This window comes from Nocardia colli (assembly GCF_008704205.1).
GTDB classification, from domain to species: domain Bacteria; phylum Actinomycetota; class Actinomycetes; order Mycobacteriales; family Mycobacteriaceae; genus Nocardia; species Nocardia colli.
This window is the reverse complement of record NZ_VXLC01000004.1, coordinates 1-115,343: the sequence shown is the minus strand read 5'-3', so window position 1 is coordinate 115,343 and position 115,343 is coordinate 1. Positions and strand designations below refer to the sequence as shown.

General features: G+C 68.0%; 106 protein-coding genes and 1 tRNA gene (1 of these 107 running past the window's edge). 54 read left to right on the top strand and 53 right to left on the bottom strand.

All coding sequences use genetic code 11. From position 1 onward, the window contains the following. Window positions 1–221, top strand: partial view of a CGNR zinc finger domain-containing protein gene (locus tag F3087_RS12375; RefSeq protein WP_150402063.1) — the 3' portion only. 385 nt of this gene lie to the left of the window's left edge; 221 of the gene's 606 nt are visible here — the last part of the coding sequence; its start codon lies off the left edge, out of view; the stop codon is at window positions 219–221. Between the two features lie 197 nt (window positions 222–418). Here F3087_RS12375 and F3087_RS12370 read toward each other — a convergent pair whose 3' ends face one another. Next, the gene (locus tag F3087_RS12370; RefSeq protein ID WP_150402062.1) at window positions 419–994 is read right to left on the bottom strand and encodes a dihydrofolate reductase family protein; all 576 of its coding nucleotides are present in this window, start codon (window positions 992–994) and stop codon (window positions 419–421) included. Window positions 995–1,063: 69 nt separating this feature from the next. Beyond that, on the bottom strand, window positions 1,064–1,906 hold the full coding sequence (locus F3087_RS12365) for a helix-turn-helix domain-containing protein (protein ID WP_150402061.1): 843 nt from the start codon (window positions 1,904–1,906) through the stop codon (window positions 1,064–1,066). A 153-nt stretch (window positions 1,907–2,059) separates the two neighbouring features. On the opposite strand from F3087_RS12365, the gene F3087_RS12360 reads away from it, so the two are divergent. The 4 genes from F3087_RS12360 to F3087_RS12345 all read left to right on the top strand — a co-directional run bounded on the left by F3087_RS12360 (window position 2,060) and on the right by F3087_RS12345 (window position 6,026). Continuing rightward, on the top strand, window positions 2,060–2,695 hold the full coding sequence (locus F3087_RS12360; RefSeq protein WP_150402060.1) for a TetR/AcrR family transcriptional regulator: 636 nt from the start codon (window positions 2,060–2,062) through the stop codon (window positions 2,693–2,695). A gap of 88 nt (window positions 2,696–2,783) precedes the next feature. Further along, complete coding sequence (locus F3087_RS12355; RefSeq protein ID WP_223885035.1) at window positions 2,784–3,911, top strand: phosphotransferase family protein; 1,128 nt, start codon at window positions 2,784–2,786, stop codon at window positions 3,909–3,911. Between the two features lie 40 nt (window positions 3,912–3,951). Next, window positions 3,952–5,037 carry a TIGR03857 family LLM class F420-dependent oxidoreductase gene (locus tag F3087_RS12350; protein ID WP_150402817.1) on the top strand — a complete coding sequence of 362 codons (1,086 nt, stop codon included), beginning with the start codon at window positions 3,952–3,954 and terminating at the stop codon, window positions 5,035–5,037. 146 nt (window positions 5,038–5,183) lie between these two features. After that, window positions 5,184–6,026, top strand: coding sequence for an acyl-CoA thioesterase (locus tag F3087_RS12345; RefSeq protein ID WP_150402059.1), 843 nt, complete (start codon window positions 5,184–5,186; stop codon window positions 6,024–6,026). On the opposite strand, the gene F3087_RS12340 is transcribed toward F3087_RS12345, so the two are convergent. Further along, window positions 6,003–6,983, bottom strand: a complete 981-nt coding sequence (locus tag F3087_RS12340) for a helix-turn-helix domain-containing protein (RefSeq protein WP_150402816.1) — start codon at window positions 6,981–6,983, stop codon at window positions 6,003–6,005. The two genes, F3087_RS12345 and F3087_RS12340, sit on opposite strands and share 24 nt — an antisense overlap. Before the next feature lie 254 nt (window positions 6,984–7,237). On the opposite strand from F3087_RS12340, the gene F3087_RS12335 reads away from it, so the two are divergent. Further along, on the top strand, window positions 7,238–8,461 hold the full coding sequence (locus tag F3087_RS12335; RefSeq protein WP_150402058.1) for a cytochrome P450 family protein: 1,224 nt from the start codon (window positions 7,238–7,240) through the stop codon (window positions 8,459–8,461). Here the strand turns inward: F3087_RS12335 and F3087_RS12330 are convergent. After that, complete coding sequence (locus F3087_RS12330) at window positions 8,458–9,804, bottom strand: cytochrome P450 (RefSeq protein ID WP_223885034.1); 1,347 nt, start codon at window positions 9,802–9,804, stop codon at window positions 8,458–8,460. The genes F3087_RS12335 and F3087_RS12330 overlap by 4 nt on opposite strands. A 22-nt stretch (window positions 9,805–9,826) precedes the next feature. Further along, window positions 9,827–10,471 carry a dihydrofolate reductase family protein gene (locus tag F3087_RS12325; protein WP_150402057.1) on the bottom strand — a complete coding sequence of 215 codons (645 nt, stop codon included), beginning with the start codon at window positions 10,469–10,471 and terminating at the stop codon, window positions 9,827–9,829. A 197-nt stretch (window positions 10,472–10,668) separates the two neighbouring features. Here F3087_RS12325 and F3087_RS12320 point away from each other — a divergent pair, with 197 nt between their 5' ends. The 4 genes from F3087_RS12320 (at window position 10,669) to F3087_RS12305 (ending at window position 13,484) form a co-directional block, all read left to right on the top strand. Further along, complete coding sequence (locus F3087_RS12320; protein ID WP_150402056.1) at window positions 10,669–11,145, top strand: hypothetical protein; 477 nt, start codon at window positions 10,669–10,671, stop codon at window positions 11,143–11,145. Continuing rightward, on the top strand, window positions 11,133–11,432 hold the full coding sequence (locus F3087_RS12315) for a transcriptional regulator (protein ID WP_150402055.1): 300 nt from the start codon (window positions 11,133–11,135) through the stop codon (window positions 11,430–11,432). Before F3087_RS12320 ends, F3087_RS12315 begins: the two co-directional genes overlap by 13 nt. A 146-nt stretch (window positions 11,433–11,578) precedes the next feature. Beyond that, window positions 11,579–12,382, top strand: a complete 804-nt coding sequence (locus F3087_RS12310) for a hypothetical protein (protein ID WP_150402054.1) — start codon at window positions 11,579–11,581, stop codon at window positions 12,380–12,382. 136 nt (window positions 12,383–12,518) lie between these two features. Further along, window positions 12,519–13,484, top strand: coding sequence for a CorA family divalent cation transporter (locus tag F3087_RS12305; RefSeq protein WP_191093932.1), 966 nt, complete (start codon window positions 12,519–12,521; stop codon window positions 13,482–13,484). 94 nt (window positions 13,485–13,578) lie between these two features. Here F3087_RS12305 and F3087_RS12300 read toward each other — a convergent pair. From F3087_RS12300 to F3087_RS12280, 5 genes are all read right to left on the bottom strand, one after another. Beyond that, a tRNA-Ala gene (locus F3087_RS12300) sits at window positions 13,579–13,654 on the bottom strand. A 102-nt stretch (window positions 13,655–13,756) separates the two neighbouring features. After that, on the bottom strand, window positions 13,757–14,884 hold the full coding sequence (gene sepX / locus F3087_RS12295; RefSeq protein ID WP_150402052.1) for a divisome protein SepX/GlpR: 1,128 nt from the start codon (window positions 14,882–14,884) through the stop codon (window positions 13,757–13,759). A 281-nt stretch (window positions 14,885–15,165) separates the two neighbouring features. After that, window positions 15,166–15,819, bottom strand: a complete 654-nt coding sequence (locus F3087_RS12290; protein WP_150402051.1) for a GNAT family N-acetyltransferase — start codon at window positions 15,817–15,819, stop codon at window positions 15,166–15,168. Window positions 15,820–15,831: 12 nt separating this feature from the next. Continuing rightward, a complete protein-coding gene (gene glp / locus F3087_RS12285; RefSeq protein ID WP_150402050.1) occupies window positions 15,832–17,091 on the bottom strand; it encodes a molybdotransferase-like divisome protein Glp in 1,260 nt (419 codons plus the stop codon). Window positions 17,092–17,223: 132 nt separating this feature from the next. Beyond that, window positions 17,224–18,180: a UTP--glucose-1-phosphate uridylyltransferase gene (locus F3087_RS12280; RefSeq protein WP_150402049.1), complete on the bottom strand. Its 957-nt coding sequence runs from the start codon at window positions 18,178–18,180 to the stop codon at window positions 17,224–17,226. A 79-nt stretch (window positions 18,181–18,259) separates the two neighbouring features. Here F3087_RS12280 and F3087_RS12275 point away from each other — a divergent pair, with 79 nt between their 5' ends. From F3087_RS12275 to mscL, 4 genes are all read left to right on the top strand, one after another. Continuing rightward, on the top strand, window positions 18,260–18,856 hold the full coding sequence (locus F3087_RS12275) for a 5-formyltetrahydrofolate cyclo-ligase (protein WP_223885033.1): 597 nt from the start codon (window positions 18,260–18,262) through the stop codon (window positions 18,854–18,856). A gap of 67 nt (window positions 18,857–18,923) precedes the next feature. Continuing rightward, complete coding sequence (locus tag F3087_RS12270) at window positions 18,924–19,238, top strand: FmdB family zinc ribbon protein (protein ID WP_150402047.1); 315 nt, start codon at window positions 18,924–18,926, stop codon at window positions 19,236–19,238. An 88-nt stretch (window positions 19,239–19,326) separates the two neighbouring features. Further along, window positions 19,327–19,974: an SAF domain-containing protein gene (locus tag F3087_RS12265; protein WP_150402046.1), complete on the top strand. Its 648-nt coding sequence runs from the start codon at window positions 19,327–19,329 to the stop codon at window positions 19,972–19,974. A 105-nt stretch (window positions 19,975–20,079) separates the two neighbouring features. Next, a complete protein-coding gene (mscL, locus tag F3087_RS12260) occupies window positions 20,080–20,484 on the top strand; it encodes a large conductance mechanosensitive channel protein MscL (RefSeq protein ID WP_150402045.1) in 405 nt (134 codons plus the stop codon). A gap of 80 nt (window positions 20,485–20,564) precedes the next feature. Here the strand turns inward: mscL and F3087_RS12255 are convergent, their stop codons facing one another. The 8 genes from F3087_RS12255 to F3087_RS12220 all read right to left on the bottom strand — a co-directional run bounded on the left by F3087_RS12255 (window position 20,565) and on the right by F3087_RS12220 (window position 28,770). Continuing rightward, the gene (locus F3087_RS12255) at window positions 20,565–21,227 is read right to left on the bottom strand and encodes an MspA family porin (RefSeq protein WP_150402044.1); all 663 of its coding nucleotides are present in this window, start codon (window positions 21,225–21,227) and stop codon (window positions 20,565–20,567) included. Between the two features lie 64 nt (window positions 21,228–21,291). Beyond that, window positions 21,292–21,966, bottom strand: a complete 675-nt coding sequence (locus F3087_RS12250) for an MspA family porin (protein WP_150402043.1) — start codon at window positions 21,964–21,966, stop codon at window positions 21,292–21,294. A gap of 308 nt (window positions 21,967–22,274) precedes the next feature. Further along, entirely contained in the window at window positions 22,275–22,946 is a 672-nt protein-coding gene (locus tag F3087_RS12245) for an MspA family porin (protein WP_150402042.1), read from the bottom strand. A 65-nt stretch (window positions 22,947–23,011) separates the two neighbouring features. Further along, on the bottom strand, window positions 23,012–23,686 hold the full coding sequence (locus tag F3087_RS12240) for an MspA family porin (RefSeq protein WP_150402041.1): 675 nt from the start codon (window positions 23,684–23,686) through the stop codon (window positions 23,012–23,014). 696 nt (window positions 23,687–24,382) lie between these two features. Further along, a complete protein-coding gene (locus F3087_RS12235) occupies window positions 24,383–24,877 on the bottom strand; it encodes a MogA/MoaB family molybdenum cofactor biosynthesis protein (RefSeq protein WP_223885114.1) in 495 nt (164 codons plus the stop codon). 80 nt (window positions 24,878–24,957) lie between these two features. Further along, window positions 24,958–26,418, bottom strand: a complete 1,461-nt coding sequence (locus tag F3087_RS12230) for a S1C family serine protease (RefSeq protein WP_150402040.1) — start codon at window positions 26,416–26,418, stop codon at window positions 24,958–24,960. Between the two features lie 189 nt (window positions 26,419–26,607). After that, window positions 26,608–28,074, bottom strand: a complete 1,467-nt coding sequence (locus tag F3087_RS12225; RefSeq protein WP_150402039.1) for a HAMP domain-containing sensor histidine kinase — start codon at window positions 28,072–28,074, stop codon at window positions 26,608–26,610. A 9-nt stretch (window positions 28,075–28,083) separates the two neighbouring features. After that, window positions 28,084–28,770: a response regulator transcription factor gene (locus F3087_RS12220; RefSeq protein WP_150402038.1), complete on the bottom strand. Its 687-nt coding sequence runs from the start codon at window positions 28,768–28,770 to the stop codon at window positions 28,084–28,086. A 362-nt stretch (window positions 28,771–29,132) separates the two neighbouring features. On the opposite strand from F3087_RS12220, the gene F3087_RS12215 reads away from it, so the two are divergent. The 7 genes from F3087_RS12215 (at window position 29,133) to F3087_RS12185 (ending at window position 35,795) form a co-directional block, all read left to right on the top strand. Further along, the gene (locus F3087_RS12215) at window positions 29,133–31,901 is read left to right on the top strand and encodes a HAMP domain-containing sensor histidine kinase (RefSeq protein ID WP_150402037.1); all 2,769 of its coding nucleotides are present in this window, start codon (window positions 29,133–29,135) and stop codon (window positions 31,899–31,901) included. After that, entirely contained in the window at window positions 31,898–32,305 is a 408-nt protein-coding gene (locus F3087_RS12210) for a roadblock/LC7 domain-containing protein (RefSeq protein WP_150402036.1), read from the top strand. The genes F3087_RS12215 and F3087_RS12210 overlap by 4 nt, the downstream gene beginning before the upstream one ends. A 7-nt stretch (window positions 32,306–32,312) precedes the next feature. Continuing rightward, on the top strand, window positions 32,313–32,684 hold the full coding sequence (locus F3087_RS12205; protein WP_107659355.1) for a DUF742 domain-containing protein: 372 nt from the start codon (window positions 32,313–32,315) through the stop codon (window positions 32,682–32,684). Then, window positions 32,674–33,300, top strand: coding sequence for a GTP-binding protein (locus F3087_RS12200; protein ID WP_373283749.1), 627 nt, complete (start codon window positions 32,674–32,676; stop codon window positions 33,298–33,300). The genes F3087_RS12205 and F3087_RS12200 overlap by 11 nt, the downstream gene beginning before the upstream one ends. Then, window positions 33,297–34,055, top strand: coding sequence for an MHYT domain-containing protein (locus tag F3087_RS12195; protein ID WP_150402035.1), 759 nt, complete (start codon window positions 33,297–33,299; stop codon window positions 34,053–34,055). The genes F3087_RS12200 and F3087_RS12195 overlap by 4 nt, the downstream gene beginning before the upstream one ends. 55 nt (window positions 34,056–34,110) lie before the next feature. Further along, complete coding sequence (locus tag F3087_RS12190) at window positions 34,111–35,130, top strand: DUF1906 domain-containing protein (RefSeq protein ID WP_150402034.1); 1,020 nt, start codon at window positions 34,111–34,113, stop codon at window positions 35,128–35,130. Between the two features lie 440 nt (window positions 35,131–35,570). Then, window positions 35,571–35,795 (top strand): hypothetical protein, encoded by a 225-nt coding sequence (locus F3087_RS12185; protein ID WP_150402033.1) that lies wholly within the window; start codon window positions 35,571–35,573, stop codon window positions 35,793–35,795. Between the two features lie 67 nt (window positions 35,796–35,862). On the opposite strand, the gene rpmF is transcribed toward F3087_RS12185, so the two are convergent. The 3 genes from rpmF to mrf are packed head-to-tail and all read right to left on the bottom strand — an operon-like array spanning window position 35,863 to window position 37,620. Beyond that, window positions 35,863–36,036, bottom strand: coding sequence for a 50S ribosomal protein L32 (rpmF, locus tag F3087_RS12180; protein ID WP_150402032.1), 174 nt, complete (start codon window positions 36,034–36,036; stop codon window positions 35,863–35,865). Between the two features lies 1 nt (window position 36,037). Continuing rightward, window positions 36,038–36,301 carry a type B 50S ribosomal protein L31 gene (locus F3087_RS12175; RefSeq protein ID WP_150402031.1) on the bottom strand — a complete coding sequence of 88 codons (264 nt, stop codon included), beginning with the start codon at window positions 36,299–36,301 and terminating at the stop codon, window positions 36,038–36,040. Further along, a complete protein-coding gene (mrf, locus tag F3087_RS12170; RefSeq protein WP_150402030.1) occupies window positions 36,298–37,620 on the bottom strand; it encodes a ribosome hibernation factor-recruiting GTPase MRF in 1,323 nt (440 codons plus the stop codon). Before mrf ends, F3087_RS12175 begins: the two co-directional genes overlap by 4 nt. A gap of 95 nt (window positions 37,621–37,715) precedes the next feature. Here mrf and rpmB point away from each other — a divergent pair, with 95 nt between their 5' ends. From rpmB to rpsR, 4 genes are read left to right on the top strand one after another with little or no spacing between them, the layout of a single operon-like run. Beyond that, window positions 37,716–37,952 carry a 50S ribosomal protein L28 gene (rpmB, locus tag F3087_RS12165; RefSeq protein WP_150402029.1) on the top strand — a complete coding sequence of 79 codons (237 nt, stop codon included), beginning with the start codon at window positions 37,716–37,718 and terminating at the stop codon, window positions 37,950–37,952. 13 nt (window positions 37,953–37,965) lie between these two features. Then, a complete protein-coding gene (gene rpmG / locus F3087_RS12160) occupies window positions 37,966–38,136 on the top strand; it encodes a 50S ribosomal protein L33 (RefSeq protein WP_150402028.1) in 171 nt (56 codons plus the stop codon). Between the two features lies 1 nt (window position 38,137). Further along, on the top strand, window positions 38,138–38,443 hold the full coding sequence (rpsN, locus tag F3087_RS12155) for a 30S ribosomal protein S14 (RefSeq protein ID WP_150402027.1): 306 nt from the start codon (window positions 38,138–38,140) through the stop codon (window positions 38,441–38,443). 32 nt (window positions 38,444–38,475) lie between these two features. Next, window positions 38,476–38,730 carry a 30S ribosomal protein S18 gene (gene rpsR, locus F3087_RS12150; RefSeq protein ID WP_040738992.1) on the top strand — a complete coding sequence of 85 codons (255 nt, stop codon included), beginning with the start codon at window positions 38,476–38,478 and terminating at the stop codon, window positions 38,728–38,730. A gap of 78 nt (window positions 38,731–38,808) precedes the next feature. Here rpsR and F3087_RS12145 read toward each other — a convergent pair whose 3' ends face one another. Next, complete coding sequence (locus F3087_RS12145; RefSeq protein ID WP_150402026.1) at window positions 38,809–39,372, bottom strand: LysM peptidoglycan-binding domain-containing protein; 564 nt, start codon at window positions 39,370–39,372, stop codon at window positions 38,809–38,811. A gap of 212 nt (window positions 39,373–39,584) precedes the next feature. Between F3087_RS12145 and F3087_RS12140 the strand changes: the two genes are divergently transcribed. Further along, window positions 39,585–40,046, top strand: coding sequence for a hypothetical protein (locus tag F3087_RS12140; protein WP_317983919.1), 462 nt, complete (start codon window positions 39,585–39,587; stop codon window positions 40,044–40,046). A gap of 12 nt (window positions 40,047–40,058) precedes the next feature. Here the strand turns inward: F3087_RS12140 and F3087_RS12135 are convergent, their stop codons facing one another. From F3087_RS12135 to F3087_RS12085, 11 genes are all read right to left on the bottom strand, one after another. Then, window positions 40,059–41,621 carry a beta-N-acetylhexosaminidase gene (locus F3087_RS12135; protein ID WP_191093930.1) on the bottom strand — a complete coding sequence of 521 codons (1,563 nt, stop codon included), beginning with the start codon at window positions 41,619–41,621 and terminating at the stop codon, window positions 40,059–40,061. Window positions 41,622–41,800: 179 nt separating this feature from the next. Beyond that, window positions 41,801–43,378 (bottom strand): bifunctional phosphoribosylaminoimidazolecarboxamide formyltransferase/IMP cyclohydrolase, encoded by a 1,578-nt coding sequence (gene purH, locus F3087_RS12130; RefSeq protein ID WP_150402024.1) that lies wholly within the window; start codon window positions 43,376–43,378, stop codon window positions 41,801–41,803. Next, window positions 43,375–44,073: a phosphoribosylglycinamide formyltransferase gene (gene purN, locus F3087_RS12125; RefSeq protein WP_396897559.1), complete on the bottom strand. Its 699-nt coding sequence runs from the start codon at window positions 44,071–44,073 to the stop codon at window positions 43,375–43,377. Before purN ends, purH begins: the two co-directional genes overlap by 4 nt. 58 nt (window positions 44,074–44,131) lie before the next feature. Further along, entirely contained in the window at window positions 44,132–45,586 is a 1,455-nt protein-coding gene (locus F3087_RS12120; RefSeq protein WP_150402022.1) for a cell division protein PerM, read from the bottom strand. A 208-nt stretch (window positions 45,587–45,794) separates the two neighbouring features. Further along, the gene (locus F3087_RS12115) at window positions 45,795–46,865 is read right to left on the bottom strand and encodes a DUF5336 domain-containing protein (protein ID WP_150402021.1); all 1,071 of its coding nucleotides are present in this window, start codon (window positions 46,863–46,865) and stop codon (window positions 45,795–45,797) included. A 242-nt stretch (window positions 46,866–47,107) separates the two neighbouring features. Further along, window positions 47,108–47,338: a hypothetical protein gene (locus F3087_RS12110; RefSeq protein WP_150402020.1), complete on the bottom strand. Its 231-nt coding sequence runs from the start codon at window positions 47,336–47,338 to the stop codon at window positions 47,108–47,110. Window positions 47,339–47,365: 27 nt separating this feature from the next. Next, window positions 47,366–47,629 carry a hypothetical protein gene (locus tag F3087_RS12105; protein WP_150402019.1) on the bottom strand — a complete coding sequence of 88 codons (264 nt, stop codon included), beginning with the start codon at window positions 47,627–47,629 and terminating at the stop codon, window positions 47,366–47,368. An 82-nt stretch (window positions 47,630–47,711) separates the two neighbouring features. Continuing rightward, a complete protein-coding gene (locus tag F3087_RS12100; protein ID WP_150402018.1) occupies window positions 47,712–50,669 on the bottom strand; it encodes an AfsR/SARP family transcriptional regulator in 2,958 nt (985 codons plus the stop codon). Window positions 50,670–51,020: 351 nt separating this feature from the next. Continuing rightward, entirely contained in the window at window positions 51,021–51,935 is a 915-nt protein-coding gene (gene sucD, locus F3087_RS12095) for a succinate--CoA ligase subunit alpha (protein WP_014988330.1), read from the bottom strand. An 11-nt stretch (window positions 51,936–51,946) separates the two neighbouring features. Next, complete coding sequence (gene sucC, locus F3087_RS12090) at window positions 51,947–53,113, bottom strand: ADP-forming succinate--CoA ligase subunit beta (RefSeq protein ID WP_150402017.1); 1,167 nt, start codon at window positions 53,111–53,113, stop codon at window positions 51,947–51,949. A gap of 393 nt (window positions 53,114–53,506) precedes the next feature. Continuing rightward, a complete protein-coding gene (locus F3087_RS12085) occupies window positions 53,507–53,755 on the bottom strand; it encodes a hypothetical protein (protein ID WP_150402016.1) in 249 nt (82 codons plus the stop codon). On the opposite strand from F3087_RS12085, the gene F3087_RS45910 reads away from it, so the two are divergent. Together F3087_RS45910 and F3087_RS12075 are read left to right on the top strand one after the other, a co-directional pair. Beyond that, window positions 53,660–54,853, top strand: a complete 1,194-nt coding sequence (locus F3087_RS45910; protein WP_191093928.1) for a peptidoglycan DD-metalloendopeptidase family protein — start codon at window positions 53,660–53,662, stop codon at window positions 54,851–54,853. The genes F3087_RS12085 and F3087_RS45910 overlap by 96 nt on opposite strands. 227 nt (window positions 54,854–55,080) lie before the next feature. Beyond that, window positions 55,081–56,460, top strand: coding sequence for a DUF1731 domain-containing protein (locus tag F3087_RS12075; RefSeq protein WP_150402015.1), 1,380 nt, complete (start codon window positions 55,081–55,083; stop codon window positions 56,458–56,460). 9 nt (window positions 56,461–56,469) lie between these two features. On the opposite strand, the gene F3087_RS12070 is transcribed toward F3087_RS12075, so the two are convergent. Next, complete coding sequence (locus tag F3087_RS12070) at window positions 56,470–56,895, bottom strand: hypothetical protein (protein ID WP_150402014.1); 426 nt, start codon at window positions 56,893–56,895, stop codon at window positions 56,470–56,472. A gap of 26 nt (window positions 56,896–56,921) precedes the next feature. After that, complete coding sequence (gene pcrA, locus F3087_RS12065; RefSeq protein WP_150402013.1) at window positions 56,922–59,543, bottom strand: DNA helicase PcrA; 2,622 nt, start codon at window positions 59,541–59,543, stop codon at window positions 56,922–56,924. A gap of 384 nt (window positions 59,544–59,927) precedes the next feature. On the opposite strand from pcrA, the gene F3087_RS12060 reads away from it, so the two are divergent. Next, on the top strand, window positions 59,928–60,221 hold the full coding sequence (locus F3087_RS12060) for a chorismate mutase (RefSeq protein ID WP_014988338.1): 294 nt from the start codon (window positions 59,928–59,930) through the stop codon (window positions 60,219–60,221). A 128-nt stretch (window positions 60,222–60,349) separates the two neighbouring features. Here F3087_RS12060 and F3087_RS12055 read toward each other — a convergent pair whose 3' ends face one another. Next, complete coding sequence (locus tag F3087_RS12055) at window positions 60,350–61,804, bottom strand: NAD-dependent succinate-semialdehyde dehydrogenase (protein ID WP_191093927.1); 1,455 nt, start codon at window positions 61,802–61,804, stop codon at window positions 60,350–60,352. Window positions 61,805–61,899: 95 nt separating this feature from the next. Here F3087_RS12055 and pgi point away from each other — a divergent pair, with 95 nt between their 5' ends. Further along, window positions 61,900–63,537, top strand: coding sequence for a glucose-6-phosphate isomerase (gene pgi / locus F3087_RS12050; RefSeq protein WP_150402012.1), 1,638 nt, complete (start codon window positions 61,900–61,902; stop codon window positions 63,535–63,537). A gap of 4 nt (window positions 63,538–63,541) precedes the next feature. On the opposite strand, the gene F3087_RS12045 is transcribed toward pgi, so the two are convergent. Next, window positions 63,542–64,222, bottom strand: a complete 681-nt coding sequence (locus F3087_RS12045) for a nucleoside/nucleotide kinase family protein (protein WP_223885032.1) — start codon at window positions 64,220–64,222, stop codon at window positions 63,542–63,544. Window positions 64,223–64,346: 124 nt separating this feature from the next. Between F3087_RS12045 and F3087_RS45905 the strand changes: the two genes are divergently transcribed. Beyond that, complete coding sequence (locus tag F3087_RS45905) at window positions 64,347–64,751, top strand: nuclear transport factor 2 family protein (protein WP_191093926.1); 405 nt, start codon at window positions 64,347–64,349, stop codon at window positions 64,749–64,751. 73 nt (window positions 64,752–64,824) lie between these two features. On the opposite strand, the gene F3087_RS12035 is transcribed toward F3087_RS45905, so the two are convergent. The 3 genes from F3087_RS12035 to F3087_RS12025 form a co-directional block, all read right to left on the bottom strand. Beyond that, a complete protein-coding gene (locus tag F3087_RS12035; RefSeq protein WP_191093925.1) occupies window positions 64,825–66,363 on the bottom strand; it encodes a M4 family metallopeptidase in 1,539 nt (512 codons plus the stop codon). 496 nt (window positions 66,364–66,859) lie between these two features. Continuing rightward, window positions 66,860–68,479, bottom strand: coding sequence for an acyl-CoA dehydrogenase family protein (locus tag F3087_RS12030; protein ID WP_150402010.1), 1,620 nt, complete (start codon window positions 68,477–68,479; stop codon window positions 66,860–66,862). Beyond that, window positions 68,466–69,113: a TetR/AcrR family transcriptional regulator gene (locus F3087_RS12025; RefSeq protein WP_150402009.1), complete on the bottom strand. Its 648-nt coding sequence runs from the start codon at window positions 69,111–69,113 to the stop codon at window positions 68,466–68,468. The genes F3087_RS12030 and F3087_RS12025 overlap by 14 nt, the downstream gene beginning before the upstream one ends. A gap of 93 nt (window positions 69,114–69,206) precedes the next feature. Between F3087_RS12025 and F3087_RS12020 the strand changes: the two genes are divergently transcribed. Next, on the top strand, window positions 69,207–69,968 hold the full coding sequence (locus F3087_RS12020; RefSeq protein WP_150402008.1) for a crotonase/enoyl-CoA hydratase family protein: 762 nt from the start codon (window positions 69,207–69,209) through the stop codon (window positions 69,966–69,968). A 73-nt stretch (window positions 69,969–70,041) separates the two neighbouring features. Then, window positions 70,042–71,292: a hypothetical protein gene (locus tag F3087_RS12015; RefSeq protein ID WP_191093985.1), complete on the top strand. Its 1,251-nt coding sequence runs from the start codon at window positions 70,042–70,044 to the stop codon at window positions 71,290–71,292. Between the two features lie 7 nt (window positions 71,293–71,299). On the opposite strand, the gene F3087_RS12010 is transcribed toward F3087_RS12015, so the two are convergent. Beyond that, window positions 71,300–72,499: a PucR family transcriptional regulator gene (locus tag F3087_RS12010; RefSeq protein WP_150402006.1), complete on the bottom strand. Its 1,200-nt coding sequence runs from the start codon at window positions 72,497–72,499 to the stop codon at window positions 71,300–71,302. A gap of 197 nt (window positions 72,500–72,696) precedes the next feature. On the opposite strand from F3087_RS12010, the gene F3087_RS12005 reads away from it, so the two are divergent. Further along, a complete protein-coding gene (locus F3087_RS12005) occupies window positions 72,697–74,091 on the top strand; it encodes a lipase family protein (RefSeq protein ID WP_150402005.1) in 1,395 nt (464 codons plus the stop codon). Here the strand turns inward: F3087_RS12005 and F3087_RS12000 are convergent. Then, the gene (locus tag F3087_RS12000; protein WP_191093924.1) at window positions 74,088–74,978 is read right to left on the bottom strand and encodes a DUF4436 domain-containing protein; all 891 of its coding nucleotides are present in this window, start codon (window positions 74,976–74,978) and stop codon (window positions 74,088–74,090) included. The genes F3087_RS12005 and F3087_RS12000 overlap by 4 nt on opposite strands. Before the next feature lie 74 nt (window positions 74,979–75,052). Then, the gene (locus tag F3087_RS11995) at window positions 75,053–75,745 is read right to left on the bottom strand and encodes a pyridoxamine 5'-phosphate oxidase family protein (protein ID WP_150402003.1); all 693 of its coding nucleotides are present in this window, start codon (window positions 75,743–75,745) and stop codon (window positions 75,053–75,055) included. An 80-nt stretch (window positions 75,746–75,825) separates the two neighbouring features. Between F3087_RS11995 and pdxR the strand changes: the two genes are divergently transcribed. The 4 genes from pdxR to F3087_RS11975 are packed head-to-tail and all read left to right on the top strand — an operon-like array spanning window position 75,826 to window position 80,413. Beyond that, window positions 75,826–77,196: a MocR-like pyridoxine biosynthesis transcription factor PdxR gene (gene pdxR, locus F3087_RS11990; protein WP_150402002.1), complete on the top strand. Its 1,371-nt coding sequence runs from the start codon at window positions 75,826–75,828 to the stop codon at window positions 77,194–77,196. A 10-nt stretch (window positions 77,197–77,206) separates the two neighbouring features. Continuing rightward, the gene (locus F3087_RS11985) at window positions 77,207–77,452 is read left to right on the top strand and encodes a DUF2630 family protein (protein ID WP_150402001.1); all 246 of its coding nucleotides are present in this window, start codon (window positions 77,207–77,209) and stop codon (window positions 77,450–77,452) included. Window positions 77,453–77,457: 5 nt separating this feature from the next. Next, window positions 77,458–78,894 carry a dihydrolipoyl dehydrogenase family protein gene (locus tag F3087_RS11980; RefSeq protein ID WP_150402000.1) on the top strand — a complete coding sequence of 479 codons (1,437 nt, stop codon included), beginning with the start codon at window positions 77,458–77,460 and terminating at the stop codon, window positions 78,892–78,894. A 13-nt stretch (window positions 78,895–78,907) separates the two neighbouring features. Continuing rightward, window positions 78,908–80,413: a carboxylesterase/lipase family protein gene (locus F3087_RS11975; RefSeq protein WP_150401999.1), complete on the top strand. Its 1,506-nt coding sequence runs from the start codon at window positions 78,908–78,910 to the stop codon at window positions 80,411–80,413. A gap of 3 nt (window positions 80,414–80,416) precedes the next feature. Here the strand turns inward: F3087_RS11975 and F3087_RS11970 are convergent, their stop codons facing one another. Next, a complete protein-coding gene (locus F3087_RS11970; protein ID WP_150401998.1) occupies window positions 80,417–81,286 on the bottom strand; it encodes an Fpg/Nei family DNA glycosylase in 870 nt (289 codons plus the stop codon). A gap of 40 nt (window positions 81,287–81,326) precedes the next feature. Then, window positions 81,327–82,064 (bottom strand): precorrin-6A synthase (deacetylating), encoded by a 738-nt coding sequence (gene cobF / locus F3087_RS11965; RefSeq protein ID WP_150401997.1) that lies wholly within the window; start codon window positions 82,062–82,064, stop codon window positions 81,327–81,329. An 85-nt stretch (window positions 82,065–82,149) separates the two neighbouring features. Between cobF and F3087_RS11960 the strand changes: the two genes are divergently transcribed. The 7 genes from F3087_RS11960 (at window position 82,150) to F3087_RS11930 (ending at window position 87,925) form a co-directional block, all read left to right on the top strand. After that, the gene (locus F3087_RS11960; protein ID WP_223885031.1) at window positions 82,150–82,950 is read left to right on the top strand and encodes a thymidylate synthase; all 801 of its coding nucleotides are present in this window, start codon (window positions 82,150–82,152) and stop codon (window positions 82,948–82,950) included. Beyond that, complete coding sequence (locus F3087_RS11955; RefSeq protein ID WP_223885030.1) at window positions 82,947–83,450, top strand: dihydrofolate reductase; 504 nt, start codon at window positions 82,947–82,949, stop codon at window positions 83,448–83,450. The genes F3087_RS11960 and F3087_RS11955 overlap by 4 nt, the downstream gene beginning before the upstream one ends. 201 nt (window positions 83,451–83,651) lie before the next feature. Then, complete coding sequence (locus F3087_RS11950) at window positions 83,652–83,978, top strand: cupin domain-containing protein (protein WP_150401995.1); 327 nt, start codon at window positions 83,652–83,654, stop codon at window positions 83,976–83,978. Window positions 83,979–84,038: 60 nt separating this feature from the next. After that, window positions 84,039–85,058, top strand: a complete 1,020-nt coding sequence (locus F3087_RS11945; protein WP_150401994.1) for a Dyp-type peroxidase — start codon at window positions 84,039–84,041, stop codon at window positions 85,056–85,058. Beyond that, window positions 85,055–85,855 (top strand): family 1 encapsulin nanocompartment shell protein, encoded by an 801-nt coding sequence (locus tag F3087_RS11940; RefSeq protein WP_150401993.1) that lies wholly within the window; start codon window positions 85,055–85,057, stop codon window positions 85,853–85,855. The genes F3087_RS11945 and F3087_RS11940 overlap by 4 nt, the downstream gene beginning before the upstream one ends. Window positions 85,856–85,958: 103 nt before the next feature. After that, a complete protein-coding gene (locus F3087_RS11935) occupies window positions 85,959–86,489 on the top strand; it encodes a hypothetical protein (RefSeq protein WP_150401992.1) in 531 nt (176 codons plus the stop codon). A gap of 47 nt (window positions 86,490–86,536) precedes the next feature. Continuing rightward, window positions 86,537–87,925 carry a TerD family protein gene (locus F3087_RS11930; protein WP_150402807.1) on the top strand — a complete coding sequence of 463 codons (1,389 nt, stop codon included), beginning with the start codon at window positions 86,537–86,539 and terminating at the stop codon, window positions 87,923–87,925. Window positions 87,926–87,928: 3 nt separating this feature from the next. On the opposite strand, the gene F3087_RS11925 is transcribed toward F3087_RS11930, so the two are convergent. Further along, entirely contained in the window at window positions 87,929–88,597 is a 669-nt protein-coding gene (locus F3087_RS11925) for a TetR/AcrR family transcriptional regulator (protein ID WP_150401991.1), read from the bottom strand. 207 nt (window positions 88,598–88,804) lie between these two features. Between F3087_RS11925 and F3087_RS11920 the strand changes: the two genes are divergently transcribed. The 4 genes from F3087_RS11920 (at window position 88,805) to F3087_RS11905 (ending at window position 93,873) form a co-directional block, all read left to right on the top strand. After that, entirely contained in the window at window positions 88,805–90,337 is a 1,533-nt protein-coding gene (locus tag F3087_RS11920; RefSeq protein WP_150401990.1) for an amino acid permease, read from the top strand. A 106-nt stretch (window positions 90,338–90,443) separates the two neighbouring features. Beyond that, window positions 90,444–91,199, top strand: a complete 756-nt coding sequence (locus F3087_RS11915) for a DUF1989 domain-containing protein (protein WP_150401989.1) — start codon at window positions 90,444–90,446, stop codon at window positions 91,197–91,199. Then, window positions 91,196–91,813: an urea amidolyase associated protein UAAP2 gene (locus F3087_RS11910; protein WP_150401988.1), complete on the top strand. Its 618-nt coding sequence runs from the start codon at window positions 91,196–91,198 to the stop codon at window positions 91,811–91,813. The genes F3087_RS11915 and F3087_RS11910 overlap by 4 nt, the downstream gene beginning before the upstream one ends. 86 nt (window positions 91,814–91,899) lie before the next feature. Beyond that, the gene (locus F3087_RS11905) at window positions 91,900–93,873 is read left to right on the top strand and encodes a 5-oxoprolinase/urea amidolyase family protein (RefSeq protein ID WP_396897558.1); all 1,974 of its coding nucleotides are present in this window, start codon (window positions 91,900–91,902) and stop codon (window positions 93,871–93,873) included. 6 nt (window positions 93,874–93,879) lie between these two features. Here the strand turns inward: F3087_RS11905 and F3087_RS11900 are convergent, their stop codons facing one another. The 3 genes from F3087_RS11900 to F3087_RS11895 form a co-directional block, all read right to left on the bottom strand. After that, entirely contained in the window at window positions 93,880–94,104 is a 225-nt protein-coding gene (locus F3087_RS11900) for a hypothetical protein (RefSeq protein WP_150401986.1), read from the bottom strand. A 57-nt stretch (window positions 94,105–94,161) separates the two neighbouring features. Further along, entirely contained in the window at window positions 94,162–94,314 is a 153-nt protein-coding gene (locus F3087_RS45900; RefSeq protein ID WP_191093923.1) for a hypothetical protein, read from the bottom strand. Between the two features lie 87 nt (window positions 94,315–94,401). Next, window positions 94,402–95,556: an epoxide hydrolase family protein gene (locus F3087_RS11895; RefSeq protein WP_150401985.1), complete on the bottom strand. Its 1,155-nt coding sequence runs from the start codon at window positions 95,554–95,556 to the stop codon at window positions 94,402–94,404. Between the two features lie 63 nt (window positions 95,557–95,619). Between F3087_RS11895 and F3087_RS11890 the strand changes: the two genes are divergently transcribed. Continuing rightward, window positions 95,620–96,570, top strand: a complete 951-nt coding sequence (locus F3087_RS11890) for a helix-turn-helix transcriptional regulator (protein WP_150401984.1) — start codon at window positions 95,620–95,622, stop codon at window positions 96,568–96,570. 1 nt (window position 96,571) lies between these two features. On the opposite strand, the gene F3087_RS11885 is transcribed toward F3087_RS11890, so the two are convergent. Then, complete coding sequence (locus tag F3087_RS11885; RefSeq protein WP_150401983.1) at window positions 96,572–97,588, bottom strand: NAD(P)-dependent alcohol dehydrogenase; 1,017 nt, start codon at window positions 97,586–97,588, stop codon at window positions 96,572–96,574. Window positions 97,589–97,680: 92 nt separating this feature from the next. Between F3087_RS11885 and F3087_RS11880 the strand changes: the two genes are divergently transcribed. Beyond that, window positions 97,681–98,418: a TetR/AcrR family transcriptional regulator C-terminal domain-containing protein gene (locus tag F3087_RS11880; RefSeq protein ID WP_150401982.1), complete on the top strand. Its 738-nt coding sequence runs from the start codon at window positions 97,681–97,683 to the stop codon at window positions 98,416–98,418. Here F3087_RS11880 and F3087_RS11875 read toward each other — a convergent pair. Then, entirely contained in the window at window positions 98,350–98,838 is a 489-nt protein-coding gene (locus tag F3087_RS11875; protein ID WP_150401981.1) for a MarR family winged helix-turn-helix transcriptional regulator, read from the bottom strand. The genes F3087_RS11880 and F3087_RS11875 overlap by 69 nt on opposite strands. 109 nt (window positions 98,839–98,947) lie before the next feature. Between F3087_RS11875 and F3087_RS11870 the strand changes: the two genes are divergently transcribed. Continuing rightward, the gene (locus F3087_RS11870) at window positions 98,948–100,087 is read left to right on the top strand and encodes a GDSL-type esterase/lipase family protein (RefSeq protein ID WP_150401980.1); all 1,140 of its coding nucleotides are present in this window, start codon (window positions 98,948–98,950) and stop codon (window positions 100,085–100,087) included. 59 nt (window positions 100,088–100,146) lie between these two features. Here the strand turns inward: F3087_RS11870 and F3087_RS11865 are convergent, their stop codons facing one another. Continuing rightward, window positions 100,147–100,758: a TetR/AcrR family transcriptional regulator gene (locus tag F3087_RS11865; RefSeq protein WP_150401979.1), complete on the bottom strand. Its 612-nt coding sequence runs from the start codon at window positions 100,756–100,758 to the stop codon at window positions 100,147–100,149. 72 nt (window positions 100,759–100,830) lie between these two features. Here F3087_RS11865 and F3087_RS11860 point away from each other — a divergent pair, with 72 nt between their 5' ends. Next, entirely contained in the window at window positions 100,831–101,391 is a 561-nt protein-coding gene (locus tag F3087_RS11860) for a peroxiredoxin-like family protein (RefSeq protein WP_150401978.1), read from the top strand. Beyond that, window positions 101,388–101,870, top strand: coding sequence for a DUF1772 domain-containing protein (locus F3087_RS11855; protein ID WP_223885029.1), 483 nt, complete (start codon window positions 101,388–101,390; stop codon window positions 101,868–101,870). Before F3087_RS11860 ends, F3087_RS11855 begins: the two co-directional genes overlap by 4 nt. Window positions 101,871–101,947: 77 nt before the next feature. Here the strand turns inward: F3087_RS11855 and F3087_RS11850 are convergent. After that, the coding region (locus F3087_RS11850; protein WP_150401976.1) for a non-ribosomal peptide synthetase at window positions 101,948–115,343 on the bottom strand (13,396 nt) is incomplete at its 5' end.

Genomic DNA, 115,343 nt, shown 5'->3' with positions numbered 1-115,343 from the left:
CGATCGGCATCATCTCGGGCGAACGAGACGGAAAGTTGGCCCTGTGCGCATCACCGACCTGCCGAGCGGCCTTCTTCGACACCAGCCAAAGCCGCACCCGCAGATGGTGTGACATGAACACCTGCGGGAATCGCCAGAAGAAGGCGCGCTTCAATGCGAATCAGCGCAAGAACCCCGAAGCGCTACCAGCCATAGACGGAAGACACGGTTCCGTCGACTAGGTGGCCGATTGCGGCACGGCAGTAGGCGATCATATGATCGGGCAGGTTGTCGAGTGAAAACCATTCCAGGTCACTGCATTTCGCCGGCTCCGTCTTTGAGCAGCAGAAGATGCACATCGCCAGTTACCTTGTGCCGCATCGAGTCTACGGTTGGCGAGGTACTCATGGGTTGAGTATTGCTCCGCCTGGCCGGTGGCCTAGCGGCGGACCTTGAACCTCAGGTGCAGTACGCCTTCACCCTGGATGACCACGTGCGGATCCTCCAGGAGGTGCTGTTCATCGATGCCGCCGAAAAACCTTTTCCCCGAACCGAATACGACGGGCACGAGGTCCATCGCCACCTCGTCCACGAGGCCTGCCGCGAGGATCTGGCCGCCGACCTCGCCGGCGTTCACGGCAACGGTTCGATCTCCGGCGAGTTCCTGCGCCTTCGCGACCGCGGCCGTGACGTCGTCGACGAAATGGTAGGACGCCTCGGGGTGCCAGCCTTCAGGCTTGGGGCGATGGGACACCACGACGACGTGGTCGCCGGCCGGCGGGCGACCTTCCCATCCGTTCACGATGTCGAAGAGGGTGCGGCCCATGATGATTGTGCCGATGCTCGCCCACACCCCGCCGACGTACTCGGCCGATACGCGCGAGACCTTCATACTGCCGTCGCCGAGCGGGGTGTCGCCGTTGAAGTACCAATCGTGGAGTGGCCCGACGTCGTCGTTCTTGTCGGCGATGAAGCCGTCCACCGACGCCACATTGTGCATGATCACTGTTCCCACGGGTTCTCCTCGGGTCTCGGGTATTGGTTTCGATCTTGTCGCCCCTCGCACGGGTCGTCTTGTAAAAAATCAATCGGCGGGCATCGGACCGCTGTCCGGCGGGAACCCCGCTTCGGCGGGGAATCGACGCCGTAGGGCCAGGTAGTCCGTCGGGGTGTAGCCGGTGAAGTCCTTGAACTCCCGGCTGAAATGAGCCTGGTCGAAGTAGCCGGCAGTGTGGGCGAGCGCCGACCAGTCGACCGGACGCCGGGCGTCCACGGACAGGATCAGCTGCGCGAACCGGTAGATCCGCGCCACCTGCTTCGGGGTAACTCCGACATGCGATTTGAATTGCGTGGCAAGGTGATTGCCACTCACCCCGGCGGCATCGGACAGTGCACCGACCGAGATTCCGCCGTACGAACTCGCCAAGCGACCGCCGGCCTGCTGGACCAATTCGAGACCACGCAACGGCTCCTCGGCAAGCCGCGCTCGAAGTTCCGCTTCTACCGCCCGCAGCGTCTCCGTGGCCGAGGCGAGATCGCCGATCTGGTTTCGAATCCGGTCCACCGAGCGTTGCCAGACGCCGTCGACCGGCACCCAACGATCCCGCAATTCACTCGCCGGCAGGTCGACGAACGGCGAAATCCCCCACGGCTTGAAATGCACCCCGACGAGCCGCACCCGCTCCGGGTATTCGAAGAGGAACCGCCGGGTCCACACACCCATGAACCATCCATCCGCGAAAACCGCGGGCGGCACCGACGCATCGGAATCCCACAGCCGGGCGGGGTCGCCCAGATTGATGAACAGATGCGCGGACGGCATCGGCGGGACGATCATCCGGCGATGCTTCGGCGCCCCGGTCAGGCAGTAGATATCGTCGATGAATCGGTCGAGCGGCGGGCCGGGCACCATGCCGACGTAATGCATGGACTCAGTCTGCCGCCGAATTCGATCCGCGACATCGGTAGACGCGGAACCTGCCATAGGTATGTCGCGCACACCGACGATCGATTGCCCGGCGTCGGCAGAACGCACAGTGTGAAAGGCTTCCGATGGCTGTTCGGCGAAAGGGAGGTACCGATGACCGGAGCGGGGCCGACAATGCAGTCCGCGGCCGGAACTCGGCTCAATAAAAAGGGCAGGGAAACCCGGCAGCGGCTGCTCGACGTCGCCATCACCTGCCTCGCGGAAGGGTCCGGCGAACCGCTGTCGGCGAATCGGGTGGCGCGTGCGGCGGGCGTCAGTTGGGGGACGCTGAAACATCAATTCGGTGACCTGGACGGATTGTGGGCGGCGGTGCTGATCGAGCTGACGGATCGCAGCGGCGCGAACAGTCCGGAGACCTGGCCGCGGTTCACCGGCTCGATCCAGGAGCGGGTGGGCGAAATGGTGAATGCCATCTGGACCATCCTGGGTGCGCCCGAGGGACGCGCGGTGGAGACATTGCGCGCCGGGCTGCCCACCGACCAGGCGGAACGACTTGCGCACTTTCCGCAGACCTCGGCGGCCATGGCCGGGTACGAGGACGCGTGGCTCAGAGCCTTCGAGCACTCACTGGCCGGCCTGCCGCTCGATCCGGACCACGTGCATCGAGTCCGGTGCCTGATCCCGCCGGCGATTCGCGGCATCAATAACGAGCGTCGGCTGACGTCGGCGGCCGACGTGGCGAGTGCACTGCGCGGGCTGGTCGAGGCAACCACCGCCTACCTGGAGTAACTCCCATTCATTGAGAACCCTTGTTGACAATTGTGCGGCGGCGACCGATGGTTGACCGCAGTTTTCGCACAGCTGTCAGGAGTGATCGATGTCTCAACCTCGGGCCGAAAAGGGCATGCGGCTGCAACGCAGTAGCCGCGACACCAGCACGCTGATCCCGCACCTCACCGAATGGCTGAGCACGCAACTCCCGCCGGGCGCCGAACCTGACGTCACCTTGCGATCCGGCATCGACAGCAACGGCATGTCGGCGGAAACCATGGTGCTGCACGCGAACTGGACCGAAGCCGGGGGTGCGCAGTCCGCCGAACTGATCGCCCGCATGGTGCCGGCGCCCGGCGACTTCCCGATCCTGGCGAGCTACAGCCTGCCGGATCAGTTCGATGCCATGCGCATCGTGGCCGAATCGAGCGAGGTTCCCGTCCCGCGGGTGCGGTTCATCGAGCCGACCGGTGACGTGCTGGGCACTCCGTTTCTCCTGATGGACCGCGTCGACGGGCTGGTGCCGCCCGACGTCATGCCCTACACCTTCGGCGACAACTGGCTCTTCGACGCGCGCCCCGAACAGCAAATCCGCCTGCAGCACAGCACAATCGGGGCCATCGCCAAGCTGCACGCCATTCCGGACGCGGCCGCTACCTTCGCCTTCCTCGATCCGCGGCAGCCGGGTTCGAGCCCGCTCGAACGAACCCTCAACCGCGCCGAGGAGTGGTACGAATTCGCTGCCCGCGACAGTGGAACGTCGCCGCTGGTAGAGCGAATCCTGGTGTGGCTCAAGGCGAATCTGCCCGACACCGGCGAGACCGTGCTGTCCTGGGGTGACGCCCGCATCGGCAACTGCATGTACCGGGACTTCACGCCGGTCGCGGTGCTCGACTGGGAACTGGCCACGATCGGTCCCCGCGAACTCGACCTGGCCTGGTTGATCTTCGCGCACCGCGTTTTCCAGACCATCGCGAATACGTATGGGCTGCCCGGGATGCCGGACTTCCTGCGCGCGGAGGACGTGACGGCGACCTATCGCGAGTACTCGGGCGTGCAGATCGGCGACCTCACCTGGTACACGCTGTATGCCGCGCTCAACTACTGCGTCGTCTTCATGCGCTCCGGCGGACGGCAGGTTCATTTCGGCGAGATGGAACGTCCCGACGACATCGAGGTTCTTTTCCATCACAAGTCGCTCGTCGAAGAACTGCTCGCCGAACTCGGCGCCTGATATCCGTCCCGGAAACTACTTGGGGAGAACCACTCTCGTGATTGAACAGCTCAACGAACTGGCCTACTACTGCGTCACCCGGCACCCCGCCGATGCCCGCGTTCTCTTTCCGGAAGCGCGCACCGCGGAGGAGATCGGCCTCGGATCGTGCATGATCGGTGAACGGATGACCGTGAAGGATTCCGCGGTGCTGTCCGGTGGAATTGCCGGGTGCACCACTGATTTGGGTGTCGCGGCCGCTGCGACGAATCACCACACCCGGCACCCGATGGTCACGGCGACCATGGGTTCGACGATGCAGGCGCTGACCGAAGGGCGATATGCGATGGCGTTCGGCCGCGGTATGGCGGCGAACTGGAAGGCGATCGGGCTCCCGGCTGTCACCGAAGCCCAACTGCGGGACTTCGTCGATATTCTGCGCCGGCTTTGGGCCGGCGAAACCCTGATCGATCGCAAAGGTCCGGCGGGTTCATGGCCAGTCCTGTACCACCAGAACGGGTTAACCGACTCGCCGCCGATCGGCTTCGTCGCGGTCGGCCCGAAAACCCTCGAACTCGCCGGTGAGATAGGTGATTTCGTCATCCTGCACACCTTCTTCTCCGAGGAGGCGACCACGAATTCCGTTGCGGCGGTGCGCCGTGGCGCCGAACGGGCCGGTAAGGATCCGGACAGCGTCCGAATCTGGTCGTGCCTGGCGACCGCGAGTGACGCACTCTCCGAAGAGGATCGGCTGCGCCGCCGGACCGGCCGCCTGGTCACCTACCTACAGGCCTACGCCGACGTCCTCATCAGCGCCAACGGCTGGGACCCCCAGGTCTGGGAGCGAATCCGCACCACCCAGCTCTTCCTCGACGCTGCCGCGGCCGGACCCATCGATGCGTCCGCGTCCGTCGATGTCCTGGAGCAGTTCGACGCCCTCATCCCCGACGAGTGGCTCAGCGCCGCCGCGTACGGCACACCCGAACAGTGCGTGCGGAAGATCTCCCGCGAGTACGACCTCGGCTGCCACTCCGTGATCATGCACGGGGCCAGTCCGCACGAACTGACATCGGTGGTCGAGGCGTATCGCGCGAATCGCCCGGTACTGCACCGAAAGGTGGCGGCGAACCCAGGGAAGTTCTTGTGATGCATTGCAATTAGTCGCTATGAGCCGGGGCATCGTTCTACCTACGCGCTGATTGAGAAACCACCCCGCACAATTGGCGCGGATGTTCCATCCGGTTGGCGCGGTTGTTCAAGTGCGGGCCGGGACTACTTTCCTATGGTCATTTCATGAACACCATCAGTAACCCCGTGTTTCCGGTCCAGAGCGACATTCGGGTGCGGCAGGGCGATCTCGGGCGGAACGGGGCCGTGAGCACGGTCGGGATGGCTCGCTGGCTGGAGGACGCTCGGATACGGGTGCGGATGTCCCGGTTCGAGCGGCTCGTCGACGCCGGTGAATTCGGGCCCCATCAGATCATTTTCGTCAGTCAGAAGGTGGAGCAACTGGCGCCCGTTTACGGTACTCAGGCTGAGGTGAAGGTGCACACCGGTATTCGTCGTATCGGACGGTCGTCGTTCACTTATGAGCAGGCGGTGTTCTCCAGGGGCGAGCAGGTGGGTCGCGGCGGGTCCACGGTGCTGAATCTCGGTCCGGCGGGGCCGCTCGCGCTGCCGGATGAGTTGATCGCGGATCTCACCGATCTGTCCATTCCGGATTCGAGTGCGACGACGGAGAATCGTCCCGGCACGGAGCGTCAAAAGCGGGATCATTACGCGTTTTTCGCTCCGCTGCGCGCACGGATCGGTGACGTCGATATCAATCAGCACGTCAATTACCTCGCACTCACCACCTGGTACGACGAGGCTGTCGCGACGTTCACCGCCGCGGCGCTCGACGAGGACGGGCTGGTGCCGGATCTGGCGCCGTCGTCGTATCGGATCGACTACATCGGCGAGGTGACCTACCCCGGCGACTACGAGATCGGCGTTCTCGTCAGCTCTTTCGATGCCGATGCCGTGCATTATGAACTCGGGATCTTCTCCGGCAGTGCGTGTTTGGGCATCGGAGACGCCACAGGCGCACGAGGGATGTTGTCCGCCAGGGCTTTAGGACCCGGCGGTCCTCGTTGAACGGGCGTACTCGACGGGCGTCTGACCGTAGCGTTTCTTGAAGGCGCGGATGAAGTGGCTGCTGTCGGAGAATTGCCAGTGCGCGGCCAGTTCGGTGACGCTCGGCGGACGGGCCTGGGCGAGGGCGAACCGGGCCTCTTCCAGCCTGCGGTGGCGGATGTAGCCGGTGACCGACTCACCCGCCGTGGTGAACGCCCGTTGCAGGGTGCGCACGGAGACGTTGAGTTCCCGGGCCAGCAGCACCGGGGACAGCTCGGGATCGGCGAGCCGGCGGTCCGCCGCTTCCTTCGCCGCTTGGATGAGCGCAGGTCTGAGCTCGGGTTCGGCGTCGTCGAAGCGGCCGGCCACCACGGCCTTGGCCAGTTCGAGCAGGGCGCCGTGCGCGGCGTGCACACCGGCGGAACCGAGGTCGGTCACCGCCGCGTGGACCATGTTCGTGTGGGCCAGCAGCAGGCGCATCTCGGCGGAGTCCGCAGACTCGATGACGCTGCGGTTCCGGAGCCGCGCCTCGAAGGCGGCGGACGGCAGCGTGAGGATCTGCACGGTCGTGTGCGGCACCGCCCCGAAGTGCAGCGGCTGCCCGTGCCGCAGGATGAACTGCCCGGCCGGCACCGTGTGTTCGGCGTGTCCGGGCACCCCGCCCAACGACCAGATGCCGCGCCGCACGACATACATCCGCACCTGGTCCGCGTAGCCGTACGGGGTGCCCGCGGTCCGGATGGCGGACGCGCTGTCGAGATCGGTGATCGCCACGTCGCGCAGCTTGGCGACCCGGCTGCGAACCCGGAAATCGCCGGTCGTGGTCTGGCTGAAGGTCGGCAGCGGGAAGGCGTCACCGACCTGCGTCTGCCATCCGTGGCGGAAGATGTCGAACCCGCGCGAAACGGCGCCCGCGACGGTGGAGTCCAGGGAGAACCCTCCGTGCGAGCCGGCGATTCCTGCCTCGGTGCTGCCCATCACCTGCCATTCCGTGTTCCCTGTTCGGAGCCTATTTTCACGCGCGCTCCAGTTCAACCTCGGCCGTTTACGACACACCTTGCGATTTGTCCGCCGCGGCGGCGGTCATGGCGCGCATGTTCCATTCGGATGGCGCAGCGGTCCAAGCGTGCGCGGTGCCGGCCTGCATAAGCTTCGAAGGTGTCCGATCAGGTCGGCAGGATAGCGAGATGGCTTGTGATTCACCGTAATTCGGGCGATTAAGGAGTCAGTACATGGAACACGAACCAATCGTTCTGGACACCGCCGGTGACGATATCCAAGGTGAGTCGGCCCGGATCCGCCGACGCGGCCCGATCACCCGGGTCGTGCTGCCCGGCGATGTTCCGGCATGGTCGGTGACCGATGCCGCTGTACTCCGCCGATTGCTGACCGATTCGCGGGTGTCCAAGGACGCGCGGCAGCACTGGACGGCGTTCAACACGGGAGAGATCCCGGCGGATTGGCCGTTGCGCTCGTGGGTCGGTGTCGACAACATGTTCACCGCCTACGGGGCCGAGCATCGGCGACTGCGGAAACTCATCGCCCCGGCCTTCACGCACCGCCGGACGATGGCGATGCGTCCGCGGATCGAAGCGATCACCGTCGACCTGCTGGACCAGCTGTCCGCGATCCTGCCCGGCGCGGTGGTCGACCTGCGGCAGCAATTCGCCTACCCGGTGCCGATCCGGGTGATCAGCGAATTGATCGGCCTCCCAGAGCATTTGGCCGCACCACTGCACTTCTGCGTGGACAGATTCTTCGACACCTCGGACACCGAGAAGGATCCGCCGGCCAATTATCTCGAAATGTACGGGCTGATAGGCGAACTCGTCGTCTACCGCAGAGCCGAGCCTGGCGACGACATCACCAGTCTGCTGACCTCTACCTACGACGAAGACGGCGGCCAGCTGACCGAGAAGGAACTCGTCGACACCCTGATGCTGATCATCAGCGCCGGGCACGAGACCACCGTAAACCTGCTCGACCAAGCGATTTTCGCGCTGCTGACCCATCCGGGGCAGCGGGCCGATGTGCTCGAGGGAAGGTCGAGTTGGGCCGACGTGGTGGAGGAGGCGTTGCGGTACCAAGCGCCGCTCGCGCACCTGCCGCTTCGGTATGCGGTCGAGGATCTCGACATCGATGGCTTTCGTATTCCGCAGGGCGATGCGATCCTCGCGTCCTACGCCGCGGCTGGTCGCGACGCTCGTGTACATGGGCCCACCGCCGATGATTTCGACGTGCATCGGGGCACCAAAGGCCAGCACCTCGCGTTCGGGCACGGGGTTCACCATTGTCTCGGTGCGCCGCTGGCCCGGCTAGAGGCGCAGGTCGCGCTGCCCGCGTTGTTCGCTCGGTTTCCGGAGCTCGGTTTGGCCGGCGACCCGACCGAGTTGCGGGCGGTGAGCAGTTTTATCTCCAACGGGCATTCCCGGCTACCGGTCTACCTGCACCGCTAGTTTCGTGGCGTGAGGTTCATCAGGATGTCATCGGCCGCCCATAGGACGAAGCGTTCGATGGGGATTACCTCATGGTCGGCGTCGACTTCGAAGCGGAAGCGCCGCAACAGGACTGCGAGCATCAGTTCGGCTTCGACCATGGCCAGCGAGGTGCCTTCGCAGCTTCGTGGGCCGAGGCCGAAGGGGATGTAGGCGAGTCTGGGACGTTTGCCCGTCTCTGTCGAGGCGAACCTTTCCGGGTTGAAAGCCTTTGGCTCCGGCCAATATTCGGCGTTCATGTGGACCGCCCAGATCGGGTAGAAGATCGTGGTGCCGGTGGAGACCTCGTGGTCGCCGATGCGGAGGTCTTCGGTGGCTTCGCGGGCTCCGTAGGGGCCCGGCGGGTAGAGCCGCATTGATTCCTCGAGCACCATGGTCAGGTAGGTCAGGTTTTTCAGATCCGCGTAATCGGGGACGTCGCGGTCGCCGAGGACGCGGTCGAGTTCTTCGGCGACTCGGTCGGCCGCGTCCGGGTGCTGTGCGAGTAGGTACAGGGTCCAGGAGACGGCGACGCCCGTGGTGTGGTGGGCGGCCAGCATGGTCATCAGGACGGTGTCGCGGATCCGTGCTGCGGGTTGGCCTGCGGCGGCCAGCGCGGCGATCAGGTCGCTGCCGTCGCCTTGCTGCTGGTCGGCGTGTGCGGCCAGCACGTTGTCCACAGTCGTCCGCAGATAGGTCAGGGCCTGTTGCGCGCTATCCCTGCGCTCCTCGTCGGTGCCCGGCATTTCGATCTGATACAGCCGGGCCAGTTGCTCGGGCAGTACGTCCTCGAACGCCGATACGATCTGTCCGGCCTGTTCGGGGGAGTCAGCTCCACTACCGAGGGCATAAGCGCAGATCATGCGCAGTGATAGTGCACTGAGGTTCTGCTGCAAGGCAATTGGACCTTGTGCTGCCGCCCACTGATCGGCCAGTTCGCGGACCAGGGTCACGAACCGTCCGAAATGTGCCTCGTGCGACGGACGTCCGGCCAGGACCGACAGCAGTACTCGCCGCCAAGGCGTATGTTCGGCGGCGGGGATGGTCTGGAGATTGCCCGATTCCTGTAGTGGTGCAAGGAATTCGAACAGCTTCTCCGGATGCTTGTCGATCGTGGCGGTGGATTCCAGCAGCACCGGGTCGGCGACCGACACCGCGGTCTCCGCGCCCGGAAGCCGGAATTGGACCACCGGGCCGTACTCGTCGTGCAGGTTCAGCTGGTAGTTGTGCAGGCCACCCGCGGCCATGATCTCGGCGAGGCCGTCACCCGCGCACAGAGGTCCGGGGATCGGCGTGGAACTGCCAGTGAACCATTTGTGGAACAACAGATTTCGTTATGTCGGCTGGTCAGCGCCGCCAGAACAGATGGTGCGTCACACCGCTCGGGCTCGGGACCTTCTCCAGATGGAAACGGTCCGTGAGTTCATCCGGGCTGGTCCACAGCCTCTCTCCGCTTCCGAGTTCAACCGGGGCGACGGCAACGTGCAGCTGATCGATCAGATTCGCGTCGAGGAACGCGCGGACGGTGGCAACTCCGCCGCCGAGGCGTACGTCCTTGCCGTCGGCGGCCTCGAATGCCCGCTCCAACGCCTCCTTCGGGGACGCGTCGAGGAAATGAAAAGTGGTTTCGCCCAAGGTGATCGAGGGACGCAGGTGGTGCGTGAGCACGAACACCGGTGTGCGGAACGGCGGTTCGTCACCCCACCAGCCCTGCCAATCGTGGTTCTCCCACGGTCCGCGCTGCGGTCCGAACTTGTTGCGCCCCATGATTTCCGCGCCGATGTTGTTCCGGTAGTCGCGGGTGAAGTAGTCGTCGAGGCCGTAACTCCCGCCTGGGTCGGTCCGGTTGGGCCAGTGCGCGGTGGGGCCGCACCAGGCGAACAGCGCGCTCGCATCCGCGTCCCCGAACGGGCGCTCCATGGTCTGCCCGATACCGGCGCCGTACCCGTCGATGGAGATGTTGAAGTTCTGAACCCGAACCAACTGTGACATCGAGACCCTTCCGGTTGCACTCTGCAATCGGCTGGAGGTTAGCCCACACCGATCTTGCCTTGCAACCAGTTTCCTTCAGCCGGAATCCTGAGTGGTCAGGGTGCTCGACCGAGTCTGGGCCGATCACCCTGCGCGACATCGCATTCGGCTGCCGGAAACCGGTTTCCAATTGGAAACTCCTAAGGTACGGTCGGCTTATGCAAGAGGCACAGACCCCACAGCAGGCGCTGGACATCGCGGCCGCCACCACTCGGCAGGCGCATGAAGCCGCCGCTCTGCCCACCTGGGGACCCGTCGCGACCGGCGTGTTCGCCGGACTGTTCGTCACGCTGCTCGGCGTGGCGAGCGTACGCGAATTCGACGATCCGATCGCATGGACCCTCACCGTCGCCGCACTCGCCTCGATGGCGGTCTCCTTCACAATTGGGCGGCGGATGCGCCGGCTCCGGCGAGCGCGCGGTCTCGTTCCGCGCCCGCTGGCGGAGTGGAAGTTCATCGTCGTGCTGCTCGCGGTGCTCATCGTTCCGGGTATCAGCCTCGGAAATCCCACCCTCACCGTGGGCCTGCAAATATTGTGCGGACTGATCATGGGCGGGTGGATCTGGTACGACGGGGCACGTCCACAGACCGCATCGTGGAAATTCCGGCGGTGGATCGCACGATGGGGGAATTGAACGAGCTGTTCGGCTCGCTGCCGCGGCTGAAACTCGTCGCGTTCCTCGACGGCTGTAGCGAGGCCGAATTCCTGGTCGTCGCCGAGCTGTGCGAGCTGAACAAATCCGCTCTCTCCAAAGCGACGACCGTCCTGGAAGCTGCCGGATATCTCCTCGTCACCAAGGGATACGTGGGCCGCAAACCGAAAACCTGGCTCGCGCTCACCTTCAAAGGCCGCACCGCCTACCACGCCCACCTGGATGCCCTCACCGCCCTGACCCGCAAAGGCAGCGAGTCCGAGTCCTGACCGGCCTTTGTGCCGGAAGGTGTTGGTGCACAGCGCCGTACAGATAGCGACGGCGCGCAGTCGGAACAATATCTGCGCGAGCCGGAACTCACCGCGGTGGCGAATATGGATCGCTGCGGACACAGTCCGCCACTTACGATGGCGAAATGGGGTTGGACGCTTTCGTACGCTGTCGATGCTGGCAGGACGGCCGCACCACGACTGCGCCGGTCCCGGCAGACCAGATCGTCGAGGACGGCGAGGGCTACCTGATGTTCTCGATGCCGTACGAAGGACACGAAGAACAGCATCACCGTGTCGACAGCTGGATCCGTAACGGCGCGTGTCCGCACAAACACATGGACCTCGTATCCGAACGGATCGCGAACTGGTCCGGTTACAGGCTCTTCCAGTCAGCCTTGGCGGCGGCGGGGACAGCCGACTTCCCGACCCTTTCCACGGAACTTCCCAACAACAACGGCGACATGCTGTCACCCTCGTCAGCCGCGGCCGCGCTCGTCGAAATCGACCTGTTGCGAACGCAATCCGATGTCGGCACCGAAACCAACCTCGTCGACGCCTCGACCGGTGAAACGCTGATGACCGGCGTACCGTCCTATAGCGGCGTTTTCATCTGGGACGGGCGCACGAAGCACAACTATGCCCTCGATGCCGACGCCGGCTTCACCATCACCGCCACGGACCCCGAATCGGAGATCTTCCGGGCGCGCAACTTCACCCAGAAACAATCGTGGCGAGGCGGAACCTCGTTCACCAACCTCGACACCGGACAGCGAACACGAGTTCCGGTGCGTGAGCCGATCAACCCGAAGGAATCCGCGAACTATCCGCGCCGGCTGCGCGTGCAGAATTCGCCGGTCGACCCCGATCATTTCGACTACATCCTCAACCCGTTGACCCGGGTACTCCAAGCCGCCGTCGACACCGGCAACCCAGTCGTGTGGTGCTGACCGAAATTCCGCGGCGAGGTTTCGGGTAGACAACTCGGGACGGGTCGGAGCGCACACGCTGCTCGGTTCTACGGTCGCCGTCGAGCTGCGGGACCTGCGGCGCATGCTGATCCTGATGCCCAGGCACAATGCCGACATGATCACGGACGATGCCGTTTACCTCGACGGACAGCTGCGCCCCGACCTCCGGGCAACGGGCTCGGATAGCAGCCATAAAACGCCGGGAGCATTCGCGTGGATCGGTGTGCGGGATCTCGACGACGATGATCTCGCCCAACTGCGCCAGGCGGTGGGCCTGGATCCGGTCTTGCTGTCCAAGGCTCATCGAAACCTGCAACGTCCAGGTTTGGAAGTCCAAGGCGAGACCGTTGTCGTCGCAATGCCCACGGGCCATTTCGACCCCGAAGGCATTTCCCTCGACGTAGGCGATGTATTGCTCGCCGTAGGAAGGGATTTCATCGTCACCGTCGGCGCCGAGATCACTCCCCCAACCACCCATTCCGATCTCGCCGGCGGCCCACTCGCCGCCTTCCGCGTCGTCCTCGACTTCATCATCGACGGCTACCTCGACCTGCTCGACCACCTCGACCGTGAGATCAAACAGGTCGAAAGCGAAGTCTTCTCCACCGACAGCGCAAATCCGGTCGAGCAGATCTACCGACTACGCCGCCTACTGATGGAATTCGAGCAAACCACCGCCCCACTCGTCGACGAACCCTTAGAACGCTTGGTCCGCCGCCGCCTCCCCACCTGGATCGCCGACGACCCCTACAGCACCAACATCGGCGAACAAGCCCTGCACGAAATCGACCGCCACTTCCGCCACATCGACAACCGAGTCCGCGCCCGCCGCGAACTCCTGGACGGAGTCCTCAACGCCAACCTCACCCAGGTCGGCATCCGCCAAAACGAAGACATGCGCAAAATCTCCGCCTGGGTAGCCACCGCCGCCGCCCCCACCCTCGTCGCCGGAATCTACGGCATGAATTTCGAAGGCATGCCCGAACTCTCCTGGACCTACGGCTACCCCGCCGCCCTAACCCTGATGATCACCCTCGCCACCCTGGTCCACATCCTCTTCCGGCGTAAGGGATGGCTCTGAAACCACCTGACCCGGGTTAGTTGGGACCTAGTTGGAAAATTAGCCGACACGAAAGAGGTCCGGAAACCAAAAATCCCAGCCGAAGCTGGGATTTTGGTGGAGCTAAGGGGAATCGAACCCCTGACCTTCTCGATGCGAACGAGACGCGCTACCAACTGCGCTATAGCCCCGTGCGGCTCCGGGGAACCGCGCTGTGTCACTGTAGCAAAGGTTGCTGCGAGACTCCGAATCGGGTGGTCTACCTGGGGTTATTCGGAGTTACGCGGGTGGGGTTATTCGCCTGCGGCGCGGCGCATGTCGCCGCCGCCGGTGCGGTCGCGGAGGGCGCGGGCGGTGGCGGGGTCGAAGGGGTCCAGGTGGTCGAACATGGGGTCTTCGTCGTCGGTTTCCAGGAGGGCGGAGCGGCGGCGTAAGGCGCGGGCGGTGTCGCGGTCCATGGCGGCGCGGGCGGCGTGGGATTGCCGGGGGCCGGGGTGTTCGCCGAGTTGTTCGGCGCGGCTGAGGCGGGCGGCTCGGCGGCGGCGGATGTCCTCTTCTATGCGTACCTGCTTGCGCAGGTAGGTGAGGTAGCCGATGAGGACGACGGCGGCGAGGGCGCAGCCCCACCAGAAGTGCGGCGACAGGGCGACGGCGAGGCCGCCGCACAGCAGGCCGGCCAGCACGAGGCCGAGGACGGCGCGCTGGCGGAAGGTGTAGCGGGCGGCGCGGGCGATGGCGTCGGCCTCGGGGTCGTAGCCGCCGCGGCCGCGGCGGGTGGGGACATAGTCGAGGTCGTCGGGGTCGTAGTCGTCGCGGGCGCGGCGGGCGTCGTGCTCGTCGTCGAAGTAGTCGTCGTCGTGCTCGACGCGCGCGGGAGCGGTGGAGGGTGCGGGGGGTATCCGGGCCGCGACCGGTTCGGTGCGCTCTTCGCCCACCTCGTCATCATCGACCGTATCGTCGTCGCGCGCAGCGAGTTCGTCGTCGGAATCGGCTTCCGCGCTTACGGTTTCGTCGTCGGACGGCTCGGCGGCCGGGTCGGCCGGCTCGGCTTCGGCGAGTTCGGTGTGGTCGAGCTCGGCGTCAGCGATGTCCGGATCGGGGTGGGATGCCGCGGATTCGGCGATCGCCGGTAGGTCACCTTCGGTGACTGGTTCGTCGGCCGGTGTTGTCATCCGGTCCTCCGCATCATCGCTGTGGGCATGCTTTCTCTGTGCGCGGCGAGGCCGCCAGTTGGGGTCGGTTTCGTGGCCTGCGGCCGGTCCACTCTTGGTGCGCCGCTTGGAATCTCCGCGGACGAGCACGCGGGTGGCGAGGGCGGCGTCGGTGGTCCGCCGGATCCTCGGATGCCGGTCGGCAAGAATGGGGAACAGGACGAAGACCCAGAGCACGACCAGTCCGATCCACAAGATCGAGTTCGGCATCTCGGTCAGCACCTCCGTCCCGGCCTGGTTTGGTCCGTTCGGCCGGCGAGCGGTGCGCAGCACGCCCCGCGTCCGCCCGGCTTCCGTCCGTCGCTGCGGCATGGACGCCGGTCGCCTCGCAGGCTCCCTGCCGAGGGTGCAGGACGCACCTCCGACGTCCGTAGGTTAATTCCGGGACGCGTCGAGATACGGCAGGCGCGCCGTGCACACCCGCCACACCTGTCACAAAGCCACCAATTCCTCCGCGCGTCGAATGCGCCGGGCGTGTCCGTATTGCACGTTTATCCGGGTAGGACGGCCCGGCCCTCCCGCACCAGCCGGTCGACGACGGTGCCCATGAGCTCCTCGACCGTGATGCCGACCAGCAGGTGATCGCGCCAGGCGCCGTCCACGTCGAGGTAGCGGCGCAGCAGTCCTTCCTCGCGAAAACCGACATTGCGCAGGACCGCTTGGCTGGCCAGGTTTTCCGGCCGCACGGTCGCCTCGACCCGGTGCAGCCCGATCGGGCCGAAGCAATGGTCGAGGCCGAGCGCCAGCGCGGCGGTCGCGACCCCTTGACCGCTGAGCTCCTTGGCGACCCAGTAACCGATCCAGCCCGAACGCAGTGCGCCGCGAACGATATTGCCGACGGTCAGCTGCCCGCTGAACGCGCCGTCCACCTCGATCACCAGCGGAATCATCGCGCCCCGCCGCGCCTCGGCCTTCAGGCTCGACCACAGCGACGGCCAGTTGGACGCGTGGTTGCGCGCCTCCCACGCGCCGCGACCGGTCGGCTCCCACGGCTCCAGATGCGCCCTGTCCTGCAACCGGATTCGGCTCCACGCGGCGGCGTCGCGCAACCGCACCGGACGCAACGTCACCTCCCCCGCGCCGACCCGGATCGGGCCCAGGCGCGCGGGCCAGCCGGGATGCTGGGTGACCCGGAACACGTTCATCGCCTCCACGCCTCAGCCGCGCTGTGCGAGGAAAGCGACCCGGACCTCGTCACCGGTGCGGATCTCGGTGTCGTCGGGATCTATCACGATCAAGCTGTTCGCCTCGGCCAGGGTGGCCAGTAGGTGCGACGAGGCGCCCGCGCCGCCGCCGAGTGGTTGTACGAGGTAGTCGCCGGTGGCCTCGTCGCGCATCAGCTGCGCGCGCAGGTACCCCTTGCGCCCGGCCATCGAACTGATCGGCGTGATGGTCCTGGCCATGATGATCCGGCGCATGGGATGCCTGCGCCCCAACGCGATTCGGATCAGCGGACGCACCATCACCTCGAACACGACCAGCGCGCCGACCGGGTTGGACGGCAGCAGGAAGGTGGGCACCTCGTCGCGCCCGAGCCGGCCGAAGCCCTGCACCGAGCCGGGATGCATGGCGACGCGGGCGATTTCGAGTTCGCCGAGCCCCACGAGCGCTTCACGCACCTGATCGGAGGCCCAGCCGCCCACGGCGCCGGCGATGACGACGACCTCGGAGCGCACCAGCTGCCCCTCGACCACGTCGCGCAGCCGGCGCGGATCGGCGCTCACGATGCCGACCCGGTTGACGTCCGCGCCCGCGTCCCTGGCCGCGGCGGCGAGCGCGTAGGAGTTCACGTCGTAGACCTGGCCGGGGCCGGGCGTCCGATCGATATCGATGAGTTCGCCACCCACCGAGATCACCGACAGCCGCGGCCGCGGATGCACGAGCACCTTGTCCTGCCCGACCGCCGCTAGTAGTCCCACCTGGGCCGCGCCGATGATGGTGCCCGCGCGCACGGCGACGTCGCCGGGCTGTACATCGTCGCCGATGCGCCGCACGTAGTCGCCGGACCGGACCGGCTCGTAGATCTTGATCTTGGCCCGGCCGCCGTCGGTGAAGTCCAAGGGCAGCACGGCATCCGCGAGCGTCGGCAGCGGCGCACCGGTGTCGACCCGGACGGTCTGGCGCGGCTGCAACCGGATCGGCTGGCGGGATCCGGCGATCACCTCGCCGACCACCGGCAGGGTCAGGTCGACGAGTTCGTCGTCCTCGTTGCGTATGTCGGTGCCCGCGGCGGCCACGTCGACGCTGCGCACCGCGTAGCCGTCGATCGCCGCCTGATCGAATCCGGGCAGCGGTCGTTCGGTGACGACGTCCTCGGCACACAGCAGGCCCTGGGCCTCGGAAATCGCGACCCGGACCGGCCGAGGGGCGACCGCCGCGGCGGTCACCTTGATCTGCTGATCCTCAACCGAGCGCATCCAGCCCTTCCTGATCTCTCCGCACACCTGTGATTCCACCGCGCGATTTCGCTTCGGCACAACCTTTTCGGCGCGCGTGATGGTGAACCATCATTGGTACCCGACGGCCCACTATCGAGGAAACCCGACGCCTCAGTCGTAGGTCGTCAGCTGCGGATCCCAGTCGGGACCGAGCCGATGCTCCAACCACTCCCGGAGGGCGGGGCCGTATTCGTCGCGTTCCAAAGCGAAATCGACCGCAGCACGAAGATAGCCGCCCGGGTTGCCCAAATCGTGGCGCGACCCACGGTGTACGACCACATGAACAGGATGCCCCTCGGCGATGAGCAGCGCGACGGCGTCGGTGAGTTGCAATTCCCCGCCCGCGCCGGGCTCGATTCGGCGCAGCGCGTCGAAAATGGCGCGGTCCAACAGGTATCGGCCGGCCGCGGCGAAGGTGGACGGCGCATCGGCGAGCGCGGGCTTCTCCACCATGCCCTTGACCCGCAGCACATTCGGATTCACCGCGTCCGGCACGGTCTCCACGTCGAACACGCCGTAGGCGCTGACCTCATCCTTGGGCACGTCGATCGCGCACAGCACGGTGCCGCCGCGTTTGCGCCGAACCCGGCACATCACGTCCAGCACGCCCGCGGGCAGCACCAGGTCGTCGGGCAGTAGCACGGCGATGGCGTCCTCGTCGTCGTCGAGCACCGCCTCGGCCTGCGCGACCGCGTGGCCGAGGCCGAGCGGTTCCTCCTGCACCACCGAGGTCACGTCGAGCAGACCCGGCGCCTTGCGCACCTTCTCCAGCAGCTGGAACTTGCCGCGTTCGGCGAGGGTGCCCTCCAGCACGAGGTCCTCGACGAAGTGCGCGACGACGCCGTCCTTGCCCGGCGAGGTGACGATCACCAGCCGCTGGGCGCCGGACTCGGCCGCCTCGGCGGCGACCAGTTCGATGCCGGGGGTGTCGACCACCGGGAGGAGTTCCTTGGGCACCGTCTTGGTCGCGGGCAAGAATCGCGTTCCGAGCCCGGCGGCGGGCACCACGGCCGTGCGGAAGCACGACTCCAGCGGTGCATCGCCGGGTTGTCCGGCCTTTGCTGTCATGCGCATACCCTATCCATCGTCGCAGCCCCTGACTCGGCGTCGAGCCGACCGGTAGTCCGGTCAGCCTATGGTGATCGCCATGGAGATGCCCGGCGAGCGCGATAAACATGCATGGCGCACCGAAATTATTGCTCGACGGGCGGCGATGACCGCCGAAGAGCAGGCGATGAACAGCCTCGCGCTGGTTGCGGCCGTCGGGCGGCTCGAGGTGCCGGAGTGGGTTTGCGCGTATGTTCCGGTGCGCGGCGAACCGGGGTCGACGCAGCTGCTGGATGCCTTGCGGACGGCCGGCGCGCGGGTGCTGGTTCCGGTGACCGGGCCGCCGGGACCGCTTGATTGGGCCGAGTACACCGGGCGGGACAGCTTGCGCCGAGCCAGGTTCGGTCTGCTCGAACCGGTCGGCGAATCACTGCCCAGTACCGCGATCGCCTGGGCCGAGCTGATCTTGGTGCCGGCGCTCGCGGTGGATCGGCGCGGGGTTCGACTCGGACGCGGGGCGGGCTATTACGACCGGACGTTATCCGCGGCACGCCCGGACGCACGCCTGGTCGCGGTGGTCGGCGACGCGGAACTCGTGGACCGGTTGCCCGAGGAACCGCACGACGCGCGCATGGGCTGGGCCCTCACCCCGGGCGGCGGCTTGCAGCGGCTCGGCGAAGATCACGCCCCGGAATGAAAGGTAGATTGGCAACGTTGGCACTGTCGGCTGTAGAGTGCCAGAGGACTAACTTGCGGAGGATGCTGTGCCAACTTACTCGTATGCGTGCACCCAGTGTGACAACCGCTTCGACATCGTCCAGTCCTTTTCCGACGATGCGCTGACGGTATGCCCGGAGTGCTCCGGGAAGCTGCGCAAGCTGTTCAATTCGGTCGGCATCGTGTTCAAGGGCAGCGGTTTCTACCGCACCGACAGCCGCGGCGGCGCGTCCACCGCGAGCGAGCCGGCGAAGTCCGACAACGGGTCGAAGGAGTCGAGCTCGTCGTCTGCGTCGTCCAGCTCGGATTCCGGCTCGTCCAACGGCAGCAGCACCTCGGCCAGCACGGCCGTGGCCAGCTGATTCTCCGAGTTATCCACAGCCCCTCAGTTATCCACAGCTAGCCCGTTTCCCGGGCCGACGGGTGTGGCCGCGGTCATAGGATCCGGCCATGACTCGATCACTCGGCGATCTCGGTACCCGCTTCGCGGTGTGGCATCGACCACACTGGGCGGACAGTCTGCTGCTCCGGCGACTCCTCGCCGTCGGCCTGGTTTTCCTGGCGGCGGCCTTGTTCCTGCGTGGCGATCCGGCCGCGGAACGGTCTTCGGTCGTGGTCGCCGGGCACGATCTCGCGCCGGGCCACGTACTCGCGGCAAGTGACCTTCGATCGGCTCCCCGCGAATCCACCGCATTGCCCGACGGCGTCGTGCGGGACTCGGCCGAGGTAATCGGCGCCACCCTGACCGGGGCGATGCGAACCGGCGAGGTATTCACCGATATCCGAGTCGTCGGACCGCGCCTGGCCGCCGTCGCAACCGGTGCGCGTGACGCGCGGATCGTGCCGATTCGTCCCGCCGACACCGCCGTCGCCGAAATCCTGCGCGCCGGTGACCGAGTCGACGTGGTCGGCGGCGAAGAGCAAGGCTCGCGACCCGCCCGCACGCTGGCCACCGACGCCGCGGTCGTCCTGGTGTCCGGCCCGGGTGACGGACGCGCCACGAAAGAGCGCGTGGTCTTGGTCGCAATGGACGCCGAACATGCCACAGTTGTCGCAGCGGCATCGCTGCATACCGCGCTCACCGTCGTCTTCCATTGAGTTGTCCGCACATTTGCCATCAAGGTCAACTAGCATCGGCGATACCGAAGGCGTCGACCGCCGAGCACGACTTGTCAGCTCCCACACACAGAGGAGATATCGGCAATGCTCAAGGGTTTCAAGGATTTTCTATTCCGCGGAAACGTTGTCGACCTGGCGGTGGCGGTGGTCATCGGCACCGCGTTCGTCGCGATCGTCACCGCGTTCACCAATGGCATCGTCAACCCGATCCTGGCCGTATTCGGCGGCAGCAATGAACTCGGTCTCGGTTTCCAGCTCGTTGCCGACAAACCTGCGACCTTCGTTCAGGTCGGTCCGATCATCACCGCCGCGATCAATTTCGTGATCATCGCCGCGGTGCTGTACCTCGTGCTCGTGCTGCCCGCACTGCACGTGAAGAAGCGGTTCAGCAAGGAGGCGGTCGAGCTCAGCGACACCGAACTGCTCATTCAGATCCGCGACCTGCTCGCCGAGGGGCAACGCAGCGCGGGCGGCAAGCACGAGTCCTGAAACTGCTTGCGCGGGAACGGAAAACGGGCCCGCCGCGGTAGCGACGGGCCCGTTCACCTTGGGCTGGTGGGTATTCGAGATCAGCCGAGGCTGAACGGCTGGCCCCACAAGACAATCCAGGTGATGACGTTGTCGGTCTCCACCTCGACCTTGACGAACGAACGAGCCTGCGCGTAACCACCGCAGCCGGACAGGCCGATGGTCTCGTCGGCCCAGGTGGTCGAAGCGCTCTCGCCCTTGAAAGCCCAGCTCTTCTTGTGCACCTCGTTACCGAAGTCGTCGGCCTTCTCCCGGTCGATGACGTAGAACGAGGTCGCCTGGCCGGGGCCGAGCGACAGGTTGGCCCCGGTGGTGGCACCGATCTTCGGGCTCTTGCCCTCCCAGTCGGTACCGCCGGTCACGCCGCCCTCGGCGCCGCCGCCGGCGATGTTCACCTGGCAGCCGACGACGTAACCCGGGATGATCGCGCCGCCCTTCGCGCCCTGGATGTTCACCGACGCGGACCCGGAGACCCACGCGTTGCGGTGCACCGGGGTCGAGCCCATGGACGGGCTGATGTTGGCCGACTCGTTGGTCAGCCGGACCGTCACCACGGTGCCGTCGGACAGCGTCTTGACGAGCTCGCCGCCTGGCAGCGGAATGAAGGTATCGGCGTTGGCCGCGCCGGTGGAGAACAGCCCGACCGCCATCGTGGCGGCGGCGCAGAGCCCGGCCGCCCGCGCGAGTTTTTTACGGTTGATCATTTTATATGTGTCCTAAGGGATCGAATTCGCTTCAGCGAGAACAGAGATGACAGATCCGGCGCGCTCAGCCGATGCTGAACGGCGCACCGTAGAGGGTGGTCTTGGAGTAGTTGTCGCCGATGATCTCGACGACGGTGTAAGACCTGGCCTGGGCGTACCCGGCACAGCCCTGGATCTCGATCTCGGCGTCTTGGTACTCGACCGAGTAGACGCCCGGCTTGGTGATGTCCTTGCTGTCGATACCGACGAACTTGACTTGCCCCGGGCCCAGTTTCAGGCCGATGGAGCCGCCCGCGGTGGCGCCGCTGAGATTGATGCCACCGGAGATGCCTGCGGAAATCGCGCTGTCGGAGATGCTCACCTGGCAACCGACGATGTAGCCGGTGTTCAGCTGCGACGTTCCGTGCGTCGACGAATTGTTGGTACCCGGGGCGCCGGTGGCGCCGTTGTTGGGTCCGGCCTTGCCTTCTGGCGTCACGCTGATATCGGCGACGGCGTTACCCGACACCCACACCACGCGACCCGCGCCGTTCGCCGACAGCGACGGCGAGATCAAGGCGTGCTCGCTGTTGCGCGAGATGGTGACGCCGGGTCCGATCTTCTGGCCGTCCGGCAACGGCACAAAGGTATCGGCGTTTGCGGCGCCGGTCGAAAGCAGGCCCATGGCCACGGCAGCCGCAGCGCCGGCGCCCGCGATGCGGACCCCTCGATGCAGACCCCTGGTGCGGATCTTGCTCATACTTCCCCTCATCAGGTTCTAGCGGTCGACCCCGGGTTGTCGAGGCCGAGTTAACCCCTTTCAGGCCGGTCACACCTGGTGGAATGTTCTGTCCATCAAGTGATTTACCGTCCATCCCGTCATAGGACGATCTCGGGTGGAGCTTATGTTATTGGTTTCCGCCGGAGTTCTCAGAGATTTCGAGTATGTTACTGCGAATATGTTCGCCAAAATTGTTGGGGGACAAGACGTTTGCACACGAAACTAGCCCGTCGCATAGGGCGCGACGGGCTGGTTTCGTGAACCTGCGAAGTGCGTTACTCCACTGATCAGCCGAGGCTGAACGGAGCTCCCCAAAGCGTCACCCAGGTGACGACACTGTCGGTTTCGACCTCGACATTGATGAAGGCACGAGCCTGGGCGTAACCGGCGCAACCGGTCAGGCCGATGGTCTCGTCGGCCCAAGTCACCGAACCGCTGGTGCCCTTGAACTTGTTGCGCTTCTTGTGCGCCTCGTTGCCGAAGTCGTCGGCCTGCTCGAGATCGAGCACGTAGAACGACTTGGACTGGCCGGGGCCGAGCGACAGGTTGCCGCCGCTGTTGGCGCCGACGCCGCCGGTGACGTTCTGGCCGTCACTCCAGTCGACATTGCCCTCGACGCCGCCGGTGGCGCCGCCGCCCGCGATGTTGACCTGGCAGCCCACGGTGTAGCCCGGGAAGATCGCGCCGCCGGCCGCACCGGACAGCTCGACCTGCGCGCTGCCGGAGACCCACGCGTTGCGGTGCACCGGGGTGGAACCCATGGACGGGTTGATGTTGGCGGATTCGCCGACCAGCTTGATCGTCACCACGGTGCCGTCGGACAGCGTCTTGGTGATTTCACCACCCGGCAGCGGGACGAAGGTATCGGCGTTCGCGGCGCCGGTGGAGAACAGGCCCAAGGCCATGGTGGCAGCGGCGCCGACACCGGCCATCCGTGCCAAGTTCTTACGGTTGATCATTTGTACTGCCCCTCGAGGGATTGAGTTCGCTTCAGCGAGAAGATTGTTCGTGGATTCGACGGACGTCAGCCGATGCTGAACGGCATCCCGTACAGGGTGGTCTTCGAGTAGTCGTCGCCGATGATCTCGACGACGGTGTAGGAGCGCGCCTGGGCGTAGCCCGCGCAACCCTGGATCTCGATTTCGGCATCCTGGTACTCGACCGAGTACGTACCGGGCTTGGTGATGTCCTTGTAGTCGATCTGCACGAACTTGACCTGACCGGGGCCGAGGTTGAGGCCGATGGATCCACCCGCGTTGGCGCCGCTGAGGTTGATGCCACCGGAGACGCCCGCCGAGATCGCGTCATCGGCGATGCTCACCTGGCAGCCGACGATGTAGCCGGTGTTCAGCTGCGACGTTCCGTGCGTCGAGGAGTTGTTGGTACCGGGGCCGCCGGCGGGGCCGTTGGTCGGACCGGCCTTTCCTTCCGGGGTGACGGAGACATCGGCGATCGCGTTGCCCGAAACCCAGACAACCCGGCCTGCGCCGTTGGCGGACAGCGACGGCGAAATCAGTGCGCGCTCTCCGGTACGACTGACGGTCACGCCCGGGCCGACCTTCTGACCGTCCGGCAACGGCACGAAGGTGTCCGCGTTGGCAGCACCGGTCGAAAGCAGTCCCATGGCCACGGCAGCGGCAGCGCCGACGCCCGCGACGCGGACACCGCGGCGCAGACCGTTGGTGCGGTTCTCGCTCATACTTCCCCTCATCAGGTTCAAACAGTCAACCTCGACCTTCGAGGTGGACAATGGTCCTCTCAGGCCCAGCTCAGTGTGTCGTTACTTTGTTGCCGATGTGTAACCGGCTGTAAGTTCGGCGCAACGGGTAGCTGGCAACGGAACCGAGCCAGGTTCCGCCGGGTGACCACGTACGTGCCGACCCGGGCCTGCGGGGTCCAGTTGTGGGTTGGCTCGTGGCGAACATTAAACGCTAGGTAACGGCGCTGCAACGTAAGCTTTCGTAAAGATCAATGTGATGTAGATCACATTCGTTAACGCGCGCATTACCCTTGACGTGCGGAAATAGGTGACGGAGACAGTCGGACCGACCGGCCGGTGCTGACGAAGTCGCTAAAGCGTCAACCGCTGAATACGGGCCAGGGCAGTACATATCTCGACGGCATAACTCGGATCTGAAACAATCACAAGTAAATTACGGTTAGCCAAACTTATCAATACGTAGCTACTACGTAGATTTGGGCATTCAACCGTGATGCGGCGGCTTCTGCGCGCGCAGCCATTCATCGGCGGAGGACTCGTTTCCGGAGTCATATCCGCGTTCGTCGCTCGTGGTGTCTGGGAGGGCGTCGCCGAAAATCTCGGCGAGACGCGCCGCATCCCTCGCCCGGCGAGCGGCCGGACGAGGGATGTCGTCGGAGGAATCGGAACCGGTGATCAGTCGACCAATCCGGAAAGCTCGCCGATGACCTTGCTGGCGAGCGGGCCGAGGGTGGCCATGCCGTCGCGCACCGCGGCCCGGGTGCCGGGCAGGTTGACCACCAGCGTGCTGCCGGAGATGCCGGCCACGCCGCGGGACAGGCCCGCGTCCAGCGAACCGGCCACCCGGCCGGAGGAACGCAGTGCCTCGCTGATGCCGGTCAGCTCACGATCGAGCACCTGGGAGGTGGCCTCTGGGGTCACGTCGCGCGGCGACATGCCGGTGCCGCCGACCGAGATGACCAGGTCGACACCGCCGATCACCGCGGTGTTCAGCGCGTTGCGGATCTCGACCTCGTCGGCCTGCACCGACACCGACGCGTCGACGAGAAAGCCTGCCTCGGTGAGCAGCTCGGTGACCAGCGGGCCGAGCGAGTCAACACCTCCATGCGCCGTTCGATCATCGACGACCACCACCAGAGCACGCCCCGCCACCGGAGCATCGATTTCCATGGTGCTAACCGTAGCGTCTATGCCGAGCACCTCTGCGGCGGTGTCGAGCAGCGGCGTGCGGCCGCCTTGCAGCACGCGCATCATCTGCCACCGTCCGCGGGCGCACCGGTGAGGGTCACCTCGGCGGTCTTGGAATTGTTGCCTCGTTCATCGGTATAGGTGACTTTCACCTTGTCTCCTGGTTGGTGCGAACGGACCGCGGCGACGAGCGCGTCGCCGGAGGGGATGCTGCGGTCATCGAGCTTGGTGATGACGACGCCGGAGGGGATGCCCGCCTTCGCGGCCGGACCGTCGGCGGTGGACTCCATCACCCTGGCGCCGTTGATCGAATCCTGGGCCTGCGCCTGGATCTTGACCCCGATCTGCGCGTAGGTGGCGTGCCCGGTCTTGATCAGCTCGTCGGCCACCCGGCGGGCCTGGTCGATCGGGATGGCGAAGCCGAGGCCGATCGAGCCGCTCTGCTGGCCCGCGCCCGGCTCACCGGCGCCGAGGCTGGCGATCGCGGTGTTGATGCCGATGAGCTTGCCGTTGCCGTCGACCAGCGCGCCACCGGAGTTGCCCGGGTTGATCGCGGCGTCGGTCTGGATCGCGTCGATCACCGGGTTCACCCCCGCGGCGCTCTGCTGGCCCTCGCCCTGGGTCGACACCGGGCGGTTCAGCGAGGACACGATGCCGGTGGTCACGGTGCCGGCCAGGCCGAGCGGCGAGCCGATCGCGACGACCGGCTGGCCGACCTGGAGATTGGCCGAGGTGCCGAGCTCGATGGGGGTCAGGCCGGTCTTGCCGGCGACCTTGATCACGGCGAGATCGGAGACCGGGTCGGCGCCGACGATCGTCGCGGGCGCGGAACTGCCGTCGGAGAACAGGACATCCATCTTCGCGCCCGGGCCACCGCCCGCCGCGACGTGGTTGTTGGTCAGGATGAGTCCGTCGGAGGACAGCACCACCCCGGAACCCTCACCCTCGGCGCGGCTGCTGGCCACCTTGATCATGACCACGCTGGGCAGCACCTTCTGCGCGACCGCCTGGGTCGAGCCGGCCGGTGCGTTGGAGACGTTGTTGACGTTGGGCTTCGGCTGATCGAGCGCGTTGGTGATGGTCGAGCGGCCGTTGTCCGAGTGCGTGGCCAGCGCGCCGACCGCACCGCCGACGCCGCCGCTGACCAGGGCCAGCGCGACCGCGCCGATCACCAGACCGGTGCGGACCGGACGCTTGGCGGGCTGCTGCACGCCGAGCGGAGCGCCTTGCTGCGGTTCGAAGGGCAGCTGCCCGTGCTCGAATGGCGTGCCGTAGTCCGGGCCGGGGAACGGCTGGGTGTGCTGATGCGGCGGATACTGCCCGAACGGCGGCTGCGCCCCATACGGCTGATTCGGGGCCTCGTACGGCCCGTAGCCGGACCCCTGCGGTGCGTAACCCGCTCCATACGGCGCGCCGGCGGGCCCCGTCGGTGCGGCCGGGATCTGATCGGTCGGGTTGGGCTGATCCGGTGCGGCGTTCGCCGTCTCCGGCTCGTCCCGCCGGTCCTTCGAATCCTCGGTCATGGACTCCTCGTTTCTCCTCAGCATCTCCTCGCCTAGCTTGACGATGACTACTGAGAGCGGACTGAGACCGTGCTATCAATTGCCCGAGACCTGTCGCCCACCGCTCGCGGTCTCGCCGAGGCCGCGCACACCCCGACCCTGCAGCTTTCCAGGCAACAGGGTACGCAACCGGGCCGCCGCGCGCCTGCCTCAGGCTTGCACCGGACGCCCGGCCTCGCCCGGCAGGACGATCCGGATCCGCGCGCCGCCGCGCCCGGACGCCTCGATGGTGATCGTGCCGCCGTGTTTCGTCACGACCTGCTTGACGATCGCCAAACCGAGCCCCGAACCGGGCATCGATCGCGACGCGGTGGTCCGGTAGAACCGCTCGAACACCAACTCCCGCTCCCCCGGCGGGATGCCTGGCCCGGCGTCGTCGACGGTCAGCTCGAGCAGACCCCGTCCGGTCTCGCGCATCTCGACATAGACCTGCGCACCGGCCGGGCTCCACTTCGCGGCATTGTCGAGCACATTGAGAATCGCCCGCTCCAGACCTGCCTCGTGCCCGTAGACGAACCACGGCCGGATCGCCGAAACGAACTCCACCGATCCGCGCCGCCGCCGGGCCCGTTCCAGCGCCCGCTCGGCCACGTCGCCGAGATCGACTCGCTCGTACACGGTTTCGGGGGCGTCCTCGCGCGCCAGGTCGACCAGATCGCCGACCAGGTTGGACAACTCCTCGATCTGCGCCATCACATCCGAGCGCAGCTCGGCCATGTCCTCGTCCGGAATGCGCGGCGCGCCCGGCCGGCTCGACGCCATCAGCAGTTCGGTGTTGGTCCGCAGCGACGTCAGCGGCGTCCGCAGTTCGTGCCCGGCGTCGGCGACCAATCTGCGTTGCCGGTCCCGTGATTCGGCCAGCGCGCGCAGCATCGTGTTGAAACTCTCGGTGAGCCGGGCCAACTCGTCGTCGCCGGTCACCGGGATCGGGGTCAGGTCATCGGTACGCGCGATCCGTTCGGTGGCGGCGGTCAACCGCCCGATCGGCCGCAATCCGGTGCGCCCGACCGCGGTACCCGCCGCGGCGGCCAGCACCACGCCGCAACCACCGACGACGAACAACAGCCAGGCCAGTCGATCCAGCACGTTCCGGGTCGGCTCCAGCCGCTGCGAGATCACCAACGTCGCACCCTGATTCGTGCGCAACGCGAGCACGCGCTGATTGGCGACCGTGCGCAACGACGAATTCAGCTCACCGTGGAAGACCGCCATCTCCTGACTGCCGACCGGCGGCTCGGTCGCCTGCGGCGGCGAGTACGGGCCGATGTCCGGAAAGATCAGGGCGATGCCGGTGTCGGGATAGAACGCGGTCGCCAGCACCAGGTTCTGCAAATTGAACCCATAGGGATTACTGGCGATCACCGCGCTGGCGCGGCTGCGCAGTTCGGTATCGACGTTCGCGTACAACGCCCGCGCGACCAGCGCGTAGGCCGCGATCGAGGTCACGGCCACGGCGATCGCCACCACGGACGCAGCCAGCAGCGTCACCCGCCAGCGCAACGACACCGAACGGGTGAGGGGAATCGGGGGCCGCATCTCGGTCGGGTCGGGCGGCCGCTGCGGCGGCCGTTGCCCGAGCCCGGCGACCACGGGCCGCTTGGGGACTGTTCGCGCCATGGTCTTCCCCTACGGGGGCGTCTCCCGCAGCACGTAACCGACGCCGCGAACCGTGTGGATGAGCCGGGATTCGCCCTCGGCCTCGGTTTTGCGGCGCAAATAGCCGATGTACACCTCGAGCGCGTTGCCGGAGGTCGGGAAGTCGTATCCCCAGACCTCTTCCAGGATGCGGCTGCGGGTGAGCACTCGGCGCGGATTCGCCATCAGCATTTCCAGCAGCGAGAACTCGGTGCGGGTGAGACTGATCCCGCGCTCGCCCCGGGAAACCTCGCGGGTCACCGGATCCAGCGACAAATCGGCGAACGTCATTGCCTCGGAAACCTCGCCGGGATCGGCGGTCGTGCGTCGCAGTAGCGCACGCAAACGTGCGAGCAATTCTTCCAACGCGAAGGGTTTCGGCAAATAATCGTCGGCGCCCGCATCGAGTCCGGCAACCCGCTCGGACACCGAATCCCGTGCCGTCAAAACCAAAATCGGAAGATCGTCACCGGTGCTGCGCAGGCGCCGGCAGACCTCGAGACCGTCCATCCGCGGCATCATCACGTCGAGCACCAAGGCGTCCGGCCGCTGACTCGTCGCCTTGTCGAGCGCGTCGACGCCGTCCACCGCGAGGTCGACGGAGTACCCGTTGAAGGTCAGTGACCGGCGCAGAGACTCGCGGACGGCGCGATCGTCGTCGACTACCAGAATGCGCATGCGACCAGTTTGACCGTATCGACTGAGAGGCGACTGAGAGGGGACGCTCGACACGCCGCGTCCGCGTCCGCCCGGCCCGCCGGAGCCAGCACCCGATCAGCTATCCGCGATCTTCCGCCGTATAGATCAGTCGTCCAGGAACTATGTAGACTCAGAAACTCTTACAACGCGAAACCTGTTCCGCGTAGCCATATTCGGTCACGAGCAGACCTGGTGCCTCGGATTGCCGACGGCCAGTCAGCACGGTATGTTCCGTGCGGTAAAAAGAAGACCTTGAGTTGGTTCTCGGCGGGTTGATCCAGACAGCTCCTAGACAGCCACCATTCGGGGACCATGCGCGAAGTGGAGGCGACGGAAGCGGAATGGAAGCTGCACCGCGTTCCTGGCAATTCAGCCTGTCCAACATGTCGGTCACGCGCAAGGTCGGCATCGTGCTGTTGCTGCCGGTGCTGCTCGCCTCGGCCTTCGCCGGACTGCGGATCAAGGACGAGCTCGGGGTGATCTCGAAGCTCGACGCGGCTACCGAGCAGGCCCGCATCCTGCGCCCGATCCTCGAATTCAGCCAGGCCACCGAACAACTCGCGATCGCGGCGGTCAACGCCCGGCCGGAGGACCCGATCGATACGGTGGCGGCCAAGTTCGACCAGTCGGCCATCGATCTGGAAACCGCGCTGCGGACGAAGAAGGTCGACGACAGCACCACCAAGGAACTGCCCGCCGCCATCGCGGTCGCCCGGACCATGCGCAACGGGTTGCGCACCTCCTCCCCCGCGACCATCGGTGGCCAGGTCGACGAGGTCGGCACCCGCATCATCACCGCGATCTCGGTCTCCTCCTCGATCGAAGAGATCGTCATCCAGCGCTACTTCCTGCAGCTCGGCCTGATGACCAACGCCTCGCGCCTGCTCACCCAGGAGCAGATCATGTCCGCGACGGCCAGCGGCGGCAACAACCCGGCCGCGCTGGCCGGCATGCTGACCACGCTCGGCGCGGAAATGATGCTCACCTACTCCTATCCGCAGATGAGCCCGTCCTCGGCGACCAACGCGCAGGTCCTGATCGATCAGGTGCAGACGCGCATCGGCGCGCTGAGCCAGAGCCCGAACAGCCTGGGCAGCAACGGCGTTATCACCGATTCGCTGAAAACCAGTTCCGAGGCCTACCGCCAGGCGACCACGGTGCTGCTGAACACGATCGACGACAAGCTGGCCGACCGGACCATCGAACTGCGCAGCGCCGTGCTGCGCGACGTCGCGATCGTGATCACCACGCTGCTTGCCGGCCTGGCCCTCGCGCTCGGCGTCGCCCGCTCGCTGGTGGTGCCGATTCGCCGCCTGCGCCACGACGCGCTGCAGGTCGCGCACGTCGATCTGCCGAACGAGATCGAGGTGGTGCGCACCGGCGGTGCGACACCGAAGATCACCCCGGTCGACATCCGCACCACCGAGGAGATCGGCCAGCTGGCCCGCGCGGTGGACGACATCCACCAGGCCTCGCTGCACCTGGCCGCCGAGCAGGCCCGGTTGCGGGTGCAGATCGGCAGCATGTTCGAGACGCTCTCGCGGCGCAGCCAATCGCTGGTCGAGCAGCAGCTGGCGCTGATCGAGGACCTCGAGCACGACGAGGACAACACCGAACGCCTGCAGAGCCTGTTCCGGCTCGACCACCTGGCCACCCGCATGCGCCGCAACGGCGACAACCTGCTGGTGCTGGCCGGTACCGCGCTGCGCCGCGGCCAGCTGCACCCGGTCCAGCTCTCCGACATGCTCTGGAGCGCGGTCTCGCAGGTCGAGGACTACCAGCGGGTCGAGATCGGCGCGGTCCCGGACGGCATCGTGGCCGGCGAGCCCGCCATCGACATCGAGCATCTGCTCGCCGAGCTGATCGACAACGCGCTGCGCTACTCGCCGCCGACCACGCCGGTCACGCTGTCGGTGGCGCGCGCGGTCGACGGCGGCTACCTGATCGAGATCATCGACCGCGGCCTCGGCATGTCGACCGAGGACCTGCGCGCGATCAACGACCGGCTGAGTTCCGGTGGCGAGGTCACCGTCGAAACCGCGCGCCGGATGGGTCTTTTCGTGGTCGGCCGGCTGGCGAAACGGCACACCATCACCGCCAACCTGCGCCGCACCTCCACCACCGCGCAGCAGCCCGGCGTCACCGCGAGCGTGCATCTGCCCGGCGCGCTGGTCGCCCCGCCGCTGGACGCCACCGACCCGACCGGCAAGCCGCTGGAACTGACCGGCGACTACGAACTGCCCGCACAGCCGCGCACGCTGGTGCCGGTACCGAGCCTGCCGCAGCACAATTCGCCGCGGTTCGAGGTGTCCAGCACCGGCCTGCCGCAGCGCAGGCCCGCGATCCGGGTGGCCGAGCCGCCCGGGCAGCCCGCCGTCTCGGTGCCCACCCGGACCAACACCCCGGACACCGATTCCGACACGCAGCCGCCGACCGAGCCGTGGTCGATCAACACCCCGACCGACGACCGCTCCCCCTTCGGCCCGCCCACCGCCGGCGTGACCGGCAGCGGCCCGAGCCGCCCGGCCGACGAGGAACGGCCGACCGACTTCTGGGCCGAGTCCGACGCGAAAGACGCCGGGCAGGAACTGACCATCCCCCAGCAGCGGGTGCCGCGCGAGGCCGAACAGCCGAACGTCGCGCGCGAACCGTCGCGCACCACGTCGCGCTCCGGCCTGCCCATCCGGCGACCGGCCGCGGTGCCGGAACCCGAACCCGCCCCGCCGCGGGCGGTCGAGCCGGCGATGGTGACCTCCTCGCGGCTGCAGCCGGTGGCCGGCGCCTCGCCGACCCCGATCTATCAGCGCATGGTGTCGGAATGGCTGGTCGAGCCCGCGACGTCGCAGACCGCGGAGACCACCTGGACCTCGCCCGCCGACGTGGGCTGGTCGGCCGCCGAAGAGGCGACGCATCCGACCCCGACCGGCCGCACCAGCGGTGGACTTCCTATCCGAACGCCGGGCGCGCAACTGGTCCCCGGCGGCTTGGCGCAGGCAGACGAATCGGGAGCCCGTGATCCCGAGGAGATTCGGAACAACCTGACCAGGCATCTCAGTGGGGTCCGCAGTGGGCGGGCCAATGCGCAGTACGACGACGGAGGGCTTGCATGACAGACGCGAACAGCACCACTGATGAGAACCTGAACTGGCTGGTCGCCAGATTCACCCGGGACGTGCCCGGCGTGTCCCACGCGGTGCTGGTCTCGGCCGACGGCCTGCTGCAGGCGACCAGCCCGCACCTGCCGTCCGATCGGGCCGAGCAGCTCGCGGCCGTCACCGCCGGCCTGGCCAGCCTGTCGATGGGCGCGGCGTCGCTGTTCGACGGCGGCAAGGTGATGCAGTCGATCGTCGAGATGCAGCGTGGCTATTTGCTGGTTATGAGTGTGGGCAACGGATCTCACCTGGCCGTGCTCGCCAACAAGTCGCACGACATCGGCCGGATCGGCTACGAGATGGCGCTGTTGGTCGACCGGGTCGGCACGGTGGTCACCGCCACCGCGCGTACCGCGGTTTGAGCGGGAGATGTCCAATCCCTACGGACCTGGACCACGACCGACCACGCGCGTCCGACCGTATGCCCTGACCTCGGGGCGCACCGAGCCGGCGGTCGACCTGCCGCTGGAAGCGGTCATCGAGACCCTGTCCTACACTGCGCATCTCGACTGGCCAACCGGTGATGTCCGCACGGATATCCTTAGGCTCGGCACACATCGGCTTTCTGTTGCCGAGATCGCCGCTCACTTGGATCGTCCGCTCGGCATGATCCGGGTAATGATCGGTGACCTCGTGGTCGACGGCATTGTGCGTCTGCATTCGACACTGACTGACGAGGCGAGTTTCGACGAGCGCCGTTCTTTGATGGAGAGGACTTTGCGTGGACTCCGTGCCCTATAAGAAAATCGGGCCCGACACCAACCCCGGCCAGGCCGACGGGGACAACCGGACCGCGTCCACGAAGATCGTGGTCGCCGGTGGTTTCGGGGTAGGCAAGACAACATTTGTCGGCGCGGTGTCCGAGATCGTTCCCCTGCGGACCGAGGCCATGGTGACCCGGTTCTCCGACGGCATCGACGATCTCGCGGAAACGCCGGAGAAGGAAACCACCACGGTCGCCATGGATTTCGGCCGGATCATCCTGCCGGGCAACCTGGCGCTGTATCTGTTCGGCACCCCGGGGCAGCGGCGCTTCTGGTTCATGTGGGACGACCTGATCCGCGGCGCGATCGGCGCGGTGGTGCTCATCGACACCCGCCGACTGGAGGACAGCTTCGCGGCGGTCGACTTCTTCGAAGCGCGGCAGCTGCCGTTCCTGGTGGCGGTCAACCGCTTCCCGAACGCGCCCCGCTTCCCGATCGCCGAACTGCGGGAGGCGCTCGCGGTGCGCGAGAGCGTGCCGATCGTCGACATCGACGCGCGCAACGCCAACGAGGTACGCCAGTCGCTGGCCGCGGTGACCGAGTACGCCATCCAGCGCCTCGCCGCGCAGGAACGAGAACAGGCTGTTCTTTGACTTACTTCAGCATGGGCTACTGGATCATCGGGTTGTCGATCGCGGTCTCGCTGGTCGGCGCGCTGGTCGGGTTCAGTTGCATCCGGCAGTCGACGAAATCGGTGACGCCGAAGTTCCGGGTGGTGTGGCAGGCGTCGGCGGCGGTCTCGATCGGCGGGATCGGGGTCTGGCTGCCGGTGTTCGTCTCGATGCTCGGGGTCACGGTGCCGGGCAGCCTGGTTCGCTACGACGTGTGGAGTGTCGCTGCCGCGGCGGTGATCTCGATCCTCGCGGTGTGGGCGGCGCTGGTGCTGATGGGTCGCACGCTGCACATCGCGCGGCTGATCGGCGCGGGCGTGGTGATGGGCGGCGGGTTCGGCCTGATGCACTATCTGGCCTTGGACGCCATGCACATTCAGGGTTCCATCTCGATCCAGCCATGGCTGTTCACCGGCGCGGTGGCGATCGCGATCGTGCTCTCGCTGGCCACCCTGTGGTTCACCCAGCCGCGGCGGCCGTTGCCGCTGCTGGCCGGTGCGGCGCTGGTGTTCGCCGCCGGGATCGCCGGCATGCACTACACGGATCTGGTCGGCGTGGAAATCCATCTCGCCACAGCCAATTCGACGCCGCCGGGTGAGGACCTGTTCGGCTTCTTCGTGCCCGCGTTCGTGCTCGGCATGCTGTCGCTGGCCGTCCCGATCAGCGCGATCCTGATCGCGCCGGATCGGCGCACCTCGGCGCCGGTGCGGGTGCCCGCGACCAACTCCGCGTTCTGAGCCACGGCGCCGGTTCGGCCCTGCCGCGGTAATCCCTCGATTTACAGTGAGAGACATGCGTTTCGGTCTGGACTACGCCGCGGCACGTCCGGGCGGCGCGGCCATCCGCGCGGCGGGTTTCGACTTCGTCGTCCGGTATCTGTCCGACGGTGGCGTCACCTTGCCCGGCAAGTTGCTCACCCCGGCCGAGGCCGATGATCTACGCGCGCACGGGGTGTCGATCGCGGCGAACTGGGAAACCACCGCGACGCGCATGCTGGACGGCTACGGTGCCGGTGTGGTGGACGCGCGCGCGGGCCTGGCCCAGGTGCTGCGCTGTGGCGGCCGGTCGGATCGGCCGATCTATTTTTCCGCCGATTTCGATGTGACGCCGCAGGATCAGCAGCGGATCAACGCCTATCTCGACGGTGCGGCGACGGTGCTCGGCCGCGCGAATGTCGGTATCTACGGCGGGTATTGGTCGGTGAGCCGGGCGCTGGACGCGGGCAGCGCGAGCTGGGCGTGGCAGACCGATGCCTGGTCGGGCGGCAAGGTCGAGGCGCGGCGCAATCTCCATCAGACGTTGCGTCAGCAGGTCGTCGGTGGTGTGGTCTGCGATGTGAACGAGGCCGGGACGCCCGATTTCGGTCAATGGGATTTCTTTGCACAGGAGGACGCCGACGTGACGCCGGAGCAAGAGGCAGTGCTGCGCGATATCCAGATCCAGCTGCGCGGGCCGGGCCTGGCCGGCTGGCCGCAGCTGGGTGACGCGGGCGGGCCGGGTCGCACGCTGGTGGACGGTGTGGCGGCCGCGCTGGCCCGGATCGGCGAGCTGGAGGGCGAGGTCGGTGAGTTGCGCACCGAGATCAGCGAATTGGAGGCGACGACGGCCGATCTGGCGGCGCAGGTGCAGCGGCTGAGTGGCCGGCATTGGCCGTGGCCGTTGTCGTTGATCGAGGGACCGGCGGCGCTGGTGGGCGAGCAGTTGGCGCGACTGGAGGCGATTCTGCCCGACTTGCCCGGTTTGCCGGGTCCGGGTGCGAGCACGCAGCACACATCCAGTAGCGATGGCGTGGATTCGCGTTCTGCGCGGTGAGGTCGGCGGGTGCGGTGAGTGGTTTCGCACGGGCGGCGAAGAGGTGCCGCGACCGGGATTTTGGCGATGAGCGGGTTCTCCCGGGAACCGGAAGAACCCGCCCTCTCGCACGAGGATACTGACGTCCGGACACGTTCGCATCACTTCGCGGAGACTTTTCCGACTACCAAAAACCAACCAACAGTAGGTATTTCGCCCGGTAGTTATCGGGGCGCTATCGCATCGTGCACGAGGTCGCAACGTCGCTCCTACCAGGGCAGTTGCTATCCGATTGCCACACGTTTCATTGTCGCGGGAAAGTTGGTCATCAACCCGCCAGGACGGACCGATTCGGTCGACCGGCGCGTTCGCCACCCACGACAGCACCGTCCGAGTTATCGTCGGCTGGCACATGGCGCTCGCTGGGCGCCGCACATCCAGGTTCGTTCGAAGGAGTTCGCATGGCCGTCAACGTGGTGCTCGACAAGGCTCTCGACAAGGCGTACGAGAACAAGTCGCTGAACGAAATCCTCTCCGCTCCGCCCTCGGCCCTCGCCGGTCTCACCGAAGCGCACGACAAGCAGCTGCTGGACGCGCTCAAGATCAAGACGATCGCCGATCTGGCCAGCAACAAGTACTTCCGGCTCGCCGCGACGCTCGCGGACCTCGCCGCCAAGGAAGGCTGAGCGAGCCGAAACCGATGAACAGCGGGCCCCGGGAATCATCCGCGGGCCCGCTGTCGTTTCTGGTCGGTCAGAGCCGATCGAGGTCGATCAGTCCCCGCTTGACCGCCGCGACCAGTCGGCGCGGCACCTTGTGCACCACGCCGGCGACGGTCACCGGCACCAGATCCGGCGGCGTCGCCTTCCACTGCGCGCGCCGGCTGCGGGTGTTCGACCGCGACATCTTCCGCTTCGGGACGGCCATCTCAGCCCTCCCCGCGGCGCGGGCGCTTGCCGTACTTGCGCTCGAACTTCTCCACCCGGCCCTGGCTGTCCAGCACGCGGTGCGCGCCGGTCCAGAACGGGTGCGAGTCCGACGTCACGTCGACGGTCACCAGCGGGTAGGTGTTGCCGTCGGACCACTGCACGGTGCGCGCGCTGGTCACGGTCGACCGGGTGAGGAACTGCTTGCCGGTGCCGGCGTCCTCGAACACCACCGGGTGGTAGTCCGGATGGATTCCTGTCTTCATTTCGCTTCTCCTCTCGGGCTTTTCACGTCTTCGACGGGTAACGCGGCGTCGGCGCTGTCGCAGGGGTCGGCGTGCCAGGCGCCGAACGGGTCCTCCCACTGGGCAACTCGCTCGGGCGCGCGTTCGACCAGGCGCAGCTCGTCGTCCTCGACCAGCGCCCAGTGCAGCGCCTCGCGGATCTCGTTGGGATCGGCGTCGTGCACCAGGATCACCAGGGAGATGTCCCGGTCGCCGAACTGGTCGTCCCAGCGCAGCGCGGCCATCGCCCGCCGATCCGGATCCGCCTGTGCCAGTTCGGGTTCCGACATCGCCGCCAGCCAGCGACCCGCGCTGCCGACGCGCAGGCCACCGCCCGCGGACTCCAGCCAGGCCACCTCGTCGGGCTGGGTGGCGAGCCACATTCGGCCGCGCGCGGTGACCACGCCGTCGAAGAGCACATCGAGCGCCTCGTGCAGCCGGGCGGGATGGAACGGCCGGCTCGCGGCGAATTCCAGCAGCGCGACGCCGTAGTCGCTGCTGAGCGGCGGCTGTCCGCGCAGCAGCGGCGCGTGCGCGTCGAATACCTTGCCGCGGCGGGAGTTTGCCGGGATTCGGGTCAGCAGGGCTTCGATGCGCGCGGCAGTGAGCAGGTGCGGTGCGTCCACCCAGTCCACCGGCGCGTCGGGAACGAGCCGGGCCAGCACCGCCCCCAGCCTGCCGCGATCGACGTCGCCGCCGGGCACTACTGCGCCCAAAGCGATTACCGCATCAGCGAATTCGACCTGCCCCACGGCCACCTGCGCGACCGTGTGCTCGTCGTCGGCCTTGGCGAGACCACGCTCGGCGAGCGTCTCCGCACCGGTCGCGTCGGCGAGCCACGCGTCGGCGTCGAGGAAGGTCAGCACCGCCTCGATGCGCACATCACGGCCGGCCGGCCCGTCGACCCGGCCCAGAATCCCTTCCACCACAACATGTTCGATCGCATGGCAGACCGCCTCGGCCTCGAACGCCGGATCCAGCGCGAGCACGATGCGCTCGACCGAATCCCGCGCGGCGAGCGTGCGCAGCAGGGGCAGCAGGTCGATCCGCAGCGTGCAGGAGACGCAGCCGTGCGCGAGCTCGAGCACGTCCGAGGTCTCGTAGGTCGCGCTGCGCACCGTGCGGTGCACGATGCCCTCGCGCAGCTGGCCGAGATCGTGATGGACGACGACGGTGCCGGGCGCGTCATTGCACAGCGCGGTAGCCGCGTGGTCGGCGCCCGCCGCGGCCGGTCCGGCGAATCCGGCGAGCACCACGACCGGTGTGCGCCGGTCGGTCTCAGGTGCGAGCACTGACAGCACTCCTTTCGATAACGATTTTCATTTGCGTCAACGCAACGGTACATTGTCGATCAGCCGTTGTCGAAAATGATTGTCATCTACCGGAGGGAGTCCGCATGTCGGCCCACTGCCAGGTCACCGGGCGCAAGCCCGGGTTCGGCAAGTCCGTCTCGCACTCACACAAGCGCACGAATCGGCGCTGGGACCCCAATATCCAGCGCAAGACCTACTTCCTGCCCAGCGAAGGCCGGCGGATCACGCTGACCGTCTCGGCCAAGGGCATCAAGACCATCGACCGGGACGGGATCGAGGCCGTGGTGGCCCGGATCCGGGCCCGGGGCGACAAGATCTGACCAGGAGAAAACCATGGCATCGAAGTCGACCGAGCTCCGGCCGATCGTCAAACTCAAGTCCACCGCAGGCACCGGGTACACGTACGTGACCAGGAAGAACCGCCGCAACGATCCGGACCGGATGGTGCTGCGCAAGTTCGACCCGGTGGTGCGCAAGCACGTCGATTTCCGCGAGGAGCGCTGAGGTGGCGAAGAAGTCGAAGATCGCCCGCAACGCCCAGCGCGCGGCGGTCGTCGCGCGCTACGCCGAGCGCCGGGCCGAGCTGAAAGAGCTCATCCGCAAGCCCGGCACACCGGACGCCGTGCGCGCCGACGCGGCCGCTGAGCTGCGACGACAGCCGCGGGACGCCAGTCCGGTACGATTGCGCAATCGGGACGCCGCTGACGGACGACCGCGCGGTCACCTCCGGAAGTTCGGATTGTCCCGTGTGCGTGTGCGCGAGATGGCGCACCGGGGCGAGTTGCCCGGTGTGCGCAAATCGAGCTGGTAGACAACCACCGTTCTCGTACGAAGGATCCGTATATGGCAGTCAAGCGAGCACCGTCGAAGAAGGTTCGCGCCGAACAGGCCCGCCGTCCGAAGAAGAACCCGCTCATTGCCGCAGGCATCGAGAAGGTCGACTACAAGGACGTCAATCTGCTGCGCACGTTCATCTCCGATCGCGGCAAGATTCGCAGCCGCCGGGTCACCGGGCTCACGCCGCAGCAGCAGCGCCAGGTCGCCGTCGCGGTGAAGAACGCCCGCGAGATGGCGCTGCTCCCCTTCACCAGCCGGTAGCCGCACTTCCTCCGAAACCCGAACGTGGGACCCCCGCATGTTGCCGGGGTCCCACGTTTTGTCTTGCGCCGCAATAAATTACGGGATGGTCAGCACCTGGCCGGGGTTGATCAGGTCCGGGTTGTCGATGCCGCTCGCGTTGGCGATCTCCTGGTAGCGGTTGCCGTCACCGTAGAAGCGCTCGGCGATCGCCCACAGGGTGTCGCCCGGCTCGACCGTGTAGGTACGCACCTCGGGGGCCGGCGGCGGAACCTCTTCGGCGGCAGGCGCCTCGGCGACCGGCTCCGGCTCGGGAGCCGAGAGCGGGTTGTCCGACTTGGTGTTCGAGGCCCACAGCGGGCTGCCGTCCTTGCCGTACAGCACCACGTTGCGGTCGGCCTGCACGACCAGCCGGTCCGCGTCCTTGCCATTGGTCTCGGTGGACCAGGCCGACGCGTCACCCTTGTACACCACGAAGTTGCCGTCGTCCTGCAGCACCGCGCGGTCGACACTCTGACCGTGAGTCAGGGTGGACCACACCACATTTCCGTCCGGCTCGGACAACACCAGGTTGCCGTCGTCCTGCAAAGTAAGGGTGTAAGCACCACCCTGCAGGGACTGACCCAGTCCGAGTTCTTCACCAACGCGCAGTGTGTCGCCCACGGTTCTTCCTTTCGAAGGTTCTGAAGAGCATCCGACAATCGACACGCACCGAAGACACAGGCGCGCATCTAGGCCCCGAAGATACTGGTCTGGAGGGGGTTACGGAGGGATTACGCGCATGGTTCGCCGAAAGTTCACTGTGGGGTGTGTCCTATTGCCGTGTCATGTTCTATGTGAGATAGCCCCTGGCATTGCCCACTAGGGTGGTCGGCATGAGTCGGATGTCGGGCGGCCGTACCGCCGCAGCTGTTGCCATTGCGCTCGGGTGCCTCGCCGCTACGGCGTGTAGCGGATCGGATGATGCTGCGCCGCAACCGAAAACCAGCACGAGCACCAGTGCCGCGCCGAGCACGCCGACCGAGGACACCGGCGGTAATCGCGGGCGGGAGTTCACCGCCGACCCGACCATCGTGAGCCCGCGCCCGATGGCGTTCAGCTCGTGGACGCGGCTGGCAGACGACCGGATCGCGGTCAACTTCCAGACCGGCACGCCCGAATGCTACGGCGTGGACGCGACTGTGCGCGAGACGGATTCGACCGTCACCGTCGAGCTGCGGGCCGGCACCCGGGCCGACGCGGTGGGCCGGATGTGCACCATGAACGCGGTGTTCGGCTCGCTCGAACTGCCGCTGAAGTCACCTTTGGGCAACCGGCCGGTGCTCAGCGCGGTGTAGGCCGCGGGCGCGCTACGCCGGAGGTTCGCCGACGGCGTCGGCCCGTGCCGCGAATTCGAGGTAGCTACCGGCTTGCGGTGGACCCCAGGTCTGCTGTGCGGTGACCTTCAGCGGCATGGCGATGGCGGCGGCGATCCGGTCCGGGGTCTGCACCGTCGGGTCGTCGCACCAGACGAACAGACCCGAGCCGAGGTTGTGCGTGTTCTGGTCCGGCGTCAGGCGGGTGCCGTCGACGAACAGCGCCGGATCCCAGATCTGATAGGCGACCGGCGGCGGCACGTTGCCTGCCGCGGTCGGGCCGCCCGCCACGTAGTAGGTCGGCGTAAAGGACGCGTTGCGGAGTTCGTGGCCCGAGGCGATGAGATCGGCTGGGCTGCGTGCGTTTCCGAAGAACGGCAGGGGCAGTTGTGGGATGCCCGCGCGGCTCCAGTAGTCGATGACGATGTCCCGGCCGATGGCGAGAGTGCCTGCGCCGGTGTGCAATCCGTCGTTCCAGATGCGCGGGCGTTTGCCGTGCGCGCGGACGATGTCGGCGCCCCAGTTGATCAGGCCGAGGAAGGCGTCGACGGGCTGGGCCTGCGGCCCGTAGGTGGCGCGGGCGTACTCGCCGATCTGCGGGTACTCGTCGAAGCTCGCGACGCGGGCGCCGTCCAGCAGGAACTCATCTGCGCCGAGGTGCCAGTAGGGGCCGGGGAACAGCGGCAGGAACTCGTCGAGGATGTCGCGCATCAGGTCGTAGGCGCGCGGGTTCGCGATATCGATGGCCGCGTCGGAGACCCGGCCGTCCGCGCTGCGCAGCTTCAGGTCGGGGTGGGCGGCCAAGATGCCGTTCATGTGACCGGGGAAGTCCACCTCGGGCATGATCTCGACCTGATACCTGGCCGCGTACTCGACCAGGTCGCGAATGTCCTGCTTCGAATAGTGCTGTGCGGCGGTTATTTCCGGGTGTCGTTCGCTTTCGAGGCGGAAGCCGAAGGTGTCCGAGAGGTGCAGGTGCAGCAGGTTCAGCTTGAGGTAGCCCATGCGGCGGATCTGCGCGCGCAGCAGATCGACCGGCATGAATTCGCGGCCGACGTCGAGCATGAGGCTGCGTTCGCGATACTGCGGCCAATCCGTCGCGGTGCCACCGGGAATCGCGTCCCGTTGCCGTAGGAGCTGCAGTGCCGAGCGGGTGGCGTAGAACGCGCCCGCGATGTCATTGCCGCGCAGGTCCAGGGTTCCGCCGATCGAAATCTGGTATGCCTCAGGCATTTCCGGAGCTCCGGGCACGGTGCCGGTGCTGAGCACGATGTCACCGGGACCGCCGGACGAACCCGCCTGCGCGACAACGTCATTTCCGGTCACCGCACGCAGCGCCGAAGCGAAATCTGTAGCGGTGTCGCGTAATCCGTCCCCGTACAGGACCCGCGCATGCGCACCGAGCGAGAATTCGCCCCCACCTGGATTCCACGCCTTCAACGAAGGAACAGTCTGCGGCACCCCCGGCTCCGCCTGAGCCGCTTGCTGCCCACCGACCGACACCGCCACAGCAGCGACCAGCACAACCACACCGACACCCACCGCACGAATCGACATGCGGCCACTGTACGAAACCACCACGCGCATTCGCGCCCGCCCGCCCCACCGCAGCCGCACCACTTCTGATTTCCCGCACCGAAATTTGCATGCGATTTTCGGTGCGGGAAGTCAGAAGTGGTGCGGGAATGCCGAACGCCACGCCGGCGGACCGGGCGTGGCGTTCGAGGTGGGGTAGGTCAGTGGGCGAAGTGGCGGGAGCCGGTGAGGTAGAGGGTTACGCCGGCTTCGCGGGCCAGGTCGATGGTTTCCTGGTCGCGGACGGAGCCGCCGGGCTGGACGATCGCGCGGACGCCTGCCTGGATGAGCTGCTGCGGGCCGTCGGGGAACGGGAAGAACGCGTCCGAGGCCGCGACCGAGCCCTTGGCCCGATCACCGGCGCGCTGCACGGCGAGCTGCACCGCGTCCACCCGGTTGACCTGGCCCATGCCTACGCCGACCGAGGCGCCGTCGTGCGCGAGCAGGATCGCGTTGGACTTCACCGCACGGCAAGCGCGCCAGGCGAATTCGAGCTCGGCGAGGGTCTCGGCGTCGGCCGCGGTGCCGGTGGCCAGCGTCCAGTTGGCCGGATCGTCGCCCGCGGCGTCGAGGATGTCACGCTGCTGCAGCAGCGCGCCGCCGCTGATCGGGCGCAGCTCGGCGCCCGCGCGCCGCGGCGGCTCGGCGATCAGGATGCGCACGTTCTTCTTGCGCTGCAACACTTCCACCGCACCGTCGGCGTACGCCGGAGCCACGATCACCTCGGTGAAGATCTCCGCGACCTGCTCGGCCAGCTCCACGGTGACCTCACGATTGGCCGCGATCACGCCGCCGAACGCGCTCACCGGATCGCAGGCGTGCGCCTTGCGGTGCGCCTCGGCGATGTCGGCGCCGATCGCGATGCCACAGGGGTTGGCGTGCTTGATGATCGCGACGGTCGGCGCGGTGTGGTCGTAGGCGGCTCGCCACGCGGCGTCGGCATCGGTGTAGTTGTTGTACGACATCTCCTTGCCGTGCAACTGCCGAGCCTGCGCGAGACCGAGACTGCCGTCGTTGCTGGTGTAGAGCGCGGCCGCCTGATGCGGGTTCTCGCCGTAGCGCAGCACCGCGGAACGCTCCCAGGTGCCGCCGAGCCAGGCCGGGAACTGCACGCCGCTGTCCTCGGCCTGCGCCGCGACGCCCGGCGCGAGCACCGAGGTCATCCAGCTCGCGACCGCGACGTCATAACTTGCGGTGTGCTGGAAAGCCTTGGCCGCCAACGCAGTCCGCTCGGCGAGGGTGAACCCGCCGGACTTCACCGCACCGAGTACCTCGTCGTAGTCGCCGCTGTCGACGACCACGGCCACCGACGGATGGTTCTTCGCCGCGGCCCGCACCATGGACGGCCCGCCGATGTCGATCTGCTCGACGCACTCGTCCGGGCTCGCGCCGCTGGCCACGGTCTCGGTGAACGGGTACAGGTTCACCACGACCAGCTGGAACGCCTCGACGCCCAGCTCGACCAGCTGATCGAGGTGCTGCTGTTTGCGCGTGTCGGCGAGGATGCCCGCGTGCACCCGCGGGTGCAGCGTCTTCACCCGCCCCTCGAGCGTCTCCGGGAAGCCGGTGAGGTCCTCGACCTTGGTCACCGGGATGCCCGCGTCGGCGATCTTGCCCGCGGTCGAACCGGTCGAGACCAGCTCGATGCCCGCGGCGTGCAGACCGGTCGCGAGCTCGATCAGCCCCGTCTTGTCGTACACGCTCACCAGCGCGCGCTTGATTTCCTTGCGGTCACTCACCGGATAACTCGCTCATCTGGGATAACTGCCTTTCGTCCGTCGGAAACAATGCCCCGCGTGGCGACGGCGGCGACGACCTGCGCGAGCAGCCGCCGTTCCACCACCTTGATGCGTTCGTGCAGGCTCGCCTCGTCGTCGTCGGGCAGCACCGGCACCGCCTCCTGCGCGAGGATCGGCCCGGTGTCGACGCCCGCGTCGACCAGGTGCACGGTCGAGCCGGTGACCCGCACCCCGTAGGCGAGCGCGTCACGCACCCCGTGCGCGCCGGGGAAGGCGGGCAGCAGCGCGGGGTGGGTGTTGATGATCCGGCCGCCGAAGCGGTCGAGGAAGGCGGGGCCGAGGATCTTCATGAACCCGGCCGAGACCACGAGATCGGGTGCGTAGCCGGCGACCGCGTCGGTCAGCGCGGCATCCCAGTCGGCGCGATCGGGAAAGTCGTTCAGCGCCACCTTGAAGTGGGCGACGCCCGCGGCGTCGGCGTGCTCGGTGGCCGCGCAGTTCCGGTCGACGCCGACGGCGACGATCTTCGCCGGGAAGCCGGCGGCGGCCGCCGCGTCGAGCAGCGCGCGCAACAACGATCCGGTGCCCGAGGCGAGCACGACGACGGTCGCCGGGGCCGCGGCGGGGGTCCACGAGGCGGGCGGAGACGGCCGGGGGTCGGCAGACGGCGGAGCCGGCGGGGTGGGCAAGCTCAGGGCTCTACTCCTGCGAGTCGATCGGATGGCGGACGGAAGAGCTCCGCCGGGTTAGAGCCTAACGACCGTCTACCCGGTCACTTTCCGGCAGGTCCGCCTCGACCACCTCGGCATCGACGATGTCGGGTGTGGTAATCGGGTGTGCCGATCGCACCGTGCCGATCGAGGTCTGCTCCTCGACGAGTTCGCCGTCGAGCGCGACTTCCAGGTCCGGGCCGTCGTAGTCGGCGTAGTCGTCCTCGAAGTAGTCGCGGTTGTCCGCGTAGTCGTCGTCGGCGTAGTAGTCGTCCGCGTAATCGTCGTCGTAGTAGTCGTCTTCGTCGTACGGATCGGCGTAGTCGCCGGGCGGCGCGCCGACCGGGACGAGGAACCAGCGCGCGAACGCGAGACCGACGTAGCCGGGGATGGCCAGCCACGCGAAGGTGAGCAGCAGGAAGATCGGCAGGTCGAGCCCGATCCGCCCGAACGTGCCCAGGTCACCGCCCGCGACCACGCCGAGCAGCGACAGCGCGACGGCCGCCAGACCGGCCGAGCACAGCGTCGCCCACGGCGCTCCGATCCGGTCGGTCGAGCTCCGCGCCAGGTCTAGTCCGCCGAGCACGCCGATCGCGGCCGGGATGAGCAGCAGCACCGGCCACCAGCCCGCCGCCGGTCCGGTCGGCACCGCCGCCATCAGCGGCACGGCCGGAATCGGCCCGCCGACAACGGAAAACACGCCGAACGACGCGACCCCGATCTGCGCGCCGGAGCCGACCAGCACGCCCACCGCCAGCACCACGAGATTCGGCAGGTAGGCCAGCGAGAGCAGGGTCAGCCCGATCACCCCGGCGGCGTTGCCCGCGCCGTGGTAGGTGTCGCCGATCCGCGGAATGTGGAACAGGAACGAGAGCACGAGCAGCGCGGTGGCGCAGCCGAGCAGGCGCAACATCGCCCGGCCGGCGGCGTACATGCCGGAGATCGCCCACTCGGGCAAGCGCAGCAGCACGAACAGTTCGCGCCGGGTCCGGGTCGCGATACCGCCCAGCGCCGCAACCAGATACAGGCCGCCGACCCAGGCGAACGCGGCGAGGGTGTTCGGCGGTTGCAGCGCGACGACGCCGGACGCGTCCTCGGCGACCGCCAGGCAGATGGCCGTGATCAGCAGCGGACCGGCCAGCGCGGCGCCGACGATCCAGCCGAGATCGGCGCGCGTGCAATCGGGTTCGACGGCGCGGGCGCATTCCCGGCCGGCCAGCCAGACCAGCAGGGCGGTCGGCAGCAGCGGGAGCAGGCCGAGCGAGGTCTTGCCGATCACCAGCGGAACCTGGTGCGCGCCAAGCCATCCCGCGGCGATCGCGCCGGAGGTGCCGGCCAGATTGCTGCCCGAGGTGAGCAGCGTCGCGAGGACGAGCACAATGATCGCGGTCAGCGCGTAGGTGGTCGGCCGACCGGCGACCAGGACGAGGACCCTGGCGCGTTCCGGGGTCAGCGACAGAAACCCGGCCTCTTCGGGCTCGGGGTGCGGCTCGGGCACAGTGCGAGATCCACCTGTCCGGCGCGCGAGTGAGTTCCGAGACGAGTTCACGACCGCGCCTCGCTGACGCTCGGCTCCGTCGTGCGCTCAGGCGCGCGGCATCCCTGACTCACTCGCTGACGCTCACTCATGACAATTCAGCGTGGCAGCTCCCCCGGCGCGAGCGGGTCAGGCGCGCCGCATGAAACCGCGCCGGGGGCAGGGATCGCTACTTGTTGTCGTCGGACGGACGGAACGCCTGGGTGGCGTCGTTGGCCGGGTCGGCCCCCTGCTCGCCACCGAACGGCTGGCCCGGCTGCGCGGGCTGCTGGCTCGGCTGCGCGTAGTTCGACGAACCGTACGGCGACTGCTGGGCCGGCTGCTGTGCGGAACCGAAGTGCTGGGTGGCGCCCTCGTCCGGGCGTGGTTGCGCGGCGCTCGGCGAACCGTACGGCGAAGCCTGCTGGGCCCCACCGAAAGCGGTGGTCGGCGGCTGCTGACCGTAGGCGGGCTGCGCGTAGGCCTGGCCCTGCTGGCCGTACGCGGGCTGGCTCGGCTGGCTCTGGCCGTACGGCGAAGCCTGCTGTGCCGCACCGTAACCCGGCTGCTGACCGTAGGGCGACTGCTGGCCGTAGGGCTGCTGACCCGGCTGCGCCTGGCCGTAGCCGGGCTGCTGGCCGTAGCCCGGCTGGCTCTGCCCGAACGCCCCCGGCTGCTGCTGGCCGTAGCCGCCGCCCTGCCCGAACGCGGCCGGCGCGCTGGCCGGTCGCGGCGCGGGCGCCTTGATCAGGCCGGCCTCGAACAGCACCGCGCCCACCGCGACCACGGCCTGGGCGAAGGACAGCACCAGCAGGACGTAAGCGCCCCACTTCAGCTCGATGCCGTCGGACAGCGTGAAGGAGTGCAGCAGCAGCGCGAGGAAGCCCGCGAGCGAGGCCGCGGCGGCCGCGCCCGTCCAGCTCTGCTTGGGCAGCACCGACAGGCCGGCGAGCAGTCCGCCGAGCAGCAGGATGGCGAGCAACGCCGAACCGCCGGCCTCGAACAGGCTCGCGGTCTCGCTACTGGCCACCCGCGCGCCGCCGAAATCGACCGCCTTGGTGCCGACATAGGGCAGGAAACCGAGCAGGAAGTTGATCACGCCGAGCGCCGCGACACCGACCACCAGGAAGAACGGCAGCCCCTTGGCCTCGGCACCGGTCGCGCTCGCACCGGAACTGGCACCACCCGCCGTCGAAGGTTGGCTGGATGGGGTGGAGGGCGCGGGTGTGTTGTACCCGGAGCCCCCGGACGGGTATGACATGTCGTCGTCTCCTAGGTCGAGTCATACGTGGTCTTCAACTGCTGGATCTGCACCTGACGCTACTGCACGCATCGGTCCAGGTCACCCTTAACCGGACCCTCTCAGGGCCTTATCAGCCCCTCCATACCAGGTCGCGGGGGGTTTGCCGACAGCTAGCACCACCATCCGGAAGCGCTTTCGGGGGAACGCGTTCGGCCCGGAGCCACGCGATTGCGGGGTGCTCCGGGCCGGGGCCGGGCGGATCAGTATCGCGGCACGATGAGCCACGATCCCGGGGCGCCCTCGCAGTTGTAATCGGCCCATTCGCCGTTCTCCATGCCGATATTGCCCTCCCGCTCACAGGTGTAGAGCGCCTCGTACGGGCCGAGGCGACCGGGTGCCGGGTCAGCCGAGGCGACGCCGTCTACGAGGCCGGCGCCGAGGAAGCCGATGAAGGCGATCGTGGCGATGGCGGTTATCCGGGTGATCTTCATGCTGGTTCGTCCTTCGGGGTGGGTGGGTCAGTATCGGGGGATGAGCTGCCAGGCGCCGTAGCTGCCCACGCAGTCGTAGTCGGGCCATTCGCCGTGCTCGACGCCCTGGTTGCCGCGGGCCAGGCACTGGTACTCGAACTCGAACGGGCCGCGGTCACCGGGCGCGGACGGGATCGCGGAACCACTGTCGAACGGACCCGCGAACGCGGGGATGCTGGTGCCGAACAAGCCCGCGAAGATCAGTGCGGCGGCCGTGGCGCCGCGAGCGGCAGCGATGCGGGTGGAGGTCATGGTCTTCGCTTTCTTTTCTGGTGTGGTGCGTTGCGAAGACCAGACTCCAGGGCGGCCGTCTCAGCGTGGTTTCATCCGCATCTCACGCCGAAAGACCGGGCGTGACCAGCCGATCCGTGTAGCGCTGCCAGCCGAATCCGGCCGCGGCGAACTCGGCGCGGACCTGTTCGAGCAGCGCTCGCGCGCCCACGGCGTCGCCCTCCGCGCGCAGCAACGTGACCGAGATCGCGCGGGCGGCCAGCAGCGGCACGCCGCCGGGCGCCGCCGCGAAGAACTCGTCGAGCAACTGCCGGGCCGCGGCGGTGTCGCCCTTGGCGAGCAGCACGTCGGCGAGATCGATGCGGGCCAGGCCGGTCGCGTCCTCCTCGTGCGCGAGGGCGGCGCGGCAGTACGACTCGGCGGCGTCGAGGCTGCCGGTGGTCAGCGCGGCGGCGGCGCGGGTGAGGTCGTTGAGCGGCAGGATCTGCCGGTCGTCCAGGCGGCGGGCGTAGCGGTCGGATTCCTCGGCGGTGGCCAGGGCCTCGTCGACGCGGCCGAGACCGAGCAGAGCCTTGGCCTGATTGCTCAGTCCGCGGGAGAGACCGTGCTCGTCCTCGTAAGCCGCGTCGACCTTGCTGGATCGGGTGTAGGCGGCGAGCGCCTCGGCCGCGTCGCCCGAATACAGCAGGGCAGTGCCGAGCGCGTCGGCGAAGGACGAGCCCTGGGTCTCGCGCACGGCCAGCCGCTCGCCCTCGCGCAGCCGGGCGACGGCCTCCGGCAGCCGGCATCGTTCGATGTCGACGATGCCTTGGTAGTAGCGGACCGTTTGGGCCAGTTCCGGGTCGTCGAGCGGCGCGGCCAGTTCGCCCGCCTTGGCCAGTTGGACGGCCGCGGATTCGAGATCGCCGGTCATCAGGGTGTGAAACCCGTAGTGGCTCAAGGCTTGCGCGAGTTCGTGCGCGGCGATGTCGGCCGCGTCGGTGAGTGCCGCGTAGTGGCGTTGCGCCTCGCGGAACCAGGCTCTGGCGAGCCAGGGCACATGCATCTCCACCGCGAGCCGCAAACCATCTGTGGCCCTTGCCGTTCGAGGGGCGCGCTCCAAGGCGGCCAGGATGTTCGGCCATTCCGCGAACACCGCCGCCACCGACTCCGCCGCGGCGAAATCGTCCGGCGCGCCGATGGTGCGCACCAGGTCCAGACACCACAGCAGGTGCCGCGCGCGCAGCTCCTCGATCTCGTTCGCCTCCGACAGCCGGGCCAGCGCGTAGTCGCGGACCGTCTCCAGCAGCGTGAAACGTCTTGTCGCGCCGTCGGTCTGCACGGTGACGAGGTTGCGGTTCACCAGATCCGCCAGGGCGGGTGCGACGTCGCCGCGCTCCAGCTCGCCGTCCGGTACCACCGCCTCGGCCGCCTCCAGGGTGCACCCGCCCGCGAACACGCCGAGCCTGCGCAGCACCGCCCGCTCCCGCTCGGCGAGCAGTTCGTGACTCCAGTCCAGCGCGACCCGCAGGCTGGTGTGCCGCCCGCCCGCCGCGCCACGCGCGCCGCCGACCAGCAGCCGGACCCGATCGTCGATCCGTTGGGCCAGTTGGGAAATCGTCAAGGTCCGGGTGAGACCGGCGGCCAGCTCGATGCCCAGCGGCAGCCAGTCCACCGCCGCGCAGATCGCCACCAGCTCGTCGCGCTCGGCCGCCGTCACCAGCCCGTGCAGGCCGGCGCGTTCGATGAACAGCGCTACGCCGACACTGCGATCCAGCGGGCCGAGCGGGTACACCGACTCCCCCGGCACGCCGAGCGGCTGCTGCGAGGTGACGAGAACGCTGAATCCCTGTGCTGCGGTTACTAGTTCGGCAACCGATCCGAGCACGTGCTCGGCGTTGTCGAGCACGAGCAGGGTGCGCTCGCGCTCGCCGCCGTCGAGGGCGGCGATGATTCCGGGGAGTGGGCCGTTCGGATCGATCGAGCCGTCGGCGGCCAGACCGCCCGCTTCGAGTGCGGCGGCCACCGCGGGCAAGACGTCCTCGGCGCGACCGAGCGGCGCCAGTTCGACGAGCACGACCGGGCGGCCGGACTGCCCGATCGATCGCGCGAGTTCGGCGGCCAGGCGCGACTTTCCGCTGCCCGCGACGCCGACCACCGTGGTCAGGCCGGGCTCGGCGAGACGCGTGGTCAGCGTGGCGAATTCCCGGCCACGGCCGACGAAGCTGGTCATCGGGGTCGACACCATCGGGGCGGGCCAGGACTGCGGCTCCGGTGCCACCGGATCGCTGCCGACCGGCTCGGCGACCGGCTTCGCCACGTCGGGCACGACCGGTAAGGCCGACGCCCGCAACGCCGGATCATGGTCCAGGATGCGCAGTTCCAACGCGCTGGTATCCGGCGCGGGGTCGACCCCCAATTCCTCGGACAACGCCCGCCGCAGCCGCGCCAGCCGCTCCAAAGCGTCGGCCTGTCGCCCGGTCCGATACAACGCCAACGCCAGCAGACACGACAACGGCTCGTGCAGCGGATGCCGCGCGACCAGCCCGGTCAGCTCGGTCACCACCTCACCGGCCGCGCCGAGCTCGAGATTCGCCTCCAGCCCCGCCACGGTCAGCGACAGTCGCCAATCATCGAGCCGTTCTCCCTCGGCTGCCGCGAACGGAATCGTGCGCAGGTCGGCCAGCGCGTGCCCGCGCCACAGCGCGAGCGCCTCCCGTGCCGCCTCCGCGACGGCGGCGTAGTCACCGCCGCGCCGCGCGGTGTGCAACCGCTGCGCCGCCGCCTCCGCGGCCAGCAGATCCGCGGCCGACACGGTCGCCTGATAACCCGCCGGCGTCCGTCCGATGACGTCCGCCAACGGCCCGAGCGCGGCCCGCAGGCGCGACACCACCACGCGCAACCGCTGCACCGGCCGCTCGACCTCGGCCCCCCACAAATCCTCGGCCAGTCGTCCATCCGGCACCGGTACCCGGTTCGCCAAGGCCAACCGCACCAATACTGCCCGTTCCAGCGGCCGATCGACGGTCACCGCGACACCGTCGGCCCACGCCTGCACTGGACCCAATACCAGCACATCCACGCGCTAAGCATGCCCTGTCCGGTACGTCCGCGTCTCCTCGAATTCCAATGATCTCCGCGGTGAACCAGACACCGGCTCGGCTCGTATCCATAACGGGAGACGAAATGGAGGTGTCGACCATGAGTCCGATGGAACAGTTCTGCGAGTGGTTGGTCAGGACGCTCGGCTTCTGCCCTGGCTGAGCCCACCGCCACGCATGACGAAGGCCGCCTCCCTCGAACCAGGGGGCGGCCTTCGTTTCGATATGACGAAGGCCGCCTTCCGATTCGGAAAGCGGCCTCGGTCAGTTCAAGGAATCAGGCCCGCCTCGTCCCCGCCACCACCCTCAACGGAGACGCTTCGCGACGCTTGTCAGACCTCTACGCTTGCCTTCTCCAGGATCTCGCGAGCCAGCGCGGCGGTCTCGGACGGCGTCTTGCCGACCTTCACGCCCGCCGCCTCCAGCGCGTCCTTCTTCGCCTGGGCGGTGCCCGCCGAGCCGGAGACGATGGCGCCGGCGTGGCCCATGGTCTTGCCCTCGGGAGCGGTGAAGCCCGCGACATAGCCGACGACCGGCTTGGTGACGTTGGCCTTGATGTAGGCCGCCGCCCGCTCCTCGGCGTCGCCGCCGATCTCGCCGATCATCACGATCAGCTTGGTCTCCGGGTCCTTCTCGAACGCCTCGATGGCGTCGATGTGGGTGGTGCCGATGACCGGGTCGCCGCCGATGCCGATGGCGGTGGAGAAGCCGAAGTCACGCAGTTCGTACATCATCTGGTAGGTCAGGGTGCCGGACTTGGACACCAGGCCGACCGGGCCCTTGCCGGTGATGTTGGCCGGGGTGATGCCGACCAGCGCCTCGCCGGGGGTGATGATGCCGGGGCAGTTCGGGCCGATGATCCGGGTCTTGTTGCCCTTCTCCACGTTGTAGGCCCACGCGTACGCGGTGTCCTGCACCGGGATGCCCTCGGTGATGACCACGAGCAGCGGGATCTCCGCGTCGATCGCCTCGATGATGGCGTCCTTGGCGAACTTCGGCGGCACGAACGCGATGGAGACGTCGGCGCCGGTCTCCTTGATCGCCTCGGCGACGGTGCCGTACACCGGCAGCTCGACCGCGTTGCCGTCCTTGTCGGTGTGCGCGACGGTGGTGCCCGCCTTGCGCGCGTTGACGCCGCCGACGACCTGGGTGCCTGCCTTCAGCATCAGCGCGGTGTGCTTGGTGCCCTCGCCGCCGGTGATGCCCTGAACGATGACCTTCGAGTCTTTGTTGAGGAAGATAGACATTTCCGGATTCCTTACTTGGCCGCTGCCAGTTCGGCGGCCTTGTCGGCGCCTTCGTCCATTGTCTGCGCAAGCGTGATCAGCGGGTGCGCGGCGTCGACCAGAATCTGGCGACCCTCGTCCACCTTGTTGCCGTCGAGACGGACGACCAGCGGCTTGTTCGCCTCGGCGCCGAGGATCTCCAGCGCCTTGACGATGCCGTTGGCGACCGCGTCACAGGCGGTGATGCCACCGAAGACGTTCACGAACACGCTCTTGACCTGCGAGTCACCCAGGATGACGTCGAGGCCGGCGGCCATCACCTCGGCCGAGGCGCCGCCGCCGATGTCGAGGAAGTTGGCCGGCTTGACGCCGTTGTGGTTCTCGCCCGCGTAGGCGACCACGTCCAGGGTCGACATGACCAGACCGGCGCCGTTGCCGATGATGCCGACCTCACCGTCGAGCTTGACGTAGTTGAGGTCGTTCTCCTTGGCCTTGAGCTCCAAGGGATCGGTCGCGTCCTTGTCCGCGAAGGCCTCGTGATCCGGGTGCCGGAACTCGGCGTTCTCGTCCAGGGTGACCTTGCCGTCGAGCGCGAGGATCTCGTCCTGCGGGGTGCGGACCAGCGGGTTGACCTCCACCAGGGTGGCGTCTTCCTTGACGAACACCTCCCACAGCTTCTGGATGGTCACGGCCGCGGCGTCGAGCACGTCGGCGGGGAGGTGGCCCTGCTCGGCGATCGAGCGGGCGAACGCGAGGTCGACACCCTTGACCGCGTCGACGGCGACCTTGGCGAGGCGCTCGGGCTTGGTCGCGGCGACCTCTTCGATCTCCATGCCGCCTTCGACCGAGCACATGGCCAGGTAGGTGCGGTTGGACCGGTCGAGCAGGAAGGAGATGTAGTACTCCTCCGCGATGTCCTTGGCTTCGGCGACAAGGATCTTCTTGGTGATGTGGCCCTTGATATCCAGGCCGAGGATGTTCTGCGCGTGCGTGAACGCGTCGTCCGGGGTGGCGGCGTACTTGACGCCACCGGCCTTGCCGCGTCCACCGGCCTTGACCTGAGCCTTGACCATCACCGGCTTGCCGATTTCCTCCGCGATGGCGCGGGCGTCCTCGGCCGTGTCCGTGACGCGGCCCTCGGACGAAGGCACTCCGTGCTTAACGAAGAGCTCCTTCGCCTGATATTCGAAGAGATCCATGTACTCACCGTCTCGTCTGCGTTGTGATGACAACGTCTTTGTTGGCGGCCCGACGTCGGAAGCGGGTCGGGTCGGACTCTAATCAGTCACATGGACGGCCAATCGGCCACGTTCATCCTAAGTGGCGCAGGTCACGGGCCGATACGCGCGGCGGGAAAACCGCTGGCCAACGCTACTCATCAGTAGGTTGTTGACACCTCACCAGGTAGAGCGTCAGAACCCACGAACGCGGCCGGATCTACTACAAAACGTCGTGGATCGAGCCGCCTCGCGTGCCCAATGCACAGATGGATATTCCGTGGTGTTACCGTGATCAATCTCACATGTTCGGACAGATAGGCCGCAGCGCTTGCGGACCCTGCAATCGTTTCGTTACCGTCATTGCGGTCGATGTCACAGCACGGTCACGACTAGGAGGACGGCAAGCTTGACGCAGCACAGCACTCCGCAGATGGAGAGCCGTTCCGCAGACGACTCGCCGACGCCGCTGATCAGCTGGCCGTTCGGCCCCGCGAACTTCTCCCGCTTCACGATGTGGCACAGCCGATGAACTATCGCTCCGCCCTTATTCCTGAACATCGCGCTCAGTCCGGCCATCGTTATCGCAACGATGACGACGCCTTCGGCGCGCAGGCTTCGCACGGCAGGCCGGCCGGTCCTTCGGTGGATCGGCAGCGGAACTCGCTGTACAACGCCGCGCCCGCCCGGCCGCAGGACGACTACCGCGCCGCGCCGCACGCCGATTACGGCACCGCCACGCCGCAGGACGACTACAACTTCCACGCCGGCTCCGGCTACGGCGACTCCTGGTCGCCGCAGGACGCGTGGGCACCGCAGGACTCCTGGTCCGACGGCGGCGCCTGGAACGCCGGCGAGGCCTGGGGCGAGAACGACTACCAGGCGCCGGACACCGGCACCTGGGCCCCGGAAGAGTCCTGGGCGCCCGAGCCCGAGTCGGACAGCCCGGCCACCCCCACCGTCATTCCCGGCCGCCGCCCCGCCAAACGCGGTGGCGCGCACCGGCTTCCCGCACCGCCGGCCGCCCTCAAGGGCCGCGCCGCCGTCGCCGCCGTCGCCGCGGGCGCCGTGGTCGCCGCCGGACAGGCCGCGTTCGCCTCGCCCGAGCAGCCGTCGCAGGCCGTCGACTACGAGGCCGCCGGGCAGATCCACGAGATCGCCGCGCAGTCCGTCAGCCTGGCCGACCCGAGCGCCTCCCCGGAATCGCCGCAGGTGCTCAATGTTTCGGGCGCGCTCAACCCCGGCGCCTTCAACGACATCCTGCAAAAGGGCCAGAAGTACGCGGAAGACCTGGCCGCCCAGGAAGCCGCGAAGCTGCGCCCGCTGTTCACCAAGTTCGCCGCGGGCACCTTCACCTCCGGCTACGGCGCCCGCTGGGGCGTACAGCACCTCGGCGTCGACATCGCCGGCCCCATCGGCACCCCGATCGTCGCGGTCGCCGACGGCACCGTGATCGAGGCCGGCCCCGCCGCCGGCTTCGGCATGTGGGTCCGGCTGCTGCACGACGACGGCACCGTCACCATCTACGGCCACATCGACACCGCCACGGTGTCGCAGGGCCAGCGAGTGATGGCCGGCGACCAGATCGCCACGATCGGCAACCGCGGCTTCTCCACCGGACCGCACTGCCACTTCGAGGTCTGGTTGAACGGGTCGGACAAGATCGACCCCCTGCCCTGGCTCGCCACCCGAGGCATCAGCCTCGGCTCGCAGCGCGACTGAGTTTTGTGTGCGGCCCTCCTGCGGGAGGGTGGCGGCAACGACCACGCCCTGCGTGCAGACGTGGGTGAGACTCCATATATGGGTCAGGCTGCTGCCGGGTGTGTGGCAGGTCAAGTGGGTGTGCGAAGTACATGTTGGTGTGCGAAGTGCGCCGTCGTTGGGGTCGCGGGCTTGGGGTGACGATGCGCACGTGTTGCTTTGTGCTGGTCAGGGCTAGCGTTTGAGGTATGGCACGTACAACGGTGTACACCCAGTTCATTGCGCTTCCAACGGAACTCGTGTGGGGGGTGCTGGCGGATCCGACGCGGTGGCCGGAATGGAATCCGGGCGTCACCTCGGTGCAGCTGCACGGTCCGGTCGCGGTGGGCACAACGGGTGACTACCTGCCTAGGGGGCGGGTTTACGAGACATTGCACGGACGTACGGCGCCGCCGTTCGTCATCAGCACGCTGGTTCCCGGGCGGGAACTGAGCATCGAACAACCGGAGCCGGTCGGGCGGATGCGGCTGACCTGGACGGTGACGCCGCGCGACGGTGGCACCGAGATCACCCAGGCGCTCACCTTCAGCGGGCCATCGGCGCCGGTCACCAGGATGGTGGTCGGGTCGCTGCTGGAGCACGACGCACGCGTCTGCTTCGCCCGGCTCGCCCAGCTCGCCGGCCTCGAACCGGCGAGAACCGCGCTCACCGCCGTAATCGCCGGTGGCACAGGCGCATTGGGTAAGCACATTGCCGCGGACCTGACCTGCCGCGGACATCGGGTGCGCATCCTCACCCGGCGACGCGATCCCGGCCTGCCGTTCGACCAGGTCGAATGGGACGGCAAATCGGTGGGCAATTGGGTTGCCGCACTACGCAATCCGGGACCGACCGCGATCATCAACCTGGCCGGAAAACTGGTCGACTGCCGGCCCAGCAAACGCAACGTCGACCAATTGCGGAGCAGCCGAGTCGATTCCACCCGCGCACTGGTCGACGCGGCCAGCACCCTCGACGCACCCATCGACTGCTGGATCCAGGCCAGTACCACCGCGATCTGGTCGGACGCGGGCGAAACCCGTTGCACCGAAACAACTCCGCTGCCGGTGGGCCTGCCGCAGATGACCGGCGTGGCCGAGCCGTGGGAACGGGCCTTCGACGGCGCGAACGCCGCGCACTCGACCATCCTGCGCACCTCGATCGTGCTCGACCCGCAAGCGCCCGCGCTGAAACGCCTGGGTCAGTTGACCAAGGCGGGCCTCGGCGGCCGCGTCGGCCCGGGCGACCAGTGGTTCAGCTGGATTCACGTCGAGGACTGGCTGGCCATCGTCCGCGCCGCCCTCGGCCTCGACCCGCAGGTCACCCTGCCGGACGGAATCCTGGTGGCCGCCACCGACTTCCCGGTCCGCAACCGGGAACTGATGGCCGCGCTGCGCAGGCACCTGCACCGCCCGGCGGCCCCGCCGACCCCGACGGCGATCCTGAAGATCGGCGCCGTCTTCCTCCGCACCGACCCGGCCCTCGGCCTCACCGGCCGCCATGCCACCTCGGAAGTGCTGCGGGAGAGCAACTTCACCTTCCGCTACCCCACCCTGGACGAGGCCCTGACCGACCTGCTGCCGCGCTGAGCGGCAGCGCTACGGGGTTGCCGCGATCGCCAACCCGATCAGCGCAACGACTTTGGCCACCTCCAGGACGATGTACCAGAAGTGCGCATGCGACCGCGGCAGCTCCTCCCCGGCCAGCACCCGGTCGGCCCGGCGACTCAACGGCGGCCGCACCAGCAGGACCTGCGCGGCGAGCAGCGCCACCGCGACGATCAGCCACGCCCAGGTACCGGCCGCAGGCCCGACCACCAGCGTCGCCACTACCAACAGGACAGCCAGTATCGCCTCGACCACGTTCAACGCCCGGAACACCAACCGCCCGATGCCGAGACCGAGCGCCACAGTGATCCCGGGCGCCCGGAACTTCAGCGGCGCCTCCAGGAACGAAATGGCCAGCACCATGCCGAGCCATAGCATCGGAAGCAACCACAGGACGTGCTGCGCGACTGTGTGCACAGGCGAACCCTACGGAACCCTGGCGGTCACAATTTCACCAATGTCCGGCTGTACTGCGGGATGAGCCGGATCTTGCCCGCACTACCGAAGTCGATGGTGACCGTGGCCAGCGGCCCGAATCCCTCCGCGGCGACCACCTTGCCGAGGCCGTATTTGTCGTCACTGACCCGATCGCCCACGGCGAGAACAAGATTGGCGTTGTTCCGCGCAGGCGCGCCGCCGGGCGCCGGACGACGCCCACGCTCGCTACGAATGCCCGGCCGCTGCTCGGCCCACCCGTCGCCGCGGGTCCAATCGCGTTCCATCCGGTCGTCGTCGCCGCGCCGGCGAATGCCGCGGGTCGCCGCGGAACCGGTCGGCTCCAGCCGCCGCCAGTCGATCAGGTGATCCGGAATCTCTTGCAGGAAGCGGGATTCCGGATTCGACACCGGCTGCCCCCACCCGGAGCGCACCACCGCGCGGGTCAGGTACAGCCGCTTCCGTGCCCGGGTGATGCCGACGTAGGCGAGCCGGCGTTCCTCGGCCAGCTCGGTCGGATCGCCGAGCGCGCGCATGTGCGGGAACTGCCCGTCCTCCCAGCCGGTGACGAACACGACCGGGAACTCCAGGCCCTTCGCGGTGTGCAGGGTCATCATGGTCACCACGCCGGTGCCCTCGTCCGGAATCTGATCGGTGTCGGCCACCAGCGAGACCCGCTCCAGGAACGCGGCGAGCGACCCGGGATCCGGTTCGCCCTCGGCCGCCTCCGGCACCAGTCCCTCCTCCCTGGCCGCCTCCGCGTTGTTGTGCGCCTCGGAGCTGAATTCCCGTGCGACGCTGACCAGTTCGTTCAGGTTGTCCAGGCGCGCGCCGTCCTGCGGATCGTCGGACGCCTCCAGCTCCGCCCGATACCCGGTGCGTTCCAGCACCGCGTCGACCACATTGCCGACGTCGGGGAAGTCCAGGTTCTCCTGCACGCCCGCCGCCCGGATCTCGTCCAGCAGATCGAGGAATCCGGCGATCTGCCGTTGCGCCCGGGTGTTCAACAGCGCGACCTTGCCGTCGGCCGCGTCCCGCAGCGCCGCGGCGAAACCGATCCCGCGCTGCTCGGCGTGCACCGCCACGCAGGCTTCGGCCCGGTCGCCGATGCCGCGCCGCGGCGTGTTCAGGATCCGGCGCACGCTCACCGCGTCCTCGGGGTTCTCCAGCACCCGCAGGTAGGCGACGATGTCGCGCACCTCCTTGCGCTCGTAGAACCGGACGCCGCCGACCACCTTGTACGGCAGCCCCATCCGGATGAAGATCTCTTCCAGCGCGCGCGAGTTGTTGTTGGTCCGGTAGAACACCGCGACGTCGCCGTAGTTGGCCTCGCCCTGATCGACGAGCTTGTCGATCTCGCGGGCCACGAACGCGGCCTCGTCGTGCTCGTTGTCCGCGACGTACCCGGTGATCAGGTCGCCCTCGCCGGAATCGGTCCACAGCTTCTTGTCCCGCCGGTTCTCGTTGCGCGAGATCACCGCGTTGGCGGCGGACAGGATGTGCTGGGTGGAGCGGTAGTTCTGTTCCAGCAGAATGGTTTCCGCGTCCGGGAAGTCGCGCTCGAACTCCTCGATATTGCGGATGGTCGCGCCGCGGAAGGCGTAGATGGACTGATCCGCGTCGCCGACCACGCACAGCTCGCTCGGCGGCGCCTGATCCTCGGTCTGCTCTTCCCGGTGATGCCCGACCAGCTCGCGCACCAGGACGTACTGCGCGTGGTTGGTGTCCTGGTACTCGTCGACCAGCACGTGCCGGAACCGGCGCCGGTAGTACTCGGCGACCTGCGGATGGTGTTGCAGCAGCGCGACCGTCTCGCCGATCAGATCATCGAAATCCAGCGCGTTCGCCGCGCGCAGCCGCCGTTGATATTCGGTGTAGACGCGGGCCACCAAGCCGGGCAGTTCGGTTTCGTCGGACTCGGCATCCGCGACCGCCTGTTGCGGGCCGATCAGCTCGTTCTTCAGATTCGAGATCGCGGTCGACAGGAGTCGCGCGGTGTATTTCTTCGTGTCGATGTCGAGGTCGCGACTGATCATCGTGAGCAGTCGCCGCGAATCATCGGCATCGTAGATGGAGAAATTCGAATTCAGGCCGGGCAACAGCGCCGCTTGCATGCGCAGGATGCGCACACAACTGGAGTGGAACGTGGATACCCACATGTTGTTCGCCCGCGGACCGACCAGTCCGATCACCCGCTCCCGCATCTCCGCAGCAGCCTTGTTGGTGAAGGTGATCGCCAGGATCTGGCCGGGCGTCACGCCCCGCGCGGCGAGCAAGTAGGCGATGCGGCGGGTGAGCACGGCGGTCTTGCCGGAACCCGCGCCGGCCACGATGAGCAGCGGTGCGCCACTGTGCACAACGGCGGCGCGTTGCTGCGGGTTCAGGCCGTCGAGCAGTTGCTCGGCTTCCGCGGCGCGCCGACGCTCCCGTTCGACACGCCGCTGTTCGAGTTCGGTGGCCGACGGCGGCGGTTCGGGGACAGCGGCCCGCTGGAGTTCCCGCACCGCACGCACCTCCTCCACAGGCCCGACCGCTGCATCGGTGTTACCACCGGTGACCTGCGGTTTTTGCGTCGAATCCGGCTGCAGGGCGCGACCGGCCTGCGTCTTGGGAGCCACCGTGATGTCCATCGCCCATCCACGCTACCGGCGCACACCGACAGAGTTGAAGCCCCGGGTCATGTCCATGTCGGATCGGCACCGCCCCGGTGAACGGCGGGCGAACTCGCCAGGTGGGCGGCGCGCGGAAACCAAGTCCGGCTTCTCAGCAGATTCACAAAACGAAATGTTTTGCATACCTACCGGCCCGTGGCAGACTGGCGACATGATGAGTGCCCGCGCGATACATCCGTTTCGGTTAACGACCGGATATCGTGATCGCGGCCCCTCTATCTGAGCGCACCATCCTGGGGGACAATTCGATGGCCCTACCAGGTCTGTTTCACGGTGAAAGAACCGATCGGTAACGAGCCGGGCTCACCCGCCGATCCATGTTCTGACACGAGGAGATGAATGATGAGCACCCCCGCCACGACGACCGGGTCCGATTCGGCGTTGCCGCAGAGCGACGCGGAGATCGACAAGCTCCGTAAGGAGATCGATCGCCTCGATGCCGAGATCCTCGCCGCCATCAAGCGCCGCACGGAGATCTCCCGGATCATCGGCCGTACCCGAATGGCCTCTGGCGGGCCCCGCCTCGTGCACAACCGCGAAATGAAGGTGCTGGAGCGATTCAGCGAACTGGGCCAGGAAGGCCACACGCTCGCGATGCTCCTACTGCGCCTCGGCCGCGGCCGCCTCGGCCACTGACGGCCCCCTCCCCTGTCGGCCGCTGAACGCGGCCCTAGTTCCATGCGGCAAAAAGTACGACAACCGCATCCCCAAGGCCGCCCCGGGTGTTCATCACCCCGGGGCGGTCGTTTCGTCTGCGCGCTCGCTCAGCTGAGCGCGATGTACTTGGTGGAGAGGTATTCCTCGATGCCCTCGGTGCCGCCCTCGCGGCCGAAGCCGGATGCCTTGACGCCGCCGAAAGGCGCTGCGGGGTCGGAGATTACGCCGCGGTTGACGCCGACCATGCCGGATTCCAGCCCCTCGGCCACCCGCAACGCGCGGTCCAGGTCACGAGTGTAGACGTAGCTGACCAGTCCGAATTCGGTGTCGTTGGCCGCGGCGATGCCCTCTTCCTCGGTGGCGAAGCCGACAATCGGCGCGACCGGCCCGAACACCTCCTCGCGCAGGATCCTGGCCTGCGCGGGCACCTCGCTGAGGATGGTCGCGGGGTAGAACCAGCCCGGCCCGCCCGGAGCCTTGCCGCCGAGGCGGACCTTGGCGCCGACCGAGACCGCGTCTTCGACCAGCTCGCTGACGATGTTGAGCTGCTCCTCGTTGATCAGCGGGCCGAGGGTGGTGCCTGCGTCGGTGCCTGGGCCGAGGACCACGCTGTTCGACATCGCCTCGACGAACTTGCCGGTGAACTCCTCGAGCACCCCGTTCTGCACGTGGAAGCGGTTGGCCGCGGTACACGCCTCGCCGCCGTTGCGCAGTTTGGCCAGCATCGCGCCCTGCACGGCCGCGTCGATGTCCGCGTCGTCGAACACCACGAACGGCGCGTTGCCGCCGAGTTCCATCGACGTGCGCAGCAGCCCGTTGGCCGACTTCTCCACCAGTTTCTTGCCGACCTCGGTGGAGCCGGTGAAGGTCAGCTTGCGCAGTCGCGGATCGTCGAGCAGCGGCTGGGTCACCGCGCCGGAATGGCTCGAGGTGATCACCGAGAGCACCCCGTCGGGCAGTCCGGCCTCGCTGCACAGCTTGGCCAGCAGCAGCATGGTCAGCGGTGTCGCCGAGGCGGGCTTGACGATCATCGTGCAGCCGGCCGCCAGCGCGGGGCCGATCTTGCGGGTGCCCATGGCCAGGGGGAAGTTCCACGGGGTGATCGCCAGGCACGGCCCGACCGGCTGCTTGTGCACCATGATCCGGCCGGTGCCGGACGGGGCGTGCAGGTAGCGCCCGTGCACCCGGACGGCTTCCTCGCTGAACCATCGGAAGAACTCCGCGCCGTACTTCACCTCGTTGCGGCTCTCCGGCAGCGCCTTGCCCATTTCCAGGGTCATCAGCAGCGCGAATTCCTCGGCCCGCGCGGTGATCTGCTCGAACACGGTGCGCAGGATCTCGCCGCGTTCGCGCGACGGGCGGGCGGCCCAGTCGGCCTGCACCGCGACGGCCGCGTCCAGCGCGCGCACCGCGTCTTCGGGGGTCGCGTCGGCGACCTCGGTCAGTACCTCCCCGGTGGCCGGGTTGTGCACCGGGAAGGTGCCACCACCGGTGGCGGCCACCGGCCCACCGATCCATAGCTGCGTCGGGACGGATTCGAGAACTTCGCGTTCGGACACCATGAATGCCAGCGTAGGCCGCGTCGCGCCGGTTCTCATCGAGTCCGCGGGGGTGTTTGCCGTGCGCGGCGGTCGAGCGGTGAGTAACCTCGGCGAGCGTGAGCAGCGACATCACCGCGACGGCGGCCTGGCGGAAACTGCACGAGCACTTCGACGCGATCGCGGGGCGGCACCTGCGGGAGCTGTTCGCCGACGATCCGTCGCGTGGCCGTGCGCTGACCCTCGACGTAGCGGACCTGCACATCGATTTCAGCAAGCACCGCGTCACCAGGGAAACCCTGGACCTGCTCGTCGAATTGGCGCGCGAAGCCGAGGTCGCCGAGCGCCGGGACGCGATGTACCGGGGCGAGCACATCAACACCTCGGAGGACCGTGCGGTCGCGCACATCGCGCTGCGGGCGCCCGCGGGCGAGTCGGTGCCGGTGGACGGCGTCGACGCGGGTGCGCAGGTGCACGAGGTGCTGGCGCGGATGGGTGAGTTCACCGACGCGCTGCGCTCCGGCGAATGGCGCGGCGCCACCGGCGAACGCATCAGCACCGTGGTCAATATCGGCATCGGCGGTTCCGATCTCGGACCGGTGATGGTCTACCAGGCGCTGCGCCACTATGCCGACGCGGGCATCAGCGCCCGGTTCGTCTCCAATGTCGATCCGGCCGATCTGGTCGCCAAGCTCGACGGACTCGACCCTGCCACAACGCTTTTCATCGTCGCGTCGAAGACCTTCTCCACCCTGGAGACCCTGACCAACGCGACCGCCGCCCGGCGCTGGCTGGTCGGCGCGCTCGGCGAGGACGCGGTGGCCAAGCACTTCGTCGCCGTCTCGACCAACGCCGAGAAGGTGGCCGAGTTCGGCATCGATACCGCCAACATGTTCGGCTTCTGGGACTGGGTCGGCGGGCGCTACTCGGTGGATTCGGCGATCGGCCTCTCGGTGATGGCGGCCATCGGCCGGGAACGCTTCGCCGAGTTCCTCGCCGGAATGCACGCCGTGGACGAGCATTTCGCGAACGCGCCGCTGGAAGCGAACGCGCCGGTGCTACTCGGCCTGCTCGGCGTCTGGTACTCGAACTTCTTCGGCGCGGAATCCCGTGCGGTACTGCCCTATTCGAACGACCTGGCCCGCTTCCCGGCCTATCTGCAACAGCTCACCATGGAGTCGAACGGCAAGTCGGTACGCGCCGACGGCAGCCCGGTCACCACCTCCACCGGCGAAATCTTCTGGGGTGAACCGGGAACCAACGGCCAGCACGCCTTCTACCAGCTGCTGCACCAGGGCACCCGCCTCATCCCGGCGGACTTCATCGGATTCGCCCGCCCCACCGACGATCTGCCCACCCGCGACGGCACCGGCAGCATGCACGACCTGCTGATGAGCAACCTGTTCGCGCAGACCAAGGTGCTCGCGTTCGGCAAGACCGCCGAGGAGATCGCGGCCGAGGGCACCGACCCGAAGGTGGTGCCGCACAAGGTGATGCCGGGCAATCGGCCGAGCACCACTATCCTCGCGCCGCTGCTCACGCCGTCGGTCGTCGGCCAGTTGATCGCGCTCTACGAGCACCAGGTGTTCGTCGAGGGCACCATCTGGGGCATCGACAGCTTCGATCAGTGGGGCGTGGAACTCGGCAAGCAGCAGGCGCTGGCGCTGGCCCCGCTGCTGACCTCTGCGGAAGAGCCTGAGCCGCAAGGGGATTCGTCCACCGACGCGCTCATCCGCTGGTATCGCGCGAAGAAGTAGAGCTTCAGCTCTGGATCTCGTAACGCCGGCCACGCTGGCGCAGCACCAGATCGGCGCGCGCCTTCGTGGCGTCGATCAGGTCGGCGTTGCGCAGATCGCTCTCGTGCACCTTCGTCCGGGCGGCCGCCGGAGTGCGACCGCCGCGAATGTGACGGCGCAGCAAACGGTGCTCGAGCAGTTCGCGCGCCGCGTCGAGGTACCAGCATTCGTCCAGTAGCTTGCGCACCGCCGACCATTCCCGGTCGCCGACATCGTCGAGCAGCAGATAATTTCCCTCGGTGAGCACGATCGTCTGCCGCTCGAAGACGAGGCCAGCGGGGATCGGATCGTGCACGGCGCGGTCGAAGATCGGCCACGGCACCGGCTCGCCGATCGGGGTGTCGCGGAGCCTGCGCAGGTTGGCGAGGAAGGCGGCGGTATCGAAGGTGTCCGGCTCCCCTTTGCGCGCAAGGCTTCCCGCGGCGTCCAATTGCGCGTTCGTCAGGTGATAGCCGTCCATCGGCGCGATCTCCGCGATCGGCGACTCGACATTGAGCGCGTTGCGCAACCGGACCGACAGCGTGGACTTTCCCGCGCCCGGCGGCCCGACGATGCCGAGCAGATATCGGCCGTCGCGACCGGCCGCGTGCTCGCGCACCCGCCGGACCAGCGCGCTCAACGAATTCTCGGCGTACGCCCCGTCCACCGGAGTCACTGTACTGGCGGGGCGCGCCGCGGGGACCGGCTCGCCGGATCCATGCGAATCGCGCACACTGCGTATGCCGGATCCTCGCTTGTGGCGCCGATACGTCGCCCATAGCGTCGACCGGGTGAGTGCGATCGAGAACAAGAAACTGCTGGAGCACATCTTCGAGCAGATGGCCGCCGGCCACACCGCCGCGTTGAGCGAGGCGATGGCGGACGACTTCCGCTGGGTGTTCCCCGGCGACTGGTCGTGGAGTGGCGTCTGGGAATCGAAAGCTGTTGTGCTGAAGGGTCTCCTGCGGCCACTGATGGCCCAGTTCACCGAATACCGGGTGGCCGCCGATTTTGTCGTCGCGACGGCGGAGCGCGTCGTCGTCCAGGCCCGCGGGCACGGCGTGACCATGCGCGGCGAGCGTTACGACCAAACCTACTGCTTCATATTCGCGGTAACCGACGGGCAATTGACCGAGGTGATCGAACATTGCGACACCGCACTCGTCGAACGCGTGCTGGATCGAATCGCGGCCTGACCTGAAATGGCGTCTCACCGGGCTCGGAATCGAGCCCGGTGAGACGTCCGGTATCTACTACCGATAGTGATGGTTAGTCGCGCGTCGCCAGTTGCGGCAGCTTGGTCGCCTTGGTGGCATTGGCCACCTGGACGCAGTCAGCGGCCGTGGTGCCCGCGGTGTTGTTGCGCACATTGGTGTTGCACGCGTTCTTCAGCGCGCTGGACAGTGCGCCGTAGTTGGAATTGGACGACAGCAGGGTCTGCGTGGTCCAGTACAGCGCGGCGGTCTTCGTGATGCCGAGCCCGGTGACGGTCACGCCGTTGAGGGTGCCACCGTCGGTGATGAGCGACGCGGTGCGGTTGCCCACTCCGCTGTTGGTGTGGACGCCGCCGCTGTCGCCGCTACCGGCGTACCAGTAGGTGCCCCGGTAGGTGTCGGGATCCTGGTAGGCGTTGGGGTTCTTCATGTCCCGGATCACGCCGATCGAGCTGCACACACCGAGCTTCCACCGGTTGGCGGCGGTGTTGCAGGAGTTGGCGGTGTCCACCAGGAAGGTGAGCTCGCCGAACACGTCGGACATGGACTCGTTGATCGCGCCCGGCTCGTTGCGGTAGACCAGACCGTTGGTGTTCTGGGTCACGCCGTGGGTGAGCTCGTGTGCGGTGATGTCCTCGGTGGTCAGACCCGAACCGTAGGCCATGTAGCTGCCGGACCAGAAGGCGTTCTGGTAGGGGCACTCGGTGGTGGTGCAGAGCCGGACCGTGGCACGCAGCGCCTTACCCTTGCCGTCTCCGGTGTCGGAGCCGATCAGGTTGGTCAGGTTCGCGACCTTGGTGTACTGGGCGTAGAACTTCTCGGTGTTGCCCAGGTAGTCGTAGATCTTGTCGACATCGGCGATTCCGCTGGCCGCCTGGCCTTCCGACCTGGTGGAGCGGATGCTGCCGGTGCCGCAGCCGGCCCGGTTGGGGTCGATGCGCCGGTTCGCGTTGTCACACACGACCCGGTTGAGGTGCTTGGTCTCGCTCCAGCTGTCGAGCACCTTGCCGGTGTTGTTCGCGTCGACGAAGACGACCCAGGTCGCGGGCTCGCCCTTCTTGTCGGCGCTGACACCGGTGATGTCCACCTTGAACGACGGCACCGCGATGCTCTGCGCATCGTCCTTGGCGGCCAGCTTCGAGTCGTACCAGTAGGCCTTCGTCTCGGTGACGGAGAGCTGGTCCGGCGCGGCCTTGCTCTGCTCGGCGACCTTCTTCAGCGCGGTCGCCTGCACCGCGGCCGACGGGGCCGTGCTGGAGAACTTGCCCTGCGACTTCTTCGACAACGAGCCGGTCACCGAGATGAGCGAACCGTCGGCGGACAGCGACTGGGCCGCCGAGGCGCCGAACACCTGTACCTTGTCGATCTCCTGGCGCAACCGGACCGTGGATCCCTCACCGACCTGGAACACAGACTCCACGACCAGATTGCCCGCGGTATCGCCATTTCCGCCGAGCGCCTTCTGCACACCGTTCGCGTGCGCCTGCGCCGCGGCCGGTGCTTCAGCGGCCGTGCCCGCCGGCGCCTTGATCGGCTCCTTGGGGACTACCTGCTGAACGGACCCCTGCTGATCCGTCGTGACTTCTTTCGGCACGGAGGAAAGGTCGGAACCCGTGGGTGCGGATGGACTAGTCGGCGGCGCTCCGCTGGCACCAGGGCCGGACGCGAAGATCATTGCCCCGACGGCAATTATCGCAAAGGCGGTATTTCGACCCGCCCGTTTATGTGTGGGTTTCATGACCAAGTAGAACCACATACGAGCGGCCAACTCGACTGGAGACGAGACTGGGGAAAGGCCGTGAATAGCCCAGGAATCTTTTGGCTATCGGTGCAATGTGCCCTTAAAATGTTATGCGCGAATATCTTTCGAATTCACCGGAGATAGGCGAAGTCGGGAGTTAACCGCGGCTCAATTGGATTGATACGCCGCGGTAACAGCGATACGCATGCCTAATATCCTCAGGGAGAACACATTTCGACACCGTATGATGATCGGCCGGGCGACATCATGATCGCTGACAAGATCGATCGAAGCGGCGATGATTTCGTCAGAACTCCTGCAACCCAACCTATTCCGGGATAGACGAACCTCAGACCAATGCGCGTTCCAGGATGGCGCCGGTATCCACACCGGTCGGCAGGGTGCCGAACGCGATGCCCCAGTCGTCGCCGAGCCTGGTCGCACAGAACGCGTCCGCGACCGCCGGATGACCGTGCCGAACCAGTTGCGCCCCTTGCAATACCAGGGCCATCAGCTCGACGATCCGGCGCGCGCGGAACTCGATGTCGCTGAGGTCGGACAGTTCCTTGCCAACCCGGGTGATGGCGTCGTCCAGCCGCGGGTTCGCACCCCGCGCCAGCGAGACCTCGTTGAAGTAGGCCTCGACGGTCTCCGGCTGACGGCCCATGGCGCGCAACGCATCCAGCGCCGCGACGTTGCCGGAGCCTTCCCAGATCGACATCAGCGGGGCCTCGCGATAGAGCCGCGGCATGCCCGACTCCTCGGCGTAGCCGTTGCCGCCGAAGCACTCCAGCGCCTCCGCCGCGTGCGCCGGCGCTCGCTTGCACACCCAATACTTGGTGACCGCCAACGCGATTCGGCGCAACGCCGCCTCGGCGGGATCCTGGCCCGCCCGGTCGGTGGCGCCGGCCAGGCGCATCATCACGGTGGTCGCCGCGTCGGACTCGATCACCAAGTCCGCCAGCACATTACGCATGGCAGGCTGATCGATCAGCTTGGCGCCGAACGCCTCTCGATGCCGCGCGTGATGCGCGGCGAACACCACGCCGGTGCGCATGCCGGTGGCCGAGCCGATCACGCAGTCCAGTCTGGTCATGTTCACCATCTCGATGATGGTCTTGACCCCGGCGCCCTCCGCGCCGACCAGCCAGCCGGTGGCGTTCTCGTATTCGATCTCCGAGGAGGCGTTGGACTTGTTGCCCAGCTTGTCCTTGAGCCGCTGGATGCGAATGGGGTTGCGGGTGCCGTCCGGCAGCACCCTGGTCAGCAGGAAGCAGGACAGTCCGCCGGGGGCCTGGGCCAGCGTGAGGAACATGTCCGACATGGGCGCCGAGGTGAACCACTTGTGCCCGACGATCCGGTACGAGCCGTCGGGTTGCGGTGTCGCCGTGGTGGTATTGGCCCGGACGTCGGAACCGCCCTGCTTCTCGGTCATCGACATGCCCGCGATCAGCCCGGCCTTCGACGACGGCTCGCGCAGGCCGAAGTCGTAGACCCGGGAGCCGAGCAGCGGCTCGAACTTCGCCGAGAGTTCCTGGTTGTGCCGCAACGCGGGCACCACGGCGTAGGTCATCGAGATGGGACACATGTGGCCGGCCTCGACGGCTCCCCAGGTGAAGAACTTCGCCGCGCGGGCGACGTGCGTGCCCGGCCGGTCGTCCACCCAGGGCGAACCGTGCAGGCCATGGGACACAGCGACATTCATCAGGTCGTGCCAGTGCGGGTGGAACTCGACCTCGTCGATCCGATTGCCGTAGCGGTCGTGCGTGTGCAACACCGGCGGGTACTCGTTGGCGATCCGTCCCCATTCCCGCGCCTCGGAACTGCCTGCGCGCACCCCGAGTTCGCGCACCTCGGCCTCGGCCCAGCCCGCGCCCTCCCGGTGCAGCCCCTCGATCAGCGCCGGATTGCGCGAGACATCGAACGGGGCGATGTCGGGGACCTGGTTGAAGACCTCATGCGTCTGCATCGGACACTCCTGATTCCTGCCGAGCGATCGAGCTCGACTCCACGCGCACGCCGAGTGCGCGCAAGGCGAAGGTAATGAGTTCGGGGACAACGGATTCCCCGTGTGGCGCCGAGGCCAGCGGGCCGACCAGCACCTCGCCGATCGCGCCGACCAGCGCGGCCGCGCTCATCCGGGCGTCCTGCGCGGGCAGCTCGCCGCGTGAAACACCCTCCGCGACCGCCGATTCGAACGCCTCGGCGAAGGCGCGGCGAAAGTGCAGCCGTTCCGCGTCGACAACGGTGTCCACCGGCTCGACGAGCAGCACATAGGCCAGTTTCGGATTCTTCAGCGCACGCCCGGCGAAGGTCTCCACCGCGGCGGTCACCCGTTCGACGGCGGTGCCCTGCGCGCTGGCGGCGGCCACGGCAGCAACCTCCCAGGCGACCACCTTGCGGAACACCGCGGTGATCAACTCCGTCTTGCCCGCGAAGTTCTTGTAGACGGTCCCGGTGGCCACGCCCGCCTCCGCGGCGACGGCCGCCATGGACAGCCCGGCATAGCCCGCACTGGACAGCACCTTGGTCGCGGCCTGCACGATCAGCCCCGCCTGCGCGTCCAGGCGGGCCTGCACTGCGGGGGTTCTGCGGTAGGCCACCCAAGAAGTGAACCATGTATTCATTTCTTGCCACAAGGGGGGTTTTACGGCGTATGGTCGGATTGTGATCGAGCGAATCTGTGGGGTGCTGTCATGAGCGTGCGAATCGAGCGCAGCGGACCGGTGACGACGGTCATCCTGCATCGGCCCGAGGCGCGCAACGCGGTCGACGGGCCGACCGCCGCGGCACTGGCCGACGCCTTCCGCGAGTTCGACGCCGATCCGGACGCCGCGGTGGCGGTGCTCTGGGGCGACGGCGGCACCTTCTGCGCGGGCGCCGACCTCAAGGCCCTCGGCACCGAGCGGTCCAATCAGGTCACCGAGGACGGCGACGGCCCGATGGGGCCGACCCGGATGCGGCTGTCCAAGCCGGTGATCGCCGCCGTCTCCGGTTACGCCGTCGCGGGCGGGCTGGAGCTCGCGCTGTGGTGCGATCTGCGAGTTGCCGAGCAGGACAGCGTCTTCGGTGTGTTCTGCCGCCGCTGGGGCGTGCCGTTGATCGACGGCGGCACGTTGCGCCTGCCGCGGCTCATCGGCAGCAGCCGCGCCATGGATCTGGTGCTCACCGGCCGTCCCGTCGACGCCGCCGAGGCCTTGCAGATCGGCCTGGCGAACCGGGTCGTCCCGACCGGCGAAGCCCGCAGTGCCGCAGAACAACTCGCCGCCGAGCTGGCCGCGCTGCCGCAGGCCTGCCTGCGCTCGGATCGGATGTCGCTGCTGGAGCAGGACGGCATGGACGAGGAGACCGCGCTGCGCAACGAGCTGAAGCACGGCATCACCGCGCTGACCAGCGGCGCGCTCGACGGGGCGCAGCGCTTCGCCGCGGGTGAGGGCAGGCACGGCGCGCGGACATGAGACGGCGCGGCGAAACAACCACGGAAGCAAGGGAATCGAGCGCGGTCGAGAGCGAGGTGTAGCCGTGCGCCCGATGGGCCGGTTGAGCGTGGTCGACGAGATCTTCCTGCGTACCCATCGTGGCCTCGGCACCCCCATTGCGCTGCAAGGCTTGTGGCGCACCGCCGACCGCATCGATCCGGCGCTGCTGCACGCGGTGCACGCGGCATTGCGTACCGGGCAACTGGGGCGGCGGGTGATTCGGCCGCGGGTGCCGGGCGCTCGACGCGCCTGGCAAGCGAATACCCGCGCCTATCCCCTCGCACTCGCCGATCGGCCGATCCCCACCACCGCGCTCATGGAGTGGGCCGACGCACAGGGTGCCGATCTCGACCCCGAATCCGGTCCCGGCTGGCGACTGTCCGCCATCGCGCTCGATGACGGCGGCTCCCTGGTCTCCCTTACCTGTTCGCATGCACTCGCCGACGGTCGAGCATTGGTGCTCGCGGTGGACGATGCGCTCGGTGGTACGTCCCTGACTGCCGGCGACTCGTCTGGTCCGCTCGCCGCTCCGGAGTCGGACTGGGCCGATGCGCGAAGTCAGTGGTCGATCGTACTGCGCGGGACCGCGAATGCATTGCGCCGCGGCATTCCGGACCAGCCGCCTCGGGTAAAGCGCCGCGACCGCACCGACGAGCCCGTTCGGACGCACAGCGCGGTACTCCAATGCGCCGTCGCCGAGTGGGATGCCGCGGCCACCGCACAGGACGGCACCGCCAACAGCTTGTTCATCGCGTTGACCGCGAATGTGCTGTGGGCCAGCGGCTTCCAGCCCGACACCATCGACGCCAGCCTCCCGGTCGACACCCGCGACGAGCCCCGGGTCGACAACGATCTATCGATGACCGACATTGCCATCGACCGCAGCGACAACCCCTCGACCATCCGCGAGAAAGCACGCGCCGCCTACGAACGCCGCATGTCCAGCCCCGGCGGCATGCCCGAGGAACTGCTCCAGGTGATCCCCGACCGCTGGGCCTACGCCTTGTCCAAGGGCGCCGGTGAGCGAGACATCCTGTGCTCCAACATCGGAACCTTGCCCGCCACACTGCGCACCCTCGGTCCGCACCGCTGCCTCGGCGTCGCCGCGCGGGCAATCCATCCCGGTCTGACCGCCGCACAGCTCCCGCGAACCCGGCTGTCCGGCTATCTCTGCCGCATCGGCGACGACTACCTGCTGTCGCTGGTCAGTCTCGACCCAACTGGTATCGAATCATCCACAGCCTTAACGGATTCGGCGCAGAAAACGCTGCTGGAACTCGGCCTGCGCGCGCACCCTTGGTGACCTGTCCTCACTCCATCTCATCGATATCACTGGCCGTGAGCGCGGCGGCGAAAAGCTGAGCATGATCCGGCCGGTTGGGGTCGTAGCCGGTGACCGTCCCGATCCGGTTGAGCCGGTAGTTGAGCGTATTCCGGTGCACGACAAGCGCGGCCGCGGCCTGCTGCCGGTTGTAGTCGTTGTCGATGAGCGCACGCAACGCCTCCATCAGGTGCGGCTGGTCGCGCAACGGATCGAGCAGGGTGAGCAGCCAGGTCCGCGCGGGCCCCGGGCGCGCGAGTTGATACTGCAACGCCAGGTCGGCCATCCGGTACACGGCGGTCGGCCGCCGGAGTTGGTAGGCGAGCCTGGCGATTTCCCCCGCCTCCTCGGCGGCGGCGGGCACGTCGTGCACGCCGGCCGCGGTGGCGAATCCGGCGACCGTGCGCGCGCCGGTCCCCTGCGCGACCCGGGTGACGAAAGCATCCAGGGCAGTGGCGAGTTCGCCTTCGGCGCCCGGCACCAGCACCACTCCGCCGCCCCGCTCGACGGAACTCAGCACCCGGCTGGACACCGCGTCGATCTCGGTCTGCACGATGCGCAACACCGGCCGGTTCGCACCCGAGGATTCCGGCTCGGCCACCCGGAACACCAGCACATCGAACCCGCCGTCCAGCGCGATGCCGAACCGCTCGGCCAGCAGGTCGACGGGGTTGCCGCGGACCAGCGCCTGCGCCACCGCGCGTTTGGCCTCCCGCTGCTCCCAGTGCAGATCCTGCCGCTCGCGCAGATACGCGCCCGCGACCCCGGGCGTCACCGCGCCGAGATATCCGAGCACGTAAGGCACTGCGGCCAAGAGCTGTTCGCGCTGCTCCGGCGTTGTCGCCAAGGCGGCGACCGAGTTCCACGCGGCCACCGCGCCGAGGTGATACACCGACAGCACGGTGTCGAGCGGGATCCCGGCGCGGGCCCGCCGCACCGCGATGTCGATCAGTTCGGTCAGCTCGTCCGGCCGCGGCGCCCGGCCCTCGGCCAGCGACCGCAGGAACAGCCGCAAGTTCGCCTCCGCGGCCAGCGGCAGGTCTCGGCCGATCTTGTCGGCGGACAGCTCCCGATACGACGGCACCTCGCCGAGCACCACGGACAGCAGATCACGAGCAACATCGGGCAGCGCCGCCCGCACATAGTCGGAGAACTCGGCCAGCGCGGCGGGATCGGAGGGAACGGTCATCCGCACATTGTTTACATACACAAACCGCTCTCGACAATAGGCACTTCCGGACAACATCGATTAGTGCACGTGGCCAACCCGGCGTCCCGTCCGATGCACAAACACCCGGGGGATTTCCTTGTCGCACGAACGGTGACCCGCAGCACATTGCCCTGCCACGGTGTATCGCATTGGGATCGCGCACAGAGAGAAGCCCGATGAGACAAACGCAACGACGCCGCGTCATCACCACTGCGACCGTGCTCGGCCTACTGCTATCGCTGTCCGTTCCGCTCCTGGCGACGGCCGAGCCGGCGGACGCCGGCGCGGTCCGCGTCGAGCCGACGCCCGCCCTCACCCTGCCGCCCGAGCTCGACGAGTTCTACCGACCGGCGGCCGGCGTCGTCGCGGCCGCCGAACCGGGACAGGTGCTGCGCGCCCGCACCATCACGCCCGCGTATTTCGGCTTCGCCCAACTGAATATCGATGCGTGGCAGTTGCTCTATCGGACGACGAACAGCTTCGGCGCGGCCATCTCGACGGTCACGACGGTCCTGAAGCCGCGCGGCCAGGCACCGGAGGGCGGCCGTAAACTGCTGTCGTATCAGATCGCCGAGGACAGCGCCGCCCAGTACTGTGCGCCGTCCTATGTCGTGCAATCCGGTTCCATCCCAGCGGATTACGTCAACGCGGCGGAGATCCTGATCCCGATCGCGGCAGGCATCGGACAGGGCTGGACGGTCGCGCTGCCCGACCACGAGGGCCCCAATTCCGCGTACGGCGTCTCCCGGATCAGCGCGCAGGCCACGCTGGACGGCATCCGCGCGGTGGAGAGCTTCGCGCCCGCACAGCTGTCCGGCGTGGATACGCCGACGGCCCTGTGGGGTTACTCCGGCGGCACCATTCCCAGTTCGTTCGCCGCCGAGCTGAAACAGCGGTACGCGCCGGAGCTGAACATCGTCGGCGTCGCCGCCGGCGGCGTTGCGGCGGCCGATTTCCCGGAGGCGTTGCGGCACAACAACGGCGGCGTCTACACCGGTCTGCTCACGGGCGTGCTGGCAGGCTTCGCCAACGAGTATCCGGAGTTCCGCGAGCTGATTCGGGATCGGGTCGATCCGCTTGGCCAGCTCTTGATCGGGTCGAAGTCGATCCTGTGCCATCCCATGGGTACGGCGATCGTGCCGTTCTACAACTTCTTCGGCTCCTTCCGCGGCGGCGACCCGCTCGAACTGCCCGTGGTGCAGCGCATGATCACGGAAAACGCACTGGGCCAGGCCACTCCGTCGGTACCGGTGTACATCTACCACGCCCGGAACGACGAGATCCTGCCCAGTTCCGGCGTCGACCGGCTGGTCGACAAGTACTGCGCCGAGGGCGCGCCCAGCGTCACCTACGTGCGAGAGCTGTTGGCGGAGCACATCTCCGGCGTGGCAACCCACATCCCCGGCGCCTTCCACTGGCTACGTGATCGATTGAACGGCGTTCCCGCCCAACCGGGTTGCGCGATCAGCAGTCCGACCACCATCGTGACCGATCCGCAATTCGCCCAGGCCGCAACGGAACTCCTCCCCACCGCGGTTCGAGCTCTGCTCGGTCAAGCCATCGGCAACTAGGCGTCCTCGCGCTCCTTCACCACCTCGTGCCGATACCCGACCAGCACCGTGCAGATCAACGACAGCGCCACCACGGTTTCGGCGATGAAGAAGGAGCCGAAGTCGATGATCGATCCGATGGGCGGCGCGCCGGGTACCGCGTTGCGCAGCGGGATCATCGCGAACAGCACGGCCGCCATCAGGGTATTGGCGGGCCAGATCAGGCCACGGCGACCCGCGAGCACGTAGAACGCGGCGGTGGCTGCGGCCAGCGCCAATCCGAGCATCAGCACGATGACGAACAGCGCGAAGGTGAGCGACGCGGTCGAGCGGGCGACCGTCACGGTGGTGCCGATCCCGTCGCCGTGCTGTTCGTCGTCCACCTGCGGCGTGATCTTGAAGAACGCGTCGAGGCTGAACAGGCCGATCGTCACGGGCACGGCATGGTCACCGGCGTCGGCCGCGACATCGATGTGCGCGCGGTACTTGTCGAACGGATAGTCGGTGATCATGCCGCCACCCCCCATGGCGATCCGGACCTCCGCGGCCGAGATCAGGTCGCCCGCCTTGATCCGGATCGGTTCCGGTTTCATCCCGGAGGTGTAGATCGTCGCGTCGCTGCGGAATCGACCGAATTCGTCGGCCAGCGCACCGCGCGGCGACGGCACCAGCTGAACGGTCAATTCCTGCACGGCGGCATCGATCTGGATGACCACGACCTCGACGTCGACCCGGTCGGCCACGTCGCTGTCGCCGATGACATGCAGCGTCTGGCCATGGTCCTTCTGCACCTGATACAGCGTCAGGCTGATCACCATCGCGCCGACCACGGCGAGCACCGCGGCCGTTGCCGCGAAGGTCTTGCGGAATCTCGTCACGCCGGCCTCCGGTGAGGTGGTGCGAAACATCGGCAACCACCCCACCATAGGGCCGGTTGACCGCTCGCCTGGCTACGCCGAGGCAAACAGCCGCCGTGTCGGTGTCACCGCGCCGGCACGAGACCGGGTTCCGCGCGCTCGAGCACGTCGCCCGGCACCGCGAGTCCCGGCTGGAGGTCGGCTGCGTCGATCGGCTCGCCCCAGACCTGGCGCACCGGCAGCACACCTGCCCACACCCCGCCGTGCTCGATATCCGCCGGATCGTCGTTGGGGCCGCCGCTGCGGACCTTCACCGAGGCCTCGGTCAGATCGAGCGCGAGCACCAGGGTCGCGGCCAGTTCCTTCTTGTTCGGCAACCGCACCCGTGACCAGGCGCCCGGCGCGGCGTGCTCGGTGATCACCTCGAGCGCGTGCATCCGATCCGCGGGCTCGGTGACCTCCACCGCGCGGCCGTGCACCACCGCCGAGCGGAAGTTCATGGAGAAGTGGAACGCCGAGCGGGCATAGACGACGCCGTCGACCAGCGTGACCGCGACCGAGATATCCGTGGCCAAGGCGGCGCGCAGATTGCCTGCCCCGGTCGAGCCGTGCAGGTAGAGGGTGTCGCCGTCGCGTCCGTAGATGGAGGGCAGCACCACCGGCGCACCGCCGAGCAGCACGCCGAGGTGGCACACCAGGCCCGCGTCGAGGACGGCGTCGAGGTCCGCGCGCTCGCTGCGCGCACGTTCCTTCGACCGGGTCAGCGTGCTGCGCGGGGTCGGCGAAAGTGGGGTTCGGAGATCGGCCGATTGCGTCATAAGACCAGCATCTAGTCCGGAGTGGCATTATGAAAGTGCCAATTCAAGCAAATTCACACAGTCCATTCGTGAGGTGACCGGTGCTCGACGAACTCCCGCTCGAGCTCGACCGCGCGCTGCCGGAGCCGCTGTCGGTGCAGGTCGCCGACGGGCTGCGGGCCGCGGCGAGCAATGGGCTGCTGCGCGGCGGCGACCGGTTGCCGTCGTCGCGCGCGCTCGCCGAACGGCTCGGCGTGAGCCGCACCGTGGTGGCCGCCGCCTTCGATCAACTGCATGCCGAGGGCTGGATCAGCGGAAAACGCGGTTCGGGTACGTATCTGACCACCGCGCCGCCGGCCGCGCCGCTGCGCCCACGTCAGCCGGACGGAGTGGACGACGGTCCGCCACTGCTCGACCTGCAACCCGGCGCGCCGTGCGCCGACGCCATCGATCGGCCCGCGTGGCGGCGGGCCTGGCGCGCCGCCGCCGACCTTTCGCCGCTGGTCCGCAAGGATCGGGCGGGCGAGCCGGATTTCCGCGCGGCGATCGTCGAACATCTGCTCCGCCATCGCGGACTCGGCGCGGGCAGCGAAACGGTGGTGCTCGCGACGGCCGGAACCAGTTCCGCCGTAGGCGAACTCGCGGCGGCACTGCTGTCCCCCGGCGACGCCATCGCGATGGAGGACCCCGGATATCAGCGCGCCGCAGGAGCATTCGCGGCGGCCGGCATCCGGGTTCTGCCCGTCCCGATCGACGCGCACGGTCTGCGCGTCGACCTGTTGCCGTCGAACATCAAAGCCGTGTATTGCACACCGGCACACCAGTTTCCGCTCGGCGCCCGACTGCCCGCCGCGCGCCGGGTCGAACTGGTCGAGCACGCTCGCCGACAGGCACTGCTCATCATCGAAGACGACTACGACGGCGAATTGCGCTACGACACCGCGCCGTTGCCCCTGCTGGCCGCGATGGCGCCGGATGTGGTCGTGCATCTCGGCACCACCAGCAAGATCCTCTCGCCGAGCCTCGGCGTCGGCTGGCTGGTCGCCGCGCCGGCCATCGCCAATGCCGTTGTCGCGCATCGCAACCGGACCGGAACCAGCCCGAGTCCGGCGGGCCAGCAGGTGTTCGTCGCGCTCGCCGCGCACGGCGACCTGGCCAGGCACCTGCGCCGCCTGCGCCGCGAGCTGCCGCCCCGGCGCGCCCTCATGGTGAGCGAACTGCGCCGCCACGGACTAGAGGTCATCGGCGACGACGCGGGCTCGCACGTGGTGGTGCCGCTCGCCTCGGCCGAGGCCGAGGAACGCAGCGTCGCCGCGGCCCGCACGCGGGGCGTCGCCCTCGACCCGCTCGCCCGCTACCACCACAGCGCGCGGCGGCACCACTTCGGCGTCACGCTCGGTTACACCGCGCTGTCCTGGCCCGACCTGGCCACGGCGGTGCCGATCGCCGCCGCGTGCCTGGCGCGGCCGTAGCATGGTCGCCATGACCGAACAGGACGTTTTGGCCCGGATCAAGGCACTCGTCGACCAGGAGCACGAGCTCCGGGCCCAGGCCGCCAAAGGCGACCTGGATCCCAAGGCCGAACGCCAGCAGCTCGCCGAGCTCGAGGTGATGCTGGACCAGGCGTGGGATCTGCTGCGGCACCGCCGGGCGCGGATCGACCAGGGCGAGTCGCCCGACGGCGCCGAACCGAGCTCCGCCGCTCAGGTCGAGGGCTACCTGCAGTAACCGCCATGCCCAGCACACCTACCGAGTACGACGTCATCGTGATCGGTGGCGGACCGGCGGGCGAGAACGCCGCCGACTACGCCATCGCCGGGAGTGACCGGACCGCCGCGATCGTGGAACGCGAACTCGTCGGCGGCGAATGCTCCTACTGGGCCTGCATTCCGAGCAAGGCCCTGCTGCGGCCCGGCCATGTGCTGGGCGCCGCGCAGGCCATGGACGGGATCACCGCGACCGGCCTCGACATCGAGGCGGTGCTGCGGCGGCGTGACTCCTTCGTCAGCGACCACGACGACGCCTCGCAGGTGAAGTGGGCCGGCGACCACCGCATCGAGGTCGTCCGCGGCACCGGAAAACTCGTCGGGGAACGACTGGTCGAGGTCGACGGACGGGTGCTGCGCGCCCGGCACGCGGTGGTGCTGGCCACCGGCACCACGGCGAGCGTCCCTGACGTACCCGGCCTGCGCGACGCGCTGCCGTGGATTTCCCGCGACGCCACCAACCTGCACGAGGTCCCCGGCCGCGTGGTGATCATCGGCGGCGGCGTGGTGGCCTGCGAGGCCGCGACCTGGCTGAGTGCGCTCGGCGCGCAGGTCAGCATGGTCGTGCGTGGCAGTGCGGTGCTCGCGTCCGCCGAACCGTTCGCGGGCGAGCGCGTGGTCGCGGCGCTGAACGAGCGCGGCGTGCGAGTGCTGCTCGACACCTCGCCGACCAGCGTGCACCGCCCCGACGCCAAGGACACCGGCGAGGGCCGGATCCACGGCGGCCCGGTCACCGTGCGGGTGCACAGCGCCCAGGGCGATACCGAACTCGAGGCCGACGAGATCATCGTGGCCGCCGGCCGCGCACCCGCCACCGAAGGGCTCGGCCTGGATTCCGTCGGGCTGAAGGACGGCTACGTCGCCGTCGACGATCAGCTGACCGTGCGCGACGTGGACGGCGACTGGCTGTACTGCGTCGGCGATCTGAATCACCGTGCCGCGCTGACGCATATGGGCAAGTACCAGGCCAGGGTGTGCGGCGACGTGATCGCGGCCCGCGCGGAGGGCAGGCCGCTCGACGATGCCCGGTTCACCGCGAGCGCCGACCACGGGCAGGTTCCGCAGGTCGTGTACACCGCACCCGAGGTCGCGTCCGTCGGACTGACCGAGGCCGCGGCCCGGGACGCGGGCCGTGCCGTCGAAACCGTGGAGCTGGACATCTCGGTCGCCGGTTCCGCGTTGGCGCGCAACGACTTCGCGGGCCACGCCAAGCTGGTCATCGACACCGCCACCGACACGCTGCTCGGCGCGACCTTCGTCGGTCCGGAGGCGGGCGAGCAGCTGCACGCGGCCACCATCGCGGTGGTCGGCAAGGTGCCGTTGGCAACCCTGTGGCACGCGGTGCCCGCGTTTCCCGCGATCAGCGAGTTCTGGTTACGCCTGTTGGAGACACGGCGCGCGTAAGTACCATTGGCGGATGGTGGCATCGACAGATATCCAGACCGCCGACGGAGTCGTTCGGGGTCGTCGCGGCCGCCGCGTCTTGCGCTGGCGGTCCCTGCCCTACGCGGCCGCGCCGGTGGGCGACTTGCGGTTTCGGGCCCCGCAACCGGTCACGCCGTGGGCCGGGGTGCGGGAGAGCACCGAGTACGGGTTCGCCGCGATGCAGCATCGGGCCGGCGCGCGGATCGGGCCGCGCCGGTACCAGCCGACCAACGAGGACTCGCTGACACTCAATGTCACCGTGCCCGTGACGCCGTCGGCCAAGCCGCGGCCGGTGCTGGTGTTCATCCACGGCGGCGGCTATCTCACCGGCACGTCGGCGCTCGCGCTGTACTCCGGTGGCCGGCTCGCGGTGCGCGGGGATGCCGTGCTGGTATCGCTGAACTACCGGCTCGGCGCGTTCGGCTATGTCGATTTCGGTGAATTCTCCACGCCGGGGCACACTTTCGAGTCGAACCTCGGCCTGCGCGATCAGGTCGCCGCGCTGGAATGGGTGCGCACCAATATCGCCGCGTTCGGTGGCGATCCCGGCAATGTCACCATCTTCGGCGAATCCGCGGGCGCGCACGCGGTGCTCAGCCTGCTCGCCACACCGGCCGCGAAAGGCCTGTTCCACCAGGCTATTTCCCAGAGCCCGCCGGCCGACTGGGCCATGACCCCCGACGATGCACGGCTGTTCGCCCGCCGCTGCGTCGAAACACTCGGCGCCACCCCGGACCAGGCGGCCACCGCCCTGCTCACGGCCGGCGCCAACGACATTCGGCGCGCGGTCGACCGCACCAGCAATCGGGTCCTGCGCGAACGACGCGGCCTGTTCCCGATTTCCCCGGTGGTCGACGGCGTCCTGCTACCGCAGGCGCCGATCGATGCGATCGTCGACGGCAACGCCCATCGGGTGCCGCTCATCATCGGCACGAACCGCGACGAGGGCACCTTGTTCGCCAAGTTCGCGGATTCGCTGCCCACCACCCCGGAGCGGCTGCGCGAAGCGATCGCCAACGATGCCGCCGAATCCCGAATCGCCGCAGCCTATCCCGGCTATCCGGAGGCCAAGGCCGCCGTGCGGGCCGGCGGCGACTTCGTCTTCTGGCGCCCGTCCGTCACGGTGATGGCCGGGCACAGCCGACACGCCCCCACCTACGCCTACCGCTACGACTTCGCCCCGCGCTCGATGCAGCTCGCGGGCCTCGGCGCCACCCACGCCTCGGACCTGATCCCCGTCTTCGGCGGCGGCGAAGCCGCGTTCGGCCGCGCCATCACCGCCGCCGGTGGCCGCCGCGGCCTGCAATCGGTCACCCACCAATTCCAGGACAACTGGCTCGAATTCGCCCGCACCGGCGCCCCGCTCCCCTCCTGGCCCGCCTACACCGAATCCCGCCGCACCACCCTGATCATCGATACCCCCACCCGCCTGGAACACGACCCGGACAAGACCAAACGCCTTGCCTGGCAAGGAGTCCGGGTACCCACCCTGACCTGACCGCTACTTGAGCAACCGGGACATCCGCCGGTCGGCGAGGATCTTGCCGCCGGTCTGACAGGTCGGGCAGTACTGGAAGGAACGCTCGGCGTAGGACACCTCGCGCACGGTGTCGCCGCAGACCGGGCACGGCTGGCCCGCCCGGGCGTGTACCTGCATGCCGGAACGCTTTTCGCCCTTGAGGCGGGCGGCGGCCTGCCCCGACGAACGCTGCACGGCATCGGTGAGCACCGCGCGCATGGCCGCGTACAGCTCGGGACCATTGTTCGCCGCAAGGGTTTTCGTGTTGGCGAACGGGGAGATCTTGGCCGCGTGCAGGATTTCGTCGGAGTAGGCATTGCCGATGCCGGCCAACAGGGTCTGGTCGACGATCGCGGTCTTGATCCGCTGCGAGGTGCCGCGCAGGATCTCGATGAACTCGTCCTCGCTCACCTCGAGCGCGTCCGGCCCGAGCCGGGCGATGCCGGGCACCAGTTTCGGGTCGTCGACGATGTAGACCGCGAGCCGCTTCTTGGTGCCCGCCTCGGTGAGATCGAAGGCGGGCGTCGCGCCCTCCGGGGTGAAGAAATGCACGCGCAGCGCCAGCGGACTCTTGCCGCCCGGCTTCGGCGGCGTCTGGCTGGGTTCATCGATCCAGCGCAGCCAGCCACCGCGGGACAGGTGCGTGATCAGCCACAGGCCGCCGCAGTCCATGCCGAGAAACTTCCCCCAGCGCCCCGCCCCGGTCACGTCCCGGCCGGACAGCGCGGTCACCGGCGGCTCGAACGTCTTCACCGCGCTGAGCGCCGCCACATCCACGCGCCCCACCACCGCGCCGACCGCATGCTCCCGCAGGAACTGCGCCAGCGCCTCCACCTCAGGTAGTTCGGGCACAGGGTCAGGTTACCGGCGATCACCGACAAGAGCAGGGCAGTCAGCCTCGACTGAGCAGATAGATGTCCATGATCCAGCCCTTTTCGGCGCGCAACCGGGCGCGGCGCTCGACGATCTCCTGTTCCACCTCGCGCAGCGGGCCGTCGATCAGCGTTTCGTCCGGCATGCCGAGGTAGGCGCCCCACCAGATGTGCACGTCCGCGCCCGGTACCTCGGTGAACGAGCAGTCGCCGTCCAGCATCACCACCGCGGAATCGGCGAGTCCCTCCTCGCGCAGCCGCCTGCCGGTGGTGATGTGCACCGGTTCGCCGATCCGGTGCAGCACCATGCGATGCCGCGCGGCCAGCGCCTGCACGCTGGTGACGCCGGGAATCACCGTGTAATCGAAGTGCGCGGTCCCGCGCGCGAGCACCCGCTCGATCATCCGCAACGTGCTGTCATACAGCGCCGGATCACCCCACACCAGAATCCCGCCGACCCCGTCGACCTGCGCGAACGCGTCTTCCAGCAACGCCGAGCGCCGCTCGTGCCAGTCTTCGACGACACCCTGATAATCCGCGGGCGTCCGATCGCGCGGCGGGTCGGCGATCTCCACGATCCGATACGGCCGCTCGACATGCTCGGCCAGGATCGCGGTCCGCACCTCGACCAGCTCGCGCTTCTCCGCGCCCTTGCCGATGACGAAGAACACCTCGACCTGTCGCATCGCCTTGATCGCCTGCACCGTCACTTGGTCGGGGTCGCCCGCGCCGATGCCGATCACGTAGAGCTTGCGCATGCGGCGAGCTTGCCAGGCGGCCCAAAGACTAGTGCTCACCCGCCCCGTCGGCTTCGCCTCCCACCGTCCCCTAGAGTTGACAGGCGTGGCCACCGATACCCAGTACGAGGATCTGCTCCGGCTGGTGCTGGAGTCCGGCACGAAGAAGGCAGACCGCACCGGCACCGGTACGCGCAGCATCTTCGGCCATCAGCTGCGCTACGACCTGTCGGCGGGCTTCCCGCTGATCACCACCAAAAAGGTGCATCTGAAGTCGATCGTCTACGAGTTGCTCTGGTTCCTGCGCGGCGACTCCAATGTGCGCTGGCTGCAGGAGCACGGCGTCTCCATCTGGGACGAGTGGGCCGGCGTGGGCGGCGAACTCGGCCCGGTCTACGGCGTGCAGTGGCGCTCCTGGCCGACGCCGGACGGCATGCACATCGACCAGATCTCCGAGGTGCTGCACACCCTGCGCACCAACCCGGACTCGCGGCGCATGCTCGTGTCCGCCTGGAACGTCTCCGAGCTGGACAAGATGGCGCTCGCCCCGTGCCACGCGTTCTTCCAGTTCTATGTAGCCGACGGCAAGCTGTCCTGCCAGCTGTATCAGCGCAGCGCCGACCTGTTCCTCGGCGTGCCGTTCAATATCGCCAGCTACGCGCTGCTCACCCAGATGGTCGCGCAGCAGACCGAACTGGAGCTCGGCGATTTCATCTGGACCGGCGGCGACTGCCACATCTACGACAACCACCTCGACCAGGTCACCGAACAGCTCACCCGCGATCCGCTCCCGTTCCCGACGCTGAACCTGCGTCCGGCCACGTCGCTATTCGACTACGTCTACGAGGACGTGGAAGTCGTTGACTACCAGCATCATCCGGCGATCAAGGCCCCGGTGGCCGTGTGAGCGAGCGCACGATCGGACTGATCTGGGCGCAGACGCCCGACGGCGTGATCGGTGCGGACAACACCATCCCGTGGCGCGTGCCCGAAGACATGGCGAATTTCAAATCGGCCACCATGGGACATCCGGTGGTGATGGGCCGACGCACGTGGGATTCGCTGCCCCCCAGGTTCCGCCCGCTGACCGGACGCCGCAACATCGTGGTGACCAGGCAACCGGAGTGGGTGGCCGAAGGCGCCGAACGCGCCGGGTCGCTGAACGAGGCGCTCGCACTGAGCGATCCGGACTCCGTGTGGATCGCCGGCGGCGGTGAGATCTACCGCGCCGCTATGGATTTCGCGACCGACCTGCTCGTCACCGAGGTCGACACGAACGTCGCGGGCGACGCGTACGCCCCGCTCATCGGGCCCGAATGGGCCGCCGACGAGAGCGCGGAATGGCACGAGTCGAGCACCGGTCTGCGATACCGGATCCGGCGCTACACCCGCCGCGAATCCGACTAGTCGGCAAACTCTCCGCATCGATCATCGAGGCCGCACAACACCGTTCGATCACAGAACGCCGCGGCCACGCAAACCCGACTCGAGACCAAGCACGGTCGGGCATACTCCTGGATAAGTGGGGCCGGGCCTGCGTCCGTCCGGACCCCCGAGCCGGTGCGACCAGCCCTCGTACCGGCTGTTGTCATTTGCGAAAGGCGGTCCATGGACAAGAAATCGCTGACTGCGGTTGCTCGACAACAGCTCAAGATCGCGAGCACCGCCACCAGCGGGCGGAGTTCGCAAACCATCTACGGTGGTCACGCAAATTCACTGCGGCAGACCGTGGTCGGCCTCAGCGCGGGCCAGAGCCTGGCCGAGCACGACAACGCGGGTGAGGCCACGCTGCTGGTGCTCAGCGGCACGCTCACCCTGATCAGCGGCAGCAACGAATGGAAGGGTTCGACGGGCGATCTGCTCGTGGTGCCCAAGGCACGGCACAGCGTGATGGCCGTGGACGATGTGGCCTTCTTGCTGACGGTCGCGAAGTAGTAGCCGCGGTGCCCGTGCCACCTGGCCGAGGTGTCGGTGCCGGGCACTAGGCTGAAGATCATGAGTGAGCCGCAGCCGATTCTCGATCCGCTCACCCCGGCCGCGATCTTCCTGGTCGCCACCATCGACGAGGGCGGCGAGGCGGTCGTCCGGGACACCCTCGCCGACGTGCAGGGCCTGCGTCGCTCGGTCGGCTTCCGGATCCCCGGCGCCGGCTTGAACTGCGTCACCTCGATCGGCTCCGCGGCCTGGGACCGGCTCTTCGCCGGACCACGGCCCGCCGAACTGCACGACTTCCCCGGCTTCGTCGGCGCGGTTCACCAGGCCCCGGTGACGCCGGGCGATCTGCTCTTCCACATCCGGGCGGAAAACCAGGACGCCTGCTTCGAGCTGGCCATGACCCTCGGCGACCGGCTGGCCGGCGCGGCCACGATCATCGACGAGACCGTCGGGTTCCGCTACTTCGAACAGCGCGACCTGCTCGGCTTCGTGGACGGCACGGAGAACCCGGAGGGCCAGGGCGCGTATGCCGCCGCACTCGTCGGCGACGAGGACCCGGACTTCTGCGGCGGCAGTTACGTCATCGTGCAGAAGTACCTGCATCCGATGGCGGATTGGCGCGCGCTCTCGATCGAGGAGCAGGAGAAGGTGATCGGCCGCACCAAGCTCGACGATTTCGAGCTGTCCGACGCCGACAAGCCCGCCGATTCGCACGTCGCGGTGAACACCATCGTCGACGCCGACGGCACCGAACGCGAGATCCTGCGCGCCAACATGCCGTTCGGCAGCGTCAAGGACGGCGAATTCGGCACGTACTACATCGCTTACGCGGCCACCCCGAGCGTCACCGAGCTGATGCTCACCCGCATGTTCGTCGGCACCGACGAGGCCGCCTACGACCGCATCCTGGACTTCTCCATCGCGGTCACCGGCACCTCGTTCTTCGCGCCGTCGCTCGACTTCTTCGATGAACTTCCCCCGCCGCCGGACGAGGCCATAGCGGCAGCAGACGTGCAGCCCAACGACATCGGGTCGGGCTCACTCGGTATCGGCACGTTGAAAAGGAGCACGCAGGCATGAACAACCTCTATCGCGAACTCGCGCCGATCACCGCCGAGGCATGGTCGGCGATCGAGGAAGAGGCGACGCGCACCTTCAAGCGGCACATCGCCGGGCGGCGTGTCGTCGATCTGTCCGGCCCGCACGGCCTGGACTACTCCGCGGTCGGCACCGGGCACACCACCCCGATCACCGCGCCCGACGAGGGCGTGCAGGCCCGGCAGCGAGTAGTCGCGCCGCTGGTCGAGCTGCGGGTGCCGTTCCGGCTCTCCCGCGAGGAGCTGGACAACGTCGAACGCGGCGCGATGGATCCCGACCTGGATCCGGTGAAGGACGCCGCGAAGAAGATCGCGTTCGCCGAGGATCGGGCCATCTTCGAGGGCTATCCGGCCGCGAACATCACCGGCATCCGGGCGAGTTCGACCAATCAGGCGATCGCGTTGCCGAGCGATCCGCGGTTGGTCCCGGAGTCGGTCACCCAGGCGCTCACCGCGCTGCGCCTGGCCGGCGTCGACGGGCCGTACTCGGTGCTGCTGAGCGCGGAGCTGTTCACCGCGGTAAGCGAGACCTCCGATCACGGACACCCGATCCGCACCCACATCGAGCGGCTCATCCCGGACGGCGAGATCATCTGGGCGCCCGCCATCGACGGCGCGTTCGTGCTGACCTGCCGCGGCGGCGACTTCGACCTGCGGATCGGTCAGGACCTGTCGATCGGCTACCTGTCCCACGACGCCGAGTCGGTCGAGCTGTACTTCCAGCAGAGCCTGACCTTCCTGGTCTACACGGCCGAGGCCGCGGTAGCCCTGGAAGCCTGAGCAACCCGCCGCACACCTCCTGACTCCCGCCCGGAGTCAGGAGGTGTGCGGCGCTCCGGCGGGCGGTAGCGTGTGCCGCAGCGAGCCGGAGGTGGTGGGTGAGATGACGATGGTGCGGGCAGGTGTGGTGCCGACCCGGCGCGCGGCGCTGTACAGCTCCGCCGGGATCCTGGTGACCGTCGCCCTGTGCGCCGGCGTGATCGCGCTGTTCGGGCTGAACCGGGTGTTCACCGGTCTGCTGGCCGGCGCCGTCGCGGGCATCGCCGTGGTGGCGGCGCTGTTCGCCAGGGACGCCGTCGTGCTCACCGAGCGGACGATCTACCGGCGCACGCCGTGGACCGAGTCCAGCGTCGACTGGGACCGGGTGGTCGCCGGGCGCTTCACCCTCGACGAGCGATCCCGCTGGTCGCTGGCGCTGGATCTGGCCGGCGGGGACGAGGAACACGGCGAGTTGGTGCTGCTGTCCATCCCGCCGGTGCTCCGGCCGGTCTCCGGCGCCTACGACCTGCGCAAACGGGAACAGGTGAACGAGATCCGGGCGCTGTTGCGGCGCAAACGGATTCCGATCACCGTGCTCCCCGAAATCGCCGGCGCGTTGCAGCAGCACTGGGAGATCGCGCCGCCGACGCGCTGATCAAGTACCCAATCGCCGGGTTTGGCGATACGTTGGCAAGTGTGTCGATGACGAAGGGCGCCAACGTTGCGGTGCCGCAGAGCGCCGTCCGGATCGAGCTGGGTTGGCAGAGCGGACCCGGGGTGCCCGACGCCGACGCCTCGGCGTTGCTGCTGGTGGCCGGCAAGGTGCGCAACGACAGCGACTTCGTCTTCTACAACCAGCCCGTGCATCCGTCCGGTGCGGTGCGCCACGAAGGTAAGCAGCAGGGTCCGACCGTGCTCGACGTGCTGTCGGCGAACCTGGGCCAGGTCGAGCCGCAGATCGAGACCATCGTGATCGCGGCCTCCGCGGACGGCGGCACCTTCGGTCAATTCCACGGGCTCTACGTGCGTTTGGTGGATCCGGGCACCGGCAACGAGATCGCCCGGTTCGACAGTGCCGGTGCGACGACCGAGACGGCGTTCGTGCTCGGCGAGCTCTATCGCCGCCAGGGCGCGTGGAAGTTCCGCGCGGTCGGGCAGGGCTACGCCTCCGGATTGGCCGGTCTGGCCACCGATTACGGTATCTCGGTCGACGACGCGCCCGCACCGGCCGCGCCGCCGCACCAGTTCACCCCACCACCGCCGCCCGCCGCACCGCCGCATCAGTTCACCGCGCCGCCGCCCCCGGCTCCGCCCATGCCCCAATACGCCCCGCCGCAGCCACAATTCCCGCCGCCGCAGCAGCCGCCCGCCGGATACCCGCCGCCGCCAGGCACTTACGGCGCACCGCCGCCGAACATGGCTCCCCCGCAGCAGTTTTCACCGCAGCCCGGCGCCCCGGTCAACCTCAGCAAGATCTCGCTGACCAAAGACGCACCCTCGATCTCGCTGACCAAGCAGGGCGCGACCGGCGGCATCATGCGGATCAATCTGAACTGGACCGGGGCCGCGGCACCCGCCCCGCGCAAGTTCGGCAAGCGCAAGAGCGGCGGTCTCGACCTGGACCTGTGCTGCTTCTGGGAGATGACCGACGGGACGAAGGGTTCGATCGGCCCGCTCGACAGCTTCGGCTCGCTGCGCAAGGCGCCGTTCATCCAGCTCGATCAGGACGACCGGACCGGCGCCGTCGCCGCCGGCGAGAACCTCGACATCAATCTCGATCACACCGCGAAGTTCCGCCGCATCCTGGTGTTCGCCTCGCTGTACGCCGGTGCGGACGACTTCCGCGGCGTGCACGCGACGGCCACCCTGTACCCGGTCGGCTCGCCGCCGATCGAGATGCTGGTCGACGGATGCACCGACAACTCGCGCGAGATGGTGCTCGCGTTGATCGAGAACATCAACGGGGAGTTCGTCGTTCACCGTCAAGGCATCTTCATCCGGCCGCCCGCCGGGCGGCCGCTGTGGGGCAAGAAGGAAGTCGACCAGGCGTACGGGTGGGGCCTCAAGTGGGGACGCAGCGCCGGAAAATAGGGCCTACGCCGGGTCGAGTTGATCGAGCACGCGCTGCGCATCCGCGCGCAACGCGTTCAGATCACCCGGCCAGCCGAGCACCCGTAGCGCCGCCTCGGGGATCGTCCGTTCCGCGTCCGCGGGAGCGTTGCCCTCGTCCGAGCGCATGCTGATCACCATCTCGACCAGCCGGAACGGTAACGCCTCGGCCCCGACGATGCCCGCACCACCGGCCTCGGAAAGCACCGCCGCCGCCGAAGTCTCGTAGTGCCCGCGAAGTTCGTCACGCCGCAGCCGGAACGTCGCGAACCGCTCGGTGCGCAGTTCCGGAAGCAGGTACAGCGCACCGAGATTCCAGCGCGCGGCACACAGTTGCCGGACGTCGAAGAGCGCGAGCGCGTAAAGACGGGTTGGCGCAGGCACCGACACGTTCCCCAGTCGCTCGGCGAGTTCCAGTGGGGCAGCTATGGTTTCGGCAAGCAGCGCATCGAGGATGTCATCCTTGGCGGCGAAGTGGTGATAGAGCGATGCCTGACGGATGCCGACCGCGTCGGCGACCACACGGGTGGAGGTGTTCGCGTAGCCATTGGTGGTGAACAGCTCTCCCGCGGCGTCCAGGATCTCGGCACGCGGCGTCTGGCCGCGACGGCGTCGCTGTTCCACTCGGGGACGGCCGGGGCCGAGGTTTGCCACAGGTTCATTCTGGCAGGTCTGCACCGGACCGACCCGCGACGCCCGGTCGCCCGGTAGCTGCTGAGAGGTTTCTGTCACTCGATAGAAATCTCGGCAACGCAGAAGTTACCGGAGTTACCGCAAGCGATACACGCGGGTCACCGAAAGCGCGATCGCCGACGCAAAACTGTCATCTGATAGGTATTGGCCGCTCGCCGAAGGACCCTCATGGCCACAACGTTCGCCCCTCCGCCCGACACCAGCCGCGACGGCGCCGACCTCGCCCGATTCGGCTACGAACCGGTGCTCCATCGCAAACTGGGCCGCTACGCCTCGTTCGCGGCCGGCTTCTCGTTCGTCTCCATCCTCACCACGATCTTCCAGTTCTTCGGCTTCGGCTATTCGTTCGGCGGCGCCGCGTTCTTCTGGACCTGGCCGATCGTGTTCGCCGGGCAGTTCCTCGTCGCGCTGAACTTCGCCGAACTGGCCGCCCGCTACCCGATCTCGGGCTGCATATACCAATGGTCGCGCCGGCTCGGCGGTGAACTCATCGGCTGGTTCGCGGGCTGGATGATGGTCATCGCGCAGATCGTCACCGCCGCCGCGGCCGCGATCGCATTGCAGGTGGTGCTGCCGTCCATCTGGAGCGGCTTCCAACTCGTCGGCGACGACACCGCGCTCACCTCGTCCTCCGGTGCGACCAACGCGGTGCTGCTCGGCAGCATCCTCCTGGTCGTCACCACGGTGATCAACGTGATCGGCATCGACCTGATGTCGCGGATCAACTCGATCGGCGTCACCGTGGAGATCGTCGGCGTGCTCGCGATCATCGGGCTGTTCTTCACCCACACCGAGCGCGGGCCCGGCGTCGTGCTGCAGACCGATCAGGCGGTGCCGGGCTCGTATTGGGCCGCGTTCCTGGTGTCCGGGCTGATGGCCGCTTACGTCATGGTCGGATTCGATTCCGCCGGTGAGCTTTCCGAGGAGACGAAGAATCCGCGCCGGGTCGCGCCGCGCACCATCCTGACCGCGCTCGCGGTGTCCGCGCTCGGCGGCGGGTTGCTGCTGATCGGCGCGCTGATGGCCGCGCCGAGCCTGTCCGACGGCTCGCTGGCCACCGAGGGCCTGGCCTACGTGCTCACCTCGAAGCTGGACAGCCCGGCCGGCACGGTGCTGCTCAGCTGTGTCGCGGTGGCGATCACGGTGTGCACCTTGGCCATTCAGACGGCGGGCTCGCGGCTGATGTTCTCGATGGCGCGCGACGGCAAGCTGCCGTTCGCCGAGCGGCTCGCCGCGGTGCACCCGCGCTTCGGCACCCCGGTGCTTCCTGCGGTCATCATCGGCGTGCTCGGCATCGGGCTGCTCGTCCTGAATCTCGGCAATGCCGCGATCTTCGCGACCCTGGCCAGCGTCTGCATCGTGACGCTGTACCTGGCGTATCTGCTGGTCACCGTGCCGCTGCTGGTGCGGCGGATCAAGGGCATGCCCGCCGACGAAGGCACCGAGGCCGGGCTGTTCAGCCTGGGGCGCCTGGGCATTCCGGTGAACGTGCTCGCCGTGCTGTGGGGCATCGCGATGGCGGTGAACCTGGCCTGGCCGCGCGCCGAGGTCTACACGCCGAACGGCGGCGGCTGGTGGATGCTCTGGGCCGCACCGCTGTTCGTGCTGCTCGTCGTCGGGGTCGGGGTCGTCGTGCACCGGTTCGTCGGGCAGCCGCCGAGCGCCGGCGAAAACCCGGAGCCCGCAACCCGATCCGCTTGACCGGCGGCGCGGTGGTGGTGCCGGCCACCACCGCGCACACGGTCGTACCCGGCCGGCCACTCGGACGGACAAGAGTCCGGGGCCGCATCCAGTGAAGGAGGCAACAATGAGCAGCAGCACCGCATCCACCGAAAGTGCCAGAGCGCACGCACGATCCCAGGCCGCCGCCGCGACGCTCGCCGGACCGGCACTGCCCGCGGGCGTCGAATCGGCGAGAATAACCTTCGCCCAGCGCATTCCGGCGGACGGCTACGCGAATGTCGTGCTGGGCCGCGGGACTCGGATCCGGCTGTCCGACCCGGCCGGCGGCGCCTGCGCACACCTGCTGCTGGTGCGTCCCGAAGCACCGTGGGAACGCCTCAATGTCGCCGACACAGTGAAGGTTCCGTGGCAGGCGTATCTCGGCGACGGCCATCCGCTGCTGTCGGATCAGGGCCGCATTCTCGCCACGGTGCTCGCCGACACCTCGGGCAGTCACGACACCCTCTGCGGCCCGACCGCCGAGGCGCGGCAACTGCTGCGCCTCGCTGGCGCCAAACACGGTTTGCAGCCGTGCGATATCGGGCCGACGGTGTCGTTCTTCCGCGGTGTCCGAGTGGAATCCGATGGCGCACTGATCGCCACCGGCAGCGCCGCACCGGGTTCGTCCGTCGACCTGCTGGTGCATCTGCCGGTCGTGCTGCTCGTCGCCAATGCCGCGCACCCGCTGGATGACCGAGCCACAACGGATCTCGACATCGTCGCCTGGGCCGCGCCCGAGGATCTCGCCATCACCCACAACGGCGACCCGGAATACCAACGGGCCGTAGAGAACACCGAACGCGCCTGGACGGCCGCACTCACGCTGGAGGTAAGGCCATGAACACCGCCGCACGCACCATCGTGCTCGACGAGACCGTCCCCGCCCGCGCCCCCTGGTCCGCGGTGGTCAAGGCGGGCGAGCAACTCGAGATCATCGACCTGCACGGCAACCAGGCGGTCGACTGCCTGTTGTATTCGGCGGCCGATCACACCGACCGCTACAGCGCACAGGCCACCATCGCCGCGCAGCGCAACATCTTCCTCACCACCGGCAGCGTGCTCCTGACCGACGCGGGCACCGCGTTGATGACCGTCGTCGCCGACGAGGTCGGCAATCACGACACCATCGCGGGCGCCTGCTCCCAGGAGTCGAACACGCTCCGCTACGGGCACCACACCCGGCACCAGCACGCCTGCGTGGAGAACTTCCTCACCGCGGCACTGCAATGGGGCCTCGGAAAACGAGACCTCGTCTCGAACATCAACTGGTTCATGAACGTTCCGGTGGAGGCCGACGGCACGCTCGGCATCGTCGACGGATTGTCCGCGCCGGGAAAGAAAGTCACCCTCCGCGCCGAAATCGACACCCTAGTCCTGGTCTCCAACTGCCCGCAGATCAACAACCCCTGCAACGGATTCGACCCCACCCCGGTGCGCATGGTGGTGTCGAAATGACCATCACCGAGCTATCCGCGGGCCGCACGACGACCAGCGCAGTGCGCGCGGAACCCGATCCTGTCGTCGAGGTCGTCCGGCCCGGAATGCTGACGACAGTGCAGGATTGGCCCGGACGGACCGGGTACTGGCACGTGGGCGTACCGCCGTCCGGACCGATGGACGACCTGTCGTTCCGGCTCGGCAATCGGGTGCTCGGCAATGCCGAGGGCGCGGCCGGACTGGAATGCACGCTCGGCGGTCCGGCGCTGATGTTTTCGGCCCCGACCTGGGTATGCGTCACCGGCGCACCGGCCGACGTCTCGGTGAACGGTGTTCCCGCGGAACAGTGGCGAACCATCCAGGTGCCCGCGGGCGGCGTACTCGACGTCGGCGCGGTGCGCGGGCCGGGTATGCGCTGCTACGTGCTGCTCGCGGGCGGCATTCAGTTGCCCGAATACCTCGGCAGCACAGCAACATTCACGCTGGGCCGATTCGGCGGCAGCGAGGGCAACGCCCTGCGCGTCGGCGAGACATTGACGCTCGGACCACACCGCGGCCCCGTCGCGACCGCCGTCCCGATGGATGACCAGCCGGTGCTGTCCAAGCGCTGGGAACTGGCGGTGACCGAAGGTCCGCACGGCGCACCGGAATTCTTCACCCGCGCCGACTTCGACACCATCCTCGGCACCGATTACGAGGTGCATTTCAACTCCGACCGCACCGGCGTCCGGCTGATCGGGCCGAAACCCGAGTGGGCCCGTACCGACGGCGGCGAGGCGGGACTGCACCCGTCCAACATCCACGACACCCCGTATTCGGTTGGCGCACTGGACTTCACCGGCGACACCCCGATCCTGCTCGGCCCCGACGGCCCCAGCCTCGGCGGCTTCGTCTGCCCGGTCACCGTGGTCGCCGCCGACCGCTGGAAGCTCGGGCAGCTATCCCCAGGCGACGCAGTACGTTTCGTGCCGATCCGCAGCGAACGCGCCGCTTCGTTACGCGACCTCGGCACCGCGCGCCGGGCCAACTGGCCGATCGTGCTGTCCTCCGGCGGCGACGGTGACGACGGCATCCTGCGACGCACCGAGGTCGACGACGAAACCGGCGTCACCTATCGCCGCGCGGGCGACGACGCCGTCCTCGTCGAATATGGCAGCATGACACTGGATCTCGCCCTGCGCGCCCGCGTGCACGCCCTGCATCAACACCTGCTGACCGCGGGTGTGCGCGGCGTGACCGAGCTGACCCCCGGCATCCGCTCCCTCCAGATCCGGGTCGACCCGCACATCCTGCCCGTACTCACCCTGCTCGATCTGCTGGCCGAAGCCGAGCAGCACCTGCCCGCCGCCGACCAGCTCGTCGTCCCGAGCCGCACCGTGCACCTGCCGCTGTCCTGGGACGACCCGTCCACCCGCGAGGCCATCACCCGCTACATGCACGGCGTCCGCGCCGACGCTCCCTGGTGCCCGTGGAACATCGAATTCATCCGCCGGATGAACGGATTGGCTACGGTGGCAGACGTTTACGACACCGTCTTCGGCGCCGAATATCTCGTCCTCGGCCTGGGCGACGTGTACCTCGGCGCGCCCGTCGCCACCCCGACCGATCCGCGCCACCGCCTGGTCACCACCAAGTACAACCCCGCCCGCACTTGGACCCCGCAGAACGCGGTCGGCATCGGCGGCGCCTACCTGTGCATCTACGGCATGGAGGGCCCCGGCGGCTATCAGTTCGTCGGCCGCACCACCCAGGTGTGGAACCATCACGCCGGTCCGCCGGCCGGTCGCCCCGGCGCGGACCGGCATCCGTCGGGCGCGGAAACCCCTTGGCTACTGCGCTATTTCGACCGGATCCGCTGGTACCCGGTCGAGGCGGACGAATTGCTCGACCTGCGCGCCGATTTCGCCGCGGGCAACGTCCAGGTGCAGGCGGAGGACGGCGAATTCCGGCTCGCCGACTACCGCCGGTTCCTCGCCGACAACGACGAGTCCATCACCGACTTCCGCACCACCCAGGCGGCCGCCTTCGCCGCCGAACGCGACTCGTGGCGGCTGGCCGGTGAACTGTCGACCGGCTAGTCGTGCTCAGGTCATCGTCGTCGGCACGACGGGTCCGCTCCACCCACACGGCAACCCGCAGGTGGCGACGACCAGTTGCTCGACCTCGTCGTCGTCGAAGTGCGCGGTGATCGTCGACGCGTGGGCGGGATACCCGCACAGCGGGCACTTGCCGAAATAGTTCAGGACCGGATCCACCCGCGACGAAACCATCGTGCGGTCCCGGTGGCTCGGTAACCCCGATGTGGTCATGCTCGTTCCTCCCGACCTGATGGTGCGCCACAGATCGGGCCACGGCAAGCCCCGATTTCACCAGCCGAAAAGTTCCGCCAGATCGATCGCGTCGTCGTCCCACTGGCGTTCGATCGCCGCGCGCTCGGCCTCCGGGAGTTCGGGTGACCACCCGCAGCGCCGCCAGAACTGTTCCCGGTGTTCCTGGGTGAAGGGTCTGGGTTTGTCCATGGGCTACACCTCGCCGACGGTCCGCTCCCCTGATTGTGGGCCTGTTCCGCAGACGACATGCCGGAACAGGCCCACAGACTTGGGTTTTCAGCGCAGGTCGCGGAAGAACTCGCGGACGTCGGTGGTCAGCAGCTCCGGCGCCTCCAGTGCGGCGAAGTGACCACCGTGGTCGGCCTCGGTCCATCGGGTGATGGTGTTCGCGGGTTCCGAGTAGCGCCGGATGCCGACATCATGGGCGAGAATCAGTGCCGCGGTGGGCACTCCGGAGTTCGCCTTCGGCGCACCCCACGCACCGGAATGCGCATAGCCGACATACGCCGCCGAGCCCGCCGTTCCGGTGAGCCAATACAGCATCACGTTGGTCAGCAGCCGGTCCCGGTCAATGATCTTGTCCGGGTTGATGTTTCGCGGATGGGTCCACTCCCGGAACTTGTCCATGATCCAGGCCAGCTGTCCCACCGGCGAATCCACCAACCCGTAGGCCAGCGTCTGCGGGCGCGTGGACTGAATCGCGATGTAGCCGAACTCCTCCTGCATGAACGCCTCGATCCGGCGCACCCGATCACGCTCGACGTCGTTCAGACTCGCCAGTTCCGCGTCGGACAGCGGCAGCTGCGGCATCGGACCGGGTCCGCCGTTGACATGTACGCCCACAACGCTTCCCGGCGCGACCCGGGCGACCTCCGGGCTCACACCGGCGCCGATGTCGCCGCCCTGCACGCCGTAGCGCTCGTACCCGAGCCTGCGCATGAGTTCGGCCCAGGCCTGCGCGGTTCGGTCGATCCCCCACCCCGATTCCGTGACCGGCCCGGAGAAGCCGAATCCGGGCAGCGACGGAATCACCAGGTGGAACGCGTCTTTGGGATCCCCGTCGTGCGCCCGCGGATCGGTCAGCGGCCCGATCACGTCGAGGAACTCGACCACCGATCCGGGCCAGCCGTGGGTGAGCACCAGCGGCAGCGCGTCCGCTTCGGGCGAGCGCACATGCAGGAAGTGGATGTTCTGCCCGTCGATCTCGGTCGTGTACTGCGGGTAGGCGTTGAGCTGCGCCTCGGCCGCCCGCCAGTCGTATTCGGTGCGCCAGTAGTCGACCAGCTCGCGCAGCCAGGCGGTCGGCACGCCGATGTCCCAGCCGTCGCCGGGCAGCGGTGCGGGCCAGCGCGCGCCATCGAGGCGAGTGCGCAGGTCATCGAGCTGCTGCTGCGGGATGTCGATGCGGAATTCGGTGATCTCGTTGGTCATGAAAACTACGATATGACCGACCTAGGACAGCTTCCGCCCTAGGTTTACGGCAGACTGAAATCCATGTTGGAAACCTCCGGACGACTGCTGCGGCTGCTCTCGCTGTTGCAGACTCCCCGCGACTGGACCGGCACCGACCTGGCCGAGCGCCTCGAGGTCGACGTACGCACGGTGCGCCGCGACATCGACAAGCTGCGCAACCTCGGTTATCCGGTGGATGCCACACCCGGCGTCGCTGGCTATCGGCTCGGCGCGGGCGCGAAGCTGCCGCCCCTGCTGCTGGACGACGACGAGGCGGTGGCGGTGGCGATCGGCCTGCGCACCGCGGCGGGCGGCACCATCACCGGGATCGAGGACAGTTCGCTGCGCGCGCTCACCAAGCTCGAGCAGGTGCTGCCGTCGCGGCTGCGCCATCGGGTCGGCCTGCTGCAATCGGTCACGGTCACGGTTCGGGCCGGCGGAGCGACCGTCGATCCCGATACGCTCACCGCGATCGCGGGCGCGATCCGGGACAGTCACCGCCTCCGGTTCGACTACCGAAGTCATGACGGCACAACCTCTTTGCGCACCACCGAGCCGCATCGCCTGGCGCACATCGGCCGTCGCTGGTACCTGATCGGCTGGGACGTCGACCGCGCCGACTGGCGCACCTATCGCTGCGACCGCCTGCAACCCCGCATCCCGACCGGCCCCCGCTTCACCCCGCGCGAAGCGCCCGACGTCGATCTGTCCGGATATCTCTCCCGGGGCGTGGCGAGTTCGCCATATCGCTACGCCGCCCGCGTCACCCTCGGTGTCTCCGCCGAAGTCGCCGCCGATCGCGTCGCGCCGACCATCGGCGCCATCGAGGCGGTGGACGACGAAAGCTGCGTGCTGCGAACGGGTTCGGACTCGCTCGACGAATTAGCCGTCTATCTAGCCACTTTCGGCTTTCCGTTCCGGGTGCACGAACCGCCGGAACTCATCGCGCACATTCGCGAGCTGACCGTGCGGCTCACCGCATCGGTCGACTAGCTCAGCCGACGAGCACCGTCTTGCCCTGCGCGTGTCCGTCGATGATGTGCTGCACGGCGGTTGCCGCCTCGGCCAGGGGATACCGCTTCTCGATCAGCGGCCGGAACCTGCCGTCCGCGGCCAGGCCGGCCAGGAACTCCAGATCGGCGCGTTGCGGACGCATGAGCAGCACGCCGATCTTCTGGCTGACGAACAGATTGGCCAGCAAGACCTTTCCCATCCAGACAACCGGTCCCGCCCAGTTGCCGCCGGGGGCACCGGCCGAGGAGACGAAGACTCCCTTCGCCGTGAGAATCCGCCGGGAGTCCCGCAGGGACCGGTTGCCGATCAGATCGAGCAGCACGTCGTAGCGTTGCTCGCCCGCGGTGAAATCATCGGTGGTGTAGTCGATTACGTGATCCGCGCCGAGTGCGCGCAGCAACTCGATATGGCGGGTGCTGCACACGGCCGTGACTTCCGCGCCGAGCGCTTTGGCGAGCTGGATCGCGGCGGTGCCGACGCCACCCGACGCACCGTTGACGAGCACACGCTGCCCGGCCCGCAACTGGCCGGCATCACGCAACCCCTGAAGCGCGGTCATGCCCGAATCAGGCAGCGCCGCCGCCTCTTCGATGGACAGGCCGGTCGGCACGAGCGCGAGTCGCTGCTCCGCCACGCAGACGTACTCCGCGAAGGCGCCCGAATTCACCGAGCCGAAAACCTCGTCACCGCGCCGGAATCCGGTCACCTCGCGTCCGACCGCGACCACCTCGCCGGCCAGGTCGTGCCCGATGATGGGGTCCTTGGGCCGCCGCAGGCCGAAGCCGAGCCGCAGCAGGTAGGGCGTTCCGGTGAGCAGATGGGCATCGCCCTGGCAGACCGCTGCGGCCCGCACCCGCACCAGGACCTCACCGGGCCGCGGATTGGGCCGGTCCACCACCTCGGTCCGGAGCACCGAGCCGGTGCCGTAGCGCGGCGCGATCACCGCCGTCATCGTGCGGACATCGACCGTCGATTGCGGGCTCTTGGCCTCGGACATGGGATTTCCTCGCCTGAAAACGTGTACTTACAGCGTAAGTCTCTCCACTCGGACGGTACGCTTACACCGTAAGTACGTCAAGAGAGGGGCCCATGCCCAAGACATCCGCCGACGGCGCCCAGCGTGCGCCGCTCAGCCGGGACAAAGTGCTCCGCACCGCCATTCAGCTCGCCGATGCGCATGGGCTCGCGGCGTTGTCCATGCGCAAGCTGGCACAGACGCTGGGCGTCGAGGCGATGTCGCTGTATAACCACGTCAAGAACAAGGACGACCTGCTCGACGGCATCGCCGACCTGGTGGTCGCCGAGATGGGCGTGCCGGAGATCGGCGGGGACTGGAAGGCGGCCATGCGCGCCCGGGCGAGGGCCGCGCACGCGGCGCTACTGCGTCATCCGTGGGCGACGGGCCTGATCGGTTCGCGGCTCAATGTCGGACCCGCCATGCTGCGCTACCTCGACGCCACCGTCGGCTGCCTGCACGCCGCGGGCTTCTCCTATCAGCTCGCCGACCGCGCGTGGAACGCGATGGACAGTCACATCTACGGATTCACCTTGCAGCAGGTCAACTTTCCACTACAGCCGGACGAATACGCCTCCGCCGCAATGCAGTTCCTGCCGCTCATTCCGGCGGATCGGTTTCCGTACATGAACGCGCTGTCACAGTTGGTGATCGACGGAAAGCACACGGGCATAGCCGATTTCGACTTCGGCCTGGATCTGATCCTGGACGGGCTGGAACGGCTCCTCGAATCCGACCGAAGGTCAGACCTTGGCCGATCGGTCGATACCCACCGTAGCGTGCGGATTGGTGACGTCTCGAATAATCCGTAGCGCGGCGATCATCCCGTCGAGCTGCGCGGGCGTCAGCAACCCGGTGAACCACCGCTCGACCGCGTCCAGATAGTCGGGCAGCACCTCCTCGAGCCGCGCCGCCCCCGGATCGGTCAGCACCGCATAGGCACTGCGCCGATCACCCGGATCGAGTTCACGCTCGACCAGCCCCGCCCGCGCCAGCCGATCGACCAGCCGGGTGACGCCGCTGGTGGACAGCGTCGTCTGCGCGGCCAGATCAGTCATGCGCAGCCGCCGGTTCGGCGAACGACTCAGGCGCATCAGCGCATTCAGGTCCAAGCCGGAAAGGCCGTGCGACTTCCACACCGGCTCCAGCTTGGTGACCACTCCTTCGTACGCCTCGAACAGCAGACCCATCGTGGTCAGCCGGGGGTCGTCGAACAGTTCGGTCGCATCCATGGCTCCAACCTACCCGAAGTACTTGCCACGGGGATAGTTGACATGGGGAATACCTCGTTGTAGAAATATGCCACCGCATTATTCCGCATGACAACTACTGGAGCTTTAGATGTCTGACACCACCGCCTGGGTCGCCGGTTTCCGTTCCGCGGTCATCAGCCCGTACGAGCAGGTCAAGCTCACCGAGTCGCAGGCGTTCGCCGACCAGACCGTGCGCCAGGTGCTGCACCTGGCCGGCGGCGGCGAACAGGTCCGGATCCACCTGACCAACCGCTACGGCCGGACCCCGCTGGTCATCGGCGGCGCCCGGGTCGCGCTGCGCAAGTCCGGCAGCGAGATCATCCCGGAGACCGATCTCGCGCTGCGGTTCGACGGCGCGGAGCAGATCACCATCCCGGCCGGCGGCGCGGTGGTCAGCGATCCGGTCGAGTTGGCGGTGACCAAGGGCACCGATCTGGCGCTGAGCCTCTACCTGCCCGAGCCGACCGGTCTCGCGACCCTCTCGCACCAGCCGAGCGAAATCGCCTATGTCGCAGCCGGAAACGTCGTCTCATCAGCGGATCTCGCAGTCGCCGATGAGGTTCCAGTGCGCTTCTATGTCACCGGCGTGGACGTGCTCGCCCCGGCGGGCGCCGATATCGCTGTCGCACTCGGCGACTCGTGGTTCGAAGGCGTCGGCTCGACCGTGAGCGCGAACCTCCGTTCCGTGGACGTCATCAACAGCAGGCTCGACCACGGCTGGGTGGTGAACCAGGGCATCGGCGGAAATCGCCTGCTCACCAATGAAATCGGCGTGCCCGGCCTGGAACGGTTCGACCGCGACGTCCTCAGCGTCCCCGGGGTCAGCACCGTCCTGATCAACTTCGGCATCAACGACCTGATCCTCGGCGGCATGTCCGGCGAACCGCCCGCCACCACCGATCAGCTGATCGCCGGCTTCACCGAGATCGCCCGCCGCGCCCACGAGGCGAACCTGACCATCCACGCCGCCACCATCGGTCCCTACGCCGGCTGCATCTACCCCGGCATGCCGCTCGAGGAAACCCAGCAGACCCGCAACGAAGTGAACGAATGGCTGCGCAGCACTGACATTTTCGACTCGGTCTTCGATGTGGCCCGCGCCGTCGAAGACCCCGCCCGCCCCGGCTTCATCCGCCCCGACTTCGACAGCGGTGATGGCATGCACCTCAACGACGCGGGCCACCGCGCCATGGGCGAAACCGTCGACGTCGCCGCCCTGTTCAACTAAGCGCAGACCCGAGAGCCGTTGCACCACATAGCGCAACGGCTCTCACCATTGTCGCCCGACTAGGATTCCAACCCCCGCAACACAATTCGCAGACCACCGCGGAACTCTTCGTCGACCGACATCTTCCGGGCTTGCGCCGCGGTCTGCGTCAGCATCGGATACTCCTCGGGCGAGAGTTGCGCGATGGCCGTGGTCGCGGGCGCGTTGATCGACGCGTAATGCTGGTTCTCCAAGGACCCGAGCAGGAACGCGACCAGCGTGCGCTGAGCGATCACTCGATCGGGCCCGGCGAAGCCCCCCGCGTCGAGCACCGACAGCATCGCCTCCATCCAGCGCCGCGTGCCGATCGCCGACTTCCGGTGCCGAGGCACCAACGGCACCGTCGCGGGGTGCGCGGAGATGGCCGCCCGCATCCGCTCGAGCAGGATGGCCAGCCGATCTCGCCAATGCGCGTCGGCGGGGGTCGATACGTCGATCCCCGCCAGCACCTCGTCGACGACCAGGACTTCCAGCTCCTCCCGATCGGCGACGTAGCGGTACAGCGCCATCGTGGCCATGTGCAGTTCTTTGGCCACCGCCCGCATGGTGAGCGCGGGCAGGCCGTCGCGGTCGATCACCGCGAGCGCGGCGACGCCGAGATCGGATTTCGTCAGCGAACGAGGACGTGGCATGGCTTGACAGCGTACAAGCTACGCGCATACTGAACGTAGGCGTACGAGGTACGCCTACGAAAGGAATCGCTCATGCCATTGCCGACGTCCGTGTCCGACCGGGTACTGACCACCATCTCCGGCACACCCGTGCCCATCCCCGACCCGGATTGCCTGATCCACCTGCAATTCCGCCGCTTCGCCGGCTGCCCCGTCTGCAACCTGCACCTGCGCTCGATCGTCGCCCGCCGATCCGAGATCGCCGCCGCCGACATTCGCGAGGTAGTCGTATTCCATTCCAGCGCAACGGAACTACGCACCTACACCGAAGACATCCCGCTCGACCTGATCGCCGACCCCACCCGCAAGCTCTACCGAGAATTCGGCGTCGAATCCGCCCCACGAGCCCTCCTGGACCCCCGCGGCTGGCCCGCCATCCTCTGCGGCGTAACTCACGCCGCCACCGCCGCCCTCCGCAGGCAACAACCAACTCCCCCAGCAAATCCCGAAGGCGGGCGGCTAGGCCTCCCCGCCGATTTCCTCATCGCCCCCGACGGCCGCGTCCTCGCGTCCAAACACGGCGTCCACCTCTACGACCAATGGTCGGTCGACGAACTCCTCACCCTGGCAACCGCTTCGGAGCCACGCCCTTGACCACAACCGAAAAGCCCGCCCTCGCAAGAGCATCCGCCCTCTGCTTCGGCGGCCTGCTGGCCGGCGCCTTCGGCTACGGCGCCGTCAACGTCGTCTACGCGTTCCGCAAGGTCCCCCTCGACGTCCGCTTCACCTTCCACACCGCCCTGATGTCGGTAAACGGCCTGGTCATGCAGTCCCTCATGGGCCTCACCATCCTCAGCTGCCTGGTCCTGGCGTTCCGCACGACCGCCCGCGACCGCTGGTTCGCCGGAACCGCAGCAGGACTCGCCATCGCCTCGTTCCTCATCACCCGCCTAGGCAACGTCCCGATCAACCAGCACATCAAACAGTGGGCCATAACCGCCCCACCCTCCGACTACGCCGAGATCCTCAGCCGCTGGGAGACATTCCATTTCGCCCGCACCGCCTGCGCCCTCCTGGCCTTCCTCCTGATCGTCGCCCTCACCCTCGTACCAGCCGAAAGGGCGACCCCGTAGCGATCCGGGATCAATGACGAACCGCCGGTGAAGCGCACTTGATTGTGCACTTCACCGGCGGCCGACTGTTGGCAGGCCTACTCCGCGATCACGATCTTGACCTCGGCATCCGCCGCGTCCGTCGCCTCGTTCGGGGTGACGAACCAGTGGGTGACCTCGCCGTCGGTGAGGTCGTTGGCGATCTCGCCGGTCGGGAGGACCGAGAGGGCGCCCGCGGTGGCGGAGGCCAGGAACTCGAGCATCGCGGCGCGGCCGGAGGGGGCGGTGGTGTACGTGGTCGACTCGTAGTCGATGCCGTACTCCTCGCGGACGTGCTCGGCCCGGGCCAGCGCCTCGGTCTGAGTGATCGCGAGGACGCCGTCGCCGGTCGGGACGACGAAGGCCGGGTGGTCTTCGCCGAGCGGGCGGACCCGGTCCGCGTAGGAGACCGGGTGCGACGGCGCCGCGACCAGGTCGGCCTGCATGTCGGCCGGGACGAGCCAGCGAATCGGGCTGTCCGGCACCGACTTCGAGCCGATGCCGAAGGTGGCTCCGGCGCCGGCCAGGTCGTCGGCGGTGAGATCGCCGGCGAACAACAGTGCCGCACCGGCCTTCTGCACCGCCCAGGCCGCGACGACCGCGTCCAGCGAACGCGGCAGCGCCAGCGCGACGATGTCGCCCGGCCCCGCACCCCGATCGATGAGCACCCGAGCCAGCTGCGAGGAGCGTCGATCCAGGACGTGGTAGGCGATTTCGTCCCCGTCGGCGAGCAGCGCGGGCGCCTCCGGATCCTCCTCGACCACCTCGGCGAGCACCTTCGCGACCGTGTGCGCGCCGACCCGACCGGCCGGTTCCGGCGCGGAAGTGCTTGCGGTGATCCCGGATTCGACGAGCAGGCGGGCCCGCTCACCGGCATCGAGGATGTCGATATCGCCGACCAGGCCGTCCGGATCGCCGAGCAACGCCTCCAGCACCCGGATCAACCGCGCGGACATGATCTCCACCTCGTCCGCGGAGAACCGGCTGCCCAGGTACTTGAGCGTCAGCTCGATGGTCGCCTCGGCGGTCACCAGCAGCGTCAGCGGGTAGTGCGTGGCGTCGTTGACGCCGACACCGGTCACCGACATACCGTCGATGGAGCTGGCGGCCGAAATGGCCTCCTTGTCCATCGGATACGACTCGAACACCAGCAGCGTGTCGAACAGCGATCCGGTGCCCGCCACCCGCTGGATGTCGGTGAGCCCCACGTAGTGATGCTCGAGCAGATCGGCCTGATCGTGCTGCAACCGCTCCAGCAGCTTGCCGATGGTCTGGCGGTCGTCGATGCGCAACCGCACCGGCAGCGTGTTGATGAACAAGCCGACCATCGACTCCACGCCCGGCAGTTCGGCCGGCCGGCCGGAGACGGTCGCGCCGAACACGACATCGCCGCGCCCGGTGAGCCGTCCGAGCAGGATGCCCCAAGCTGCCTGCACCAGCGTGTTCACCGTGACGCCCAATTCGGCGGCGTGCTTGGTGAGCTGGCGCGTGCGGTCGGTGTCGAGCTCGGTGACCAGCTTGCCGATCTCGTACTGCTCGGCCGAACGCGGTTGCGGCGCGAGCTGAGTCGGTTCGCTGACCCCGTCGAGCGCGGTCGCCCACGCCCGCAGCGAGGCCTCGCGGTCCCGCCCGGCCAGCCAGCCGAGGAAGTTGCGGTAGGACGCCACCCGCGGCAGCGCGGTCTGATCGCCGCGCACCGCGTACAGCACCAGCAGATCCCGCATGAGCAGCGGCATCGACCAGCCGTCCAACAGGATGTGGTGGGTGGTGATGGCCAGGTGCCACTGGTTCTCGTCGGTGCGGAACAGGGTGAACCGCAGCAACGGCGGCGTCGCCATGTCGAAGTGCGTGGCCTGATCGGCCGCGACCTGCCTGCGCAGTTCCGCGGTCCGCTCGTCCGCGGCCAGCGCGGTGAGATCCACCTCGCGCCACGGCGCCTCGATCCGGTCGAGCACGACCTGCACGGCCTGCCCGTCGGAGTCGGTGACGAACGCGGTCCGCAGGTTCGGGTAGCGGTCGATGATGCCCTGTGCGGCCGCCCGCAACCGCTCGACGTCCAGCGTGCCGCCGAGATCGACCACGGCCTGCATGGTGTACACGTCGACCGTCGCCTGCGTCATCATCGCGTGGAACAGCAGACCCGACTGCAACGGCGAGAGCGGCCACACCTCGGCCAGCGCCGGGTAATTCCGTTCCCACAGCTCGATATCGGTCTGCTCGACCCGCACCAGCGACATGTCCGACGGCGTGAAACCGCCCGCGTCCGGCCGCTTCGCGTGCGTGGCCAGCGCGGTGAGCGCGGCGACCCAGTGGTCGGCGAACTCCTGCATCTGCTCCTTGGTCAGCAGCCCGGTCGGGAACGCGAACGCCGCGCCCAGCTCCGGACCGTCCGCGCCGTCGGTGACGATCGCGTTGATGTCGATCGTCGCGTTGGCCGGCATGTCCAGATCCATGTCGCCGTCGAGCTGACCGAGGTCCGACACCGGCACCCAGCCGATCTCGGCGAGCTGCTCCGGGATCTCCCCGGCCGACATGCGACCCAGGTAGTTGAAGCTGATCTGCCCCGCGGCGCCCAGTCGCTGACCGGTCGCCGAGTTCAGGTGCCGCAGCAGGCCGTAACCGAGACCCTTGTCCGGTACCGCGAGCAGTTGCTCCTTGATCGACTTCACGATCTCGCCGAGCGCGGCGCCACCGGCGAACGCGTCGGACAGATCGGCGCCGCCCAGATCCAGCCGGACCGGGTAGGCCGTGGTGAACCAGCCGACCGTGCGCGAAAGATCCGCGCCCGGAACGACTTCCTCTTCACGACCGTGGCCCTCGAGCTTGACCAATGCCGCCGAACCCGTGCCGCGCCAGCGCGCGACCGCCATGGCCAGCGCGGACAGCAGTCCGTCGTTCACGCCACCGCGGTAGAGGCCGGGGATCGCGGTGAGTACCGCGTCGGTGACCTCGGCGGGCAGCGTGACCTCGACCCGCTCGACCGTGGCGAAGGTATCCACCGCCGGATCGAACGGACGCGACCCGAGCAGCGGATCCGGCGTCGTCGAAACCTGCTGCCAGAACGGCAGTTCGGCGACCCGCTTCGCCGAGGTGGCCGCCTCGACCAAACTGTGCGCCCAGCGCCGCATCGACGTTCCGTTGGCGGGCAACGCAACCTGCTGACCGGCGGCCAGCTGCGACCACGCGACCGCGAAGTCCGGAATCAGGATGCGCCAGGACACACCGTCGACCACGAAGTGGTGCGCGACGATGAGCAGCACATCGCGCCGCTCTCCCTCGAACGCGAACCAGATGAACTGCGCCATCACGGCATTCGCCGGATCCAGGCGGCCGAGCGCGGCGTCGAACGCCGCGCTGCCGACCCGCTTGAGCTCCGCGTCGTCGACGTCGGCGGCCAGCTCGACCCGATGCACCAGCGCATCCACATCGACCGCGCCGATCGCCAGCGCCTCGAACGCCCACTGATCGTCGGTGCGGCGCAACCGAGTACGCAGCACGTCGTGGTGATCGAACACCGCCGCGATGGTCCCGACGAGCGTCGCCCGGTCGATACCGTCCGGCAGGCGCAGCGCCATCGTCTGGGAGAAGCGTTCGTAGGACGAGCCGCCCGCGAGGATCTGCGTCATGATCGGCGTCAGCGGAATCTCGCCGACCCCGCCGCCCGGCAGCTCCTCCAGCTTGACCTGTTCGGTGCCCGCGCCGAGCGTGGCGACCTCGGCCAGCGAGGCCACGCTGCGCCGCTCGAACACGTCGCGCGGGGAGAACACCACACCACGCGCCTTGGCCCGCGACACCAGCTGGATGGACAGGATGCTGTCGCCGCCGAGCGCGAAGAACGAGTCGTCCAGGCCGATCTGCTCGACCCCGAGCACCTCGGCGAACACCTCGGCGATGACCGCCTCGACCTCGCTGGCCGGCGCCCGGAACTCGCGCGGCGCGAGCACCGGCTCGGGCAGCGCCTTGCGATCGAGCTTGCCGACCGGGGTCAGCGGGATCTCGTCGAGCACCATGATCGCCGACGGCACCATGTGCGGCGGCAGGCTCCGCGAGGCGTGCTCGCCGAGCCGGACCGTGTCGATCTCGTGGCCGGGCACCGCGAGCACATACGACACCAGGATCGTGGCGCCCGCCGCGGTCTGCTTGCCGAGCGTGATCGCGAACTCGACGTCCGGATGCGCCGCGAGCACGGTGTCGATCTCGCCGAGCTCGATGCGGAAGCCGCGGATCTTCACCTGGAAGTCCGAGCGGCCGACGTAGTCCAGCTCCCAGCGGACCTCGGGCACCGCGGCGTTACCCGCGCGCTCGCCCGGTTCGGCGAACCAGCGCACCACGTCACCGGTGCGGTACATCCGCGCGCCCTCGTTGCTCCACGGGTTGGCGACGAACCGCTCCGAGGTGAGGTCGGGACGGTTGTGGTAGCCACGCGCCACCGCGCCACCGGCGAGGTACAGCTCGCCCGCGACGCCCGGCGGCACCGGGTTGAGCCGGTTGTCCAGCACCAGCGCCGACATGCCGCGCACCGGCAGACCGATGGTGACGTGCCGTCCCGGGGTCAGGCTCGCGTAGGACGAGATGATCGTCGTCTCGGTCGGACCGTAGGCGTTGAAGTACTTGCGCCCCGGGTACCACTTGGCCAGCAGCTCCGGCGTGGTGACATCGCCACCGACGGACGCCACTTCGAGCGCCTCCATGCCGGCCGGATCCACCGTGCCGAGCACCGCGGGCGTGATGATCGTGTGCGTCACCCGCTCGGTGCGCAGCAGCTCGGCCAGATCCGGGCCGCCGATGATGGTCGACGGCACGATCACCAGCGTCGCGCCGGTGTAGGCGGCACACAGCCATTCGAGCACCGACGGGTCGAAGCTCGGCGAGCAGATGTGCAGGAACCGGTGGTGCGCCTCGAGCTGGTACAGGTCGGTCGCGACACCGACCAGGCCACCCATGCCCGCGTGGGTCACGGTGACGCCCTTGGGCATACCCGTCGAACCCGACGTGTAGATGACGTACACCGGGTGCCGCATGGCCAGCGACGAGATCCGGTCCGCGTCCGTCACCGAGTCCGGCGACTTGGCCTCGATCAGTTCGCCGAGCGCCGGATCGTCCAGGCGCAGCCATTCGACGTCGCGCGGCAGGCGATCCACGTGCTCGGTCGCGGTGATGCCGATGACCGCGCCGGAGTCGTTGATCATGTGCCGCATGCGGTCTTCGGGGTAGGTCGGGTCGACCGGCACGTGCGCGCCGCCCGCCTTCGCCACCGCCCAGAACGCCGCGACCATCTCGTAGGAACGCGGGAAGGACAGCGCCACAATGCGTTCCGGACCGACACCGCGCTCGATCAGCACCCGCGCCAGCCGCGAGGAGTACTCGTCGAGCTCGCGGTAGGTGATCGACCGGCCCTGGTAGCGGACCGCGATCTGCTCCGGGTTCAGCTTGGCGCCGCGCTGCAACAGATCCGGCAGCAGCCCGGTGGCCATCACGTCTTCGCCGTGCACGTGCGTGAGCAGCTCGTACTCGTCCGCGTCGAGCAGCGGCAGGTCGCCGATCGGCAGGTCGCGCTCGGTCACGATGGCGTCGAGCAGGCGGGTGAACCGCTGCGCGAACACCTCGACCGTGGCGTCGTCGAACAGGTCACGGGCGAAGGAGAACTCGGCGTACATGCCCGCGTCGGCGGCGGCCGGCGCCTCCCGAATCGTCAGCGACAGATCGAATTTCGCCGTGTCGACGTCGAAATCGACCGCGCTGACCTGCAATCCGGGCAGTTCGAAGCTGGTCTCCGGCAGGTTCTCGAACGACAGCGCCACCTGGAACAGCGGGTGCCGTGCGGTCGAGCGCTCCGGGTTGAGCAGTTCCACCAGCCGCTCGAACGGCAGGTCGGCATGCGCGAACGCCTGCAGGTCCGCGTCCTTGGTCCGGGCCAGCAGCTCGCCGAAGGTGAGGTCACCCTCGACGTGCGAGCGCAGCACCAGCGTGTTGACGAACATGCCGATCACGTCGTCGAGTTCGGCCTCGCCGCGACCCGCGATCGGGGTGCCGATGGCGATGTCGTCGGTGCCGGACATGCGCGCCAGGAACAGCGCGAGCGCGGCATGCACCAGCATGAACATGGTCGCGTTCTGTTCCCGCGCGATCTCGGTGAGCTTGCGGTGCAGCTCGCCGTCGATCGGGAACACCACGCGCCCGCCGGCGAACGACTGGGTCGTCGGCCTGGTCCGGTCGGCGGGCAGATTGAGCTCGTCCGGCAGCCCGGCCAGCGCGGCCCGCCAGTACTCGGCCTGCTGGGAGATCAGGCTGGCCGGATCGGCCTCGGAGCCGAGCACGTCGCGCTGCCAGAGGCTGAAGTCCGCGTACTGCACCGGCAGCGGCGCCCAGCCCGGCGGCACGCCGTTCGAGCGAGCCGCGTAGGCGAGCATCACATCGCGGGTCAGCGGGCCCATCGACCAGCCGTCCGCGCTGATGTGATGCACCACGAACACCAGCACGTATTCGCCGTCGCTGATCCGGAACAGCTTGGCCCGCAACGGGATCTCCGCGGTCACATCGAACCCGGCGGCGATCACGTCCACGATCCGCTGCTGAATGTCTTCGACGGCAACGTTTTCCGGCGTCAGGTCCGGCACCGACTGCTCGGCGGTCAGGATCACCTGGCTCGCCGCGCGCCCCTGCTCCGGGTACACCGTGCGCAGCGTCTCGTGCCTGGCAATGACATCCGCGACCGCGTCTTGCAGCGCGGCGACATCGAGATCGCCGGTCAGCCGCACGGCGACCGGGATGTTGTTGACCGCCGAGGCGACGTCGAACTGGTTGAGGAACCACATGCGCTGCTGCGCGAGCGAGAGCGGAACCTGGTCCGGGCGCGGGCCCGCCACCAGGGCGCGACGGCCGCCGGCACCGGCGTGCTGTTCGACCTTCACGGCCAAACCGGAAACAGTCGACGCCTCGAACAGGGCACGCACCGGCACCCGTGCGTCGAGCGCGGCACCGATCCGCGCGGCGACCTGCGTGGCCAGCAGCGAGTTACCGCCCAGACCGAAGAAATCGTCATCGACGCCGACCTGATCGACACCGAGCACCTCGGCAAACACCGAGGCCACGATCTCCTCGATCGGCGTCGACGGCGCACGGAACACCTGCGCCTCGAACTCCGGCTCCGGCAACGCCTTTCGATCCAGCTTGCCGTTCACGTTCAGCGGCAACGCATCCAGCACGACGAACGCCGCGGGCACCATGTACGACGGCAGGCCGTCGATGAGCGCCGACTTCACCTGTGCGACATCGACATCACCGTTCGACGCCACCAGGTACGCGACCAGCCGATCGCCGGTCTTCGGATCGGACTTGGCGAGGACCGCGGTCTGCGCGATCTCCGGCAGCGCCAGCAGCGCGGCCTCGATCTCGCCCAGCTCGATCCGGAAGCCACGGATCTTCACCTGGAAGTCGGTGCGGCCCCGGTACTCCAGCTCACCGGCGGCGTTCCACGCCACCAGGTCACCGGTGCGGTACATCCGCGCTCCGGTCTGGAACGGGTTGGCCACGAACCGATCCGAGGTCAAATCCGCCCGACCGAAGTAACCACGCGCCAGCTGCGCACCGGCGAGGTACAGCTCACCGGCGACACCGGCGGGCACCGGCTTCAGTCGCGAATCCAGCACGTAGACCTGGCTGTTCCATTCCGGCAGGCCGATGGACACCGAGGTCTCGTCCGCCCTGGTCACCCGATGGCTGGTGATCGAGACGGCGGCCTCGGTCGGGCCGTAGAGGTTGAACAGCTCGGTCCGCGAGTGCTCCCGCACGAACCGCTGTGCCAGCGCACCCGGCAGCGCCTCGCCGATCGCCAGCACCCGCCACAGCGAGTTCGGGAAATCACCGGCGGTGAGCGCGTCGAGCATCGACGGCACCACATGCAAAGTGGTCACCCACTCGCGAGCCATCAACTCATTCAGATACGCCGGATCCTGATGACCATCAGGAGCGGCAATGACCAAACGGCCACCACACACCGCCGCAGACCAGAACTCCCACACCGAAAGATCGAACGTCGCAGCAGTCTTCAGCAGAATCGCATCAGCAGCATCGAGACCGAACTCGGTCACCTTCCACTGCAACTGATTCGCAATCGCCGCATGCGAAACCGCAACACCCTTAGGACGACCCGTCGAACCCGACGTGAAAATCACATACGCCGTGTTCTCCGGACGCAACGGCGCAACGCGATCGGTATCGGTGATGACGGCCTTATCCACCTCGGCCAGATCCAGCTCGTCGATCCGCACCAAAGGCGCGACATCAGTGTCGAACTCGGCATCGGCATTGGTCAGCACGCACACCGGCGCGGCCGTCTCGAGGATGTAGCTCGTCCGCTCCGCGGCCTGCGCCGGATCCACCGGCACATACGCACCACCGGACTTCGCCACCGCGTACATCGCCACGATCAGATCGACCGAGCGGCGGAACGCCAGCGCCACCCGCGACTCCGGCCCGACCCCGATCGAGATCAGATGCCGCGCAAGACGATTCACCCGGGCATCGAGATCGCCGTAGGTGATCGACGCGCCGTCCTCGGTGACCAGCGCGACTTCCTTCGGCCCGGCCGCCACCGAGGCGTCGAGCAGCGAGACCAGCGTCGCGGTCGAATCCACCGCGTTGTCGGTCGCATTACGGCCGGTGACCAACTGCGCACGCTCCGCGACCTCGAGCAGTTCGATGTCGCCCACCGCAGTGCGCGGCGCGGCGATGATCTCCCCGATCAAGCGCGCGAACCGATCGACGAAGCCCTGCACCGTATCCCGCTCGAACATGTCGGTGGCGTAGGTGAAGAACCCGGTGATGCCCTCGGGCTCGCCGGCGTCGCTGTAGCGGTCGGTCGCGATCAGGTGCAGATCGAACTGCGACAGCGCCGTGTCGATATCGAGCCCGGCCACGGTCAGGCCCGGCAGCTCCAGCCCGGCCTGCGCCAGGTTCTGGAACGAGAGACCCACCTGGAACAGCGGATGCCGCGCGGTCGAGCGCACCGGGTTGAGCACCTCGACGAGGCGCTCGAACGGCACGTCCGCGTTGGCGAACGCCTGGATGTCGGTCTCGCGTTGCCGCGCAAGCAGTTCGGTGAACGCCTCGCCCGCATCGATCCTGGTGCGGAACACCAGCGTGTTGACGAACATGCCGATCAGGTCGTCCAGCACGGCCTCGCCACGACCCGCCATCGGCGTGCCGATGGCGATGTCGTCGGTGCCCGAGAGCCGGGCCAGCAGCACCGCGAGCGCGGTGTGCACAACCATGAACAGCGTCGCGCCCTCGGTGCGGGCCAGCTCGATCAGCGCCTGATGGGTCTGCGCGTCGATGCGCAGCTCCACCTTGCCGCCGGCGAAGGACTGCACCGCGGGGCGCGGGCGATCCGACGGCAGATCCAGCTGATCCGGCAGCTCCGCCAGCGCGTCGCGCCAGTAGGCGACCTGCTTGGACGCCAGCGACTCCTGATCGTCCTCGCTGCCAAGCAGCTCCCGCTGCCAGATGCTGTAGTCCGCGTACTGCACCTCGAGCGGCGCCCAGTTCGGCGCCTCGCCGGCCGAACGCGCGGCGTAGGCGATCATCAGGTCGCGGGTCAGCGGGCCGACCGACGAGCCGTCACCGGAGATGTGGTGCACCACCATGGCGAGCACGTATTCGACGTCCGGCGTCGCGGATTCGGTTGCTTCCCCGGCGATCTGGAACAGCGCGACCTTCATCGGCACTTCGGTGGTGACGTCGAACATCGTCGACGTCAGCGCCACCACGGCGGATTCGATCTGCGCGGGCGCGACCACGCGCACCTCCAGCCGCGGCACGGCCTGGGCCGGCGGCAGGATCACCTGCACCGGACCGCTGTCCGTCTGCGGGTAGATGGTGCGCAGGATCTCGTGCCTGCTGACCAGGTCCGCGATCGCCGCACGCAGCGCGGCCACGTCCAGGGCACCGGTGAGCCGCACCGCGATCGGCACGTTGTAGGCCGCCGACTGGGTGTCGAACCGGTTGAGGAACCACATGCGCTGCTGCGCGAGCGAGAGCGGAATGTGTTCCGGCCGTGGGCCGGCCGTGAGCGCCCTGCGGCCACCCGCGTCGGCGTGCTGCTCGACCCGGACCGCCAGCGCGGCGACGGTGGACGCCTCGAACATCAACCGGACCGGCACCCGCGTGTTCAGCGCCTCGCCGAGGCGGGCCGCGACCTGCGTGGCCAGCAGCGAGTTACCGCCCCAGGCGAAGAAGTCGTCGTCCAGGCCGAGTCGCTTCGATTCCGCCCCTTCCCGATCCGAGATGCGCAGCACGTCGGCGAAGGTGTTCGCGACGATCTGCTCGATCGGCGTGACCGGCGCGCGGAACACCGCCTTCTCGAAGGTGGGCTGCGGCAACGCCTTCCGGTCCAGCTTGCCATTGGCGTTGAGCGGCAACGCATCCAGCTGCACCAGCACCGACGGCACCATGTACGACGGCAGCTCGGCGGCGAGCGCGGCCTGCAATCCGCGCTTGTCGACCTGACCCGCCCGCGGCACCACGTAGGCCACCAGCCGGTCGCCGATGCTCGGATCGGTGTGCGCGAGCACGGCCGCCGCGGTGATCGCCGGCTGCCGCAGCAGCGCGGCCTCGATCTCGCCGAGCTCGATGCGGAAGCCGCGGATCTTCACCTGGAAGTCGGTGCGGCCGCGGTAATCCAGCTCACCGGAGGCATTCCAGGCCACCAGGTCACCGGTGCGGTACATGCGCTCGCCCGCCGCGCCGAACGGATCGGCGACGAACCGGTCGGCGGTCAGCTCGGCCTTGCCGAAGTAGCCGCGCGCCAACTGCGCACCGGCCAGGTACAGCTCGCCGGAGACACCGACCGGGACCGGCCGCAGCCGGGCGTCGAGCACGTAGACGCGGCTGTTCCATTCCGGCGCGCCGATCGACACCGACAGCTCGTCGGCGTCGGTGACCAGGTGGCTGGTGATGGACACCGCGGCCTCGGTCGGGCCGTACAGGTTGAACAGCTCGGCATCGTTGTCGCGGCGGAACCGCTGTGCGGTCGCCGCGGGGAGCGCCTCACCGATGGCCAGCACTCGGCGCAGCGAATGCGTCAGGCGGCCGGCCGATTCGGTGAGCAGCGAGTCCAGCATCGACGGCACCACGTGCAGCGTGGTGACGCCCGTCGAACGCATCAGCTCGTTGAGGTAGGCCGGATCGCGATGGCCGTCGGCCGCCGAGATCACCAGGCGCCCACCGGAAGCGGCGGCGGTCCAGAACTCCCACACCGAGAGGTCGAACGTGGCCGCGGTCTTCAGCAGGATCGCGTCGTCCGCGCCGAGGCCGAAGGTCGTGATCTCCCACTGCAATTGGTTGGCGATCGCGGCGTGCGGGACCGCGACGCCCTTGGGCTGACCGGTCGAGCCGGAGGTGAAGATCACGTACGCGGTGTTCGCCGGGGCCAGCGTGGCGCGGCGTTCGGTCGCGGTCACCGGGCTCGGCGCGAGCACGGTCAGGTCGAGCGCGTCGATCTGCACGGTTTCGGTTGCCGCGGTGCGGAATCCGTCCCGGCCGGTGGTCAGCACGCAGACCGGTGCCGCGGTCTCCAGAATGTAGTCGGTCCGCTCGGCCGGCTGATCCGGATCGATGGGCACATACGCCGCACCGGATTTCGCGACCGCGTACATGGCGACCACGAGATCGGTGGACCGGCGGATGGCCAGCGCCACCCGGTCCTCCGGGCCGACGCCACGCTGGATCAGGTAGCGGGCCAGGCGATTCACCCGGGAATCCAGCTCGGCGTAGGTCAGCTCTTGCTGGCCGGTCGGCTCGTCGGCGACGAGGGCGACCGCGTCCGGCGTCGCCGCGACCGAGGCGTCCAGCAGCGACACCAGCGTCGCGGCCGGGTCGACCTCGTGCGCGGTGTCGTTCCAGGTGCTCAGGATGCGCGTGTGCTCGTCCGCGGCGAGCAGGTCGATCTCGCCCACCGGCAGGGTGGCGTCGGCGACCACGGCGTCGAGCACGCGCACGAAGCGGTCCGCGAAGCCCTGGACCGTGTCCTCGTCGAACAGGTCGATGGCGTAACCGAATTCGGTGATGATCTCGGCCGGCGTGCCGTCCTCGGCGTAGCGGTCGTACAGCGTGACGTGCAGGTCGGTCTTGGCCAGCTGCGAGTCGAAGTTGACCGCGCTCACCGACAGGCCAGGCAGTTCGAAGGTGGTCTCGGCCAGGTTCTGGAACGACAGACCCACCTGGAACAGCGGATTGCGCGCGGTGGAGCGCACCGGGTTGAGCACCTCGACGAGGCGCTCGAACGGCACGTCGGCGTTGGCGAACGCCTCCAGGTCGCGTTCCTTGACGTCGGCGAGCAGATCGGCGAACCGGTCGCCCGGCGCCACCCTGGTCCGGAAGACCAGGGTGTTGACGAACATGCCGATCAGGTCGTCGAGTTCACGCTCGCCGCGACCCGCGATCGGGGTGCCGACCGCGATGTCGTCGGTGCCGGACAGCCGCGAGAGCAGCACAGCCAGCGCCGCGTGCACCACCATGAACAGCGACGCGTTGTTGGCGCGGGCCAGTTCGTGCAGGCGGGCGTGCCGCTCCGGGGAGATCTCGAAGCGAATCGCCTTGCCGTGGAACGACTGTGCCGGCGGGCGCGGCCGGTCCGCGGGCAGTTCCAGCTGATCCGGCAGCTCGGCCAGCGCGCTCTGCCAGTAGGCGACCTGCTGCGCGGCAAGGGATTCTGGGTCTTCTTCGGAACCGAGCACCGCGCGCTGCCACAGCGCGTAGTCGGCGTACTGCACCGACAGCGGAACCCACTGCGGCACATCGCCTTGCACGCGGGCCACGTAGGCGGCCATCACGTCGCGGGCCAGCGGGCCCATCGAGGAGCCGTCGGCGGCCACGTGGTGCACGGTGAACGCGAGCACGTGCTCGTCCGGCGCGATCCGGAACAGCGCCACCGCCAGCGGCACCTCGACGGTGACGTCGAAGGTGGTGAGCGCGAACGCGATCACCGCGTTGAGCAGATCGGCCTCGGCGACGTCGACCGGGGTGAGCGCGGCCGCGGACTGTGCCGCGGGGCGGATCACCTGGTGCGGGCCCTCGGCGGAGCGCGGGTAGGTCGTGCGCAGCACCTCGTGCCGGCCGAACACATCGCCGATCGCCTGTTCCAGCGCGGGCACATCCAGCGCGCCGGACAGCCGCACGGCCAGCGGGATGTTGTCGACGGCCGAGGTGGCCGTGTCGAACTGGTTGAGGAACCAGTAGCGCTGCTGGGCCGGCGACAGCGGGATCCGCGCGGGACGCTCCCCCGTCTCCAGCTTCGGCCGCTGCCTGCCGGATCCGGCGTTGCGCTCGACCTGGGTGGCCAGCGCGGCCACCGTCGACGCCTCGAACAGATCGCGGACCGCCAGGCGGGTGTCCAGCGCGGCGCCGAGCCGCGCGGTCACCTGGGTGGCCAGCAGCGAGTTGCCGCCGAGTTCGAAG

Bases quoted from the DNA above. Each gene is read 5' to 3' on its own strand.
- F3087_RS12365 (WP_150402061.1), bottom strand. From the start codon at position 1,906: ATGCATTACGTCGGCATGGTGCCCGGCCCGCCGCTCGACCGATTCATC.
- F3087_RS12360 (WP_150402060.1), top strand. From the start codon at position 2,060: ATGACCGGAGCGGGGCCGACAATGCAGTCCGCGGCCGGAACTCGGCTC.
- F3087_RS12355 (WP_223885035.1), top strand. From the start codon at position 2,784: ATGTCTCAACCTCGGGCCGAAAAGGGCATGCGGCTGCAACGCAGTAGC.
- F3087_RS12345 (WP_150402059.1), top strand. From the start codon at position 5,184: ATGAACACCATCAGTAACCCCGTGTTTCCGGTCCAGAGCGACATTCGG.
- F3087_RS12340 (WP_150402816.1), bottom strand. From the start codon at position 6,983: ATGGGCAGCACCGAGGCAGGAATCGCCGGCTCGCACGGAGGGTTCTCC.
- F3087_RS12335 (WP_150402058.1), top strand. From the start codon at position 7,238: ATGGAACACGAACCAATCGTTCTGGACACCGCCGGTGACGATATCCAA.
- F3087_RS12325 (WP_150402057.1), bottom strand. From the start codon at position 10,471: ATGTCACAGTTGGTTCGGGTTCAGAACTTCAACATCTCCATCGACGGG.
- F3087_RS12320 (WP_150402056.1), top strand. From the start codon at position 10,669: ATGCAAGAGGCACAGACCCCACAGCAGGCGCTGGACATCGCGGCCGCC.
- F3087_RS12315 (WP_150402055.1), top strand. From the start codon at position 11,133: ATGGGGGAATTGAACGAGCTGTTCGGCTCGCTGCCGCGGCTGAAACTC.
- F3087_RS12310 (WP_150402054.1), top strand. From the start codon at position 11,579: ATGGGGTTGGACGCTTTCGTACGCTGTCGATGCTGGCAGGACGGCCGC.
- F3087_RS12305 (WP_191093932.1), top strand. From the start codon at position 12,519: ATGATCACGGACGATGCCGTTTACCTCGACGGACAGCTGCGCCCCGAC.
- sepX (WP_150402052.1), bottom strand. From the start codon at position 14,884: ATGCCGAACTCGATCTTGTGGATCGGACTGGTCGTGCTCTGGGTCTTC.
- F3087_RS12290 (WP_150402051.1), bottom strand. From the start codon at position 15,819: ATGAACGTGTTCCGGGTCACCCAGCATCCCGGCTGGCCCGCGCGCCTG.
- glp (WP_150402050.1), bottom strand. From the start codon at position 17,091: ATGCGCTCGGTTGAGGATCAGCAGATCAAGGTGACCGCCGCGGCGGTC.
- F3087_RS12280 (WP_150402049.1), bottom strand. From the start codon at position 18,180: ATGACAGCAAAGGCCGGACAACCCGGCGATGCACCGCTGGAGTCGTGC.
- F3087_RS12275 (WP_223885033.1), top strand. From the start codon at position 18,260: ATGGAGATGCCCGGCGAGCGCGATAAACATGCATGGCGCACCGAAATT.
- F3087_RS12265 (WP_150402046.1), top strand. From the start codon at position 19,327: ATGACTCGATCACTCGGCGATCTCGGTACCCGCTTCGCGGTGTGGCAT.
- mscL (WP_150402045.1), top strand. From the start codon at position 20,080: ATGCTCAAGGGTTTCAAGGATTTTCTATTCCGCGGAAACGTTGTCGAC.
- F3087_RS12255 (WP_150402044.1), bottom strand. From the start codon at position 21,227: ATGATCAACCGTAAAAAACTCGCGCGGGCGGCCGGGCTCTGCGCCGCC.
- F3087_RS12250 (WP_150402043.1), bottom strand. From the start codon at position 21,966: ATGAGCAAGATCCGCACCAGGGGTCTGCATCGAGGGGTCCGCATCGCG.
- F3087_RS12245 (WP_150402042.1), bottom strand. From the start codon at position 22,946: ATGATCAACCGTAAGAACTTGGCACGGATGGCCGGTGTCGGCGCCGCT.
- F3087_RS12240 (WP_150402041.1), bottom strand. From the start codon at position 23,686: ATGAGCGAGAACCGCACCAACGGTCTGCGCCGCGGTGTCCGCGTCGCG.
- F3087_RS12235 (WP_223885114.1), bottom strand. From the start codon at position 24,877: ATGGAAATCGATGCTCCGGTGGCGGGGCGTGCTCTGGTGGTGGTCGTC.
- F3087_RS12230 (WP_150402040.1), bottom strand. From the start codon at position 26,418: ATGACCGAGGATTCGAAGGACCGGCGGGACGAGCCGGAGACGGCGAAC.
- F3087_RS12225 (WP_150402039.1), bottom strand. From the start codon at position 28,074: ATGGCGCGAACAGTCCCCAAGCGGCCCGTGGTCGCCGGGCTCGGGCAA.
- F3087_RS12220 (WP_150402038.1), bottom strand. From the start codon at position 28,770: ATGCGCATTCTGGTAGTCGACGACGATCGCGCCGTCCGCGAGTCTCTG.
- F3087_RS12215 (WP_150402037.1), top strand. From the start codon at position 29,133: ATGGAAGCTGCACCGCGTTCCTGGCAATTCAGCCTGTCCAACATGTCG.
- F3087_RS12210 (WP_150402036.1), top strand. From the start codon at position 31,898: ATGACAGACGCGAACAGCACCACTGATGAGAACCTGAACTGGCTGGTC.
- F3087_RS12205 (WP_107659355.1), top strand. From the start codon at position 32,313: ATGTCCAATCCCTACGGACCTGGACCACGACCGACCACGCGCGTCCGA.
- F3087_RS12190 (WP_150402034.1), top strand. From the start codon at position 34,111: ATGCGTTTCGGTCTGGACTACGCCGCGGCACGTCCGGGCGGCGCGGCC.
- F3087_RS12185 (WP_150402033.1), top strand. From the start codon at position 35,571: ATGGCCGTCAACGTGGTGCTCGACAAGGCTCTCGACAAGGCGTACGAG.
- rpmF (WP_150402032.1), bottom strand. From the start codon at position 36,036: ATGGCCGTCCCGAAGCGGAAGATGTCGCGGTCGAACACCCGCAGCCGG.
- F3087_RS12175 (WP_150402031.1), bottom strand. From the start codon at position 36,301: ATGAAGACAGGAATCCATCCGGACTACCACCCGGTGGTGTTCGAGGAC.
- rpmB (WP_150402029.1), top strand. From the start codon at position 37,716: ATGTCGGCCCACTGCCAGGTCACCGGGCGCAAGCCCGGGTTCGGCAAG.
- rpmG (WP_150402028.1), top strand. From the start codon at position 37,966: ATGGCATCGAAGTCGACCGAGCTCCGGCCGATCGTCAAACTCAAGTCC.
- rpsR (WP_040738992.1), top strand. From the start codon at position 38,476: ATGGCAGTCAAGCGAGCACCGTCGAAGAAGGTTCGCGCCGAACAGGCC.
- F3087_RS12140 (WP_317983919.1), top strand. From the start codon at position 39,585: ATGAGTCGGATGTCGGGCGGCCGTACCGCCGCAGCTGTTGCCATTGCG.
- F3087_RS12135 (WP_191093930.1), bottom strand. From the start codon at position 41,621: ATGTCGATTCGTGCGGTGGGTGTCGGTGTGGTTGTGCTGGTCGCTGCT.
- F3087_RS12115 (WP_150402021.1), bottom strand. From the start codon at position 46,865: ATGTCATACCCGTCCGGGGGCTCCGGGTACAACACACCCGCGCCCTCC.
- F3087_RS12110 (WP_150402020.1), bottom strand. From the start codon at position 47,338: ATGAAGATCACCCGGATAACCGCCATCGCCACGATCGCCTTCATCGGC.
- F3087_RS12105 (WP_150402019.1), bottom strand. From the start codon at position 47,629: ATGACCTCCACCCGCATCGCTGCCGCTCGCGGCGCCACGGCCGCCGCA.
- sucD (WP_014988330.1), bottom strand. From the start codon at position 51,935: ATGTCTATCTTCCTCAACAAAGACTCGAAGGTCATCGTTCAGGGCATC.
- sucC (WP_150402017.1), bottom strand. From the start codon at position 53,113: ATGGATCTCTTCGAATATCAGGCGAAGGAGCTCTTCGTTAAGCACGGA.
- F3087_RS45910 (WP_191093928.1), top strand. From the start codon at position 53,660: ATGAACTATCGCTCCGCCCTTATTCCTGAACATCGCGCTCAGTCCGGC.
- F3087_RS12075 (WP_150402015.1), top strand. From the start codon at position 55,081: ATGGCACGTACAACGGTGTACACCCAGTTCATTGCGCTTCCAACGGAA.
- pcrA (WP_150402013.1), bottom strand. From the start codon at position 59,543: ATGGACATCACGGTGGCTCCCAAGACGCAGGCCGGTCGCGCCCTGCAG.
- F3087_RS12060 (WP_014988338.1), top strand. From the start codon at position 59,928: ATGAGCACCCCCGCCACGACGACCGGGTCCGATTCGGCGTTGCCGCAG.
- F3087_RS12055 (WP_191093927.1), bottom strand. From the start codon at position 61,804: ATGGTGTCCGAACGCGAAGTTCTCGAATCCGTCCCGACGCAGCTATGG.
- F3087_RS12030 (WP_150402010.1), bottom strand. From the start codon at position 68,479: ATGCAGACGCATGAGGTCTTCAACCAGGTCCCCGACATCGCCCCGTTC.
- F3087_RS12020 (WP_150402008.1), top strand. From the start codon at position 69,207: ATGAGCGTGCGAATCGAGCGCAGCGGACCGGTGACGACGGTCATCCTG.
- F3087_RS12015 (WP_191093985.1), top strand. From the start codon at position 70,042: ATGGGCCGGTTGAGCGTGGTCGACGAGATCTTCCTGCGTACCCATCGT.
- F3087_RS12010 (WP_150402006.1), bottom strand. From the start codon at position 72,499: ATGACCGTTCCCTCCGATCCCGCCGCGCTGGCCGAGTTCTCCGACTAT.
- F3087_RS12005 (WP_150402005.1), top strand. From the start codon at position 72,697: ATGAGACAAACGCAACGACGCCGCGTCATCACCACTGCGACCGTGCTC.
- F3087_RS12000 (WP_191093924.1), bottom strand. From the start codon at position 74,978: ATGTTTCGCACCACCTCACCGGAGGCCGGCGTGACGAGATTCCGCAAG.
- F3087_RS11995 (WP_150402003.1), bottom strand. From the start codon at position 75,745: ATGACGCAATCGGCCGATCTCCGAACCCCACTTTCGCCGACCCCGCGC.
- F3087_RS11985 (WP_150402001.1), top strand. From the start codon at position 77,207: ATGACCGAACAGGACGTTTTGGCCCGGATCAAGGCACTCGTCGACCAG.
- F3087_RS11980 (WP_150402000.1), top strand. From the start codon at position 77,458: ATGCCCAGCACACCTACCGAGTACGACGTCATCGTGATCGGTGGCGGA.
- F3087_RS11975 (WP_150401999.1), top strand. From the start codon at position 78,908: ATGGTGGCATCGACAGATATCCAGACCGCCGACGGAGTCGTTCGGGGT.
- cobF (WP_150401997.1), bottom strand. From the start codon at position 82,064: ATGCGCAAGCTCTACGTGATCGGCATCGGCGCGGGCGACCCCGACCAA.
- F3087_RS11950 (WP_150401995.1), top strand. From the start codon at position 83,652: ATGGACAAGAAATCGCTGACTGCGGTTGCTCGACAACAGCTCAAGATC.
- F3087_RS11945 (WP_150401994.1), top strand. From the start codon at position 84,039: ATGAGTGAGCCGCAGCCGATTCTCGATCCGCTCACCCCGGCCGCGATC.
- F3087_RS11940 (WP_150401993.1), top strand. From the start codon at position 85,055: ATGAACAACCTCTATCGCGAACTCGCGCCGATCACCGCCGAGGCATGG.
- F3087_RS11935 (WP_150401992.1), top strand. From the start codon at position 85,959: ATGACGATGGTGCGGGCAGGTGTGGTGCCGACCCGGCGCGCGGCGCTG.
- F3087_RS11930 (WP_150402807.1), top strand. From the start codon at position 86,537: ATGACGAAGGGCGCCAACGTTGCGGTGCCGCAGAGCGCCGTCCGGATC.
- F3087_RS11920 (WP_150401990.1), top strand. From the start codon at position 88,805: ATGGCCACAACGTTCGCCCCTCCGCCCGACACCAGCCGCGACGGCGCC.
- F3087_RS11915 (WP_150401989.1), top strand. From the start codon at position 90,444: ATGAGCAGCAGCACCGCATCCACCGAAAGTGCCAGAGCGCACGCACGA.
- F3087_RS11910 (WP_150401988.1), top strand. From the start codon at position 91,196: ATGAACACCGCCGCACGCACCATCGTGCTCGACGAGACCGTCCCCGCC.
- F3087_RS11905 (WP_396897558.1), top strand. From the start codon at position 91,900: ATGCTGACGACAGTGCAGGATTGGCCCGGACGGACCGGGTACTGGCAC.
- F3087_RS11900 (WP_150401986.1), bottom strand. From the start codon at position 94,104: ATGACCACATCGGGGTTACCGAGCCACCGGGACCGCACGATGGTTTCG.
- F3087_RS45900 (WP_191093923.1), bottom strand. From the start codon at position 94,314: ATGGACAAACCCAGACCCTTCACCCAGGAACACCGGGAACAGTTCTGG.
- F3087_RS11895 (WP_150401985.1), bottom strand. From the start codon at position 95,556: ATGACCAACGAGATCACCGAATTCCGCATCGACATCCCGCAGCAGCAG.
- F3087_RS11890 (WP_150401984.1), top strand. From the start codon at position 95,620: ATGTTGGAAACCTCCGGACGACTGCTGCGGCTGCTCTCGCTGTTGCAG.
- F3087_RS11885 (WP_150401983.1), bottom strand. From the start codon at position 97,588: ATGTCCGAGGCCAAGAGCCCGCAATCGACGGTCGATGTCCGCACGATG.
- F3087_RS11880 (WP_150401982.1), top strand. From the start codon at position 97,681: ATGCCCAAGACATCCGCCGACGGCGCCCAGCGTGCGCCGCTCAGCCGG.
- F3087_RS11875 (WP_150401981.1), bottom strand. From the start codon at position 98,838: ATGGATGCGACCGAACTGTTCGACGACCCCCGGCTGACCACGATGGGT.
- F3087_RS11870 (WP_150401980.1), top strand. From the start codon at position 98,948: ATGTCTGACACCACCGCCTGGGTCGCCGGTTTCCGTTCCGCGGTCATC.
- F3087_RS11865 (WP_150401979.1), bottom strand. From the start codon at position 100,758: ATGCCACGTCCTCGTTCGCTGACGAAATCCGATCTCGGCGTCGCCGCG.
- F3087_RS11860 (WP_150401978.1), top strand. From the start codon at position 100,831: ATGCCATTGCCGACGTCCGTGTCCGACCGGGTACTGACCACCATCTCC.